This is a genomic window from Aestuariimicrobium soli, assembly GCF_051192575.1.
GTDB lineage: Bacteria > Actinomycetota > Actinomycetes > Propionibacteriales > Propionibacteriaceae > Aestuariimicrobium > Aestuariimicrobium soli.
On record NZ_JBPJSQ010000009.1, the window covers coordinates 115,006 to 196,552 of the forward strand.

Annotated in this window: 75 protein-coding genes and 1 pseudogene (1 of these 76 cut by a window edge); 45 read left to right on the forward strand and 31 right to left on the reverse strand. The window is 69.6% G+C overall.

Annotation, left to right across the window (positions count from 1 at the left end; all coding sequences use genetic code 11):
* The 3 genes in view from ACSDQ9_RS11330 to ACSDQ9_RS11340 are tightly spaced (at most 8 nt apart) and all read right to left on the reverse strand, a layout consistent with a single transcriptional unit that may run on beyond the window.
* Positions 1–560, reverse strand: partial view of a hypothetical protein gene (locus ACSDQ9_RS11330; protein ID WP_435147064.1) — the 5' portion only. Its footprint begins 202 nt before the window's first position; only the first 560 of its 762 coding nucleotides appear in the window; its start codon is at positions 558–560; its stop codon lies beyond the left edge, outside the window.
* 8 nt (positions 561–568) lie between these two features.
* Entirely contained in the window at positions 569–925 is a 357-nt protein-coding gene (locus tag ACSDQ9_RS11335; RefSeq protein ID WP_435147066.1) for a hypothetical protein, read from the reverse strand.
* Entirely contained in the window at positions 922–1,473 is a 552-nt protein-coding gene (locus ACSDQ9_RS11340; protein ID WP_435147068.1) for a hypothetical protein, read from the reverse strand. The genes ACSDQ9_RS11335 and ACSDQ9_RS11340 overlap by 4 nt, the downstream gene beginning before the upstream one ends.
* 211 nt (positions 1,474–1,684) lie before the next feature.
* On the opposite strand from ACSDQ9_RS11340, the gene gap reads away from it, so the two are divergent.
* The 6 genes from gap (at position 1,685) to ACSDQ9_RS11370 (ending at position 6,579) form a co-directional block, all read left to right on the forward strand.
* Positions 1,685–2,689, forward strand: coding sequence for a type I glyceraldehyde-3-phosphate dehydrogenase (gap, locus tag ACSDQ9_RS11345; RefSeq protein ID WP_435147070.1), 1,005 nt, complete (start codon positions 1,685–1,687; stop codon positions 2,687–2,689).
* A gap of 123 nt (positions 2,690–2,812) precedes the next feature.
* Positions 2,813–4,024: a phosphoglycerate kinase gene (locus ACSDQ9_RS11350; RefSeq protein ID WP_435147072.1), complete on the forward strand. Its 1,212-nt coding sequence runs from the start codon at positions 2,813–2,815 to the stop codon at positions 4,022–4,024.
* Positions 4,021–4,803, forward strand: a complete 783-nt coding sequence (gene tpiA / locus ACSDQ9_RS11355) for a triose-phosphate isomerase (RefSeq protein ID WP_435147073.1) — start codon at positions 4,021–4,023, stop codon at positions 4,801–4,803. The genes ACSDQ9_RS11350 and tpiA overlap by 4 nt, the downstream gene beginning before the upstream one ends.
* Before the next feature lie 153 nt (positions 4,804–4,956).
* Complete coding sequence (gene secG, locus ACSDQ9_RS11360; protein ID WP_435147204.1) at positions 4,957–5,202, forward strand: preprotein translocase subunit SecG; 246 nt, start codon at positions 4,957–4,959, stop codon at positions 5,200–5,202.
* A 116-nt stretch (positions 5,203–5,318) separates the two neighbouring features.
* Entirely contained in the window at positions 5,319–5,675 is a 357-nt protein-coding gene (locus ACSDQ9_RS11365; RefSeq protein ID WP_435147075.1) for an RNA polymerase-binding protein RbpA, read from the forward strand.
* 136 nt (positions 5,676–5,811) lie between these two features.
* The gene (locus ACSDQ9_RS11370) at positions 5,812–6,579 is read left to right on the forward strand and encodes a class I SAM-dependent methyltransferase (protein WP_435147207.1); all 768 of its coding nucleotides are present in this window, start codon (positions 5,812–5,814) and stop codon (positions 6,577–6,579) included.
* Between the two features lie 3 nt (positions 6,580–6,582).
* Here ACSDQ9_RS11370 and pgl read toward each other — a convergent pair whose 3' ends face one another.
* From pgl to tal, 4 genes are all read right to left on the reverse strand, one after another.
* The gene (gene pgl, locus ACSDQ9_RS11375) at positions 6,583–7,311 is read right to left on the reverse strand and encodes a 6-phosphogluconolactonase (RefSeq protein ID WP_435147077.1); all 729 of its coding nucleotides are present in this window, start codon (positions 7,309–7,311) and stop codon (positions 6,583–6,585) included.
* The gene (locus tag ACSDQ9_RS11380) at positions 7,308–8,255 is read right to left on the reverse strand and encodes a glucose-6-phosphate dehydrogenase assembly protein OpcA (protein WP_435147079.1); all 948 of its coding nucleotides are present in this window, start codon (positions 8,253–8,255) and stop codon (positions 7,308–7,310) included. Before ACSDQ9_RS11380 ends, pgl begins: the two co-directional genes overlap by 4 nt.
* A 47-nt stretch (positions 8,256–8,302) precedes the next feature.
* On the reverse strand, positions 8,303–9,832 hold the full coding sequence (gene zwf, locus ACSDQ9_RS11385) for a glucose-6-phosphate dehydrogenase (protein ID WP_435147080.1): 1,530 nt from the start codon (positions 9,830–9,832) through the stop codon (positions 8,303–8,305).
* Positions 9,833–9,932: 100 nt separating this feature from the next.
* Entirely contained in the window at positions 9,933–11,042 is a 1,110-nt protein-coding gene (tal, locus tag ACSDQ9_RS11390; RefSeq protein WP_435147082.1) for a transaldolase, read from the reverse strand.
* Positions 11,043–11,180: 138 nt separating this feature from the next.
* On the opposite strand from tal, the gene ACSDQ9_RS11395 reads away from it, so the two are divergent.
* The gene (locus tag ACSDQ9_RS11395) at positions 11,181–12,212 is read left to right on the forward strand and encodes a glutathione S-transferase family protein (RefSeq protein ID WP_435147084.1); all 1,032 of its coding nucleotides are present in this window, start codon (positions 11,181–11,183) and stop codon (positions 12,210–12,212) included.
* A 57-nt stretch (positions 12,213–12,269) separates the two neighbouring features.
* Here ACSDQ9_RS11395 and ACSDQ9_RS11400 read toward each other — a convergent pair whose 3' ends face one another.
* The 5 genes from ACSDQ9_RS11400 to ACSDQ9_RS11420 all read right to left on the reverse strand — a co-directional run bounded on the left by ACSDQ9_RS11400 (position 12,270) and on the right by ACSDQ9_RS11420 (position 17,591).
* Entirely contained in the window at positions 12,270–13,220 is a 951-nt protein-coding gene (locus tag ACSDQ9_RS11400; RefSeq protein WP_435147086.1) for a heme o synthase, read from the reverse strand.
* A 67-nt stretch (positions 13,221–13,287) separates the two neighbouring features.
* A complete protein-coding gene (locus tag ACSDQ9_RS11405; RefSeq protein ID WP_435147087.1) occupies positions 13,288–15,030 on the reverse strand; it encodes an FG-GAP repeat domain-containing protein in 1,743 nt (580 codons plus the stop codon).
* Between the two features lie 58 nt (positions 15,031–15,088).
* Positions 15,089–16,021 carry a COX15/CtaA family protein gene (locus ACSDQ9_RS11410; protein ID WP_435147089.1) on the reverse strand — a complete coding sequence of 311 codons (933 nt, stop codon included), beginning with the start codon at positions 16,019–16,021 and terminating at the stop codon, positions 15,089–15,091.
* Positions 16,009–16,779 carry an ABC transporter permease gene (locus ACSDQ9_RS11415; RefSeq protein WP_435147091.1) on the reverse strand — a complete coding sequence of 257 codons (771 nt, stop codon included), beginning with the start codon at positions 16,777–16,779 and terminating at the stop codon, positions 16,009–16,011. The genes ACSDQ9_RS11410 and ACSDQ9_RS11415 overlap by 13 nt, the downstream gene beginning before the upstream one ends.
* Positions 16,776–17,591: an ABC transporter ATP-binding protein gene (locus tag ACSDQ9_RS11420; RefSeq protein ID WP_435147094.1), complete on the reverse strand. Its 816-nt coding sequence runs from the start codon at positions 17,589–17,591 to the stop codon at positions 16,776–16,778. The genes ACSDQ9_RS11415 and ACSDQ9_RS11420 overlap by 4 nt, the downstream gene beginning before the upstream one ends.
* Before the next feature lie 88 nt (positions 17,592–17,679).
* Here ACSDQ9_RS11420 and ACSDQ9_RS11425 point away from each other — a divergent pair, with 88 nt between their 5' ends.
* From ACSDQ9_RS11425 to ACSDQ9_RS11475, 11 genes and pseudogenes are all read left to right on the forward strand, one after another.
* A complete protein-coding gene (locus ACSDQ9_RS11425; protein ID WP_435147096.1) occupies positions 17,680–18,399 on the forward strand; it encodes a helix-turn-helix transcriptional regulator in 720 nt (239 codons plus the stop codon).
* A gap of 63 nt (positions 18,400–18,462) precedes the next feature.
* Positions 18,463–19,914, forward strand: coding sequence for a Fe-S cluster assembly protein SufB (gene sufB, locus ACSDQ9_RS11430; protein WP_435147098.1), 1,452 nt, complete (start codon positions 18,463–18,465; stop codon positions 19,912–19,914).
* Between the two features lie 50 nt (positions 19,915–19,964).
* Positions 19,965–21,170, forward strand: a complete 1,206-nt coding sequence (gene sufD, locus ACSDQ9_RS11435; protein WP_435147100.1) for a Fe-S cluster assembly protein SufD — start codon at positions 19,965–19,967, stop codon at positions 21,168–21,170.
* Entirely contained in the window at positions 21,167–21,559 is a 393-nt protein-coding gene (locus tag ACSDQ9_RS11440; RefSeq protein WP_435147102.1) for a Rieske (2Fe-2S) protein, read from the forward strand. The genes sufD and ACSDQ9_RS11440 overlap by 4 nt, the downstream gene beginning before the upstream one ends.
* Positions 21,560–21,610: 51 nt before the next feature.
* Positions 21,611–22,378: a Fe-S cluster assembly ATPase SufC gene (gene sufC, locus ACSDQ9_RS11445; RefSeq protein ID WP_435147104.1), complete on the forward strand. Its 768-nt coding sequence runs from the start codon at positions 21,611–21,613 to the stop codon at positions 22,376–22,378.
* Positions 22,371–23,618 (forward strand): annotated as a pseudogene (locus tag ACSDQ9_RS11450) (cysteine desulfurase); the annotation flags it as partial. The gene sufC and the pseudogene ACSDQ9_RS11450, both read left to right, overlap by 8 nt.
* 104 nt (positions 23,619–23,722) lie before the next feature.
* On the forward strand, positions 23,723–24,184 hold the full coding sequence (gene sufU / locus ACSDQ9_RS11455; RefSeq protein ID WP_435147105.1) for a Fe-S cluster assembly sulfur transfer protein SufU: 462 nt from the start codon (positions 23,723–23,725) through the stop codon (positions 24,182–24,184).
* 98 nt (positions 24,185–24,282) lie between these two features.
* Entirely contained in the window at positions 24,283–24,570 is a 288-nt protein-coding gene (locus ACSDQ9_RS11460; protein ID WP_435147208.1) for a metal-sulfur cluster assembly factor, read from the forward strand.
* Between the two features lie 85 nt (positions 24,571–24,655).
* Positions 24,656–26,254, forward strand: a complete 1,599-nt coding sequence (locus ACSDQ9_RS11465; protein WP_435147107.1) for an ABC-F family ATP-binding cassette domain-containing protein — start codon at positions 24,656–24,658, stop codon at positions 26,252–26,254.
* Positions 26,255–26,297: 43 nt separating this feature from the next.
* Positions 26,298–26,861 (forward strand): helix-turn-helix domain-containing protein, encoded by a 564-nt coding sequence (locus ACSDQ9_RS11470; RefSeq protein ID WP_435147110.1) that lies wholly within the window; start codon positions 26,298–26,300, stop codon positions 26,859–26,861.
* A gap of 16 nt (positions 26,862–26,877) precedes the next feature.
* Positions 26,878–28,758 (forward strand): ABC transporter ATP-binding protein, encoded by a 1,881-nt coding sequence (locus ACSDQ9_RS11475; protein ID WP_435147211.1) that lies wholly within the window; start codon positions 26,878–26,880, stop codon positions 28,756–28,758.
* A 34-nt stretch (positions 28,759–28,792) separates the two neighbouring features.
* On the opposite strand, the gene ACSDQ9_RS11480 is transcribed toward ACSDQ9_RS11475, so the two are convergent.
* The 3 genes from ACSDQ9_RS11480 to ACSDQ9_RS11490 form a co-directional block, all read right to left on the reverse strand.
* Positions 28,793–29,563, reverse strand: coding sequence for an SDR family oxidoreductase (locus ACSDQ9_RS11480; RefSeq protein WP_435147111.1), 771 nt, complete (start codon positions 29,561–29,563; stop codon positions 28,793–28,795).
* A complete protein-coding gene (locus ACSDQ9_RS11485) occupies positions 29,544–30,422 on the reverse strand; it encodes an SURF1 family cytochrome oxidase biogenesis protein (protein ID WP_435147113.1) in 879 nt (292 codons plus the stop codon). Before ACSDQ9_RS11485 ends, ACSDQ9_RS11480 begins: the two co-directional genes overlap by 20 nt.
* Positions 30,423–30,558: 136 nt before the next feature.
* Complete coding sequence (locus tag ACSDQ9_RS11490) at positions 30,559–30,921, reverse strand: DUF3099 domain-containing protein (protein WP_435147115.1); 363 nt, start codon at positions 30,919–30,921, stop codon at positions 30,559–30,561.
* A gap of 68 nt (positions 30,922–30,989) precedes the next feature.
* Between ACSDQ9_RS11490 and fabG the strand changes: the two genes are divergently transcribed.
* From fabG to ACSDQ9_RS11505, 3 genes are read left to right on the forward strand one after another with little or no spacing between them, the layout of a single operon-like run.
* The gene (gene fabG, locus ACSDQ9_RS11495; protein ID WP_435147117.1) at positions 30,990–31,721 is read left to right on the forward strand and encodes a 3-oxoacyl-ACP reductase FabG; all 732 of its coding nucleotides are present in this window, start codon (positions 30,990–30,992) and stop codon (positions 31,719–31,721) included.
* A 46-nt stretch (positions 31,722–31,767) separates the two neighbouring features.
* A complete protein-coding gene (gene fabI, locus ACSDQ9_RS11500; RefSeq protein ID WP_435147119.1) occupies positions 31,768–32,541 on the forward strand; it encodes an enoyl-ACP reductase FabI in 774 nt (257 codons plus the stop codon).
* 5 nt (positions 32,542–32,546) lie between these two features.
* Complete coding sequence (locus tag ACSDQ9_RS11505; protein WP_435147121.1) at positions 32,547–34,280, forward strand: Mur ligase family protein; 1,734 nt, start codon at positions 32,547–32,549, stop codon at positions 34,278–34,280.
* A 19-nt stretch (positions 34,281–34,299) separates the two neighbouring features.
* Here ACSDQ9_RS11505 and ACSDQ9_RS11510 read toward each other — a convergent pair whose 3' ends face one another.
* From ACSDQ9_RS11510 to ACSDQ9_RS11530, 5 genes are all read right to left on the reverse strand, one after another.
* Positions 34,300–35,286 (reverse strand): hypothetical protein, encoded by a 987-nt coding sequence (locus ACSDQ9_RS11510; protein ID WP_435147123.1) that lies wholly within the window; start codon positions 35,284–35,286, stop codon positions 34,300–34,302.
* The gene (locus ACSDQ9_RS11515; RefSeq protein WP_435147125.1) at positions 35,283–35,969 is read right to left on the reverse strand and encodes a hypothetical protein; all 687 of its coding nucleotides are present in this window, start codon (positions 35,967–35,969) and stop codon (positions 35,283–35,285) included. The genes ACSDQ9_RS11510 and ACSDQ9_RS11515 overlap by 4 nt, the downstream gene beginning before the upstream one ends.
* Before the next feature lie 6 nt (positions 35,970–35,975).
* A complete protein-coding gene (cphA, locus tag ACSDQ9_RS11520; RefSeq protein WP_435147128.1) occupies positions 35,976–38,705 on the reverse strand; it encodes a cyanophycin synthetase in 2,730 nt (909 codons plus the stop codon).
* A 60-nt stretch (positions 38,706–38,765) separates the two neighbouring features.
* Complete coding sequence (locus ACSDQ9_RS11525; RefSeq protein WP_435147130.1) at positions 38,766–39,707, reverse strand: cyanophycinase; 942 nt, start codon at positions 39,705–39,707, stop codon at positions 38,766–38,768.
* Positions 39,708–39,824: 117 nt separating this feature from the next.
* Positions 39,825–40,577 carry a hypothetical protein gene (locus ACSDQ9_RS11530; RefSeq protein ID WP_435147131.1) on the reverse strand — a complete coding sequence of 251 codons (753 nt, stop codon included), beginning with the start codon at positions 40,575–40,577 and terminating at the stop codon, positions 39,825–39,827.
* A gap of 86 nt (positions 40,578–40,663) precedes the next feature.
* On the opposite strand from ACSDQ9_RS11530, the gene ACSDQ9_RS11535 reads away from it, so the two are divergent.
* From ACSDQ9_RS11535 to ACSDQ9_RS11545, 3 genes are read left to right on the forward strand one after another with little or no spacing between them, the layout of a single operon-like run.
* On the forward strand, positions 40,664–41,464 hold the full coding sequence (locus ACSDQ9_RS11535; RefSeq protein ID WP_435147134.1) for an ABC transporter ATP-binding protein: 801 nt from the start codon (positions 40,664–40,666) through the stop codon (positions 41,462–41,464).
* Between the two features lie 3 nt (positions 41,465–41,467).
* On the forward strand, positions 41,468–41,950 hold the full coding sequence (locus ACSDQ9_RS11540) for an NfeD family protein (protein WP_435147136.1): 483 nt from the start codon (positions 41,468–41,470) through the stop codon (positions 41,948–41,950).
* A 40-nt stretch (positions 41,951–41,990) separates the two neighbouring features.
* The gene (locus ACSDQ9_RS11545) at positions 41,991–43,361 is read left to right on the forward strand and encodes an SPFH domain-containing protein (RefSeq protein WP_435147138.1); all 1,371 of its coding nucleotides are present in this window, start codon (positions 41,991–41,993) and stop codon (positions 43,359–43,361) included.
* Here ACSDQ9_RS11545 and ACSDQ9_RS11550 read toward each other — a convergent pair.
* Positions 43,267–44,328 (reverse strand): bile acid:sodium symporter family protein, encoded by a 1,062-nt coding sequence (locus tag ACSDQ9_RS11550; RefSeq protein WP_435147141.1) that lies wholly within the window; start codon positions 44,326–44,328, stop codon positions 43,267–43,269. The genes ACSDQ9_RS11545 and ACSDQ9_RS11550 overlap by 95 nt on opposite strands.
* A 93-nt stretch (positions 44,329–44,421) precedes the next feature.
* Between ACSDQ9_RS11550 and ACSDQ9_RS11555 the strand changes: the two genes are divergently transcribed.
* A complete protein-coding gene (locus tag ACSDQ9_RS11555) occupies positions 44,422–45,261 on the forward strand; it encodes a TrmH family RNA methyltransferase (protein WP_435147143.1) in 840 nt (279 codons plus the stop codon).
* A gap of 31 nt (positions 45,262–45,292) precedes the next feature.
* Here the strand turns inward: ACSDQ9_RS11555 and def are convergent, their stop codons facing one another.
* The 3 genes from def to ACSDQ9_RS11570 form a co-directional block, all read right to left on the reverse strand.
* Complete coding sequence (gene def, locus ACSDQ9_RS11560; RefSeq protein ID WP_435147145.1) at positions 45,293–45,892, reverse strand: peptide deformylase; 600 nt, start codon at positions 45,890–45,892, stop codon at positions 45,293–45,295.
* Entirely contained in the window at positions 45,889–47,133 is a 1,245-nt protein-coding gene (locus tag ACSDQ9_RS11565; protein WP_435147146.1) for an amidohydrolase, read from the reverse strand. The genes def and ACSDQ9_RS11565 overlap by 4 nt, the downstream gene beginning before the upstream one ends.
* A gap of 71 nt (positions 47,134–47,204) precedes the next feature.
* The gene (locus tag ACSDQ9_RS11570; protein ID WP_435147148.1) at positions 47,205–48,248 is read right to left on the reverse strand and encodes a lactonase family protein; all 1,044 of its coding nucleotides are present in this window, start codon (positions 48,246–48,248) and stop codon (positions 47,205–47,207) included.
* A gap of 41 nt (positions 48,249–48,289) precedes the next feature.
* On the opposite strand from ACSDQ9_RS11570, the gene ACSDQ9_RS11575 reads away from it, so the two are divergent.
* Positions 48,290–49,201 carry a tyrosine recombinase XerC gene (locus ACSDQ9_RS11575; protein ID WP_435147213.1) on the forward strand — a complete coding sequence of 304 codons (912 nt, stop codon included), beginning with the start codon at positions 48,290–48,292 and terminating at the stop codon, positions 49,199–49,201.
* Between the two features lie 45 nt (positions 49,202–49,246).
* On the opposite strand, the gene ACSDQ9_RS11580 is transcribed toward ACSDQ9_RS11575, so the two are convergent.
* A complete protein-coding gene (locus ACSDQ9_RS11580) occupies positions 49,247–50,209 on the reverse strand; it encodes a peptidoglycan DD-metalloendopeptidase family protein (RefSeq protein ID WP_435147150.1) in 963 nt (320 codons plus the stop codon).
* Between the two features lie 370 nt (positions 50,210–50,579).
* Here ACSDQ9_RS11580 and rpsB point away from each other — a divergent pair, with 370 nt between their 5' ends.
* The 8 genes from rpsB (at position 50,580) to ACSDQ9_RS11620 (ending at position 57,574) form a co-directional block, all read left to right on the forward strand.
* Complete coding sequence (rpsB, locus tag ACSDQ9_RS11585) at positions 50,580–51,494, forward strand: 30S ribosomal protein S2 (RefSeq protein WP_435147152.1); 915 nt, start codon at positions 50,580–50,582, stop codon at positions 51,492–51,494.
* A gap of 45 nt (positions 51,495–51,539) precedes the next feature.
* Entirely contained in the window at positions 51,540–52,352 is an 813-nt protein-coding gene (gene tsf, locus ACSDQ9_RS11590) for a translation elongation factor Ts (protein ID WP_435147153.1), read from the forward strand.
* Between the two features lie 179 nt (positions 52,353–52,531).
* On the forward strand, positions 52,532–53,245 hold the full coding sequence (gene pyrH / locus ACSDQ9_RS11595; RefSeq protein ID WP_435147155.1) for a UMP kinase: 714 nt from the start codon (positions 52,532–52,534) through the stop codon (positions 53,243–53,245).
* 57 nt (positions 53,246–53,302) lie between these two features.
* Positions 53,303–53,857: a ribosome recycling factor gene (gene frr / locus ACSDQ9_RS11600; protein WP_435147215.1), complete on the forward strand. Its 555-nt coding sequence runs from the start codon at positions 53,303–53,305 to the stop codon at positions 53,855–53,857.
* Between the two features lie 18 nt (positions 53,858–53,875).
* Complete coding sequence (locus ACSDQ9_RS11605; protein ID WP_435147157.1) at positions 53,876–54,757, forward strand: phosphatidate cytidylyltransferase; 882 nt, start codon at positions 53,876–53,878, stop codon at positions 54,755–54,757.
* A 1-nt stretch (position 54,758) separates the two neighbouring features.
* Entirely contained in the window at positions 54,759–55,994 is a 1,236-nt protein-coding gene (rlmN, locus tag ACSDQ9_RS11610) for a dual-specificity RNA methyltransferase RlmN (RefSeq protein WP_435147159.1), read from the forward strand.
* A 186-nt stretch (positions 55,995–56,180) separates the two neighbouring features.
* Positions 56,181–56,381, forward strand: a complete 201-nt coding sequence (locus ACSDQ9_RS11615; RefSeq protein WP_435147161.1) for a type II toxin-antitoxin system Y4mF family antitoxin — start codon at positions 56,181–56,183, stop codon at positions 56,379–56,381.
* Positions 56,378–57,574 (forward strand): type II toxin-antitoxin system HipA family toxin, encoded by a 1,197-nt coding sequence (locus ACSDQ9_RS11620; protein ID WP_435147163.1) that lies wholly within the window; start codon positions 56,378–56,380, stop codon positions 57,572–57,574. The genes ACSDQ9_RS11615 and ACSDQ9_RS11620 overlap by 4 nt, the downstream gene beginning before the upstream one ends.
* Here ACSDQ9_RS11620 and ACSDQ9_RS11625 read toward each other — a convergent pair.
* From ACSDQ9_RS11625 to ACSDQ9_RS11635, 3 genes are all read right to left on the reverse strand, one after another.
* On the reverse strand, positions 57,530–59,185 hold the full coding sequence (locus ACSDQ9_RS11625) for an NAD(P)/FAD-dependent oxidoreductase (protein ID WP_435147165.1): 1,656 nt from the start codon (positions 59,183–59,185) through the stop codon (positions 57,530–57,532). The two genes, ACSDQ9_RS11620 and ACSDQ9_RS11625, sit on opposite strands and share 45 nt — an antisense overlap.
* A 73-nt stretch (positions 59,186–59,258) precedes the next feature.
* Positions 59,259–59,810: an NUDIX hydrolase gene (locus ACSDQ9_RS11630; RefSeq protein ID WP_435147166.1), complete on the reverse strand. Its 552-nt coding sequence runs from the start codon at positions 59,808–59,810 to the stop codon at positions 59,259–59,261.
* Positions 59,807–60,946: an LOG family protein gene (locus ACSDQ9_RS11635; protein WP_435147168.1), complete on the reverse strand. Its 1,140-nt coding sequence runs from the start codon at positions 60,944–60,946 to the stop codon at positions 59,807–59,809. Before ACSDQ9_RS11635 ends, ACSDQ9_RS11630 begins: the two co-directional genes overlap by 4 nt.
* A gap of 136 nt (positions 60,947–61,082) precedes the next feature.
* Between ACSDQ9_RS11635 and ACSDQ9_RS11640 the strand changes: the two genes are divergently transcribed.
* Positions 61,083–62,306, forward strand: a complete 1,224-nt coding sequence (locus tag ACSDQ9_RS11640) for a chymotrypsin family serine protease (RefSeq protein ID WP_435147170.1) — start codon at positions 61,083–61,085, stop codon at positions 62,304–62,306.
* Positions 62,307–62,446: 140 nt separating this feature from the next.
* Here the strand turns inward: ACSDQ9_RS11640 and ACSDQ9_RS11645 are convergent, their stop codons facing one another.
* Positions 62,447–63,979, reverse strand: a complete 1,533-nt coding sequence (locus tag ACSDQ9_RS11645; RefSeq protein ID WP_435147171.1) for a serine hydrolase domain-containing protein — start codon at positions 63,977–63,979, stop codon at positions 62,447–62,449.
* 83 nt (positions 63,980–64,062) lie between these two features.
* On the opposite strand from ACSDQ9_RS11645, the gene ACSDQ9_RS11650 reads away from it, so the two are divergent.
* The 3 genes from ACSDQ9_RS11650 to ACSDQ9_RS11660 all read left to right on the forward strand — a co-directional run bounded on the left by ACSDQ9_RS11650 (position 64,063) and on the right by ACSDQ9_RS11660 (position 68,152).
* The gene (locus ACSDQ9_RS11650) at positions 64,063–65,514 is read left to right on the forward strand and encodes a purine-cytosine permease family protein (protein ID WP_435147173.1); all 1,452 of its coding nucleotides are present in this window, start codon (positions 64,063–64,065) and stop codon (positions 65,512–65,514) included.
* Positions 65,515–65,639: 125 nt separating this feature from the next.
* Positions 65,640–66,872 carry a 1-deoxy-D-xylulose-5-phosphate reductoisomerase gene (gene dxr / locus ACSDQ9_RS11655; RefSeq protein WP_435147217.1) on the forward strand — a complete coding sequence of 411 codons (1,233 nt, stop codon included), beginning with the start codon at positions 65,640–65,642 and terminating at the stop codon, positions 66,870–66,872.
* Positions 66,872–68,152: a M50 family metallopeptidase gene (locus ACSDQ9_RS11660; RefSeq protein WP_435147175.1), complete on the forward strand. Its 1,281-nt coding sequence runs from the start codon at positions 66,872–66,874 to the stop codon at positions 68,150–68,152. Before dxr ends, ACSDQ9_RS11660 begins: the two co-directional genes overlap by 1 nt.
* Before the next feature lie 28 nt (positions 68,153–68,180).
* Here the strand turns inward: ACSDQ9_RS11660 and ACSDQ9_RS11665 are convergent, their stop codons facing one another.
* Entirely contained in the window at positions 68,181–70,673 is a 2,493-nt protein-coding gene (locus tag ACSDQ9_RS11665) for a DUF2207 domain-containing protein (RefSeq protein WP_435147178.1), read from the reverse strand.
* Positions 70,674–70,856: 183 nt separating this feature from the next.
* Between ACSDQ9_RS11665 and ACSDQ9_RS11670 the strand changes: the two genes are divergently transcribed.
* The 5 genes from ACSDQ9_RS11670 (at position 70,857) to ACSDQ9_RS11690 (ending at position 78,731) form a co-directional block, all read left to right on the forward strand.
* Complete coding sequence (locus ACSDQ9_RS11670; protein WP_435147180.1) at positions 70,857–73,763, forward strand: ExeM/NucH family extracellular endonuclease; 2,907 nt, start codon at positions 70,857–70,859, stop codon at positions 73,761–73,763.
* Positions 73,764–73,866: 103 nt separating this feature from the next.
* Entirely contained in the window at positions 73,867–75,009 is a 1,143-nt protein-coding gene (gene ispG, locus ACSDQ9_RS11675; RefSeq protein ID WP_435147182.1) for a flavodoxin-dependent (E)-4-hydroxy-3-methylbut-2-enyl-diphosphate synthase, read from the forward strand.
* Positions 75,010–75,105: 96 nt separating this feature from the next.
* Positions 75,106–75,939 (forward strand): GNAT family N-acetyltransferase, encoded by an 834-nt coding sequence (locus ACSDQ9_RS11680; RefSeq protein WP_435147184.1) that lies wholly within the window; start codon positions 75,106–75,108, stop codon positions 75,937–75,939.
* A gap of 224 nt (positions 75,940–76,163) precedes the next feature.
* Positions 76,164–77,909: a proline--tRNA ligase gene (locus ACSDQ9_RS11685; protein WP_435147218.1), complete on the forward strand. Its 1,746-nt coding sequence runs from the start codon at positions 76,164–76,166 to the stop codon at positions 77,907–77,909.
* Between the two features lie 33 nt (positions 77,910–77,942).
* Complete coding sequence (locus ACSDQ9_RS11690) at positions 77,943–78,731, forward strand: sulfite exporter TauE/SafE family protein (protein WP_435147186.1); 789 nt, start codon at positions 77,943–77,945, stop codon at positions 78,729–78,731.
* Between the two features lie 63 nt (positions 78,732–78,794).
* Here ACSDQ9_RS11690 and ACSDQ9_RS11695 read toward each other — a convergent pair whose 3' ends face one another.
* On the reverse strand, positions 78,795–79,778 hold the full coding sequence (locus ACSDQ9_RS11695; RefSeq protein ID WP_435147188.1) for a DUF4439 domain-containing protein: 984 nt from the start codon (positions 79,776–79,778) through the stop codon (positions 78,795–78,797).
* A 91-nt stretch (positions 79,779–79,869) separates the two neighbouring features.
* On the opposite strand from ACSDQ9_RS11695, the gene rimP reads away from it, so the two are divergent.
* A complete protein-coding gene (gene rimP / locus ACSDQ9_RS11700; RefSeq protein ID WP_435147190.1) occupies positions 79,870–80,460 on the forward strand; it encodes a ribosome maturation factor RimP in 591 nt (196 codons plus the stop codon).
* Positions 80,460–81,431 (forward strand): transcription termination factor NusA, encoded by a 972-nt coding sequence (gene nusA / locus ACSDQ9_RS11705; protein WP_435147192.1) that lies wholly within the window; start codon positions 80,460–80,462, stop codon positions 81,429–81,431. Before rimP ends, nusA begins: the two co-directional genes overlap by 1 nt.
* Positions 81,432–81,547 lie beyond the last annotated feature (116 nt).

Consider the following 81,547-nt stretch of genomic DNA (forward strand, 5'->3'; position numbering starts at 1 on the left):
GCGATGGAGGCCCCGAAGGTGGGCACCGCCGATGCCAGCGCGGTCAGCGCCGACTTGACGACGACACCGAGGAACTGGGCGATGATGTCCCAGATCGTCTTGCGCACGATGGCGACCATCTCGCCGAGCGCGACCACCAAACGCGAGAGGGCCTCGGCCCCCACGGCGGCCGCCTCGAAGACGGGAGTGGTCGCCTGCTGCAGCGAGGCGTAGGCCGTGGCCGCCTGGCCGGTCCACTGGGTGAGGTCGGTCATCCCGGCCGCGTGGTCCTTCGCCGCCTCCCGGTAGGTGGCGGCGATGCCGGTCCAGCTCTCCGCCTGCAGGGTGACCGCCTCGGGGCTGCCCTGCAGCTTCTCCAACGGCTGCGCCAGGAACTCGATCTTCGAGACCACCAGCATCAGCAGTTCGCCCAGTGGGCTCGACCCGGCGGCGCCGGCGGCGTCCATGTCGACGCCCAGGGCCTTCAGCCCGGCGCCCGCCACGGCGGTGACGTCACCGCTGTCGACCTTGCCGTCGGCCAGCACGGTGCTGGCCGTCTTCATCCACTCCGACAGTTCCATGGTCGTCCTCAGTTTCCTTGGGCTGTGGCCGCCGCGGAGGCGACGGCGGCGTTGACGACCGCGGTGGCGTCGGCGGCGGAGAGTTCGGTGTCGGCGTAGGCGCGCTGGCTCGCCTCGATCGCGTCGGCGGTGGCCTGCAGCGCCGTCGTCAGTTGGTCGGCGAGCGCCTCAGACCGGTCGCAGACGCGGTTCAGGAAGGGCGTGACCGCCCAGCCGAACAGCAGGCCGTAGGCGTCGCCGTTGTCGTCTCGGGCCTGCTCGGCCGTGCGGCGGTTGTTGGCCACCGTCTCCTTGAGGCGGGTCAGCCGACGACGGTGGTCGGTGAACTCCGAGAGGTCCCAGGTCGTGGTCTGTTCGGTGGTCATCGTCGGTCCCCATCCCGGTCGAACTCGTCGTCGTGCCCCAGATCGTCGTGCCCAGAGTCGTCGTGCCCAGAGTCGTCGTGCCCAGAGTCGTCCTGCGCGGAGTCGTCGTCTGGGCGCTCGTCCTCCACACGGTCGGCGCCCTCCTGGGCGTCCATCTCCTCGCGCACCGAGGCCGGCACCGCCTGCCGGACCGCCGCCAGCGAGGGATCGTCGGGCCCGGCCAGTTGGGCCATCACCGCGAGCGTGCGTCGGGTCACCTCGGCCCCGGCCTCGGCGTGGGTGGCCGCGAACACCTCGGTCAGTTGGGCGGCCGTGGCCGCGTTCGCGGAGGGGCGGAAGACCAGCCGGCTGATGGTGCCCCCGCCGGTCATCGTCAGTCTCATGAAGGAGTTCTCGACGGTGGCCTCGATCTCGGCCAGGGCGCGGCCGGCGGCGTCGGCCTGCCGTTCCATCGCCTCGGCCTCGGCGAGGAACTGGACCAGCCAGACATGCGGATCGTCCGTGGGTGGCGCGACCGGCGCCTGATCTGGGGGAGTGCTGTGACTCATGACTGAAATCTAGGAGTCGCCGGGGTCAGGATCGGGCACGGTTCGAGCACCGGGGCAGGTGTGTCCACGATGCAGTCAGGCACCCCCCGCGACGACGGCCCGGCAGGGCCTCCGTTAGGCTGTCCCTGTCGGAACACAGACACCGCAGCGGGCCGGGGGCACCACGCTCCACAGGACGCCCGCCCGAGCATCTCGAAGGAGATCACGAGACATGACCGTCAAGGTTGGTATCAACGGCTTCGGCCGCATTGGCCGCAACTTCTACCGCGCACTGCTCGCTCAGGGTGCCGATCTCGAGGTGGTGGCCGTCAACGACCTCACCGACAACCAGACCCTCGCGCACCTGCTGAAGTACGACTCGATCCTGGGTCGCTTCGACGGCGAGGTGACCTACGACGAGGAGTCGATCACCGCCAACGGCAAGACGATCAAGGTCTTCGAGGAGCGCGATCCCGCGAACCTGCCGTGGGGCGACCTGGGCGTCGACATCGTGATCGAGTCCACCGGCATCTTCACCGACGCGACCAAGGCCAAGGCCCACATCGACGGCGGCGCCAAGAAGGTGCTCATCTCGGCCCCGGCCAAGAACGAGGACATCACCATCGTCATGGGCGTCAACGACGACCTGTACGACTCGGCTGCGCACACGATCATCTCGAACGCGTCGTGCACGACCAACTGCCTGGCCCCGATGGCCAAGGCGCTGAACGACTCGGTCGGCATCGTCAAGGGCCTGATGACCACCATTCACGCCTACACCCAGGACCAGAACCTGCAGGACGGCCCGCACAAGGACCTGCGTCGTTCGCGCGCCGCCGCCCTGAACATGGTTCCCACCACCACCGGTGCCGCCAAGGCCGTCGCCCTCGTGCTGCCCGAGCTGAAGGGCAAGCTCGACGGTTACGCCATGCGCGTGCCCACCCCGACCGGCTCGGCCACCGACCTCACCTTCGAGGCCGGCAAGGAGACCACCGTCGAGGAGGTCAACGCCGCCGTCAAGGCTGCCGCCGAGGGCCCCCTGAAGGGTTACCTGGTCTACACCGAGGACGAGATCGTCTCGAAGGACATCGAGACCGATCCGGCTTCGTGCATCTTCGATGCCAAGCTCACCAAGGTGATCGGCAACCAGGTCAAGGTCGTCGGCTGGTACGACAACGAGTGGGGCTACTCCAACCGCCTGGTCGACCTGACCGAGCTGGTCGCCTCGAAGCTCTGAACCTGACCGATTCACATCAGTGGACGAGGGGGTGGGGGACTGCCCCCGCCCCCTCTTTCCCTGTCTGAACGTTCCCCGCCTTCGTCCCTCTCCGGAGGGACACCCCGAACCGAGAGGAAATCCGTGAAGTCCATCCAGGAACTCGGAGACCTGTCCGGCAAGCGCGTCGTCATTCGCTGTGACTTCAACGTGCCGCTCGACGGCTCCACCATCACCGACGACGGTCGCATTCGTGCCGCCCTGCCCACCCTGAACGAACTGCGTGGCGCCGGCGCCCGCGTGATCGTGCTGGCCCACCTGGGCCGCCCCAAGGGCGAGGTCAACCCCAAGTACTCCCTGGCCCCCGTCGCCGCCCGCCTGGGCGAGCTGCTGGGCGCCGAGGTGAAGCTGGCCGGTGACGTGGTCGGCGAGTCGGCGACCGAGATCGCCAACGGGCTCGCGGACGGCGAGGTCGCCCTGCTCGAGAACGTGCGCTACGAGCCCGCCGAGGAGTCGAAGGACGAGGCCGAGCGCGCCGCCCTGGCCGCCCGCTACGCCACCCTCGGCGACGTCTTCGTCTCCGACGGTTTCGGCGTCGTGCACCGCAAGCAGGCCTCCGTCTACGACGTCGCCAAGCTGCTCCCCTCGGGTGCCGGTCACCTCGTGGCCAAGGAGGTGGACGTGCTCGCGCGCCTCACCCAGAACCCGGAGCGCCCCTTCGTGGTGGTGCTGGGTGGCGCCAAGGTGGCCGACAAGTTGGCCGTCATCGACAACCTGCTGAAGGTGGCCGACACGCTGGTCATCGGCGGCGGCATGCTGTTCACCTTCCTCAAGGCCCAGGGCCACGAGGTCGGCGCCTCGCTGGTTGACGAGGCCAACATCGAGACCTGCAAGAACTACCTCGAGCAGGCCAAGGCCGAGGGCAAGACCATCCTCCTGCCCACCGACATCCGCGTCGCCGACGGTGCCGACTTCGAGAACCGCACCGTCAAGGGTGAGGTCGAGGTCGTGCCCGCCGACGCCATCCCCGCCGGCAAGATGGGCCTCGACATCGGCCCCGACTCCGAGGTCACCTTCGCCGAGGCCGTCAAGGGTGCGAAGACGGTCTTCTGGAACGGCCCCATGGGCGTGTTCGAGATCGCCGAGTTCGCCGGTGGCACCAAGGCCGTCGCCCAGGCGCTCACCGAGGTCGACGGCCTGTCGGTCGTCGGTGGTGGCGACTCGGCCGCGGCCGTGCGCGAACTCGGTTTCGCGGACGAGGCCTTCGGCCACATCTCGACCGGTGGCGGCGCGTCGCTGGAGTACCTCGAGGGCAAGGAGCTCCCGGGTCTGGTTGTTCTGGAGGAGAACGCATGAGCCGCAAGCCCATCCTGGCCGGCAACTGGAAGATGAACCTGAACCACGTCGAGGCGGTCGGACTCGTCCAGAAGCTGGCGTGGATCCTGGCCGACAAGAAGTGGGAGGCCGAGCAGTCGGAGGCGGTGGTGATCGTCCCGTTCACCGACATCCGCACCGTGCAGACCCTCGTCGAGGGCGACCGGCTGCCGATCCTGTTCGGCGCGCAGGACGTGTCCGCGCAGGAGAAGGGCGCCTACACCGGTGAGGTGGCGGCCTCGATGCTGGCCAAGCTCGGCTGCAGCTATGTCGTGGTCGGTCACTCGGAGCGTCGCCAGTACCACGGCGAGTCCGACGAGCTGATCAATGCCAAGGCCAAGCAGGTGCTCGCTCATGCCATGACCCCGATCATCTGTGTGGGGGAGGGGCTGGACGTCCGCAAGGAGGGCAACCAGGTTCCCTTCACCCTCGCCCAAGTCGACGGTTCGCTCGCCGGACTGACCGCCGAGCAGGTGGCCGGGCTGGTGATCGCCTACGAGCCCGTCTGGGCCATCGGCACCGGTGAGGTGGCCACCCCGGCCGACGCCCAGGAGGTGTGCGGTGCGATTCGTGCCCGCATCGCCGAGCTGTACGACCAGCCCACCGCCGACGCCGTGCGCATCCAGTACGGCGGTTCGGTCAAGGCCAGCAACGTCGTCGAGATCATGGCGCAGCCCGATGTCGACGGTGCGCTGGTCGGCGGTGCCAGCCTCGATCCCGAGGAGTTCGCGGGCATCGTCCGGTTCCAGCAGCTGGCCTGAGCCCCGTCGCCACGGCACGACTCGTCGCGGCAGGCCCATCGCGGAAGGCCCGGCCCCCGTGGGGCGGGCCTTCCTCGCGCCTGACCGCGGGCCCGGGCGAATGTGGAATTGCGCGTGGCGTGGGTTATCCTGATCGACGTGATTGTCCCGCTCATGACCTGGCCAGTGATGACCCTGTCGATCGTTCTGGTCGTTGTCAGCGTGATTCTTGCCCTCTCGGTGTTGCTGCACAAGGGGCGCGGAGGCGGCATGTCCGACCTGTTCGGCGGTGGCATGTCCACCTCGATGGGTGGGGCCTCGGTCGCCGAACGCAACCTTGACCGCATCACCATCGTGCTGGGGCTGATCTGGTTCGCCTGCATCGTCGGACTGCTGGTGCTGTACAAGTTCCAGTCCTGACACCAGGTCGTCGCCCGCCGAGTGCGCGGGCCCACACCAGGTGGACGCTGCGGGCCACACCGGCCGGGTGACCACCACGCACTCTGCAACACCGAACACAACCAAGGAGTCACACAGTGGTGGGTGGCAGCGCCATCAGAGGCAGCCGAGTCGGCGCCGGTCCGATGGGAGAGGCAGAGCGTGGGGATTCCGCCCCTCGCCTGCACGTTTCATACTTCTGCGCCAACGGGCACGAGACCAGGCCGGCCTTCGCGGCCGAGGCCCAGATCCCGGCCGAGTGGGATTGCCCCCGGTGCGGCCTGCCGGCCAACCTGGACGCGGAGAACCCTCCTCCGCCGCCGAAGATCCAGCCCTACAAGACGCACCTGGCGTACGTGAAGGAGCGTCGCAGCGACGCCGAGGCGGCGGCCATCCTGGCCGAGGCCCTCGACCTGCTGCGCACCCGGCGCGCGAACGGCGAGATCATCTACTGATCTCACCCACGTGTGACCGACCCACGTCTGGACGCCCGACCCCGTCTCCCCTGTCAGGGAGGCGGGGTTCGTCGGTCATGGTGAGAAAATCGCTTCCTCGTCGGCGCCGGCGTGCGGCAGGCTGGCGGGCGTGAAGATGCCCCGACAGACCAGCAACGAGATCTGGAACCGCGACGCCGCCCAGAACTACGACAGCCTCGGTGAGGCCATGTTCGACCCGCAGCTGCTGGACGACACCACCGCCCGGCTCGTCGAATTGGCCGACGGCGGCCCCGCGTGTGAGTTCGCGATCGGCACCGGACGAGTGGCCATCCCTCTGCAGGCCCGAGGCGTCCCGGTGACCGGCATCGAGTGGTCACCCGACATGGTCGAGCGGCTCCGCGAGAAGGTCGACGAGGCCACCCTTCCCGTGGTGATGGGCGACATGTCCACCACCCGGGTGCTGCCCGCCGGTGCACCGGGGGAGTTCTCGCTGGTCTACCTCGTGTTCAACACCATCGCCAACCTGCTCACCCAGGCCGACCAGGTCGCCTGCTTCCGCAATGCCGCGGCCCACCTTCGTCCGGGTGGACGGTTCGTGATCGAACTGTGGGTGCCCAAACTGCAGTCGACGCACGGTGCCGTGGGGGCCGAGGTGTTCACCGTCGAGGACGGCTACATCGGTCTCGACGTGATGGATCCCGTCACCCAGCAACTGGTCAGCCACCACTTCCGATTCGGCGACGACGGCGGCGTCAGCCTCTCGCTGAGCCCCCACCGCTACGTGTGGCCCTCCGAGCTCGACCTGATGGCCGAGCTGGCGGGGTTCGAACTCGAGTCACGGCATGCCGACTGGACCGGCACCCCCTTCACGCACGAGTCCCGCGGACACGTCAGCGTGTACCGCCTGCCGGCTGGAGCGTGAGGGTCAGAGCAGGCAGTTGAAGCGGGGCAGCAGGGCGGCCGCCTCGGCGTCGAGGAACAGCAGCGTCTCGTCGGTGCCGTGCACGCGGGCGGCCGGCAGGAACCAGTCGCCCGACAGAGCCTTCGCCACCGACTCCGCCTTCTCGTCCCCGGTGACCAGCATCCAGACCGCCTTCGACCGGTTGAGGGTGTTGATGGTCAACGAGATGCGCTCGGCCGGCGGCTTGGGTGCGTCGGTGACGCCGATCACCGTGGCCGTGGTCGGGTCGAAGCTGGGGTGGTCGGGGAAGATCGAGGCGATGTGGCCGTCCTCGCCCATGCCCAGCAGGCAGATGTCGAAGCTCGTCTCGCCCAACTCCTGGGCGTAGGCGTAGGCGGCATCGCCGGGGTCGGCGCGACCGTCCTTGCCCGGCATCGGGTGGATCTGGGCGGCGGGCACGTGCAGGGTGCGCGCAAGGATCGACAGCGACTGCAACGCGTTGCGGTCGGGATCGGTCAACCCGACGAACCGCTCGTCACCCCACCACAGGTGCAGGCGGTCGGGCGCAATGCCCGACTCGGTGAACTGGCTGGCGAGTGACTCGTACATGCGGTTGGCCACCCGGCCACCGGTGAGGCACAGGTCGACTCGTCCCTGTGCCTCCTGCAGGTCCTGGATCCGAGCCAGGAGCGTCGCCGCGGCACCCTCCGCCAGTTCGTCGGGGGTGTGGTAGCGGACGACGCGAGTGCTCACGCCGAGGCCTTCTTCTTCGACGTCCGGCGATGCTTCGAGGTGCCTTCGTCCCAGCGCTGGATCATCGTGCGGGCGGCGGCCTCGAAGATGTCGTCGGCATCGAGACGGCGCAGTTCCTCGCTGATCAGGTCGGTGAGGGTGCGTCGCTTGAGGGCGACCTTGCGGCGGGGCTGACCGGGCACCTCGTAGGTGGCCAGCAGACCATCGGTGCGGATGATGGCGATGTCGCCTGCCGCCGTGGTGAGCCGGACGGCGGTGATTCCCGGACCGTCGGTGCTGGTGCGCTCCACCGGCACCCCCAGACGGGCCTGCAGCCACGAGGCCAGCAGCTCGGCCGGGGCATTGTCGCGGTCGGCCTCGACCCTGGCCGACGAGATCTTCGCCGGGTACTGGTCGAGCGCCGCGGCCAGCAGGGCACGCCAGGTGGTCAGGCGGGTCCAGGTGAGGTCGGTGTCACCGTGGGCGTGGTGCTCGGCCCGCACCCGCAGCGCCTCCAATGACTTGGTGACACCGCTGGCATCGGTGATCCGGCGCTTGGCCAGTCGTCCGATGGGGTCGTCGCCGGGATCGGCGGGCGACTCGTTCGGCCACCATGCGACGACGGGGGAGTCGGGCAGCAGCAGCGGGAGCACCACGGAGTCGGCGTGATCGGCGACCTCGCCGCTCAGCCGCAGGGTGATGACGTCGCCGGGCACGTCTTCCCCGAGGTGGATGTCGGCATCGAGCTTGTCGGTCTTGCCGGTGCCCTTGACGACGAGGATGATGCGCGAGGGGTGCTCACGCCCGGCCAGCAGGGCCGCCTCGAGGGCCTCGTCGTAGCGGCGGGCGGGCACGATCACCACGAGGGTGAAGACGAGCCCCGACGCGGCGCCGCTGCTGCGCCGGGCCTTGCGGATCGCCGAGCTGATGGCCGAGGCGTTGGTCTTGGTGAGGTTGATGATCACAGTGGGGTTCCTTCGTGTTCGTCCGGGAGTCGTGTGGGCGGTCGACGTCAGGGACGACGCCAGACGAATCCGTCGCGGGCCAGCATGTCGATGCCGCTCTGGGGGCCCCAGGTGCCGGCCTCGTACTGCTCGATGGGGCCACCCCGCTCGGCCCAGCGCTCAAGAATGGGGTCGAGGATCTGCCAGCTGAGTTCGACCTCCTCGTGCTGCGGGAACAGCGGCGGCTCGCCGAGCAGCACGTCGAGGATGAGCCGCTCGTAGGCCTCGGGGGACGATTCGGTGAACGAGCCGCCGTAGTTGAAGTCCATGGAGACCTCGCGGATCTCCATCTGCGTCGAGGGCACCTTCGCGCCGAAACGCATCGTGATGCCCTCGTCGGGCTGGATGCGCATCACCAGGGCGTTGATGCCGAGGTCTTCGGTGTCGGTCGAGGTGAACGGCAGGTGCGGCGCCCGCTTGAAGTTGAGGGCGATCTCGGTGACGCGACGGGGCATGCGCTTGGCGGTGCGCAGGTAGAACGGCACCCCCGCCCAGCGACGGTTGTCGATGTCGACGCGGATGGCGGCGTAGGTTTCGGTGGCCGACAACGCATCGATGCCGTCCTCCTGCAGGAAGCCGATCACCTTCTCGCCACCCTGCCAGCCGGCGGCGTACTGGCCGCGGGCGGTGTGGGCGTCGAGGTCGACCGGCGGACGAGCCGCCCCCAGCACCTTCTGCTTCTCGGTGCGCAATTGGGCCGCGTCGAAGCTGGTGGGCTCCTCCATGGCGGTCAGCGCCATCAACTGCAGCAGGTGGTTCTGGATGACGTCGCGCGCCGCCCCGATGCCGTCGTAGTAGCCGGCGCGACCACCGATGCCGATGTCTTCGGCCATGGTGATCTGCACGTGGCTGACGTAGTTGTTGTTCCAGATGGGTTCGAACATCTGGTTGGCGAACCGGAAGGCGAGCAGGTTCTGCACCGTCTCCTTGCCCAGGTAGTGGTCGATGCGGAACACCGACTCGGCCGGGAACACCGAGCTGACGATGTCGTTCAGCTCGCGCGCGGAGCGCAGGTCGTGACCGAACGGCTTCTCGATGACGACCCGTCGCCACCCCCGACCGTGCTCGTCGGCCATGCCGTGGCGCTTCAACTGCCCGACCACGTCGTCGAAGAACGCCGGCGGGATCGACAGGTAGAAGGCGTGGTTGCCACCGGTGCCGCGCTGCTCGTCGAGTTCCTGGATGGTGGCCTTCAGGCTCTCGAAGGCCGCGTCATCGGAGAACTCGCCAGGCACGAACCGAATGCCCTCCAGGAGTTGCTGCCACACCTCCTCGCGGAAGGGGGTGCGGGCGTGCTCCTTGACGGAGTCGTGCACCTGCTGGGCGAAGTCCTGGTCGGCCCAGTCGCGGCGTGCGAAGCCGACCAGACCGAAGCCGGGGGGCAGCAGTCCGCGGTTGGCCAGGTCGTAGACGGCCGGCATCAGCTTCTTGCGGGACAGGTCGCCGGTGACCCCGAAGATCACCAGCACGCTGGGCCCGGCAATCCGGGGGAGTCGACGGTCCTGGTCGTCGCGCAGGGGGTTGATGTGCTCGGTCACGTTGATCCTGGTTCCTGATTCTGCGGGGGTGAGTGGTTCTGGTCGTTACGGGTGGGTGAGGGATGAGTCGGTGGCGGACGGTGCCGCCACCGAGGAGCCCTCAGGCCTGGTCGAGGGCCTGCTGCACGGTGGCGACCAGTTCGTCCCACGACGTCACGAACTTGCTGACACCCTCGCGCTCGAGGGTGGCGAAGACGTCGTCGAGGTCGACCCCGGCGGCCTGCGCGGCGGCGATCGTCTCGCGGGCACGGTCGTAGAACGGCACCACGGTGTCGCCGGAGACCTCGCCGTGGTCGGCGAATGCCTGCAGGGTCTTCTCGGGCATGGTGTTGACGACCCCCGAGGTGACCAGATCGCTGACGTAGAGCGTGTCGGGCAGGTCGGGGTTCTTGACGCCGGTGGAGGCCCACAGGGGGCGCTGCACGTTGGCGCCGCGCTCGGCGAGGGCCTTCCAGCGGTCGCTGGCGAAGGCCGTCGCGTACAGCTCGTGGGCCAGCCGGGTGTTGGCGATCGCCACGGTCGAGGTGAGTGCCGCGGCGTCGTCGGTGCCCAGATCGGCCAGACGCCGGTCGACCTCGCTGTCGATGCGGCTGACGAAGACCGAGGCGACCGAGTGGATCGTCGACAGGTCGTGGCCGGCTGCCGCGGCCTGCTCGAGGCCGTCGAGGTAGGCGTCGATCACCTGCTGGTAGCGGTCGGCGGAGAAGATCAGGGTGACGTTGACGCTGATCCCGGCGGCGATGGTGGCGGTGATCGCCGGCAGCCCCTCGAGGGTGGCCGGAATCTTGATCAGCACGTTCTCGCGGTCGACGAGGGCGTGCAGTTCGGCGGCCTGGGTCACGGTCGCCTCGGTGTCGTGGGCCAGACCCGGCTCGACCTCGATGGAGACCCGGCCGTCGAATCCCCCGGTCGAGCGGTAGAGGTCACTGAACAGGTCGGCGGCGTTGCGCACGTCGGTGGAGGTGAGCTCGCGAATGGTGCGGGCCACGTCTGCCCCGTCAGCCTTCAGCGCGGCGACCTGCTCGGCGTAGGCCTCACCGTCGGAGAGCGCCGTGGCGAAGATGGTCGGGTTCGTGGTGACCCCCACCACGTTGCGGGTGGCCATCAACTCGGCGAGGTTGCCGGACTCGAGGCGCTCGCGGGACAGGTCATCCAGCCAGATGCTGACTCCGGCATCGGACAGTGCCTGTGTGTGCGGATCCTGTGACATGGGTTCTCCTGCCGTGACAAATTGGTTGACACTTCAAACAACCGCGCGGGGACCTCTTCTGTTCCCGTGGAGGTGACCTCCATGGGCACTCTAGCCAGCGGGGCTCAACGGGGCGGACGTGCTCGCTAGATTGGGCCCATGGCTGACACATCGACGGCGGGCTCCGGCTACGTGACCGCGGGCGCGGGCTACGACCGTGACACGAACTACATCACCGATCGGATCACGGCCGACGGTGCGGGCGAGCACGAGTGGCCGGTCGAGCCCGGCCGGTACCGGCTGATCGCTGCCCGGGCCTGCCCCTGGGCCAACCGGACGGTGATCGTGCGTCGGTTGCTGGGGCTGGAGCCGGTGATCTCGCTGGGGATGCCCGGCCCGACGCATGACGCCCGGTCGTGGACCTTCGACCTCGACCCCGGTGGCGTCGACCCGGTGCTGGGCATCGAGCGCCTGCAGCAGGCCTTCTTCGCGCGGTTCCCCGACTACCCGCGCGGGATCACCGTGCCCGCCATCGTCGACATCCCCACCGGTGGTGTGGTCACCAACGACTTCGCCCAGATCACGCTCGACTTCTCGACCGAGTGGACGGCCCACCACCGCGAGGGTGCCCCCGACCTCTACCCCGAGGCGCAGCGGGACGAGATGGACGCCGTGATGAAGCGGGTCTACACCGAGATCAACAACGGGGTTTACCGCTGCGGTTTCGCCGGGTCCCAGGAGGCCTACGACGCCGCCTACGACCGGTTGTTCACCGCCCTCGACTGGGTCGACGAGCGGTTGCAGTCCCGTCGCTACCTGATGGGGGAGTCCATCAGCGAGGCCGACGTCAGGCTGTTCACCACGTTGGCCCGTTTCGACCCCGTCTACCACGGCCACTTCAAGTGCAACCGTCACAAGTTGAGTGAGTTCGGGGCGCTGTGGGCCTATGCCCGCGACCTGTTCCAGACCCCCGGGTTCGGTGACACCATCGACTTCACGCAGATCAAGAAGCACTACTACGTGGTGCACGCCGACGTGAATCCGTCGCAGATCGTGCCGAAGGGTCCCGACCTGTCGAACTGGTTGTCGCCGCACCACCGCGAGCAGCTGGGGGGTCGTCCGTTCGGTGACGGCACCCCGCCGGGGCCGGTGGCGCCGGGCGAGGAGGTTCCCGCCGGTTCGCGGCCCTGACGGGCGGGCCGGCGGGGGTCGACCTCGGCAGGTCGATCCACCCCGGACTGTCTGACTTCAGAAGATGAGGGGGTCGATGGCGGCCGCGATGAAGACCAGGGCCAGATAGCTGTTCGACCAGTGGAACAGGGTCATCGGCTTCATGGCGATCTCGTCGAGACCGGCCCGGGCGCGGCGCAGCAGCGCCACCGCCTGCCACAGGAAGACCGCTCCCGTGACGGCGGCCACGGCCGGGTAGAGCCAGCCGGTGCCGGCGACTGGCCACAGTACGAGCGACACCAGCACGGTGACCACGGTGTAGACCAGGATGCGGGTCGCGACACCGACCCGGTCCATCACCACGGGCAGCATCGGCACCCCGGCGGCGGCGTAGTCGTCCTTGTACCGGAACGCGAGCGCCCAGGTGTGCGGGGGAGTCCAGAAGAAGACGATCGCGAACAACACCAGCGGTGCCCAGTCGACCGAGCCCGTCACGGCGGTCCAGCCGATCAGGGGAGGGAAGCACCCGGCGATGCCTCCCCAGACGATGTTCTGGCTGGTGCGCCGCTTGAGCCACATCGTGTAGACGAACACGTAGAACGCATTCGCGCCCAGAGCCAGCGCCGCCGACAGCCAGTTCGCGCCCAGCCCGAGGGTCAGCGTCGCCAGCACCCCGAGCACGACCCCGAAGGTCACGGCGGCGGCCGGCGGCACCTGGTGGCGAGGCATCGGACGACGCCGGGTGCGGCGCATCACCTCGTCGATGTCGCGGTCGAGCACGCAGTTGAAGACGTTCGCGCTGGCGGCGGCGAACAGCCCGCCGAGCATCGTCCACACCACCAGCCGCCACGGCGGTAGGCCCCCGGCCGCCAGGAACATGGCCGGCAGGGTGGTCACCAGCAGCAGCTCGATGATGCGGGGTTTGGTCAGCGCCACGTATGCACGCACCACGTCTCGCCAGGTGCTGACCGCCACGCTGGTGGTGGGGTCGACAAGGTCGGCCGAGGTGGGCTGGTGGTGCGTGGTCACGACGTCCTTCCGAGGGGCGCCGGACGACGGCGACTCTCCTCGACGGGAGTCTACCGAGGCCACGCCGTCAGGCGAAAAGCCGGTACCCGCCGAAGCCCACACCCACCTGCCGCTTGTCGAGGAAGGCATTCTTGCCGGTCGTCCACGAGAACATCGTGCCGGCGGAGTCGCGGCCGACCAGGTCGGGGATGCCGTCGCCGGAGATATCACCCGGGGTGAACATCTGCGTCCACGAGCCCCAACCCTGCCCGACCTTGGCGGCCTGCACGAAGCCGCCCCCGCGGGAGTAGTAGGCCCGCAGTTCGCCGCTGGGCACGACGGCGACGACATCGGGGTTGCCGTCGCGGTTGAGGTCGCCGACACCGGTGAGGAAGCGCAGCCCCTGCCAGTTCTTGGCGATCGTGTTGGTGCTCGTGAACCCGCTCGCGGTCAGCGAGTAGCGCGACAGGTCACCGTTCTTCTGCACGGCCACCACCTCGGGTCGTCCGTCGCCGGTCATGTCGCCCACGACGGTGATGTTGGTGACGTTCTGCCAACCCCAGCCCACCTTGCGGGCCACCTGGTACTGGCCCATGCCGACCCCGAGGTAGAGCCACATGGTGCCGTCGGAGCGCACCGACAGCAGTTCGTCGCGGCGGTCGCCGTTCAGGTCGGGAACGTGCGCGACCCAACGGGTGGTTCCCCAGCCACCGCCGATGGCCCAGCGTGCCCCGAACCCTGCCCCGCGGGCCCCCTTGAACATCTGCAGGGTGCCGGTGGCGTCGACGCCCATCAGCTCGGCGACGCCGTCGCCGCTCTGGTCACCGCCGGCGCTGGACGCGGCCCAGGTGTTGAACCGGATCGGAACATTCAGGGGTTGGTCGGCACCCACCCGGGCCAGGGCGGTCCCGGTCAGCCGACCCTCGACGAAGGCGCCGGCCCGCAAGGGGCGCACCGGGACGACCACGACCTGGCCGTCCACCCCCGTGAAGGCGGGGTCGGTCACGACGCAGGTGTCGACGCCGCGCCCGTCCTCGGTGAGACTCACCCGCGCGCCCGAGACCCCGGAGTAGCGGGTGTCGTCCAATTGCACCGTGATCGGGTAGCCCCAGACGGTCGGGGTCTGGCTGCAGGTGCTCGTGTAGAAGTCCTCGCTGGTGGTGTCCCAGGACAGCCCGCGATGGTTCGACAGCACCGGGTAGACCTTGGGCCACGTCGTGGTCACGGCTTCGGTGGTGACGGTGACGCCGATCACCCGGAACGTCGGCGACGAGGCGAAGGCCACCGACGCCGCCCGCGGGCTCAGCAGCATCATGCTGCGGCTGTACGGGTCGGCCATGGCGATGTCGAGGGCGATGCTGGACGACGCCGCCCCCACGACGGCCACCGTGAACGGGGCGATCTCGGCGCCGGCCGTGGTGTAGCCGGGCTTGCCGGGAATCTCCTCGTACGCAACGAGGTCGGGGTCGGACTTGTTCAGCTCGAGGTAGTTCGCGTGGGCCGCCACCGCCGACTGTGTGGCCGCCGGCGTGCCCAGGGCGTGCACGCCCACCCGATTGCGGAAGCCGTTGAGTTCCGGGAGGGCCGGCTCGACCGTTGCAGCCGCCCCGACGCGCGTCGGGTCGCTACCGGTCGTCGTGGTGGTGGCGGTCGTCGTTGCCCGCAGGATGCCGGGTCGGTGGGACGACGGCTTCGTCGGCTCGGCAGCGGCCGGGTTGGCGTTTCCGGCCGCGATCGCGGCCACCAGCACGGTGGCCGCGAGCAGGTGAGAGGCCAGTCGACGGACGAGTCGGTGGTCTCGACGAAGGAACGAATGAACACGTGCGGACAAGGCAGTTCTCCTGGTCGCCGCGGGGGTGGGGGCCGCGGGGGGTCGGTCGCCGGTCAGTCTAGGCCCGCGATGCCGCCGATTCCGGGAGCCCCGCGCGAGTCGCCGAGGCCCGGCGCGCACTGCACAGCACGGCCGCGGCGGACGCCGCCGCCAGACCGGCCCCGAGCAGGTGCATCAGCACCACGGCGACCGGCAGACCGGTGAAGTATTGCAGGTACCCGATGGCCCCCTGCACGAGCTCGACGCCCAGCAGCACCGGCGCCCACCGACGCAGCGTGCGGTGGCCCGCCCGCACGGCTCGCAGCACGACCAGCACGGTGGTCGCCACCGTCAGCCACACCGTGCCCGAGTGCAGGCGGGCGACCGTCTCAATGTTGAAGCCGGTGCGGGCCACGCCGCCGTCCCCGGCATGGGGGCCCGATCCCGTGACCACGGTTCCGAGCCAGCAGGCCAGCATCATCAGCGTGAAGGCCGCGATCGTCAGCCCGCGGTCGACTCCCGAGACCTCGTCCGGAACGACCTCGTGCACGGCGAACAGCAACCGCACGATCAGCACCACCAGGACCAGCGACAGCAGCAGGTGCAGCGCCACCACGAAGGGGTTCAGGTCGGTGAGCACGGTGATGCCGCCGATGACTCCCTGGAACGGGATGCCCAGGGCCACCACCAGGGTCAGCCGCCGCACCAGCCGGTCGCGGTCGGTGGGCGCCGTCGCCACGCGACGGGCGGTCACCCAGCAGGCCACGGCGATCACGATCAGCACGAAGGTGAGGGTGCGGTTGCCGAACTCGATCAGCGAGTGGTGGCTCACCTCGCCGTGGGGCACGTACGAGCCGTCATTGCACTGCGGCCACGTGTCGCAGCCGAGCCCCGACCCGGTCAGGCGGACGATCGCCCCGGTCACGATGATGCCGATGTTGGCGACCAGCGAGGCCCACGCCCAGCGCCTCAGGGCCGTCGGGGTGCTCACCATGCGCTTCAGGACGTCCATGCCATGACCTTTCGTGCCACCAGAACGGCGACGGCGGCCCAGACGGCAGCCACCACCAGGGGAAGAAGGGCGCCACCGCTGGCGGGCGCCGATGCGAGGGCCTGCCGCAGCCCCTCACCGAGGGCGGCCGTCGGCAGCAGCCGCACCACCGGTTCCGCCGGGCCGTAGCGATCGGCGGGCACCAGCAGGGCGCCGCCAGCGGCCAGCGCCAGATGCAGCAGGTTGGCCAGCGCCAGGGTGATCTCGGCGCGCAGCAGGCTGGCCATCGCCAGGGCGCCGGCCACGAAGGCCGTCTCGGCCAGGGCCACGGCCGGCACCGCCCAGGCGAGGCCGGTGGGCGAGAGGGTCGGACGCCAACCGAGCACGAGCGCCAACCCGACCAGTACGAGCGCCTGCAGCAGCCCGACGAGTGCGGTAGCCGCGGCCTTGCCGAGCACCAGCCCGGCCCGCCCCAGGGGCGTGGCCGCCAGGCGCTCGAGCACCCCGTGGCGGCGGTCGAACCCGGTGGCGATGGCCACCGCGGTGAACCCCGTCGAGAACAGGGCCAGCGCGAGCACCGACGGCACCAGCAGGTCGAACCGGATGCCGATCCGGGCCGGCACGAAGCGGCCCACCACCAGCACGGCGGCGGGAATCACCAGGGCGAGCAGCAGCTGCTCGCCGTTGCGCGCCAGCAGCATCGTCTCGAGGCGCGCATGACGCAGCAGCCGACGGCCCGCCGGGGCGGCACCGGGGGCGGGGGAGAGGTCGAGGCTCATCGGGCCCCCTCGCGCCGGTCGTGGTCAGGGTGGACGAGCTCGCCGGTGCCGTCGTCGGTGCCGTCGTCGGTGTGGGCGAGGAAGAGCTCCTCGAGGGTGCCGCGGGCCGTCAGGTCGGCGACGGGCCCGCGGAGCACGGTTCGTCCACGGTTCACCAACACGACGTCATCGGCGAGTTCGGTCGCCTCGGTCATGTCGTGGGTGGTCAGCAGCACTGAGACCCCGGCATCGCGCAACTCGCGGACGAGCGCCCACGTGCGCCGGCGGGCGTGCGGGTCCATACCGGCGGTGGGTTCATCGAGGATGACCAGCTCGGGGCGACCGACGATGGCGCCGGCGAGGTTGACCGCCTGCTTCTGGCCGCCGGAGAGCCGACGATAGGTGGTGCCGGCGAAGGCGTCGATGCCCAGTCGGGAGACCAGCGCCCCCACGTCGAGGGGGGTCGCGTACAGCGAGGCCAGGAACTCGACCAGTTCGCCGGCCCGGACTGCCGACCACGCACCGGTCGACTGCGGCATCACGCCCATCCGGGCCCCGAGGTCGGGATCGCCGGGTTCGAGCCCCAGCACCCGCACCGTGCCCCCGTCGGGGCGCACCAGCCCGGTGCAGCAGCGCAGGAAGGTCGTCTTGCCGGCACCGTTGGGCCCCAGCAGGGCGCACACCCGTGCGCGACCCACCTCGAGGTCGAGCCCGGCCAGGGCGTGATGGTCCCTCCTTGGCCGGGTTCCCCGGGCCGAGCGGAACGTGACCCGCAGGTCGTCCGCCCTCAGCACCGGTGCGACGGTGGTGGCGGTGGGGGAAGCGGTGGGCACCCGCCCATCGTAGGAGCAAGGTTCGGCCTGCAGCTAAGCAAGGTCTGCCTTACTTGTTTCGGGCGGCCAATAAGGAAAGTATGGTGTCGTGAAAAAGGTGACGAACTCCGTGGTGGTTGAGGCCGCCGGCTCGGACGACGACGCCTCCACCCGCCAGCGGGTGGCCCAGTCGATCCTCGAGCACGGTCCCTCGACGGCTGCCGAACTGGCCGAGCGGCTGGGGTTGACCCCCGCGGCCATCCGGCGGCACCTGAGCGCGCTCACCGAGCGGCAGGAAATCACCTCGCGCGAGAAGCGCGTCTACGGGCAGCGCGGCCGCGGTCGTCCGTCGAAGGTCTTCTTGCTGACCGACCAGGGCCGGGCCACGTTCTACCAGGCCTACGACGACCTCGCCATCCAGGCGCTGCGGGCCCTGTCCGCGACCGCCGGGCCGAGCGCCGTCACGAAGCTCGCCGAGGAGCGCTTCGGTCAGGTCGAGCACCGCTACCAGGCGTTGCGCGAGACCGATCCCGAGCGTTCGCCGGTCGAGGTGCTGGCCGAGGCCCTGTCGGCCGACGGCTACGTCGCCTCGATCAAGCCCGCCCGACTCGGTGAGCAGCTGTGTCAGCACCACTGCCCCGTGGCCCACGTGGCCGCGGAGTTCCCGCAGCTGTGCGAGGCCGAGACCCAACTGTTCAGTCGGTTGCTCGGTTCCCACGTGCAGCGGCTGGCCACCATCGCGCACGGCGACGGGGTGTGCACCACGCACATTCCCTCGGCCGCGGTGGTGCACCGATCACGTCTGGCCACCCCGCCGTCCGGCGGCTGAGACCGTCCCGCACACCACCACCGACCCCACCTCCCGCAAACCTCGACACGTTTGGAGCAGAACATGACCCAGGTCGACAACCCCCGCCCGGCAGCCCCCGGGCTGGGCGCCACCCAGGACGAGCACATCGAAGCCCTGTCGAAGTACCAGTGGGGCTGGCATGACGCCGACACCGCCGGTGCCGTCGCTCAGCGCGGCCTCAACGAGGCCGTCGTCTCGAACATCTCGGCCCTGAAGAGCGAGCCCCAGTGGATGCTCGACCTGCGCCTGAAGGGCCTCAAGCTCTTCGGTCGCAAGCCCATGCCCACCTGGGGTGCCGACCTGTCGGACATCGACTTCGACAACATCAAGTACTTCGTGCGCTCGACCGAGAAGCAGGCCCAGACCTGGGAGGACCTGCCCGCCGACATCAAGAACACCTACGACAAGCTGGGCATCCCGGAGGCCGAGAAGGCGCGTCTGGTGGCCGGTGTGGCCGCCCAGTACGAGTCGGAGGTCGTCTACCACAAGATCAACGAGGAGCTCGAGCGTCAGGGTGTCATCTTCCTCGACACCGACACCGCGCTGAAGGAGCACCCGGAGATCTTCCAGGAGTACTTCGGCACCGTCATCCCGGTGGGTGACAACAAGTTCGCCGCCCTGAACACGGCCGTCTGGTCGGGTGGCTCGTTCATCTACGTGCCGAAGGGTGTGCACGTCTCGATCCCGCTGCAGGCCTACTTCCGCATCAACACCGAGAACATGGGCCAGTTCGAGCGCACCCTGATCATCGCCGACGAGGGCTCCTACGTGCACTACGTCGAGGGCTGCACGGCGCCGATCTACTCGTCCGACTCGCTGCACTCGGCGGTCGTCGAGATCGTGGTCAAGAAGAACGCCCGCGTGCGCTACACCACCATCCAGAACTGGTCGACCAACGTGTACAACCTGGTCACCAAGCGCGCCACCTGCGAGGAGGGCGCCACCATGGAGTGGATCGACGGCAACATCGGTTCCAAGGTCACGATGAAGTACCCGGCCGTCTACATGATGGGCGAGCACGCCCGCGGTGAGACCCTGTCGATCGCGTTCGCCGGCGAGGGCCAGCACCAGGACGCCGGATCGAAGATGGTGCACTGCGCCCCCCACACCTCGAGCTCGATCATCTCGAAGTCCGTGGCTCGCGGCGGCGGACGATCCTCCTACCGCGGCCTGGTCGAGGTGCAGGAGGGCGCCCACCACTCGGCCAGCTCGGTCAAGTGTGACGCGCTGCTGGTCGACACCGTCAGCCGCTCCGACACCTACCCCTACGTCGACGTGCGCGAGGACGACGTCTCGATGGCCCACGAGGCCACCGTCTCGAAGGTCTCCGACGACCAGCTCTTCTACCTGATGAGCCGCGGCATGGAGGAGGACGAGGCCATGGCCATGATCGTGCGCGGCTTCGTCGAGCCGATCGCGCGGGAGCTGCCGATGGAGTACGCCCTCGAGCTCAACCGCCTGATCGAGCTGCAGATGGAGGGCGCGGTCGGCTGACCCGCCCCTCGTCCGCCATTATCCACCGACAGATTCCAGGAGACATCCCCTTGTCAGTCGACACCCAGTCGCGCCTCGAGGGCGCAGCCACCCCGCAGCCCGCCGCTCAGACCGCCGGCCCGAACGTCGCGGCGGCCGTCGAGACCGTCGAGTCGCACCTGCACCCGACCCCTTCGTGGTCCGTGGACGACCACCCGCAGCCCACCGGCCGCGAGGAGATCTGGCGGTTCTCGCCGATCAAGAAGTTCGCCCGGCTGCTGAAGCCGGCCGACGACCTCGGCACGCTGGACTGGCAGGCCCAGTTCACCGCGCCCGTCGTGGTCACCGACCTGACCGCCGAGCAGGCGCGCGAGCTCGCCGTCGAGGCCCCGGTCGACCGGGTCAGCGCGCTGGCCGCCGAGCAGACCGTGCACCGCACGCACATCCAGGTGCCCGCCGAGACCGAGCTGACCGAGCCGATCGTGTTCACCGCGACCGGGCAGGGCGGTCAGGCCCGCGACCACTACGTGCTCTCGATCGGTGCCCACGCCAAGGCGACCGTGGTCGTCCGGTTCGTCGGGGTCGCCACCTACGCCGAGAAGCTCGACGTGTTGGTGGGCGACGGCGCCACCCTGAACCTGATCACGGTGCAGGACTGGGCCGACGGCGCCGTGCACGGCGGCCAGCGCTCGATCCGGGTCGGCCGGGACGCCCACGTCAAGGCGATCACCGTCTCGATCGGGGGCGACGTGCGCCTGCAGGAGGACTCGCGGTTCGCGGGCCCCGGCGGCTCGCTCGAGCAGTTCGGCCTGTACCTGGTCGATGCCGGCCAGCACATCGAGCACCGGCTGTTCGTCGACCACAACGCGCCGCACACCTCGTCCAACGTCGACTACCGCGGCGCACTGCAGGGCAAGGGGGCGCACTCGGTGTGGATCGGCGACGTGCTGATCCGCAAGGTCGCCGAGGGCATCGAGACCTACGAGTCGAACAAGAACCTGGTGCTGACCGACGGCTGCCAGGCCGACTCCGTGCCCAACCTCGAGATCGAGACCGGTGAGATCGCCGGCGCCGGTCACTCGTCCACCACCGGACGATTCGACGACGAGCAGCTGTTCTACCTGCGCAGCCGCGGCATCCCCGAGTCGGAGGCCCGCCGACTGGTCGTGCACGGGTTCTTCAACGACATCATCCGCCGCATCGGCGTCGCCGACATCGAGGACCACCTGCGCGAGATCGTCGAGAACGAGCTCACCATCACCGGGGACGTGGCGTGAGCGCTGACGCCACCCCCGTCGGGTCCGGGGCGCGACGCGACCCGGACTGGCAGAAGGTCGCGACGGTCGACGAGTTCACCACCGACCTGCCGATCGGCTGCTCGGCCACCCTGGCCAACGGGGAGGACCTCGAGATCGCGATCGTGCAGCACCAGGGCGAGTGGTTCGCCATTCGCGACGAGTGCTCGCACGCCAAGGTGCCGCTCTCCGAGGGCGACGTGGTGGGCGGCACCATCGAGTGCTACCTGCACGGTTCGGTGTTCAACCTGCGCACCGGCCAGCCCGAGAACCTGCCAGCCACCCAACCCGTGCCGGTCTTCCCGGTGCGGATTGACGGGGACGACGTTCTCGTCGACCTCGCCAACCCCAGCTTTGACGCCGACTGGTGACCCTCCCACCGGGGTCCAGTCACCGCAACCACCAATTGAGAAGAGATCACGATGAGCACGCTTGAGATCAAGAACCTGCACGTGTCGGTCGAGACCGAGGACGGCCCCAAGCCGATCCTCAAGGGCGTCGACCTGACCATCAAGTCGGGCGAGGTGCACGCCATCATGGGCCCCAACGGCTCCGGCAAGTCCACCCTGGCCTACTCGATCGCCGGCCACCCCAAGTACACGATCACCGAGGGTTCGGTGACCCTGGACGGTGTCGAGCTGACCGAGCTGACCGTGGACGAGCGCGCCCGCGCCGGCCTGTTCCTGGCCATGCAGTACCCCGTCGAGGTGCCGGGGGTGTCGGTCGCGAACTTCCTGCGCACCGCCAAGACCGCGCTCGACGGTGAGGCACCCAAGGTGCGCACCTGGGTCAAGGACGTCAACGCGGCCCTCGACAAGATGCAGCTCGACAACTCCTTTGCGGCCCGCTCGGTCAACGAGGGCTTCTCGGGCGGCGAGAAGAAGCGCCACGAGATCGCCCAGCTCGAGCTGCTGAACCCCAAGTTCGCCGTGCTCGACGAGACCGACTCGGGCCTCGACATCGACGCCCTCAAGGTCGTCAGCGAGGGCGTCAACCGCTACACCGCCCAGGGTGACCGTGGCGTGCTGCTGATCACCCACTACACCCGCATCCTGCGCTACATCGAGCCGACCTTCGTGCACGTGTTCGTCGACGGCAAGATCGCCGACGAGGGTGGCAAGGAACTGGCCGAGCAGCTCGAGGCCGAGGGCTACGACAAGTACGTCCGCGCCGCTCGCGCCACTGCCTGAGGAGGCTGCCACGTCTGCCTACGACGTCGAGGCCATTCGCCGCGACTTTCCCATCCTCGAGCGCCGGGTCGGCGAGCATCCCCTCGTCTACCTGGACTCGGCCAACACCTCGCAGAAGCCGCGGGCGGTGGTCGACGCCATCGCCGAGCACTACCTGCAGCACAACGCCAACGTGGCGCGTGCGATGCATGTGCTGGGCGCCGAGGCGACCGAGGCCTACGAGTTCGCCCGGGCGACCGTGGCGCGCTTCGTCGGGGCCAGGTCGACGGAGGAGATCGTCTTCACCAAGAACGCCTCCGAGGCGCTGAACCTGGCGGCCAACACGCTGGGCTCGCGCCTTCGTCCGGGCGACGAGGTGGTGGTCTCGGTGATGGAGCACCACTCCAACATCGTGCCGTGGCAGCTGGTCTGTGAGCGCACCGGGGCGACCCTGCGCTGGTTCGACGTCACCGACGACGGTCATCTCGACCTCGAGAAGGCCGAGCGGGAGGGGCTGATCAACGCCTCGACCAAGGTGGTCTCGCTGACGTGGGTCTCGAACGTGCTCGGCACCGTGAACCCGATCGCGACGATCGCGGAGCAGGCCCACGCGGTCGGCGCCGTGATGGTCGTCGACGGTGCCCAGGGGGTGCCGCAGCGCACCACCCGCGTGCACGAACTCGGGGCCGACCTGCTGGTCTTCACCGGGCACAAGCTGTGCGGTCCCACCGGCATCGGCGTGCTCTGGGGCCGACTCGACCTGCTCGCCGAACTGCCTCCCTTCCTGGGTGGTGGAGAGATGATCGAGGTCGTGCGCATGGAGGGGTCGACGTTCGCGCCCCCGCCCGCCAGGTTCGAGGCAGGCACCCCGCCGATCGCCCAGGCGGTCGGGCTGGCGGCCGCCATTGACTACGTCTCGGCCATCGGGCTCGACGCCATCGCCGACCACGAGCGGGCGATCACGGCGCACATGCTGGCCCGGCTCGACGAGGTCAAGGGCGTGCGCATCCTCGGATCGCACGATGCCGATCGCGGTGGGGCCGTGGCCTTCACCCTCGACGGCGTTCACCCGCACGACGTCATGCAGATGCTCGACTCGCGCGGTGTGGCCGTGCGCGGCGGGCACCACTGCGCTCGTCCGCTGCACGAACGATTCGGGGTGCAGAGTTCGACCCGCGCCTCGAGCTACCTGTACACGACGACCGCCGAGGTCGACGCCCTGGCGGAAGCTCTCGACCACACCCGCGACTTCTTCGCGGGCACCGGTGAGCGGCGCTCCTCGTCCGAGCGTCGGGCGCGCCGTCGTCAGCTGCTCGAGGGTCGTCAGCTGGTCGAGGACCGTCAACTGGCAGAGGGGGGTCGCGCATGAGCATGGGCAGCATGGAGTCGCTGTACCAGGAGATCATCCTCGACCACTACCGCGAGAAGCACCACAGCGGTCTGCGCGACCCGCACGACGCCGAGGTGCACCACGTCAACCCCAGCTGCGGTGACGAGCTGACGCTGCGGGTCAAGCTCGACGGCGACACCATCGCCGACGTCAGCTACTCCGGCGTGGGATGTTCGATCTCGCAGGCCTCCACCTCGGTGATGAGTGATCTGGTGATCGGCCGCTCGATCGCCGACTCGATGGAGTTGTACGAGGAGTTCCGCGTGATGATGGACTCGCGCGGACTCGCCGAACCGGACGAGGACCGCTTCGAGGACGCCATCGCGTTCGTCGGGGTGAGTCAGTTCCCGGCCCGAATCAAGTGCGCGCTGCTGGCCTGGGCGGCGATGCGCGATGCCACCAGCCAGGCCGTCGCAGCCCGCGAGGAGAACGCATGACCACCCCCACCACCCCCGAGTCCCGTCCGTCTGATTTGGTGAAGGACGACCTGCCCGACATCACCGCGCCCAGCGCGCGCGCGTCCGAGGACGACGTGATGGAGGCGATGAAGGACGTCGTCGACCCCGAGCTGATGGTCAACGTCGTCGACCTCGGCCTCGTCTACGGCGTGCACCTGGACGAGCAGAACAATGCGACGCTCGACATGACGCTGACCAGCCCCACCTGTCCGCTGACCGACCGCATCGAGTACGACACCCAGTCGGTGCTCGAGGGTCTGGTCAACTCGGTGGCGATCAACTGGGTGTGGCTGCCGCCGTGGAGCCTGGACAAGATCACCGAGGACGGCCGCGACCAGCTGCGCGCCATCGGCTACAACGTCTGATCGCCCCCGATCGGGGTGGCCCGGCCGGTTGACGGGCGGGTGAATCCGGTTTGGCGGCTCGTCGCGCGACTGGGAGAATGGGTCAGTGCTTCAGGTTCGTGACGTCGAGGTGCGGGCGGGTGCCCGCCTGCTCGTCGAACCCATTTCCTTCCAGGTGATCGCCGGCGACAAGATCGGCCTCGTCGGCCGCAACGGCGCCGGCAAGACCACCCTCACCAAGATCTTGGCGGGGGAGGGGCACCCGGCGGCGGGCACCGTCACGCGCACCGGGCACCTCGGGTACCTGCCGCAGGACACCAAGGACGGCAACCTCGAGGAGCTCGCCCACAACCGCATCCTGTCGGCCCGTGGCCTTGACGACGTGTTGCGGCGGCTGCGCCGCTACGAGCTCGAGATGGCCGAGACCGATGGTGAGCGGCGCGAGCAGGCCATGCGCTCCTACGAGCGGGCCGAGGCCGAGCACGTGGCCGCCGGCGGGTATGGCGCCGAGGCCGAGGCGGCCCGCATCGCCGCCAACCTCGGGCTTCCCGAGCGGGTGCTGACCCAGCCCCTGAAGCAGTTGTCGGGTGGGCAGCGGCGCCGCGTCGAACTGGCCCGCATCCTGTTCTCGGGTGCCGACACCCTGCTGCTGGACGAGCCCACCAACCACCTCGACGCCGACTCGATCATCTGGTTGCGGGGCTGGCTGCAGGGTTATTCGGGCGGGCTGATCATGATCAGCCACGACACCGGGCTGCTCGACGCCACCATCAACAAGGTCTTCCACCTCGACGCCAACCGGGCGACCATCGACATCTACTCGCTCAACTGGAAGCTCTACCTGCAGCAGCGCGAGCAGGACGAGAAGCGCCGCAAGCGTGAGCTGGCCAACGCCCAGAAGAAGGCGGACGCCCTCAACGCCCAGGCCGAGAAGATGCGCGCCAAGGCCACCAAGGCCACCGCCGCCCAGAACATGATGAAGCGGGCGGAACGGCTGCTGGCGGGGGTCGAGGGTGAGCGTGAGGCCGACCGCGTCGCCCGGATCGCCTTCCCGACCCCGGCGCCCAGCGGCAAGACGCCCCTGATGGCCGAGGATCTGTCGAAGTCCTACGGGTCGCTCGAAATCTTCACCAGCGTCGACCTGGCGATCGATCGCGGCTCCAAGGTGGTCATCCTGGGGCTGAACGGCGCGGGCAAGACCACCCTGCTGCGCATTCTTGCGGGGGTCGAGTCGTCCGACACGGGCGCGGTGTTGCCGGGCCACGGGCTGAAGCTCGGCTACTTCGCGCAGGAACACGACCTGCTCGACCTGCGGGCGACCGTGTTGCAGAACATGCAGGCCTCGGCGGCCGACATGAACGCCACCGACTGCCGCAAGGTGCTGGGGTCGTTCCTGTTCACCGGTGACGACGTCGACAAGCCGGCGGGCGTGCTGTCGGGTGGCGAGAAGACCCGACTCGCGCTGGCGATGCTGGTGGTCTCGGCCGCCAACGTGCTGCTGCTCGACGAGCCCACCAACAACCTCGACCCGGCCTCGCGCCGCGAGGTGCTCGAGGCCATCCGCACCTATCAGGGGGCGATGGTGCTGGTCACCCACGACGAGGGCGCCGTCGAGGCGCTCGAGCCCGATCGGGTGCTCCTGCTCCCTGACGGTGTCGAAGACCTGTGGAACGCTGAGTACGCCGAGCTGGTCTCGCTCGCCTGAGCCGACCCAGCGCACCGACGAGCCGTCGGACGAAGGAGGAACCGTGTCCCTGACCCCCCACCAGCGGGTGCTGGGCGAGTCGCGTCAGCAGGTGGCCGGGCTGGTCGTCGAGCGCTACCGCGCCGGTGAGAGCGTGCGTTCGATCGCGGCCGACCTCGGACGAAGCTACGGATTCGTGCACCAGATCGTGCGCGAGGCGGGTGAGCCGCTGAGGGCACGCGGGGGAGACACCCGCAGTGCCGAGGCGAGGGCGCGCCGGGTGGGGTCGTCCGCCACCGTGAGGCTGGGTGCTGGGGTGACACTGGGTTCTGGGGTGACGCTGGGTGCTGGGATGACGCTGGCTGCTTCGGGTGCTGCCGGGGCGGACGAGCCGACGCCTCGGCCCCGCAGGAAGCCGTCATCGGCGAAGGGATCGTCCGGGAAGAAGTCGGGCTCGAAGGGCCGCAAGAAGCCCGCCGCGAAGAAGCCCGACACGAAGAAGCCAGTGAAGAAGTCCGACGCGAAGAAGTCGGGGGCCCAGAAGTCGGACGCCCAGAAGTCGGAGGCCAAGAAGTCGGGGGCCAAGAAGTCGGGCTCGAAGGGCAAGAAGAAGGCCGCCAAGAAGTGAGGGTTCACGCGTGAGCATGGCTCCGGGCGCAGGCATGATGATGCGCCAGTACTCGAAGGGTGACGAGCTGAAGGGCGCGTCGCTCAAGTCCGGAACCTGGCGGCGCGTGTTGGGGTACGGGCTGCCGTACCGGGGAATGCTGGCCGTGTTCCTCATCGGGGTCGTGATCGACGCCGCCCTCGGGGTGGTGCCGCCGCTGCTGCTGCAGCGCCTGGTCGACCACGGAGTGCTGGCCGGGAACGCCCGCGTGGTGGTGCAGGTGGCCCTCGTGGTCGCCGGTGTCGCCCTGCTCGAAGCGGTGGTGGGCACGTTCATCACCTGGTGCTCGGCGAGCATCGGTGAGGGGCTGATCCGCGACCTGCGCATCCAGGTGTTCGACCATGTGTCGGCCATGCCGGTGGCCTTCTTCAGCCGCACACAGACCGGCCAGTTGGTCTCTCGGCTGCAGTCCGACGTGATCGGCGCCCAGCAGGCCTTCACGTCGACGCTGTCGCGGGTGCTCTCGAACGGCCTGTCGGTGGTGCTGGTGCTGGTCGCGATGGTGGCGCTCGACTGGCGGCTGGCGGTCGCCGCGGTGGCACTGTTCCCGCTCGTGCTCATTCCGACCCGCCTCGTGGGTCGACGGGTGGCCGCCCTGCAGCGCCGGTCGATGCAGATCAACGGAGACCTGTCGGGCCTGATGACCGAGCGGTTCTCAGTCTCGGGGGCGCTGCTCGCCAAGCTGTTCGGCACCCCGCAGCGGGAACATGACACGTTCGCGGTTCCCGCCAACCAACGCCTCGACATCGGGGTCAAGATCGCCATGATCGGACGATTCTTCGCCGCCGCCCTCGTGCTCGTGGCGGCCCTGGCAACCGCCATGGTCTATGGCGTCGGCGGCGTGATGACGGTGCGAGGCGTGCTCACCATCGGCACACTGACGGCCTTCGCCGGACTGCTCGGGCGGCTGTACGGGCCGATGCAGGCCCTGACCACGGTGCGCGTCGACATCATGAGCGCCCTGGTCAGCTTCGAGCGGGTCTTCGAGGTGCTCGACCTGCCGGTGCCGATCACCGATGCCCCCGATGCCCGGGACGTGACCGGCCCCGGATCGGTGGTGTTCGACCACGTCAGCTTCGCCTATCCCGACCCGGCGGCCTACTCCCTGGCCTCCCTGGAACCGGCGGGGTCGTCCACCGAGACCCCGACCCGGCCCGTGGTGCCCGAGGGTGGCCAGGCCGTGCTGCGCGACGTCTCGTTCAGCATCGAGCCGGGTCAGACAGTCGCCCTGGTGGGGCCGTCGGGGGCGGGCAAGACCACCATCACGCATCTGCTGGCCCGCCTCTACGACGTCGACGCCGGCCGGGTTCTGTTGGGTGGCACCGACGTGCGCGAGATCAGCCTGGCGTCGCTGCGGCGGCTGGTCGGCTACGTCACCCAGGACGCCCACATGTTCCACGACACCCTGCGGGCCAATCTGGCCTACGCCAGCCCCGACGCGACCGAGGAACAGATGCGGGCCGCCCTGGCGCAGGCGCAGGTGCTCGAGCTGGTCGACCGGCTGCCGCAGGGGTTGGACACCCTCGTCGGCGAGCGCGGTTATCGCCTCTCGGGCGGCGAGCGGCAACGGCTGGCGATCGCTCGGTTGCTGCTGGTGCAGGCGCCCATCGTGGTGTTGGACGAGGCCACCGCCCACCTCGACTCACGCTCCGAGCAGTCGGTGCAGCGGGCCCTGGACGCCGCCATGGAGCAGCGCACCTGCGTCGTCATCGCGCACCGGTTGGCCACCGTGCGGCACGCCGACCAGATTCTCGTGGTGCGTGAGGGGCAGATCATCGAGCGCGGCACGCACGCCGAGCTTCTGGCCGCCGGCGGACCCTACGCCACGCTGTACGCGACCCAATTCACGGACGACTGAGCGGTCACCGACGACTGAGGGGTCACGGGAACCCTCAAAGCGCCCGCATCACTCCGCCGTCGACCGGTACCAGACAGCCGGTGACGTAGCTGGCGGCATCGGAGAGCAGGAAGGCGGCGACCCGGCCGAACTCGTCGGGATCGCCCAGTCGACGCAGCGGGATCGACGCGGCCGCCTGCTCGCGTGCCGCGACCGGATCGCCGGCCCCACTCCACAGCTGCTCGAGGCGCTCGGTCGCCACCGAACCGGGCAGGAGGCCGAAGGCTCGTCCTCCCTGCGGGCCGATCTCGTCGGCGAGTTGCTTGACGAGCATGCCCAGGCCGGGGCGCAGACCGTTCGAGATCGCCATCTGGGCCAGGGGTGCCTTCACCGAGGTCGACAGCACGAAGCCCAGACGGCCGGCCGGTTGGGCCGCCACCACGGCGCGCGCGGTGCGCAGGGCCGGCAGGAAGACCGACCCGAACGACTCCAGCCACTGGGCGTCGGGGGTGTCGAGCACGCTGCCGCGGGGTGGGCCGCCCACGCTGACCAGCGCGCCGTCGAGGCGTCCGTGGGCCTGCAGGGCCAGGTCGACGGCCCGCTGCGGAGCATCGGGGTCGGCCAGGTCGGCGGCGAGACTCACGGCTCGGTCGGCGTGGTCAACCCGGGTGGTGAGCGAGTCGACGGCCGCGGCAAGAGCGTCCGCGCGGCGGGCGACCAGCACGACCTTGGCGCCCTCGGCCACGAGCGCCCGGGCCGAGGCGAGCCCGAGGCCGGTACTGGCGGCGGTGACGACGAAGACGCGGTCAGTCAGTCCGAGATCCATCGCTGGTCTCCTTGTCAGGGTCTGGTTGGTGGTCAGGATCGGGGTGGTCAGGATCGGTTTGGTGGTCAGGATCGGTTTGGTGGTCAGGATCGGTTTGGTGGTCAGGGTCGCGCCGGCGGGCCGCCGCCAGGGCCCGCTCGCGTCGCGTGCGGCGATCCTTCAGGTCGCCCCGCACCAGAATGGCTGCCCCGCCGACGGCGATGGCCGTGAACAGGAACCACTGGATGGCGTAGGAGAAGTGGGGGCCCTCGTCCAACTCGGGCACCCCGATCGGCTTCAGCACGGGGGCGTCGGCGGGGGTGGAGCTGATCAGTTGGATGTAGCCATCGGCGAGGTCGAGCCCCAGGGTGTCGCCGATCACCGGGGCATTGATCAGCCGCACATTGCCCTCGACCGGTCGGGTGGCGCTCGCCTTGCCGTTCTCGTTGCGACGCACGTAGCCCACGATGGTCACCTGCCCGACGGGGGTGGCGGGCAGGTCCGACTGGGTCTGGTTCTCGGGGCGGGGGATGAATCCGCGGTCGATCAGCACCAGGCGTCCGTCGGCGGTCATCAGGGGGGTGACCACCTCCATGCCGGCGTCGCCGCCGACGTTGCGGTAGCGCACGCGCAGGCTGTGCTCGGCCTGGTAGGCGCCGGTGACGGTGACCCGCTGCCACTGCTGCTCGTCGGCGATGGGGCCGGTGAACACCTGGCTCCAGTCACGCACCGGCTGCTTCTCGTAGGTCGCGACCCGCGAGTTCGACTCGCGGCGCTGCTCGAGCCGGTGCAACTGCCACTCGCCCAGGCGAACGAAGACGGCCGCGAGGATCGCCACGAACACCACCAGCACGACCCAGCGCACCCACAACTTCTGCACCCGACCAACCTACCCGCGTGCAGGACGCGCACCCGAACGGCCCATCGTGGCCCAGCTGGGGAACGAACCCCGTTTCGGATGCGCATTTCACACAAAACTGCGCCCGTCGCGACGCCGTGGAGCGGCCGGGGGGCGGTCAGTCGTCGTCGCCAGGAACCACCTGGCCCTGGATGACCTCGCCGCTGGTGATCTGCGGAACCGGCGCCGGGTCGTCGCTCTCGTCGGGGGCGGTGGGTGCGGTGTAGGGCTTCGACGACACGTTCGCGAGCATCACCGCAAACGCCGGGATGACGATGGCCCCCGCTGCGAACGCCCACCTCCACGGGCCCGGGGTCACGATCAGCCCGAAGAAGCAGGCCACGCGAATGCCCATCGAGATCAGGTAGTTGCGTTGGCGCCGGTGACGGTCCTCACTGCGGCCCGGTTGCGCATCGGTGACCGACGTCGCGGGCTGGTCCCGCCGACCGGCCCGGTGTTCGTGGCTCGCCTGACTGGACACGCCGCCAGCCTACGCCCGAGCCGGACGGTGACTGACACGGCCACGTCGGGGGCGATAAGTTGCAGGGCGTGAGTGACTCAACGCAATCATCCACCGTCGCCCGCAGCGTGCTGGTCACCGGTGTCAGCAAGGGCATCGGACGAGCCATCGCCGCCGACCTGGTGGCGGCCGGTCACCAGGTGGCCGGCACCTACCGCTCCGGCGACGTGCCCGAGGGCGTGCTCGGCCTCGTCTGCGACATCACCGATCCCGAACAGGTCGAGGCAGCCTTCGTCGCCGCCGAGCAGGCGCACGGGCCCGTCGAGATCCTGGTGGCGAACGCCGGCATCACCAAGGACGGCCTGCTGATGCGCATGTCGGAGGACGACTTCGCCTCGGTGATCGACACCAACCTGACCGGCACCTGGCGGGTGGTGAAGCGCGCGGTGCGCCCCATGATGAAGCAGCGCCACGGCCGCATCGTGCTGATCAGTTCGGTGGTGGGGCTGCTCGGCTCCGCCGGCCAGGTCAACTACTCGGCCTCCAAGTCGGCGCTGGTGGGCATGGCCCGCAGCCTCACCCGCGAGGTCGGCAGCCGGGGCATCACCTGCAACGTGGTGGCCCCCGGGTTCATCGAGACCGACATGACCGCGGTGCTCTCCGACGACGTCATCCTGGGCTACCGTGACCGCATCCCGGCGGCCCGGCTCGGGTCGGTCGACGACGTGACGGCGGCCGTGCGATTCCTCACCAGCGACGCCTCCGGCTACATCTCCGGAGCGGTCGTCCCGGTCGACGGCGGCCTCGGCATGGGCCACTGAGCCCACCCCATCCCGACACCCATCACCCGACGAAAGCGACAGAACCGTGGGAATCCTCGAAGGCAAGAACATCCTGGTGGCGGGCGTCACCATGAACACCTCCATCGGCTACGAGGTGGCCCGGCTCGCCCAGACCGAGGGCGCGACGGTCGTCGTCTCCAACTTCGGACGAGCGCTCTCGCTGACCCGTCGGGTGGTGCAGAAGCTCGACCCGGTGCCGCCGGTGCTCGACCTCGACGTGACCAATGACGAGCAGTTGGCGGGGCTGGCCGACGCCCTGCGCGCCGAGGGCATCGACCGCCTCGACGGGGTCGTGCACTCCATCGCCTTCGCCCACCCCGAGCGGGCCCTCGGTGGGGCCTTCCTGACCACCGCGTGGGACGACGTGGCCACCTCGCTGCAGGTCTCCGCCTACTCGATGGCCTCGCTCACCATGGCCTGCAAGCCGCTGTTCGGCGAGACTGCTTCGGTGGTCGGCCTCACCTTCGACGCCACCATCTCGTGGCCCTCCTACGACTGGATGGGCGTGTCGAAGGCGGCCCTGGAATCGACCAGCCGCTACCTCGCCCGCTACCTGGGCAAGGAGGGCGTGCGCTCCAACCTGGTGGCGGCCGGGCCGCTGCAGACGATCGCCAAGAAGGCGATTCCCGGGGCGTCCAGCTTCGACGACGTGTGGGCCGAGCGCGCACCGTTGGGCTGGGACCCCACCGATCTCGGGCCCACCGCGCGCGGGGTGGTGGCCCTGCTGAGCGACTTCTTCCCCTCCACGACGGGTGAGGTCGTGCACGTCGACGGCGGCGTGCACGCTATGGGCGCCTGACCGCCATGGCGACCGGTTCGCAGACCGGCGGTGCGGCCAAGGTGCTGCTGGAGCATCGCCTGCTGGAGGGCGCGAACGTCTACTTCCCGCGGCCAGCGGTGAAGCTGACCTTCGACGTCTCGGGGCTGGCCGGTCGCCCCACGCCCCAGATCGTCTCGCTCGCCCGGGCCGCCGGACTGCGGTCGACGGCGGTGGGCGATCCCGACTCCGAACTGCGCTGGTTCACGCTCACGCGGCTGGTCAGCTCGCTGACGCGGCAGGTCGCGCACCGGGGCGGGGTCGTCCGGTTGGCGGTGCGAGCGCGTCGGGGGAGCGCTCCCGGTGAGGTGATCGTCGCGGTGCCCTGGCGCCACACCGGCAAGGTCGACGCGCTGGCGGCCGGCATCGCCGAGGTGCTCGACGCCGCCGGGTCACGGCGGCGGACGATCGAGGCGGCGCTCGTCCGCGCGGGTGAGCGACTTCGGGAGGCGGACGAGGGGGACGAGCCCCGCCTGATCGACCCGACGGTGCCGGTGGTGGGCATCACCGGTACCAATGGCAAGACCACCACCAGCCGCATGATCAGCCACATCGCGATGACGGCGGGCAAGCACGTCGCCTGGTCGAGCACCGAGGGGGTGCACCACGACGGGCGTCTGGTGGTCGACGGTGACTACTCCGGCCCCGGTGGGGCCCGGGAGGTGTTCCGGTGCTCGCCCCTCGACCTGGCGGTCACCGAGACGGCCCGGGGCGGGATTCTCCGGCGCGGTGTGGGCGTGCGCCGCTTCGACGTCAGCGTGGTCACCAATGTCTCGGCCGACCATCTGGGCCTCGAGGGCATCGACACCCTCGACCAGTTGGCCGAGGTGAAGGCGGTGGTTCCGCGAATCACCAAGGCCAAGGGCTGGACGGTGCTCAACGGGGACGACCCGCGGGTGTTCGCCATGCGGCACCTCTCGGAGGCGAAGCCCTGGATCTTCTCGCCCGATTCCACCTCTCCGTCGCTGCGCCAGGCACTGGACGAGGGCGGTCGCACCACCACCGTGCTCGACGGCACGGTCGTCGTGGTCACCCATGGGCGGGTGCAGCGGGTGGTCGACCTCGTCGACGTGCCCATGACGCTCTGCGGGCTGTCGCGGGCGAACGTCGAGAACGTGCTCGGGGTGACCAGCGCCGCCCTGGCGTTGGGGTTCAGCGTCGATCAGGTCAGGGCCGGATTGACCAGTTTCCTGCCGGAACGGAACAACCCCGGACGCATGGCCGTGTGGCTGCACCAGGGGCGCATCTTCGTCATCGACGTCGCCCACAACGAGGCCGGTCTGCAGGCGCTGCTGGACATCTGTCAAGGCGTCAGAGCCCCCGGCGGTGGGCTGCTGCTGAGCCTGTCGATGGCTGGCGACCGGCAGGCCGACGCCTTCCACAAGCTGGGCGAGATGGCCGGTCTGGCCGCCCAGCAGGTGATCTACACGCGGACGAACAAGTACCTGCGCGGCGCCGATCCCGAGCAACTGGCTGACTGGGTGGCCGAGGGCCTGGAACCGACGGGCACGCGGCTGTCGGCACGGCTCGACACCGAGATCGACGCCTTCGAGTGGGCGATGGCGCACACCCAGCCGGGCGATGTCGTGGGCTTCATGTCACACCAGCAGCGCGACGAGGTGAAGGCCCTGATGGCCGCCGACGGGGGCCACGCGGCCTCACCCGACGAGATTCGCGAATTGGTGATGGCCGCCCGCGAGGCCGCCACCACCCAGGCCTGAGCAGGGCGGGCGGTCAGCGTCACTCCGCTCGGGCGTCCACCACCGGGGTGGCCAGCCCGTGGCGGCGGAGCGCGTCGGCGATGGCGTCGCTGGTGACCTGCGAGCAGGTGCGGTCGTCGCCGTCACCCATCACCCTGGCGCCGGAGAGGTAGGAGCCTCGTCCGACGTGCTTGAAGGGGCCGACCCGCACCACCGACAGCCGGCCGTCGTCGAGTGCCCGGCGCCACGACGAGTGCCGCGCCCAGCGGCGCCGCCCCGGGAAGATGATGGGGGCCAGCCAGCGCGCCTGCCAGTCGCGAGCCCCCTCCAGGTGGGTGATGCTGCCGCAGCGGTCGAGCCCGGGGTCGGCGTTGAGTACCCCGCCCAGCGAGATCAGGTGCACGGTGGCCCCGGCGGCGCCCAGGTACCAGGCGGCTCCGGCCGCGATCTGCGCGCCCCCGCTCCAGCCGAGCAGCACCACCGACTGGCCCGGCCCGGGGCGGTACCCGGCGGCCCGCAGTTGGCTCCAGATGGTGGTGGCGATGCCCGCCGAGAACACCGGACCGTACCGGTGGTCGGCCGAGACCAACACCTGGAAGACATTGCGCAGGTTGATCACCATCGACAGCACCGAGGCCAGGCCGCGCCTGCGCTGCAGGGCCACGAGCACCCGCCACAGGGGTGAGCTGCGGCGTTCATCGGTGAGCCCGCGGTTGTCGACCGCGTAGGGGTAGATGGTCGACACCACGGTGAGATCGGCGAACTGGCGCTCCAACCGCCGCAGCAGCGGCTGCTCCCACCGCGGCACCAGCCCGTGGTCATAGCGGGCGATGCCCGACAGGTAGACCACGTGGCAGCGGTGCTCGGACGAGTCCGCCGCCTCGGCCAACGCGGCGGCGACGTCGGCGCGCGCGAGGGCGGTGGCCCGGCGACCGCGGGTGCGCCACCAGGTGAGGGACTCCAGGGGCGCGATCATCCAGGCCAGTACGGCCAAGGCCACCAGCCCGACCACCACGTCGAGGATCATGGGCGCGCCGCGGGTCCGTGGGTGTGCACCAGCTCACCGGCGGCCGTCGGGGCCGCGAGCTGGTTCATCATGTCGCTGGCCGTCAGCAGGCGTCGGGCGCCGGTCAGTCGTCCCCACACGGCCCCGCGCAGGGCTGACAGCGGGGCGCGGAGCAGCGACCACACCACCATGCGGGCCACCCAGGCGACAGTGACCACCACCAGCGACCACCAGCGATGGTCGATCACCGCGGCCGTCAGCCCCCACATCACCAGGAACTGCCACACGTGCAGCAGCCGCTCGAACAGCGGACCGAGAAAGGGAGTGATGCCGACCCATTCGAACCACAACGGCGCCAGCGAGAGCAGCACCACCGCCAGCACCGTGGTGATCGGGGGAGTGGGCCCCGGCGTCACCAGCAGCACCAGCCACACCAATCCCGCCTGGGTGGCATGCGTGAGCACCATCTGCGTGGCGGTCAGCAGGCCGGCGAAGGCCACCCCGAAGCCGCGGATGTTGTTGATCACCAGCAGTCCGAGGTCACCGAGCAGGCCGGCGAACGCCGCCACCAGCGGCACCCCCAGCAGCACCACCCAGTACCGCAACGTTGACTCGCCGACCACCAGGTCGAGGGCCCGCTCGGGGGTGGGGCCCACCAGGGCCACCCAGGTGCGCCACACCAGCCCGACGGGATCGAGCGTCATCGAAGCTCAGTCCTTGTCGGTCGGGGTGGCGCGATTGCCGTAGGTCTCAAGCTCGGCCATCACGCTGCGATGCGAGTCGGGGCAGATCACGACCAGGTCGCCGGGCGAACTGAGCGCCATCGCGTGCCGGGTGGCCTCCAGTTCGTCGAGCACGGTCTCGACCCCTGAGCAGCGGGCTCCCTGGGCCATCGCCTCCTCGATGCCAGCCACGGTCAGTCGGGCGGTCTCCCCGACGGCCCGGCCGCGGGTCTTCGCATCCTCGCGCACGATGATGTGGTCGAAGTGGCGGGCGGCGACGCGTCCGAGCTCGGCGATGTCGTCGTCTCGGCGGTCACCGGCGGTCGCGATCACGCCGATCCGGCGCAACGACTTGCCCGAGGTCTGCTCCACCTCGACGGCCGTTCGGTCGACGAAGTCGCCCAGCATCACCATGCCGGGGGCGTTGTGGCAGTAGTCGATGATCACCGTGCGGCCCTCGATGGTGATCTCGTTGAGCCGCCCCGGGGCCAGGTAGTAGCTGGTGTTGAACGTGCGCAGCCCCTGCCGGATGTCGTGCAGCGACGCTCCCGACACGTACGCGGCGGCCGCGGCCGCCATCGAGTTCTGCACGTTCATCAGCGCGCGACCCCCGAAGGTGGCCGGCAGCAGGTGCGTCCAAGCGATCTGCATGGAGCGTCGTCCGTCGCGCACCATGATGCGGTCACCCATCTCGGACGAGTCGAGGACGACGGCCTGTCCACCACGACGGCAGTGGTCCTCGACCATGTCGCGGGCGGGGTCGCCGGGCTGCTTCATGGTGAACCAGATCACTCGTCCCGAACAGGCGCGACGCATCTTGGCGACGTGCGGGTCGTCCGCGTTCAGCACGGCGTACCCGTGCCGGGGCACGGCCTCGACGACGACCTGCTTGACCGCGGCCAACTGCGACAGGGTGTTGATGCCGCGGATGCCCAGGTGGTCGGGGGTGACGTTCAGCACCACCGCGACGTCGTTGTAGTCGTAGCCCAGACCCTCGCGCAGGATGCCTCCGCGGGCCACCTCGAGCACGGCGAAGTCGACTCGGGGGTTCTGCAGCACCATCCGCGCCGAGCGCGGGCCGGAGGCGTCCGCCCTGATCACCAGCCGCTCGTCGATGACCACGCCGTCGGTCGAGGTCATGCCGACCTTGCGGCCGATGCCCTTGAAGATGTGGGCGATCATGCGGCTGGTGGTGGTCTTGCCGTTGGTCCCGGTCACCGCGACGATGGGGATGCGACTCGGGGTGCCGGCCGGGAACAGCATGTCGATCACCGGCTTGGCGATGTACTGCGGGTCGCCGATGGTGGGGTGGGTGTGCATGCGGAACCCGGGTGCGGCGTTCACCTCGCAGATGCCGCCCCCGGTCTCGCGCACGGGCTGGGTGATGTCGGGGCAGATGAAGTCGATGCCCGCGATGTCGAGGCCGATCAGGCGGGCGGCCTCCTCGGCGATCTCGATGTTCTCGGGGTGCGCCTCGAAGGTGCGGTCGATCGAGATACCACCGGTCGACATGTTGCCGGTCAGGGTGAGCTGCACCACCTGGCCCTGCTCGGGAACGCCATCCATGGTCAGACCCTGCTCGGCGACCAGATCGATCGCCGCCTGGTTCACCGAGATGCGGGTGAGCACCTTCTCGTGGCCGACACCGCGGCGGGGGTCGGCGTTGGTGATCTCGACCAGCTCGCTGACGGTGTGCTCGCCGTCGCCGACGACGTGGGCGGGCACGCGTTCGGCGATGGCCGCGATCTGCCCACCGATCACCAGACAGCGGTAGTCGCGGCCCGTGATGAAGCTCTCGACGATCATCTGACCGCGCCGCGACTCGGCCTTCGACTCGTCCCAGACCGCGGCGATGGCCTCGTCATCGGCGAGGTTGAGCTTCACCCCTCGTCCGTGGTTGCCGTCGAGCGGCTTGATGACGACCGGGTAGCCGATGCGGCGCGCCTCGCGCTGGGCGTCGGCCAGGGTGCGCACCGACACCGACCGGGGCACCGGCAGGCCGGCGTTGCCCAACAGCTCGAGGGTGAGGTTCTTGTTCGAGGCGATGTCGACGGCGATGTTCGAGGTGCGCGACGTCATCGTGGCGCGGATGCGCTGCTGGTGCACGCCCTGACCCAGCTGGATCAGGCTCGAGGTGTTGAGCCGCTGCCACGGAATGTCGCGGGTGACCGCCTCGTCGACGATCGCCTGCGTGGAGGGGCCCAGCGCGTAGCGTTCGGCCGTCTTGATCAGCTTGTCGATCTCGGGACGAAGCTCGAAACCCTCCTCGGGGCTGACGAGGTGATTGACCAGCCGCACCGCCAGGGCGCCCGCCGCCAGGCCGACGTTCTCGTCCTGGTAGGCGTAGATGACGTTGTACTTGCCGGGTTCGCCCTTGACCGAGCGGGTCTTGCCGCGGCGCGCCTCGTGGCCCACCTGGGTCTGCAGCTCGATGGCGACGTGCTCGGCCACGTGGCCGACCCAGGTGCCCTCGTGCAGGCGTTCCACGAAGCCACCCTTGCGACCGCGCGAGCAGTGGTGGTTCCACAGCCCCGGCAACAGTTCGTGCAGCGTGTCGGCGAAACCGGGCAGCAGGTTGGTCGGGAACTGCTCGAGCACCCCGAGGTCGACCACCAGTTGCACCACCTGCTTGTAGTGCCACACGTTCGGGCCGCGGAAGATGCGCGAGGACTCGATGGTCAGCTCGGGGGCCGGAACCAGATCGGTGGTGTCGTTCATGGGCTGCATCTTTCCACGTGGGGTGCGGGATTCCGGGTGATGGTGGTGAGCCGGTGGGGCTCAGCTGGCCTCGGCGCCGGACGAACGTCCGCGCGACTTGCGCTTCTCGTAGCGCAGCGAGTTGGCGCCCTCGGAGGCGATGTCGCGCGCGAGCTGGCGCAGCGAGTCCGCGGCCGCCTTGATCTCGCGCTTCTCCGACAGCGGCACCCGCTTGGCCACGGGCAGGTAGGTGCGCGAGGCGACGTCGAACTGCTGCCCGGCGGGAAGGATGTGCATGGTCACCCCCGAGACCAGCATCGGCTGGGTCTGCTGGGCGGTGGGGGCGTCCGAGATGGCGTGGGAGCCGTCGATGATGGTGACCGCCCCGCGGCCCACCACCGTCAGGATGCCGTCGGTGAACACGGCTGCCGTGTCTTCGTCGACCCCCAACCCGAGCAGCGCCGGTGACTGCGCGACGAGTGCCAGCAGGCGCCCGTAGCGGTTGCGTTGGGCGAAGTGCTGGTCGAGGATCACCCCCGGCACGAGACCGAGACCGCCGGCCATCTGGCCCATCCGCTGCTTGGGGGTGGGGCCGCCCGCCCCGAAGGCGATCATGTGTTCGGCCAGGATCGAGCAGCCCGCCGAGGTTCCGCCCACGACGGCTCCACGCTCGTGGGCACGCAGAATGGCGTCGCCGACGGGGGTGCCGGTGATCACGGCGGTCAGTTTGAGCTGGTTGCCGCCGGTCATGAAGATGCCGGACGCGCCGTCGATGCGCTCCACCAGCGCCGGGTCGTCGGCCTCGAGCCGGGTCTGCGGACGAACCTCGAGCACCTCCCGGGCACCCAGCGAGGTGAAGGCAGCGTCGTAGACGTCCATCACCTCGGGGCCCAGCGACGATGCGGTCGGAATCACCACGATGCGGGCATCGGTGCCACCGGCGGCCTTGAGGAAGGCGCGCAACACGGTGCGGCGGCTGAGCTTGGCCTCGGCGCCGCCGATGGCGAAGATCGGTCCAGACATGCGAGTCACCCTAGTGAGCGGGCGATGGCGCCGACGGGGTGAAACACCGCGCGGACACTTCTTCACACGATCGTTGCACGCCCGGCGAGATCTGCTGGCGGAGCTGGGGGCCGGCGATCAGCGCATGGCGTGCAGGGGCCACGAGCAGGCGGCCTGCACCGCCTCGAGGCAGGTGTCGACCAGCGGTGCCAACACGCGCTCCCGGGTGAGCACGCCGTGGGAGTGCAGCACCGTCTCGGGTTGGTCGAGGGCAGTGACGCAGGCGGCGTGCACCACCAGGGCGCGATCGAGCAGCACCTGTGAACTGCTCGGGTAGGCCGGCCCCAGCCGCACCGACAGGGTGCTGTCGGGCCGGGTCCCCCCGGTCACACCGAGGTCGGTGAGGGCCTCGGCTGCGTCGGCCAAGGCGGCGGTGAACGAGCGTGCCGCCTCGCTGGGGGTGGCCTCGATGACCGGACGATCCGCCCGCCACACCCGCCACTGCACCGCCTCCGGCTCGGGGTGGCCCAGCGGCAGCCCCAGCCACGCCGCCCCTCCGGTGTGGGGGAGCGCCACCGGGGCCCCGAGTTCCAGGGCCCGGGCCGTCAGCTCACGCGGGCCGCGCAGGCCACCGGCTCGTCCGTGGCGGGGGAGAGCCACCGCCCAGGCCGGGGGGCGACCGCCCGCGTCGGTCGAGCCCGCGCGGACGGCTCGGGTGAGCGCGACCCGCAGTGTGTGGGCGCCGTCGCCGAGCCCGAGGGCCTCGTCCGGGTCGGTGGCGTGCATCACCAGACCACCGGCGAGCAGCGCGTGCTCGGCCGCGGGCAGGGTGGCGACTCCCGCGGCGACGGTGTTCAGGGCGACCACGAGGCGCAACGTCTCGACGAACACGGGTCCTCCCTCCGTCGGGCAGCGTCCGGTCCGACGTTGGGCAAGGCTAGCGCCGGGGCGCTCGTCCGACCCGCTAGGTTTGAGCCATGAGCGTTGTGGTCGAACTGGACGGTGTGGGTGTCGTGCGCGGGCGGGCAACCCTGCTCGACGACATCACGTGGTCGGTTCGTGAGGGGGAGCGGTGGGTGATCATCGGCCCCAACGGTGCCGGCAAGACGACGCTGCTGCAGATCCTGGCCGCCCAGATGTTCCCCTCGCGTGGCCTCGTCGGGCTGCTCGGTGAGGTGTTGGGCACCGTCGACGTGTTCGAACTGCGCCCCCGGATCGGGGTCACCTCGGCGGCCCTGGCCGACCGGGTGCCCAAGTCGGAGGCCGTCGACGACGTCGTGATGAGCGCCTCCTACGCCGTGCTGGGTCGCTGGGTCGAGGAGTACGACCCGATGGACGTCGACCGGGCCCGGGAGTTGATGGCGCAGATGCGCGTCGACCAGTTGGCCAATCGCACCTTCGGCACGCTGTCGGAGGGCGAGCGCAAGCGCGTGCTGATCGCGCGCGCCCTGATGACCGACCCCGAACTGCTGTTGTTGGACGAACCGGCCGCCGGCCTCGACGTGGCGGGCCGCGAGTCGCTGGTCTCGACCCTCTCGGAGATCTGCACCGACGAGTACGCCCCGGCGACCGTGCTGGTGACCCACCACCTCGAGGAGATTCCCGCGGGCATCACCCACGCCCTGCTGCTCAAGCAGGGTCGGGTGGTCACCGCGGGGCCGATCGACGAGGTGCTCACCTCGGCAACCATGAGCGAGACCTTTGACCTCGAACTCGACGTCGAGGTGGACCGCGGCCGATGGACGGCCCGGGCGGCACGGCGCCTGGCGCAGGAGTGAGTCATGGGTGAGTGGTTCCGGGACCATCTGTGGGCGGCGTGGCTGGTGCTCGCGCTGGTGCTGGCCGGCGCCGAGATGCTCACCCTCGATCTGACACTGCTGATGCTGGCCGGCGGCGCGCTGGCCGCGGCCGGGGTGGCGGTGGTGCTGCCCGGTGCCTGGCTGGTGCAGGTGCTGGTGGGGGTCGTCGTGGCGCTCGCGATGCTGGGGCTGCTTCGTCCGACCTTGTTGGCGAAGATTCGCAAGGCACCCGGCTATCGCAACTCGATCACCTCGCTGGTGGGGTCGACCGCCGTCACCAGCAGCGCCATCGACCGCGGCCACGGCGAGGTCAAGGTGAACGGCGACACCTGGAGCGCGCGCAGTTGGGATGCCGACGTCACCATTGACGTGGGCGAGGAGGTGGAGGTCTTCGAGGTCGAGGGCACCAGCCTGATCGTCTACCCCAAGAATCGACCCCTGGGAACGAACCAACGGGGAAACTGACTCGGCCCACCGGCCGGGCAACGCAGGGAAAGAGGAAGTCATGGAATACGTGATTGCCGTCGTGCTGATCGGCCTGGTGCTGATCGTGCTCTCGCAGTCGTTGAAGATCGTGGGTCAGCAGCGGGTGGCCCTGGTGGAGCGGCTGGGCAAGTTCCGGGCCGCCCTCGAGCCGGGTCCGCACCTGATCGTGCCGATCATCGACCGGGCCAGGTACACCCTCGACATGCGCGAGCAGGTGCAGCCGTTCCCGCCGCAGGGCGTGATCACCGAGGACAACCTGATGGTGTCGATCGACTCGGTCATCTACTTCCAGATCGTCGACCCGGTGCGCGCCGCCTACGAGGCCCAGAGCTACCACGCGGCCATCGAGCAGCTGACCATGACGACGCTGCGCAACATCATCGGTGGCATGGACTTGGAGGCCGCCCTCACCAGCCGTGAGGAGATCAACCAGCGCCTGCGCGCCGTGCTGGACGAGGCCACCGGCAAGTGGGGCATCAAGGTCAACCGGGTCGAGCTGCGGGCCATCGAGCCGCCGGCGACGATCCGCGACGCCATGGAGAAGGGCGCCCGCGCCGAACGCGACAAGCGGGCGCAGATCCTGCTGGCCGAGGGCCAGCGCCAGTCGCAGATCCTGTCGGCCGGCGGTGATCGTGAGTCCGCGATCCTGCGGGCCCAGGGCGAGCGCGAGGCGCAGGTGCTGCGCGCCCAGGCCGACCGGCAGGCACAGATGCTGCGGGCCGAGGGTGAGGCGCAGGCCATCACCACCGTGTTCAACGCGATTCACGCCGGTCAGCCCGACCAGGGTCTGCTGGCCTACCAGTACCTGCAGATGCTGCCGACGCTGGCCCGTGGCGACTCGAACAAGATGTGGATCGTGCCCTCGGAGCTCAACGACGCCCTCAAGGGCCTCGGTCAGGTGATGGGCGGGGGCAGCGGCGAGGGTGGTCCCGCCGGGGTGCCGTCGGCCGCCCCCTACCGCGCCACCGGCGAGTTCACCGCTCCCGAGAAGATCGACGTCTTCGCAGAGATCGAGCAGCAGAAGGTCGCCGAGAAGCGGGCGTCGGACGAGACGGTGCAGAAGGCCATCCGCGAGGCCGCGCAGCTCGAGAACCCGAATGCCGTGCGCAAGCAGGCCCATCACGAGACCCCGGCCGTCGGCACCGGTGCCGCGGAGGAGTCAGCGGTCGACCCCGAGCAGGTGCGGCACGACATGGGGCGGGTCGATCCCGACCCCCTCGGACAGCAGACCTATCAGGGTCAGCAGGCCTATCAGGCGGCGCCGCAGAACCCGTGGGCGCAGCCGGGCGCGCAGATCAGCCAGCAGCAGCCGGGTCAGCCGATCCCGCCGCGTCAGGCTCCCGGCCCGAACCAGGGCCAGAATCCGGGGCAGCAGCCGCCCCAGCAGTGACCTGACCCCTCGCCAGTCGTCCGGCGATCGCGCCGCAGGCCATCAACTGGGCCTGGTGGAAGACCATCAGCGGCAGCACGATCAGACTGGCGGGGGTGCCGGTGCCGGCGAACAGCACGGTGGCCATCGGCAGGCCCGAGGCCAGCGATTTCTTGGTGCCGCACATCATGATGGCGATGCGGTCGTCGCGGGCGAACTTCAGCCAGCCCGAGCTGTACCAGGTGAGGGCCAGCATGCCCGCGAGCAGCACCAGGCAGATGCCGACCAGGGCCGCCAGGTCGGCGACGGAGACTTGCGACCAGATGTGCTCGCGTCGTCCGGCCGAGAAGGCGTTGTAGACGACCAGCACGATCACGCCCTGGTCGACCAGCTTGAGGGCCTTCTTGTGGCGTTCGATGAATCCCGCGGTCCAGCGCCGGCTCAGTTGGCCCACGACGAACGGGACGAGGATCTGGGCCACGATGTCGAGGATCGAGCTGGGGTCGACGTGCAGCCCGCCGGTGCCCATCAGCACCAGCACCAGGGCGGGCGTCAGCACCACTCCGATCAGGTTCGACGCCGAGGCCGCGACCACCGCGCCGGCGACATTGCCGCCGGCGACCGAGGTGAAGTTGATCGACGACTGCACCGTCGAGGGCACCAGCGTCAGGTAGAGCAGCCCCATGGCCAGCGCGGCCGTCACCAGGCTCGGCGCCACCAGGTGGATGGCGAGGCCGACCAGCGGGAAGACCACATAGGTGAACGCCAGGATCACGGTGTGCAGGCGCCAGTGCTTGAGGCCCGCGATCGCCTGCTCGGGGTGGAGCCTGGCCCCGTAGAGGAAGAACAGCACGGCGATCAACGCGGTGGTGGCCACGTCGAAGACCGGCACGGCGGGCCCGCGAGCGGGCAGCAGGGAGGCGATCACCGCGGAGGCGGCGATGGCGAGCAGGAAGGTGTCGATCCGCAGGCGCTTGAGCAGGTTCATCGTCGAGAGAGCCTACGCGCTGGGCTCGGGGTGCCCCAGCTCGGGTCCGCCCGCGGACCGCACCGGGCCGCGACCTGCCGATACCCTCACCGGATGGCGACCTATCTCGAACTGACCGACCCCGCCGATCCGCGGCTGGGCGACTACGTGAACCTGCGCGACACCCAGCTGCGCAAGAGCATGGAGTCGGAGCACGGTTTCTACATCGCCGAGGGCCACAAGATCATTCGCCGCGCCATCGAGTCGGGTCATGTGCCCCGGTCCGTGGTGCTGGCACCACGGTGGATCGACGGCTTGCGCGACGTGCTCGACCCGATCGAGGTGCCGGTCTACGTGGTCACCGAGGCGTTGGCCGAGCAGGTGACGGGGTTCCACGTGCACCGCGGCGCGTTGGCGAGTGTGCGTCGGCCGGCGGGCAACGACGCCGACATCGCCACTCTGCTGCGGCTGGTGGAGGAGCGGCGAAGCGCCGTCGAGGGCGGGCGGGTGCGCATCGCGATCCTGGAAGACCTGGTGGACCACTCCAACGTGGGCGCGGCCTTCCGCAGTGCCGTGGCCCTGGGGGTGGATGCGTTGGTCGTCACCCCCCGCTGCGCCGACCCCTGGTACCGCCGCTCCATCAAGGTGTCGATGGGCGCCGTCTTCCAGGTGCCGTGGGTGCGGCCGCACGACTGGCCCGGCGGGATCGCCGAGCTGAAGCGTGCCGGTTTCTTCGTCGCCGGCATGTCGCTGGGCGAGGGGGCGATCGCTCTGGACGACCTGGTCGCCACCGATCATCCGCGGCTGGCGATGGTCTTCGGCAACGAGGGGCACGGGATCACCCACGAGACCGATCACCTCGTCGATGCGAGGGTGACGATCCCGATGATGGGTGGCATCGACTCCCTGAACGTGGCGGCCTCGTCCGCGGTGGCGTTCTACGCGACCCGCTGACGAGGCCGCCCGACCGGTTCGGCGAGCTGCCTCAGAGCTCGTGCGGCGCCAGCTTCGGGCTGACGGGCCAGTCGTCCGGGTAGCGGGGGGCGAGGTCGTCCTTCTGCTTGTCGAGCAGACGACGCGACCTGGCCGACAGCCGGTCACCGAAGACGGTGCCGTTGCAGTGGTCGGTCTCGTGCTGCAGGCAGCGGGCGAACAGCCCGGTGCCCTGCAGGTCGAGGTCGTTGCCGAACGCGTCCTGACCGGTGCAGCGCGCCCGATCCGGACGAGCCAACGGCTGATAGCCGCCGGGCCACGACAGGCACCCCTCCTCGGTGGAGTCGAGCTTGCGGTCGCGGCCCTCGGGCAGGGTCACCACGGGATTGCAGACGACACCGACGTGCCGGTTGCCGTCATCGTCGGGGCAGTCGTAGACGAACAGGGCCAGATCGACGCCCACCTGGGTGGCGGCCAGGCCGACTCCCTCGGCCGCGGCCATGGTGGCGAACATGTTCCGCAGCAGGGTGTGCAGGTCGTCGCCGAACTCGGTGACCGGACGCGTCTGGGCGTGCAGCACCGGCTCACCCCAGCGGGTGATCCGCTGCACGGTGCCACCGGTGAGCAGGTCGTCGAGACTGGTCGCGCTCATCGACGGCCCCGCTGAGGTGGCTTCACCGTGGTGCCCAGGGTGGTGTAGGGGTCGAGGGTGACGCCCTCGGCCGTCTCGGCATCCCAGGTGTAGACCTGACGCCCGTCGACCCAGACGGTCTCGACGCGGCTGTAGATGTCGAGCGGGTCGCCGCTCCACAGGGCCAGGTCGGCGTCCTTGCCCGCCTCGATGGAGCCGACGCGGTCGTCCAGCCCCAGGATGCGGGCCGGGTTGATGGTGACCGACTCGAGCGCGGTGGTGCGGTCGAGGCCCTCCTTGACGGCGAGGATCACCTGGTAGATCAGGAAGTTGATGGGGATGACGGGGGCATCGGTGGTGATGGCGATCTGCACACCGGCGCGGGCCAGGTGGCCGGGGTTGGCCAGCGAGCGCTGGTTCACCTCCCACTTCGAGCGCGAGGTCATCAGCGGTCCGATGATCACCGGCAGGTTGCGCTCGGCGATCAGGTCGGCCAGCAGGTGCGCCTCGGTGCCGTGGTTGATGACCAGCTTGTAGCCGAACTCGTCGGCGATCCGGATGGCGGTGGCGATGTCGTCGACCCGGTGGGTGTGCTGGCACCAGGGCAGGCCGTTCTCGAGCACCTGCACGAGGGTCTCGAGGGTGAGGTCGCGGTCAAAGGGCTTGCCCTCGCTCTCGGCGTGCTTCTTCTTCGCCGAGTAGTCCTGCGCCTTGGTGAAGGCCTCGCGCAGCACGGCGGCCGTTCCCTGCCGGGTGCTGGGCAGGTGCTTGCGCTCCTGGCCGTGGAACCGCTTGGGGTTCTCGCCCAGCGCCGACTTCACCGACACCGGCTGCTTGAAGACCATCTCGTCGACCATGCGGCCCCAGCACTTGAGGGCCACGGTCTGGCCGCCGATCGGGTTGGCCGACCCGGGCTTGACCACCATCGAGGTGACGCCGCCGCCGAGGGCGTCGCGGAAGCCCTCGTCCGAGGGGTGGATCGCGTCGAGCGCGCGGAACCGGGCGCCGTTGATCTCGGTGCCCTCGTTGGTGTCGTTGCCGGCCCAGGCGATGCCCTCCTCGTGGATGCCCACGTGTCCGTGCGCCTCGACCAGTCCGGGCAGCAGCCAGCGGCCGGCGGCGTCGACGACCTCGGCGCCGTCGGGAACCTGCAGGTCGGCACCGGCGGACGAGATCTTGCCGTTCTCGATGATGACGGTGCCGTCGAACGGATCTCCGACGACGGGCACCACGTGGGCATTGGTGATGGCTACGACACTCATGCGCCCCAACCTATCGAGGTCGGCGGGGCACGCGCGCCCTGCCCGGCCGAGCGGGCTCGCTGGCGCGATTCTCAGCGGAAGAGCATCGACGCCGGGCCCTCGCCCGAGGCGCTGGTCACCGGGTGACGCTCCGCCAGCCGCCAGCCGCAGGGCTGGTCGTCGGGGTCGCTGCGGGTGAACCGACACAGGTCACCCGTGTGCTGGTTCGCCACCCACAGGTCGCCGTCGTGCACCACCACGTCGCGGGGATGGTCGCCACCGCAGTCGAACTCGTCGGCCAGCACCAGCTGACCCGAGGCGTGCCACTCCAGGATGCCCAGGGTGTTGATGCAGCGGTTGGCGATGACGAGGGTGTGCTCGTCGAGGGCCCGCAGCGCCGACGGCTGGCTGCCGCCGACGAGGGTTCCGGGAACCTGCGACACGCGGTCCCAGCCGCTCGTCCAATCCATCGACAGGTGACGGAAGCAGACCACCGAACCGTCAAGCTCGCCAGCCACCGCGATCTGGGTCTGCAGTCCCTGACCGGTCTCGATGCGGCGCAGCACCAGGTGCCGCGGGCCGAACCCTGGCGTCGTGACGATGGCGCCCACCTGCTTGAGGTGCCCGTCGCGCCAGCGGATGATGCGCACGGCGTCGGCTCCGAGGTCACAGACCAGCAGGTGCTCGTCGTCGAGCCAGACGGTCTGGTGGGCGTGCGAGGCGTCCTGCCGGTCGGGGTCGACGCCCGCGTGACCGGTGAAGCGGACGACGGTCGCGTCACCCCAGCCGCCGGACGACTCGTCCGACAACGGGACGACCGCGACCGACCCGGACTCGTAGTGGGCCACCGCGATCGCCGATCGGTCGGGGGAGATCTCTCCGTGGCAGCCGATCGCGCCGGCGGTGGCGCGGGCGGCGCCGAGGGTGATGCCCTCGTCCGAGACGGTGACCCGAGTCACGTCGGAGACCGCGGTGTGGCCGATGGCCACCACCCGGTCACCGTCGGCGACCAGCCATGAGGGGGAGGCCAGCGTGGCCACGGCCACGGGGGAGAGGGACGAGCCCTGCGCCTCGAACAGGTGCAGGCCACCCTCGCCGGAATCGTCGGTGAAACAACCCACCAGCAGCGTGCTCATGCGCCCAACCTAGCCGGATTGGGCACACTGGAACGGTGACCGTGCCCGCATCGCTCGCCGACTCGCTCGGTGAGTTCGACACCTGGCTGCGACTCGACCGGCAGCGCAGCGAGCACACCCGCCGCGCCTACGGCGGTGACCTGCTGGCGCTGGCCGGCTGGCTGGACGAGCGGGGCACCACCACCTGGGACGAGGTGGGTCTGCGCGACCTGCGATCGTGGCTCGGCGACCAGGTGCAGCACGGCGCGGCCCCCGCCACCCTGCAGCGCAGATCGGCGGCCGTGCGTGTCTTCTTTCGTTGGCTGCGGCGCGAGGGACTGGTCACTGCCGACGTGGCCGCCGGCCTGAAGTCTCCGAAGGTGCCCCGCAGACTGCCCCCCGACGTGGCCCGTGACGAGCTGCGCACCCTGTTCGACGCGGCCATCGCCCACGCGGGCGAGCAGCCCGGGCCGCAGGCGGTGCGCGACCTCGCCCTGCTCGAAGTGCTCTACAGCTCAGGCGTGCGGGTCGGCGAGGCCTGCGGGCTCGACGTGGACGACCTGGACGCCGATCGCGGCACCGCCCGGGTGCTCGGCAAGGGTGACAAGGAGCGCACGGTGCCACTGGGGCAGCAGGCCCTGGCGGCGGTGCGCAGGTGGCTGGCGGTGAGGGGTGAATGGGTGACCACGACCTCGGGCCCCGCCCTCTTCCTCGGCGCCCGCGGGGGTCGCCTCGATCCTCGGGTGGCGCGCCGGATCGTGCACCAGGCCTTCGAGGCCATCCCGGAATCGCCCAACCTCGGCCCCCACGGGTTGCGGCACGCCATGGCCACGCACCTGCTCGAGGGGGGTGCCGACCTGCGCAGCGTGCAGGAGATGCTCGGGCACGCCTCGCTGGCCACCACTCAGCTCTACACCCACGTGACCTCGGAGCGGCTGCGGGCCGCCTTCGAGCAGGCGCACCCCCGCGCCTGACCGGCCTGATCTGCCAACCCCGACCCCGCCGGGCCGACCGTGACCTCACAGCCCCAGCAGGGGAGCGGGGTCGATCACCCGGCCACCCGACCAGGCCATCACGTGCAGATGGCAGCCCGTCGACCAGCCGGTCGTGCCCACTCGTCCGAGCTGCTGCCCGGCGGCCACCCGCTGGCCGACCGTGACGCTGGCGGCACTGAGGTGGGCGTACCCGGTACGGCGCCCGCCGTGGTCGACGATCACCCGGTTGCCGTAGGCCACGTGGTGCTCGACCGTCACCACTCGTCCGGCCGCCACCGCCCGCACCGGGGCGCCGCAGGGCGCCCCCAGGTCGAGACCGTCGTGCAGTTTCCACACCCCCAGCACCGGGTGCAGGCGCATGCCGAACCGCGAGGTGATCGGCCCGTCGGCCGGCAGGGACGAACCGCCGCCCGCGAGCGGCAGACCGACGCCCACCGGCTCGTACGGAACGGTGTCGATCTCGACCGGGCTGGGTGTCGCCCCGGCCGGGAGCAGGCGCACCTCGTCGGCCGAGGCCCTGACCCGATCCTGCGACCACGCCAGCGGGTCGAGGTAGGTCTCGCCCTCGATCAGGCCCCAGTGCAGACCGTCATGGCGGTCGACGGTGTCGGCGATACGTCCCAGCTCCTGCCCCCGTTTCACCCGTTGGCCGGCGCGCACCGACGGCACCAGCGGCTCGTAGGTGGTGCGCAGGCGCGAGGCCGGCACATGGGTGACGGCGACCACGCCGCGGCCCGCGATCGTGCCCGAGAAGGTCACCACGCCATCGGCCGCGGCCCGCACCACCGTGCCCGGGCCGGCCGCGAGATCCACGCCACGGTGCCCGGCACCCCACCTCTGGTCGGGTGGGTCGAAGGCGCGCGTGACCGCGCCGTCGACGGGGCGCGACAGGTTCACCGGTGGTGCGGCCGAGGCCGCAGGCCCCGGGATCCAGCCGAGCGCGAGCAGCAGAACCACCAGCAGCGGCAGACAGAAGCGTCGTCTCATGCCTGAGTTGTGGTCGGCGAGGGCCGATTCGTCCCACAATCGCGGACAGGCTGTGGACAACTCTCGGACCCGTCGCGAGCCTGTGGACAAGTGTCCGTCGGCCGGTTGGCGCGGCCCCCACCGAAATCCTGTGGACAAGCGGCGGTCGGCCGATTGGCGCGGTCCCCACCGAACGACCTAGAATGGCCGAGGCGATCGGTGCATCCGCACCGGTCGACTTCACAGTGCAGGCCACCGGCCCCGCCCGAGGTCCCCGCGGAACGCCACCGAGGGGCGGACGAGGTCGCTGCACGAGGCAGTGTCGAACAGTTCGACACGGTGAAACCGAAACCGGGCCCAGCCACTGCTGTGCCCCCAGAAAGGACCGGCCATGGCCGTCGTCACCACTCGCCAGCTGCTCGAGAGCGGCGTTCACTTCGGGCACCAGACCCGTCGTTGGAACCCCAAGATGAAGCGCTTCATCTTCACCGAGCGCAACGGCATCTACATCATCGACCTGCAGCAGTCGCTGACCTACATCGACAAGGCCTACGCCTTCGTGCGTGAGACCGTCGCCCGCGGCGGCCAGGTGCTGTTCATCGGCACCAAGAAGCAGGCCCAGGAGGCCATCGCCGAGCAGGCCACCCGCGTCGGCATGCCCTACATCAACCAGCGCTGGCTGGGCGGCATGCTCACCAACTTCCAGACCGTGATCAAGCGCGTGCAGCGCCTCAAGGAGCTCGAGGGCATGGACCTCGACACCCAGACCTCCGGTGGTCTCACCAAGAAGGAGAACCTGGGCCTGAAGCGCGAGCGCGACAAGCTGTCGAAGACCCTCGGCGGCATCCGCGACATGGCCAAGACCCCGCAGGCCGTCTGGATCGTCGACACCAAGAAGGAGCACCTGGCCGTCGACGAGGCGCGCAAGCTGCACATCCCCGTGATCGGCATCCTCGACACCAACTGTGACCCCGACGAGGTCGACTTCCCGATCCCCGGCAACGACGACGCGATCCGCTCGGTGGCTCTGCTCACCCGCATCATCGCCGACGCCGCCGCCGATGGCCTGATGGCCCGCTCGGGCCAGAGCTCCACCGGTGAAGAGGCCGAGCCCATGCCCGATTGGGAGCGTGACCTGCTGGCCGGCGAGACCAACCGTGAGGGTTCCGTCGAGACCCCCGCCGAGGCCGAGGCCGTCGATCCCCAGGCCGGTCAGCTGGCTGCCGAGGTCGCCGACGCCGCCCCCGTCGTCGAGACCACCGAGGCCACCGAGGTCGAGGCTGCGGCCGAGACCACCGAGGCCTGACCGACCGCCCGTCCGGCCAACCACTACAGATAGGGATCACCCCACATGGCAATCACTGCCGCTGATGTCAAGAAGCTCCGCGACGCCACGGGCGCCGGAATGATGGACGCCAAGAAGGCCCTCACCGAGGCCGACGGCGACTTCGACAAGGCCATCGAGGTGCTGCGCGTCTCGGGTCAGGCGAAGGCCGCCAAGCGTTCCGACCGTGAGGCCTCCAACGGTCTCGTGGCCGCCGCCGGCACCACCTTGATCCAGCTCGCCTCCGAGACCGACTTCGTGGCCAAGAACGACGAGTTCGTCGCCCTGGCCAACGAGATCGTCGCCGCCGTCGACGCCGCCAAGGTGAACGGCAAGGAGGCCGCCGGTCAGGTCAAGCTGGCCTCCGGTCAGACCGTGGACGAGGCCGTGCAGGCCCTGGCCATCACCATCGGCGAGAAGCTCGAGCTGGCCGACGCCGTGCACTTCGAGGGCGACTCGCACGTCTACCTGCACCGTCGCGCCGCCGACCTGCCGCCGCAGGTGGGCGTCATCGTCGAGTACACCGGGGACGAGGCCGTCGCCCACGGTGTCGCGCTGCACATCGCGGCCATGAGCCCCGTGTACGTGACCCGTGACGAGGTTCCCGCCGAGACCGTCGAGAACGAGCGTCGCATCGCCGAGGCCACCGCTCGCGAGGAGGGCAAGCCCGAGGGGGCCCTGCCCAAGATCGTCGAGGGTCGCGTCAACGGCTTCTTCAAGGACGTCGTCCTGCTCGACCAGGAGGCGACCGTGACCGATGACAAGAAGACCATCGGCAAGTACCTCGACGAGAACGGCGTGAGCGTCTCCCGCTTCCGTCGCCTGTCGGCCGGCGCCTGAACAACGGTGGGCTCGCCGCCGGGCTCACCGAACCATCAGCGATGCCCCGTCCCCCACGTGGGGGGCGGGGCATCGCTGGGTTCGGTGCGACGAGACGACTCGCGCTAGGCTGGTCGCCGCCTGCCCGGACTCATCACCTGCCCCGCTGCCGACCGCGCCAGGGGCCAGCAAGGAGAACCATGACGAACCCCTACAAGCGCGTGCTGCTGAAGCTCTCCGGAGAGGTCTTCGGCGGCGGTTCGGTGGGGGTTGACCCGACGGTGGTGTCGGCCATCGCCGCGCAGATCGCCGAGGCAGCGGCCGCCGGCACGCAGATCGCCATCGTGGTCGGGGGCGGCAACTTCTTCCGCGGCGCCGAACTGCAGCAGCGCGGCATGGATCGCGACCGCGCCGACTACATGGGCATGCTGGGCACCGTGATGAACTGCTTGGCGCTGCAGGACTTCCTCGAGAAGGAGGGCGTCTCCACCCGCGTGCAGACCGCCATCACCATGGGTCAGGTGGCCGAGCCGTACATTCCCCGGCGCGCCGAGCGTCACCTCGAGAAGGGACGAGTGGTCATCTTCGGTGCGGGTGCCGGCATGCCCTACTTCTCCACCGACACGGTGGCGGCCCAGCGCGCGCTCGAGATCGGTGCCGAGGCCCTGCTGATGGCCAAGCAGGGCGCCGACGGGGTGTTCGACAAGGACCCCAACAAGCACGCCGACGCGGTCATGTTCGACGAGCTCAGCTACGACGAGTTCCTCGCCCGCAACCTCCGCATCGCCGACGCCGCGGCCATCAGCCTGGCCCGCGACAACGACCTGCCCGTCCGATTCTTCAACCTCGACGTGCCGGGCAACATCGTCCGGGCCGTGGGCGGCGAGCCCCTCGGCACCGTGGTGCACCGCTGACCCGCGGTTCGAGCAGACCTCTACCAACCCGACCAGACCACCCAGGAGATTGACGTGATCGCAGACATCCAGAAGGACGCCGAGCAGAAGATGACCTCGGCGATCGAGTTCGCCCGCGAGGAGTTCGGTGCCATCCGCACCGGCCGGGCCCACCCGTCGATGTTCAACAAGCTGGTGGCCGACTACTACGGTGCGCCGACCCCGCTGCAGCAGCTGGCCAGCTTCCAGGTGCCCGAGGCCCGCGTCGTGCTGATCACGCCCTACGACCGCTCGTCGATGGGGGCCATCGAGAAGGCCATCCGCGACTCCGATCTGGGCGCCAACCCCTCCAACGACGGCAACACCATCCGTCTGGTGCTGCCCTCGCTGACCGAGGAGCGCCGCAAGGAGTACATCAAGATGGCCCGCGGCAAGGCCGAGGAGGCCCGCGTCTCGATCCGCAACGTGCGCCGCAGTGCCCTCGACCAGGTCAAGAAGCTGGTCAAGGACAAGGAGGTCGGTGAGGACGAGGGCACGCGCGCCGAGAAGGCCCTCGACGACGTCACCAAGAAGCACACCGACCAGATCGACGAGCTGCTGAAGGGCAAGGAAGCCGAACTCCTCGAGATCTGAGGAGGAGAGCCCGCACCCATGACCCCCGTCGCCCCGACGCCCGACACCGCCCCGGCCAAGCCGAGCCGTGCCGGGCGAGACCTGCCTGCCGCGATCGCGGTCGGCGTGGCCCTGGCCGCTGCCGCCGTGGTGACCCTGGGCTGGTTCCACTGGGGCTTCGTGGCGATCACCGCGTTGGCCCTCGCGCTGGGGGCGATCGAGGTGAACCGCGCCATGTCGCGGATCGGCATGAACGCCGCCATCCGCCCGATCGTGGTGGGCACCTTCCTGATCCCGCTGGGCAGTTACTACGCCGCCGCCCACCCCGGCCGGGGAATCAGCTCGAACACCCTGCTGCTGGCCATGCTGGCCCTGACAGTGCTGGTCGCCATGGTCTGGCGTCTGCCGGGTGGCCCGCAGGGGTTCGTCAAGGACGCCGCCGCGTCGGTGTTCATCGTGGGGTACCTACCGCTGCTGGGGTCGTCCGTCGCCCTGATGTTGGCCGGCGACCTCGGCCCCCAGCGCATCATCGCGTTCCTGTTCTGTGTGATCGCCAGCGACACCGGCGGCTACCTGTTCGGGGTGCTGTTCGGCCGCACCCCGATGGCACCCACCATCAGCCCGAAGAAGACCTGGGAGGGCTTCGCCGGGTCGGTGATCGCCGGTATCGCCGTGGGCGTGCTCGTCGCCACCTGGCTGTTGAAGGTCGACTGGTGGGTCGGGGTCGTGCTCGGCATCACCATGGTGGCCTTCGGCACCGCCGGCGACCTGATCGAGTCGATGATCAAGCGCGACGTGGGCATCAAGGACATGTCGAGCTTCCTTCCCGGCCACGGTGGCATCATGGATCGTCTCGATTCACTGCTGGTCGCCGCCCCGGTGGCGTGGTTGGTGATGTATCTGTTCGTGCCCGGAGGCTGACATGACCGACCTTTCCCCGACCCGTACCTCGGACGACGCGAATCGCGCCCGTCCCGGCCGTAGCCACGCGGCGCCACCGCTGCCGTCGGAACCGTTGGCGGAGGGTGGGAAGTCGCTGCCGTTGGTGTTCACCGCACCCAAGCGCAACAAGCCGGCCAAGCACTGGATCGACCTGACCGCCCAGGAGCGGCAGCAGGCGGTCGTCGACCGGGGCCACAAGCCGTTCCGTGCCAAGCAGCTCAACCACCTGCTGTTCGAGAAGCACACCACTGATCCGCAGCAGTGGAGCGAGATTCCGGCGGCGGCGCGCGAGCAGTTGGCGGCCGACCTGTTCCCCTCACTGCTGAGCGAGGTGAGCACCCAGACCGCCGACCAGGGCACGACCGTGAAGACGCTGTGGCGGCTGCACGACGGCTCGCTGGTCGAGTCGGTGCTGATGCGCTACGCGGCCACCCAGAACAGCTCTGCCCGCTCGACCCTGTGCGTGAGCTCCCAGGCGGGTTGCGGCATGGCCTGCCCGTTCTGCGCCACCGGCCAGGGCGGCCTGCAGCGCAACATGTCGACGGGCGAGATCGTCGCCCAGGTGATCGATGCCGCGGGTCGTCTCGGCCGCGGTGAGGTGCCCGGTGGCCCCGGACGCCTCACCAATGCCGTGTTCATGGGCATGGGCGAGCCGTTGGCCAACTACAAGGCGGTGATGGGGGCGGTGCGCACCATGACCACCTCCGGTCCCGACGGTCTGGGCATGAGCGCCCGCGGCGTCACCGTCTCGACGGTGGGGCTGGTGCCCCGCATCCAGCAGCTCGCCGACGAGGGCATCCCGGTGACGCTGGCGCTGTCGCTGCACGCCCCCGACGATGAACTGCGCGACGAACTGGTGCCGATCAACACCCGCTGGAAGGTCGACGAGGTCGTCGATGCGGCGTGGGAGTACGCCCGGCGCACCCGGCGACGGGTCAGCATCGAATACATCATGATCAAGGACATCAACGACCAGGCCGCCCGCGCCGACCTGCTGGCGCAGGTGCTGAAGAAGCGCGGGGACTGGTCATGGGCGCACGTCAACCTGATCCCGCTGAACCCGACCCCCGGGTCGAAGTGGACCGCCAGCCGCCCGTCGGACGAGCGGGAGTTCGTCCGACGACTGGAGGCTCGCGGGGTGCCCGTGACGGTGCGCGACACGCGCGGACGCGAGATCGACGGTGCCTGCGGGCAGTTGGCGGCCACGCAGCGCTGAGCCCGGTCTGCCACCGGCACGATCGTGCCGGTATGGCGGCGTCAAGGTTCCCTGATGCATGACGTGGACGTCGAATCGGCACGTTCGTGCCGATTGGGGCTTGACGCAGTCGGGAATGCCGGGGGATCATGATGAAACGGCACGCTCGTGCCGGTTTGGTGCTGCGGCCCGGAAGGAGCCCGGACGATGGACCCTGACCTCGGTGCGGGCGTGCTCGCCCGACGCCGTGATCTCGGACTGACCCAGCGAGACCTGGCTGAGCTCGCCGGCGTCAGCGAGCGGTTCGTGCGCCAGCTCGAGGCGGGCAAGCTGACCGTCCAACTCGACAAGGTGCTCGCGGTGCTCGAGGCACTCGGCCTGCGGCTGACCTGGGAGCTGAGAGCGTGAGCCCCTCGTCCGAGCCGCAGGTGCTCGCCGACGTCCACCGCGGCACCGTGCTGGCCGCCCAGTTCTCCTCCGTCGGCCCGGACCTGCGCTTCGCCTACCTGCCCGATTTCGCGGGCCGGCCATTGGCGCACACGTTGCCAGTGGGGATGTCGGTGGATCGCCCCGGACGAACCCTGCCGCCGTTCTTCACCAACCTGTTGCCTGAGGGTCGGCGACTGTCGGCACTGCAGCGTGCCCTCAAGACCTCCGGTGACGACGAGCTGGGTCTGCTGCTCGCTGTGGGCGAGGACACCGTCGGCGACGTGCGCGTCGTCCCCGCCGGCCACACTCCCGAGCGGGTGGAGCCAGCCGTTCCCAGCGGCACGCCCCTCGACTTCGCCCAGTTGGCCAGTCGGGCCGGCATCGATCGCGTGGCCGTCCCGGGCGTGCAGGACAAGCTGTCGGCGGGCATGATCACCCTCCCACTCCCGCGGGGGCGCCGTGCCGGCGTCGACCAGCCGGACGCCAGCGGTGCGAGCCTGGTCAAGCTGACACCTCCGGACTACCCCGGAGCGGTCGAGAACGAGCACTTCGCGCTGGGTCTGGCGACCAGGCTCGGTGAGCGGGTCGTGCGGCACGAACTGGTGCGTGACGTGCATGGCACGCCGGGCTTGGTGGTGGTTCGTTTCGACCGCGTGCCCGAACCCGTCGCGGTCGAGGATGCGTGCCAACTCCTGGGCCGTTACCCCAGCGACAAGTATCTGGTGACCGCCGAGGAGGTGGCTGCAGTCGTGGCCGACGTGGTCGCGGCACCGGCGGTGGCGAGGAGGTCGATCCATCGTCAGTTCGTGTTCGCCTGGTTGATGGGCAACGGCGATCTGCACGCCAAGAACGTGTCGGTCGTTCGGTTGCCGACGGGGGAGTGGCGGGTGGCGCCGATCTACGACACGGTCTGCACGCTGGCCTGGGGAGACACGACCATGGCGCTCAGCATGGGCGGCCGGGTCGAGGGTTTCGTCCGACGTCACCTCGTCGACTTCGGACGATCGATCGGACTCCCCGAGCGGGTCGCCGAGCGCGACGTCGACGTCGCCTTGGCAGCCACCAGCACGGTCGACGCCGATCTGGAGGCGGGAGCGTTGCCGTACGACCCGACCACCGTCCGACGGCTACGTCGGCAGCTGGGGCGTCGGCGCCGCGACGCCCTCGGGTGAGGCCCTCGCACCCTCGACAGCCCCCGCGGGAACCGACCCGTCGGACTCGGTCGCCAGTCGGCTCAGGGCACGAACCAGTTTCTGCAGTTCCCTGGCCTGCTTCGTGCGCAGCCGAATGGTGCGCACGGTGCCGCGCGCCACCACCCGCTCGGCACGGTTCTGGTCGAGCCAGCGGGTGCCGACCACGTCGCCCACCCCGAACCTTTGCAGCACGTCATCGCCGGCCACCTGCTCGGCCTCGCCCTCCACCAGCACGTGGCACCAGGGCGATCCCGACTCGTCGACGATCACGTCGCCGTCGGTGAAGCGCATGTTCTCGAGCTCGAAGTCGTCGGCGTCCGAGACGCTCATCTCGACGGCATCGCGCCCCACCAGCGGCCAGATCGCCCAGTCGGCCAGCAGCCGCAGCTTGCGGTCCCAGGTGGGCACGAACCCCCACAGCACCACCCGCCACATCACCCAGGCGGGCAGGCCCGTGAACTCGCGGCCGTACAACTCGGCGACGGCACTGCGGCGGCCCAGCGAGGCACCCTGCCCGAAGCCGACGAAACTGAACGGACGAGCCGCCCGTCCCGACACTGTCGCCAGCGCGTTGCGTGCCACCAATGACCCCTGCTGCAGCGCGAAGATGGCCACGGCCGGGCAGACTCCTCCCCGCGGATGGGGCACGGCGGCGCAGTCCCCGGCCGCCCACACACCCTCGTGGCCGACCACCTGACAGGTGGCGTCGGTGACAATTCGTCCGTTGTCTGCCAGGGGCAGCCCCGTCACCGCCGTCACCACGGGGTGGGGCTTGGCGCCGATCGCCGAGACGACGGTGGTGGTGGGGATGGGCGGCGCGTCCCGCAGCTCGACCGCGTGGGGGGTGACTCCGGTGACGCGTTCTGCATCGACCAGCTCGACCCCGAGCCGTCGCAGCCTTTCGGTTGCGTAGCCCACCAGTTTCGGATGTGAACTGCGCCCCTTCGGTCCCAGCTCCGGCAGCACCGCGTCGCCGGGATGCACCAGCACCACGCGCACCTCGTCGGCACTGATCCCGGGGTAGATCCGGGCCAGCAGGCGCGCGTAGTCGGTGAGTTCCCCCGCGATCTCGCAGCCGGCGAAGCCACCCCCAGCCACCACGAAGGTCAGCAGGCGTCGACGTTCCGCGGCGTCGGGCTCCTGGTCGGCCTTCTCGAACCGGCTGACGAGGTGGTTGCGCAGTCGGAAGACGTCATCGAAGGTCTTCATCATGAAGGCGTGTTCGGGCAGTCCGGCGAAGGTCTCGTGCCGGTCGGCGGTACCCACGCCGATGACGAGCTGGTCGTAGTCGAGCAGGCGTCGTCGTCCCTGGTCGTCGGTGACCTCCACCCGCCGGCCGACCAGATCGACGTCGGTGACCTCACCCACCACGAGCCGGGCGGGGGCGACCATGCGGCGGGTGGAGTTGAGGATCGTGTGGGGCGAGATGCGGCTGGTGAGCATCTCGCCGATGAACCCGTGCCAGACCTGGTAGTTCTCGCGGCTGACGACGGTCAGCTCGACCTCGCGTCGGCGCAGGGCCCGACGCAGTCCCTTCGCGACCGTGATGGCGACGTAGCCGCCGCCGAGCATGACGATCCGTTCCCCCATGGCGCAACGGTGCTCCGTCGACGCCTCCCTGTAAAGGGCCTGAGCCGGGGGGCAGTGATCAGGCTGCCAGTGATCATGCTGCCAGTGCCTCCAGCGCCCGATCGACCAGGCGGCTCAGGTGGCCCAGTTCGTCCGCGACCCGATCGAGCGAGAACCAGGCGACGTCGTTCGATTCCTCCGAGACCGCGGGCACCGCCTCGCCGGGCACCGTGGTCACGAAGCGCACGTCGAGATGCTCCTGGCAGACCCCGAACGAGCCGACCAGCAGATGGGCATCCAGCTCGACCGGCACCAGCGGCGACTCCAGCGCAATACCGGCCTCCTCGCTGCCCTCGCGGCGGGCGGCGGCCACCAGGTCGGTGTCGCCCTCCTCGAGGTGACCGCCGAACTGCAGCCAGCGGTTGGCCCGCCGGTGATGGGTGAGCAGCACCTTCGTCCGTTCGTGGTCCACGACCAGCACCGACGAGGTGAGGTGGGCCGGCAGCACACCCTTGACGAGCGCCCGCTCGCCCTCGTCCGCCAGCAGGCTGAGGTACCGGGTGCGCAGCTGCTCCTGCGCGAGGTCGATCGTCGACCAGGCCTCGAGGTCGCCGATCACGCGGTCGGTCAGGGTCTGCCAGCTCATACTGCTCCGTCCTGCAGCAACACGGCTGCTGCTTCCTCGATGGTGTCGACCAGGTGCACGTGGGCGCCCATCGCCCGGTCTCGGCCCAGCGCCTGCAGCAGCGGCCACGCCGGCAGGGTGGTCGTCCAGTGCTCGACCCCGACCAGCACCATGGGCGAGGGGCGGGTGTCATCGGCGGCGTAGTAGTTGCCGGTGGCCGCCTGGAAGATCTCCTGCACGGTGCCGGCCGCGCCCTCCAGATAGATCAGGCCCCTGCGGCAGTGCGCCAGCAGCGTGTCTTCCCGCAGCGCGTTGGAGAAGAACTTCGCCACGTGCGAGGCGAACGGGTTGGGCGGCTCGTGGCCGTAGAACCAGGTGGGCACCCCGATGCTGGTGCCGGTGGCGTCGAAGCGGTCGCGCACCTCGAAGGCGGCCCGGGCCCACGCGGTGATGCCCTGACCACCCTCGGCCCGCGGGCGAAAGCTCGGCGTCTGCGCCAACTGGTCGACCGCGGCGTCGATGCGGGCGTGGTCGGAAGCGCTGTCGTGGACGAGGGCCGCCCCCAGGTTGGCGGCCTCCATCGCTCCCGGCCCGCCACCGGTCAGCACGGTCAGGCCGCCCGCCGTCAGGTCGGCGGCCAGATGGGCCGCCGCCCGGTAGGAGTCCGAGCCGCGGGCCGCCGCGTGGCCGCCCATGATGCCCAGCGTGTTGGCGGGAGCCAGGTTCTCGTCCAGCTCGTTGAGGGCATCGTCGATGGCATGGTCGTGCAGCGACATGGCCAGAGTGTTGGCCAACGCCTGCGCCGCCGGCCGCTGCTGCCAGGCGTAGACCTGCGCATCGGGGGTGCGCGCGTAGGCGACGTCGAGGCCGGCGTACAACTCGTCCGGGGTGTAGAGCGTCGGCCGGTAGGGGCGAAACGGCAATTGCGGCAACGCCGGGAACACCAGCGCCCCGCGGTCCCGCAGGTCGGCGTCGGCTTCGGGGGTCACGAGGCAGCCGAGGAAGACCGCGTGGTTGACCGGCACCGAGGCCAGGGCGGACGAGCGTTCCCGCAGGTCGATGCCCTGCAGGGCGACGCGACTCAGGCTTCGTGGGGGAGTGGCGGCCAACCAGGCATCGAAGTCCTCGAGGGACTGCAGTTCGACAAGGTGCGCCATGCGTTCACCCTAGTTGCCCACCATCTGGTCGGGGGATCGACCAACTGAAGCGCGGACATGCTGCCAGAACCCCTTGACTCACGCCCCGGAGCGTGATACGAAGCGGAATCAGGGCAATTGGTAAAGGATCCCACGGATGACGATTGAGTTCAGGCGGGCTTTTGTCGGCGCGATAGCGCTCTCGGTGGTCGCCTTGGGGAGCATCGGCCCGAGCGCCCTTCGGGCGCAGGCAGCCCCGATTTGCTCTACTGAGAGGAGTTCGAACGGCGAACTCAGCTTCAGTGGCGCACCTAGCGCAGAGTTGGAGCAGGCCGCGAATTTTGTCGAACAGTTCAACGACCAGTCAGATCGCGGCGTAGTTGGCTCGCGGTTCTGTACAGACTACAGTGGTCTCGAGGTCTTCGTTGGCCCGAAGGTCGACGATTCGGTGCTGCGGGCGATATCGACGTACCGTACTACTCACTCGAACATGGGAGTTGAGGTCGTTCACGTCGATCGCTCACCAGGGGATCTCAGGGGTGAGATCCAAGCGATTTTGTTGTCCGACCCAAGTGGTTCGGTCTATCAATCACTAGAGCCGGATATCAGCACGGGGCTCATCAGGGCGCGAATCGCAGTCAACGGAGTCCATAAATCTGCTACACCTGCCAGTGTTGTGGTCGAGCCAGTATCGTATTCTGGAGGTGAGCATTCCAGTCGCAATTCAGATGTCTCGCCCTACAAGGCTGGCGCGAAGATTTCTGCCGATGGCTATATCTGTAGCCTCGGGCCCAGAGTTCACAACGGCTCCCATATAATGATCTTGACTGCCGGGCATTGTCCAGGAGTCAAGCACTTCACAGGTGACGACGAACGTGAAGTGGGTGTTCAATACACCAACGCGTATGCCAACGACGCATCTCGCTTCGGCGATTGGAAGCTGCTTACTGGATATAGCTATGGAACCTCATATTTCAACGGAGCAGCCGGTTCATCGTCAACATACCCCGGGGCAGGTATCAATTGGGGCACGCGGACCATTGGCTCCAAGGTGTGCAGTAGCGGAGCGGTAGGTGGCCAGATCTGTCATTTTCATGTCTCGAGCGTGAATGAATCGGTCTTCATGGAGGGTAAATGGGTCGGTCATCAGACGCAGGTAATCTCGGACAACATGGCGACGTCCAACCCAGCCGATTGTGACGGCTGGGTGGGCGGCGATTCCGGCGGGCCCATCGTTCACAACAATGGTAGCGGTGCCGTTGTCTACGATGGGCTGGTGCAAGGAGTCACGTGGTGGTATGCCGGGTCGCAGAAGCGATGTCATTATTGGTACACTCAGATGGGTGCCGTCAGGGCGTGGGCGCCGGGTGCGACATGGTGAGGAATCGAATGAACGGTGCTCGCGGCAACGTCCCTGTTCTCGTCATCTCGTCGGTGTTGTGCTTCGCAGCCGCCATCGCGAGCCTGTTCGTCCTGCGGTCGGGCTCCTGCCTGCAGAGCGATCCACCGCAGTGTTCCACCTCACCCGGCCCGGTCGGCCTGGTGCTGGCGGCGCTTTTCCTGATTGCCGCCATCGTGCTCGGGCGCAAAGCGTGGCTCGTTCACCGGGCCCGCTGACCGGCCGCTTCGACATGCCGCTCGTTCCTCGCGGTTATCAGCGACGGTGAGATCGGCGCACCCGTCGGGGAGGGAGATCCCGCGCAGGGTGTTCTGGCCCAGCGGTTGGGTGGTCCACGCGAACGTGGCCTCGCCGTCGCCGGCCGGCACGTCGAGCAGTACGGAGTGCGGGGTATTGGGGCAGGCCAGGCGCACGTGCAGCACCCCGGCGTCGTCGGTGGCACCGGCCGCGGAGACGGCCAGGGTGGCATCGGGCCAGGTCAGCTCCGTGTCGCTCCACTCCCCGTGGCCGATAGGGATGCGGTGGTGGCCACCGTCGGCGTCGTCCCACTGCAGCAGCCAGCCGCCGTCGGTGGGCTGCACGGTGGCGGTGCCGTGGTCGGTGATGGTGCCCGACCACCCCGCAAACGCGGACGATCCCGACGGCACCTCGACCGCGACCGGCTCCGTCGGCGCCTCGAGCCGGTCGAGGGCGGGCAGCAGGAGCTGCCGCACCTGATCGATGGTGACCTGCATGTCGGGGGCGATGCTGGTGATCACCACCGCCAGCTTCTGGTCGGGCCAGATCAGGCCGTACTGACCGTAGGCGCCGTCGGCTCGGTGACCACCGTCACGCCCGAGCCAGACCTGCCAGCCGTACCCCTGGGCCCAGTCGGAGTTGACCGGGTCGGGGTTGCCGGGGGAGTTGTCGACACGCTTGGTGGCGTACTCCTGGATCCAACTCGTGGGCAGCAGTTGCTCCCCGCCGTGCGGCCCGCCGACGGCCACGCCGCCGTTGGCGACCAGCCCGATGAAGCTGGCCAGAGTGCGGGGCGACACGTGGTTGCCCGAAAAGCCGTAGGCGTTGCCGTCGGGGTCACTCGTCCAGTGGCTGGGGTCGCAGTCGAGCTTGTCGAGCACCTCCTCGCGCATCAGGGTGTGCACGCTGCGGCCCGTGGCGCGGGCGACAGCCAGAGCCACCGCGTAGGTGCACAGCTGGTTGTAGCAGAACGCCTCACCGGGCGTTCCCTCGGGCTCGTGCCGCAGGAAGTCGCCGATGCCGCTGGCGTCGAGCGTCCAGCGACCCTGGAACAACTCGATGGTGTCGAACGTGTGACCCGAAGCCATCGCCAGGCAGTGGCCGAGCGTGATGGTGCGCGCCTTGGGGCCGACGCGGTCGTCCACCACTTCGCTGAACAGGTCGACCAGCAGGTCGTTCTCGCTGAGCAGGCCGCGGTCGCGGGCGATGCCGAAGGCGGCCGAGGTGAACGTCTTGCTCATCGAGTACACCAGGCTTGCGCGTTCCATCGTCCAGGGCGCGACGGCGAACTCGACGAGGCGTTCGCCGGCCCGCACCACGGTCAGCGAGTGCAGCTCGCACCCGGCGGCGCGCTGGGCTTCGAGGAAGGCCTGCACGGGGTCGTTGGCGGACGAGGGGGCTGGTTGCGACGTGGTCATGCACCCATCCAACCGGTCCCCGGTGGCGTCCGCAGGAAGTCCACGGGGTGACGGGGCGGCGTTTTCTGGCAGGATCAGCGCTCGTGAGCACGACTGCACCGGCGCCCGACGCCACCTTCCAGCCCCGCCGCATCGAGCAGCAGGGCATCGACGTCATCGCCGAATCCGACCGCAAGGGCACACCGCGATCGCTGTTCTGGCCGTGGTGCGCCTCCAACGTGTCGGTGCTGGCCGTCTCGTGGGGCGCCTACCTGCTCGACTTCGGCATCTCGTTCGGGCAGGCCGTGTTCGTCACCCTGCTCGGCGTGGTCGGCTCGTTCCTGCTGGTCGGTCTCGTGTCGCTGGTCGGCCAGCGCGGTTCCGCCCCCACCATGGTGCTGTCGCGGGCGGTGTTTGGGGTGCGCGGCAACATTCTTCCCGGCATCGTCAGCTACCTGTTGCTGCTGGGCTGGGAGATCGTGTTGACCTCCATGGCGGTGCTGTCGAGCCAGACGGTCGCCGACCGACTGGGGATCGGCGGCGGTGGTGTGGCCAAGGTGATCGTGTTCGTGATCGTGGTGGCGCTGACGGTGACCTTGGGGGTGCTGGGCTTCGATGCCGTCATGAAGGCGCAGAAGTGGTTCACGATCGCCACGCTCGCGATGACGGTGGTGTTCATCGCGCTCACCCTCGACCACATCGATCTCGGCCAGGTCACCTCGCACCCGGCCGGAGGTGCTGCCGCCGTCATCGGCGCGAGCGTGATGGTGTTCGCAGGCTTCGGGGTGGGCTGGACGAGCGCGGCCGCCGACTACTCCCGCTACCTGCCGCGCAGCGCGTCCCAGCGGGGCATCGTCGGGTGGACGACCTTCGGCGGCTCGCTGCCCGTGGTGCTGCTGATCGGTTACGGCCTGCTGCTGTGCGGCTCCGACCCCAAGCTCTCCGAGGCCCTCGCGAGCGACCCGATCGGCGCGCTGACGTCGGTGCTGCCCACGTGGTTCGTGGTGCCGTTCTGGCTGGTGGCGCTCGCGGGTCTGGTGGCCGGCACCATCATGGACCTGTATTCGTCCGGTTTGGCCCTGGTGGCCATCGGCCTGCCCATCAAGCGGGCCGTGGCCGCGGGCCTCGACGGGGTGTTGGTGACGCTGGGCACCATCTACGTCGCCTGGATCGCCACCGACTTCCTCACCCCTTTCCAGGGGTTCCTGATCACGCTGGGTGTGCCGCTGGCCGCGTGGACCGGCATCTTCTGCGCCGACCTGGTGACGCGCTGGAAGGAGGGCTACATCGAGGCCAAGCTGTTCGACGCCAGCCCGTCGGGCTACGGGGTCGTCCAGTGGTTCCCGGTGATCTGGATGGTGCTGGTCTGCCTGGTCGGGTTCGGCCTGGTGACGAACTCGAACGCCGGTTGGCTGACCTGGCAGGGCTACCTGCTCGGACCGCTCGGGCTGGGCGGCAAGGACGGGGCGTGGGCCTACGCCAGCCTCGGTGTGCTGGTCGCGCTGGTGCTGGGCTTCCTCGGACAGCTGGCATACATCAAGACGCGTCGCCGCTGAGCTTCGCCCACGACTCCCGCCAACTCCGTTGCCGATGACCCCGGAGGCCGCTTTCGGGCCTCGCCCGGGCATCGGCAACGGAGTTGGCGGGCTCGGGTGACAGACTGGACGGCGTGAACGACTCCCTGCGCCGCGTCACGATCCTCGGATCCACCGGATCGATCGGCACCCAGACCCTCGATGTCATCCGCACGCGCCGCGACCGGTTCGTGGTGCACGGGCTCTCCTCGGGTGGGTCCGACGTCAAGGCCCTCGCCGCCCAGGTGCTCGAATTCTCGCCCGCGGTGGTGGCGGTGGCCCGGCCGACCGTGGTGCAGGACCTGCAGTTGGCGCTCTACGCCGAGGCCAGCCAGCGGGGCTGGAACGCGGGGGAGCTGCGCCTGCCGAAGATCATCGCCGGGCCCGAGGCCTCGACCGAGCTGGCGGCCGCGCCGGCCGACGTGGTGGTGAACGCCATCACCGGGGCCGCCGGTCTGCGCCCGACGCTCGCCACCCTGGCCGCGGGCACCACGCTGGCCCTGGCCAACAAGGAGTCACTGGTGATCGGTGGCCGGCTGGTCACCCAGGCCGCCGCTCCCGGGCAGATCGTGGCCGTCGACTCCGAGCATTCGGCGTTTGCGCAGGCGTTGCGCGCCGGCCGATCCTCGGAGGTGCGTCGGCTCATCCTCACCGCCTCCGGCGGACCGTTCCGTGGGCGCACCCGCGACCAGCTCGTCGACGTCACCCCGGACGAGGCCATGGCGCATCCCACCTGGAACATGGGTCGGGTGATCACCATCAACTCCTCGACCCTGGTGAACAAGGGGCTCGAACTGCTCGAGGCGGGCCTGCTCTACGGGGTGGCCCTCGACGACATCGTGGTGACGGTGCACCCGCAGTCGATCGTGCACTCCATGGTCGAGTTCTGCGACGGGTCGACCATCGCCCAGGCCTCGCCACCCGACATGCGTCTGCCGATCGCGCTGGGGCTGACCTGGCCCGATCGGGTCGCCGACGCCGCGGCTCCCTGTGACTGGACGACCGCGGCCAGTTGGACGTTCGCCCCGCTCGACGACGAGGCCTTCCCGGCCGTCGCGCTGGCTCGCCGGGTGGGCACGCTGGGAGGCACGGCACCCGCGGTCTACAACGCGGCCAACGAGGTGCTGGTCGACGCCTTCTGCGCCAGCCGGATCGGCTTCCTCGACATCGTCGACACCATCGCCGCCGTGGTGGACGAACACGTCGCCGCCGTGAACGACCGGCCCGACACCCCGGCGGCGCACGTCACCGACGAAGCGATGACCGTCGAGGCCGTGCTGGCCGCCGACACCTGGGCGCGGAGCCGTGCCGCCGAGCTGGTGCGCGAGGCGGTGGCCTGATGGACGTGGTGGTGATCATCGCCGGGGCGGTGGGCTTCTTCGCGCTCATCATGGCCTCGATCGCGCTGCACGAGATCGGCCATCTGGTGCCCGGCAAGCTGTTCGGGGTGAGGGTGCCGCAATACTTCGTGGGCTTCGGCAAGACGCTGTGGTCGACCCGGCGTGGTGAGACCGAGTACGGCATCAAGGCCATCCCGCTCGGCGGTTACGTGCGCCTGCTGGGCATGTACCCGCCGGCCCGGCCGCAGGCTCGTCCGAACTGGGTGACGAGGCTGGCCGATGCCGCCCGGGAAGCCGAGTACGACGAGATCACGCTCGCCGACGAGGGCCGACTCTTCCACCAGAAGAAGACCTGGCAGAAGCTGATCATCATGGCCGGCGGGCCGCTGATGAACATCCTGCTGGCGTTCGTCATCTTCGGCGGCGTCAATGCCATCCATGGTCAGTACCGGCCGCAGTTGAGCATCGCGAGTGTCTCGGAGTGCATCATTCCGGCCGGACGAGCCACCCAGACCTGCCAGGCGGGTGACCCGGCGACCCCGGCGGCCAAGGCGGGACTGCGGGCAGGCGACATGGTGCAGAGCTTCAACGGCACCACCGTGCGTGACTGGAGCCAGTTCTCGGACCTGATCCGCGCCAACCGGGCCGGGACTGCGACCATCGTGGTGCTACGCGGCGGGACGCCGACCACGCTGACCACCTCGACCGTGATCACCGGGGTGGCCGACCGCACCGATCCCACCCGCACCATCGAGGCAGGGTTCCTGGGGGTCAGCCCCGACTACCGCCTCGAGCGGTCGGGCCCCGTGACGACCGCGCAGGACATGTGGCTGATGACCCGCCAGTCGGTGGTGGCGTTGGCCAGCTTCCCGCAGCGGGTGTGGAACGTGGCTGCCGACATGGTCACCGGCAAGCCCCGCGACCTGAACGGGCCGATCTCGATCGTGGGTGCCAGTCGCGCCGCGGGCGAGATCGCGGCCACGGACACCATGCCGGCCGGCGACCGGGTGGCGTCGTGGTTCATGATGCTCGGCTCGGTGAACCTGTTCGTGGCCCTGCTCAACCTGGTACCACTGCTCCCGCTCGACGGCGGCCACATGGCCGGCGCCATCTGGGAGTGGTTGCGCCGCATGGGTGCCAGGATCGTCCGTCGACCCGATCCGGGCCACGTGGACACCGCGAAGTTGCTGCCCGTGGCCTACGTGGTGGGCGGTTTCCTGGTGGTGTCGGGGGCGGTGTTGATCATCGCCGACATCTTCTTCCCGGTGAAACTGTTCTGAGGCGACGTTGTTCTGACGGGAGCCGGCCTCACCAACTGGAGACGCTGCTCCCGCCACCACCGCCACCCGACGAGCTCGACGACGAGAAACCCGAGCTCGACCCCGACCCGCCGTCCCAGCCGCTGCCGGAGCTGCTGGTCGAGGCCGACTGCACTGAGCTGGTCAGCGAACTGATCGCACCGGGCAGAGCCCCGGGGTCGGTCAGGCTGAGGAAGGTCACGTCGGGGGTGTCGATCCGACCGGCGGACGCGAGCTCGCGACACACCTTCGTCCACCGTTCGGTGAGGCCGAACAGCACGGCCCAGGGCAGGTAGCGGCGGAAGATGTCGCGGTCGGCCTCGACGTTGAGCTGGTCGGCCTCGGCGGTGGACAGGTAGAGCTTGAATCCGTCGCTCTGCTCCTTGAGCGCGGTGCCGCGGGCCGTCAGCGCCGGACGACTCACCGCGCGGCCGATGATCCGGCCGATCGGCAGGGCGAGGGTGATCACCACCGGCACCAGCACGGTCGACCAGCCGAAGACCGGCCGCAGCCAGAATCCCCAACCGAGCCAGGCTGCGGCGATGACGGCGACGATGAGCCAGCCTCGCGGGCCCGGCGAGGTCTTCCGGATCAGATCGCCCCGGCGGACGACGGCCTCGGCGCGGCTGCGGGTCTCGCTGACCAGCTGCACCGCTGTCTTGTCGGGGAGTTCCCGAGGTCGTGACGCCAGGGGGTGGGACTGCGGGTAGGACGAGCCGGGCTCCGTGGCGAGCTGCCAGAGTCGACTCCCGAGCCCCGGCTCGGGGGGCTCCTCGCCCCACCGCTCGACCGCCAGGGGCCGCGACGACAGACGCAGGTGGCCCCGCACGGCCTGCTCGACCAGCGTGGCGGCCAGCTGGGTCGGGTGGTAGCGGCCGCGATCGAGCACCCCAGCCTCCAGCAGGGTCAGCTCGTCCGGGGGTTCAAAACGCACGGGCACCTCGCGATGTCCGCGGGCGGTCACGATGGCCGCCCCCGGGGTGACCACGCCGGGCGGCTGGTCGCGGTAGCGCTGGCTGCGGCCGCGGTGGCCCAGCGCGAGCCCGAGGGCCAGCATGAGGGCGCCGCCACCGACGCCGCCCCAGGTGCGCAGGTCGTCGGCCTGGCCGTGGCGGCGGTCGATGCTGGGCTGCAGGTCGGGCGTGGCGAGGGTCACGGCCGACGAGGGCATGCTGGCCGCCAGTTCCACGGCCCCGCTGGAGGAGTCCTCGTCGAGGTCGGCCGTCACCGTGGTTCCCGAGGTGGCTGGGGTCGTCCGGCGGCACGGGTAGCTCGAACCGATCCCGGCGTAGCGCACGGTGCAGGTCGCCTCGACCGCGGGTGCGGGGAGCGTGAGCCGCGCTCGTCCGCTGGTCAGGTTGTCGAGTTCGCTGCCGATCACCCACGCGGCGGTGACGGTGCCGTCATCCAGCGGGCGGGTGAGGCCCTCGGCGGTGTACCGCAGCACGACGGTGCGGGTGCGCACCCCGGGCTTGTCGGGGAAGGAGGCCGTCAGCGCGCGCAGCTGCAGGCTGCTGGTGCGGCGACCGGAGCGCCAGCTCCAGTCGACGGGCGTGCCGTCGATGGTGACCTCGAGGTTGCGGTAGGTCGGCTCGACGTCGTTGATCGGTGACCACGGACGACGGGTCGCCAGCAGCAGGGTCCAGGTGCCGTCGCCGTCGTCGGGCATGGTGTAGGTCATCGTCTGTTCGACGGTCAGGGTGCCGTGTTCGTCGACGGTGCCGGACGCGTCGAGGGTGGTCAGCCGCGGCGAGATCAGCGACTCGTCCTGCAGATCGGGTTGGGCGTTGGCGACGCTGCCGGGAGTGAGCCCGGCCACGATGGTGAACGTCGTACCGCTCGGCAGGTCACTGGCCGCGAAGGTGGCGCGATTGCCGGTGTGGCTGGTGGGGCATTCGCCGCCGCCGTAGAGGCAGCGGGAGTCGGTCACCGGCCCGGGAGCCGTGACGGTGGTCGAGATCTTCTCGATCGGGGGGTTCTCGCGCGAGGTGATGTCCCAGAACAATTGAGGAGCATCGTCGAAGGTGCGCAGAGCGCCGGTGAGGGTGTAACTGATCACGTAGGTGTGGCGCCGCTGGCCGACCTCGGTGTCGGGATTGCCGATGCGCAGGGTCAGGGTGCGGTGACGCCCCGTCTGTGGCGCGCTCTGCAACAGATCGGTGGCCGCACCGGTGGGGCTGGTGACGGTGACGTCGTCGATGCCGTACACGACGTCCTTGCTCTCGTCGTCGGGCCACGGTTCCCGGGTGACGAGCTTGACCTGAATGCCGTGCGACTGGCGCGAGGCGAACTCGTAGTCGTAGGTCTGGGTCACCTTGATCGACCCGTCGGGCCGGATGTCCATGGCCACGTCGAGGGCCTTGACCACATCGGACGCGGCCCGGGCCGCCGTGGGGCGCGCGACCAGCCCGGCCAGCGCCAGTCCGGCGATCATCAGGGCGGTCAGCAGGATGCGGGCGGGCCGGAGGGGGGCCGGCAGGCTGCGTCGCACGGGGTGGGCCATGCCCCCACGGTAGGGGAGGGCGGGTCCGGTGAGGTTTCCGTGAACTTCCTGTGAATCCCCGCAGCGGGCCCTGCCCGCGGGGACCGGTTTCGTGATGGGGTGGCACCGAAACCCGCACCACGAGTGCTCCGGAGCGGGGTTCGTTCCATGTCCCACGCCCTCCCCAACTCTGGAGTCTTTGCCATGCAGCCATCTGCGCGCGTGAAGCTCTGCGTGGGTTCGGCCCTGTTCGCCACCGCCATCGTCGGTGTCGTCCAAGCCGTGCCCGCGCGAGCCGCCGCCGACCACCTGGTCATCAACGAGGTCTACGCCCGTGGGGGCTCGGCCAACCAGCCCTACAAGGACAAGTTCGTCGAGATCCTCAACCCCACCGGAGCCGCCATCTCGCTGTCGGGCCTGAGCCTGCAGTACCGCTCGGCCACCGGCACCGGCAATGCCAACTCGACCGTGGCCCTGTCGGGCAGCCTGGCGGCCGGCGACGTCTTCGTGCTGCAGGGCGGCAGCAACGGCACCACAGGCGCCGCTCTGCCCGCTGGCACCGTCGACCAGACCGCCACCGGTTTCAACCCCAGCGGCACCACCGGAACGGTGTACCTGGTCAGCGGCGCCACCGCCACCACGCCCGATGCGTCCAGCGTGATCGACAAGGTCGGCTTCGGCGGATCGAACTCGCCCGAGGGCACTGCCGTGGTCTACACCGGGGCGAACGGCGATCCCGGCTCGATCGGTCGCACCACGACCAACGACACCAACAACAACAGCGCTGACTTCGCCTTCTCGGCGACGGTCACCCCCGGGGCGTTGAACCCGGGCCAGACCGGCGGCGACCCCACCGATCCGCCCACGGACCCGACTGACCCGCCGGCCGATGCTGTCTCGATCGCGCAGATCCAGGGCAACGGCGCCGCCAGCCCGCTGGTCGGCACGAAGGTCACCACCCGGGGCGTCGTCACCGCCAACTACCCGACCGGTGGTTTCAACGGGTTCTACCTGCAGACCCCCGGCTCGGGTGGCGCACCCAAGTCGGCGCAGGACTCGTCCGACGGTGTCTTCGTCTACGGCACCACCACCGTGACGGTCGGTGACTGCTACGACGTCACCGGCACGGTGAAGGAGTTCAACGGGCTGACCGAACTAGATCAGGTGACGCTGACCCCGGCGGCCGGGTGCGACCCGGTCACGGCGACCCCGCTGGCCACGCTGCCCGTGACCGACGCCGACAAGGAGGCCTACGAGGGCATGCTGGTGGCCCCCCAGGGCACCTACACCATCACCAACAACTACGACCTGAACACCTTCGGTCAGCTCGGGTTGGCCGTCGGTGACAAGCCGCTGTACACGCCGACCGACAAGGTGCCCTACACCGAGGCGGCGGCCTACGAGGCCGAGCAGGTGAAGAAGCTGATCACCCTCGATGACGGCTCCTCGTGGAACTACATGACCAATGCCACCGCGAAGAACTCGCCGCTGCCGTACTTGTCGGCCCAGACCCCGGTGCGCACCAACTCGCAGGTCAGCTTCACCAAGCCGGTGATCCTCGACTACCGCTTCCAGTGGAACTACCAGCCCACCTCGCAGGTGGTCGGCGCGAACGCGCCCTTCCTCGCCAGTGAGAACGACCGTCCGGCCACCGTGCCGAACGTCGGTGGCGACGTGCAGTTGGCCACCTTCAACGTGCTCAACTACTTCACCGACCTGGGCAAGGACGAGGCCGGCTGCGCCTCGTACAAGGACCGCTTGGGCAACCCCGTGGCGGCGAACAACTGCGCGGTGCGGGGCGCCTGGAGCCAGGCCGCGTTCGACGACCAGCAGGCCAAGATCGTGAAGGCCATCAACGGGCTCGACGCCGAAGTGGTCGCCCTGATGGAGATCGAGAACTCCGCCAACTTCGGCCATGACCGGGACGCCACCCTGTCCCACCTGGTCGACGTGCTGAACCAGGACGACCCGGCCAAGGCCTGGAAGTACGTGCCCACCAACGCCGGACAGGTGCCGCCGAACGAGGACAACATCCGCCTCGCGTTCATCTACCGCTCCTCGGCGGTCGCCCCGGTGGGCGGGTCGCAGATCCTCTCCGACCCGGCGTTCGCCAACGCCCGCCAGCCGCTGGCCCAGCAGTTCACGGTCACGGGTTCGCGCACCTCGTTCGTGGCAGTGGCCAACCACTTCAAGTCGAAGGGCTCCGGTGAGGACGACGGCACCGGCCAGGGCCTGTCGAACCCGTCCCGCAAGGCGCAGGCCTCGGCGCTGACCTCGTGGGTGAACGCCCAGTTCGCCGACCAGCCGGTCTTCCTGCTGGGTGACTTCAACGCCTACTCCGCCGAGGAGCCGGTGCAGATCATCGAGGGCGCGGGCTTCGCCAACGTCGTCACCTCCGACGACACCACCTACCAGTTCGGTGGACGACTGGGTTCGCTCGACCACGTCTTCGGCAATGCGGCGGCGAAGGCCCTCGTCAGCGCCGGCGCCGTGTGGAACATCAACGGTGACGAGTCGATCGCCTTCCAGTACTCGCGTCGCAACTACAACGTGACCGACTTCTACGCCGCCGACCCGTACGCCTCGTCCGACCACGATCCCGCCGTGGTGGGCATCAAGGCCGCCGCCCTGGTGCCGCCGAGCCTCGGGTTCTTCGACGGGGACTGCAACTCGTTCGGCTTCACCGTCTCGGGTGACGTGCCCGAGGGTGCGAAGCTGAAGGTGACCTGGACCCGTGACGGTCAGGGTCAGGTCACCACCGTGGCGCCGCAGACCTGGTGGTCGGGCAACGGTCAGCTCGGGTGGGCGAAGGCCCAGGCCACCCTGCTGGCCGCCGACGGATCGGTGATCGTGGCCTCCGAGGTGCAGAACCCGACCTGTGTCACCCCCGCGGTGACTGTCAAGGGCAACCAGGTGACGGTGCAGACCGCCGGTCTGCCCGCCGATGCCCTGGTGACCGTGAAGGCCCGGCTCGACAACGGCACGGTGACCACGTTCACGACGGCGGTGACCGGCAAGGCCGTCTCGTTCAAGGCGCCCAGCGTCAAGTCGGCCGTGGTCGAGGTGACCTCGGGTGACGACCTGATCGGATACGCCAGCGCCATGAAGTGACGCATCACCGCTCCACACGCGGCGCCCGCCACCCTCGCCGGGGGGGCGGGCGCTCGCGTTCGTCCGGGGCGAAACGCCCGGGTCTGCGCGGTAATCTGGGGGCATGAGTGTGAACCTCGGCCTGCCGGCCATGCCCCCGCCCGTGTTGGCCCCCCGTCGCAAGACCCGGCAGATCAAGGTCGGCAAGGTGCTCGTCGGTGGTGACGCCCCGATCTCGGTGCAGTCGATGACCACCACCAAGACCACGGACATCAACGCCACGCTGCAGCAGATCGCCGAGCTCACCGCCACCGGCTGTGACATCGTGCGGGTCGCCGTGCCGTCGCAGGACGATGCCGAGGCCCTGCCCGCGATCGCGCACAAGTCGCAGATCCCGGTGATCGCCGACATCCACTTCCAGCCCAAGTACGTCTACGCCGCCATCGACGCCGGCTGTGCCGCGGTGCGCGTGAACCCCGGCAACATTCGCGCCTTCGACGACCAGGTCGCCGGCATCGCCAAGGCGGCCGCCGACGCGGGCGTCTCGATCCGCATCGGCGTGAACGCCGGCTCGCTCGACAAGCGGCTGCTCGAGAAGTACGGGGCACCGACCGCCGAGGCGCTGGTGGAGTCGGCCCTGTGGGAGGCGAGCCTGTTCGAGGAGGTCGGCTTCGGCGACTTCAAGATCTCGGTGAAGCACCACGACCCGGTCGTGATGGTGCGGGCATACGAGATGCTCTCCGAGAAGGCCGACTACCCGCTGCACCTGGGCGTCACCGAGGCCGGGCCGGCCTTCCAGGGCACCATCAAGTCGTCGGTGGCGTTCGGTTCGCTGCTCTCGCGCGGCATCGGCGACACGATTCGCGTCTCGCTGTCGGCGCCGCCGGTCGAAGAGGTCAAGGTCGGCATCAAGATCCTCGAGTCGCTGAACCTTCGCCCCCGTCAGTTGGAGATCGTCTCGTGCCCCTCGTGCGGACGAGCCCAGGTCGACGTCTACACCCTCGCCGAGAAGGTGACCGAGGGCCTCGAGGGCATGACCGTGCCGCTGCGCGTGGCCGTCATGGGCTGCGTCGTGAACGGCCCAGGTGAGGCCCGCGAGGCCGATCTCGGCGTCGCCAGCGGCAACGGCAAGGGGCAGATCTTCGTCAAGGGCGAGGTCATCAAGACCGTGCCCGAGGCCGAGATCGTGCAAACCTTGATCGAGGAGGCCAACCGGATCGCGGCCGAGTCGACCGAGGTCGGCGCCCCCGAGGTGTCGGTCGGCTGACAACCCTGGCCCGTGCGGCCCGACCCCGAACCCCACCCCTGCTGCACGTGACAGACTGAGCGCCGTGTCAGTTGCGTCGTCGGTTCCGGGGCTCCCGTGAGCACCCGACTGAGGGTTCTGGGCAACGCCGACGTGCCCGCCGCCCTGGAACTGTTGCGCCCCGAGCCGATCTCGAACCTCTTCCTGCGCTCCCGCATCGCGCAGTTCGGGCTCGATCGGGTGACCCTGGGCTGTGACGTGCTCGGGTTCGAGCGCGATCATGAGCTGGTCGCCCTGTGTCACGTCGGGTCGAATCTGGTGCCGGCCGGTGCCGATCCCGGGGCGCTGGATGCGTTCGCCGCCAAGATCGGCGCGAGGCGCCATTCGTCCTCGATCATGGGGCGGGCGCCGCTGGTGCGGGGGCTGCACGAACGGCTGGCCGAACGTCACGGCAGCTGGGCGCGGGTGCGCGAGGTGCGCTCCCACCAGCCGCTGATGGTCACCGACCACGAGTCACCGTTCGCCGGCGACCCGCGGGTGCGGGTGATCACCCTGGCCGACTTTGAGCCCTACTTCGAGGCTGCCGTGGCCATGTACACCGAAGAGGTGGGCGTGTCTCCGCTCGACCCGACCGGCGGCTACCGCAGCCACATGCGCAGGCTGGTCGCCGAGGGTCACTGCTTCGGCATCGTCGAGGACGGCCGGGTGCTCTTCAAGTCCGACATCGGCACCGCCTACGGCACCATCTGCCAGATCCAAGGGGTGTGGTTGGCGCCGGCGCTGCGCGGCCACGGGGCGTCGGTGCCGGCGATGTCGTCGGTGATCGCCCTGGCCCGGGAGCGCTACCCGGTGGTCTCGCTCTACGTCAACGACTTCAACACCCGGGCCCGCCGGTTGTACGAGCGCTGCGGCATGCAGACGATCGACGCGCTGGCCACGGTGCTCTACTGATCCAACCGCGGCTGTCCGGCGTCGAAGGTACAAACTTCTACACCGTGACTCGACCAACCCCCTCTGAGGGCCGGTTGGTCGAGCCACGGTGTAGACGTTTGTACGGGCGCGCTGCTGGCCTGCAGTCGGGGCCGGCGAAACCCGGGTGAGCGCGGTGGTGCGGCACCGATAAGCTGACCCGCGTTCGGTTCCAGCCACTCGAGAGGCCCAGCGTGATCACCAGGATGTCGCAGTTGTTCGTCCGCACCTTGCGAGAGGACCCTGCCGATGCCGAGGTGCCCAGCCACCGCTGGCTGGTGCGCGCCGGGTACATCCGCCGCGCCGCTCCGGGCGTCTACAGCTGGCTGCCGCTGGGCCTGAAGGTGCTGCAGAAGGTCGAGTCGATCGTCCGCGAAGAGATGGACGCCATCGGCGCCCAGGAGGTGCGCTTCCCGGCCCTGCTGCCGCGTGAGCCCTACGAGGCCACGGGACGCTGGACGGAGTACGGCGACAACCTCTTCCGCCTGCAGGACCGCAAGGGCACCGACCTGCTGCTCGGCCCGACGCACGAGGAAATGTTCACCCTGCTGGTGAAGGACCTCTACAACTCCTACAAGGACCTGCCGCTGTCGCTGTACCAGGTGCAGACCAAGTACCGCGACGAGGCCCGCCCGCGCGCCGGGCTGCTGCGCGGCCGCGAGTTCGTGATGAAGGACTCCTATTCCTTCGACGTGGACGATGCCGGTCTCGAGCAGAGCTACCAGCGCCACCGCGAGGCCTACATCAAGATCTTCGACCGACTCGGCTTCGAGTACGTGATCGTCCAGGCCGACGCGGGTGCCATGGGTGGGTCGGCGTCGGAGGAGTTCCTGGCCATCGCTGCCAACGGCGAGGACACCTTCGTCCGCTCGCCGGGTGGGTACGCCGCCAATGTCGAGGCCGTCCAGCGCCCGCTGGCCGCCGAGGTCGACGCCTCGTCCGTCGGGGTCGCGCGGGTCGTCGACACCCCGAACACGCCGACCATCGACTCGCTGGTGGCCGTCGTGAACGCCGAGCATGCCCGGGCCGACCGCGCCTGGACGGCCGCCGACACGCTCAAGAACGTGCTGTTCGTGCTGCACCACCCCGACGGCTCCACCGAGCCGCTGGCCGTGGGCCTGCCGGGCGACCGCGAGGTCGACGCCAAGCGCCTCGAGGCCGCTGTCGGCCCGGCCGAGCCGGTGCCGTTCGGCGAGGAGGACTTCGCCGCCCATCCGCAGCTGGTGAAGGGCTACATCGGCCCGGGCGCCCTCGGCTCCGAGAAGCCCAGCAAGGTGCGCTACCTGGTCGACCCGGCCGTCGTGCCCGGCACCGCGTGGGTGACCGGTGCGGACGAGGCCGGCAAGCACGTCATCGACCTGGTGGCCGGCCGCGACTTCACTGCCGACGGGTACCTCGACGTGGCCGAGATCCGCGAGGGCGATCCGTCGCCCGACGGTTCGGGGCCGCTGACCCTGGCCCGCGGCATCGAGATGGGCCACATCTTCCAGCTGGGGCGCAAGTACGCCGACGCCCTGGGGCTGAAGGTGCTCGACCAGAACGGCAAGCTGGTCACGGTGACCATGGGCTCATACGGCATCGGCTGCTCGCGCGCCGTCGCCGCGGTCGCCGAGGGCACCAGTGACGAGAAGGGTCTGTGCTGGCCGCGCGATCTCGCCCCGTTCGAGGTGATGGTGCTCGCCACCGGCAAGGGTGACGACGTCGCCGCGTTCGCCGAGCAGCTCGCCACCGAGCTGGACGAGGCCGGGGTCGCGGTGCTGCTGGATGACCGCAAGGCCTCGCCGGGAGTGAAGTTCGCCGACTCCGAGGTCTTGGGCATGCCCACCTCGGTGGTGGTCGGACGAGGCCTGGCCGACGGCCTGGTCGAGATTCGCGACCGCGCCACCGGCACGGCCCGCAGCGTGGCCGTCGACGACGCCCTGGCCGAGGTGCTCCGCGAGATCGGTCGCTGACCCGCCCGGCGTCAGGTCGGACGAGAGGCCCTCATGGAGATCGCCCTGCACGTGATCGTGCTGCTCGTGCTGGCGGCCTTCGTCGCGGGCTGGGTCGACGCGGTGGTCGGTGGCGGCGGGCTGATCCAGCTGCCCAGCCTGCTGATCGGGCTGCCCGCCGACACCTCGGTGGCGGCGATCTCGGGCACCAACAAGGTCAGTTCGGCGGCCGGCACCCTCACCGCCACCGCCACCTACCTGCGCAAGGTGAGTGTCGACTGGAAGGCGGCCGTCCCCCTGATGGTGCTGGCCTATCTGGGCTCGACCATCGGCGCCAGGCTGGTCAACTTCCTGCCGAAGCAGGCCTTCACCCCGATCGTGTTGGCCGCACTCGTCGGGGTGGGCATCTACACGGTGCGCAAACCGACCCTCGGCCTGCACCACCAGGTGCGCTGGACCGGCTGGCGGGGAGCCGCGGTGGCCGCGGCGATCGGCCTGGTGGTGGGCCTCTACGACGGGTTCCTCGGCCCTGGCACCGGCTCGTTCTTCGTGATCGCCCTGGTGGGGCTGCTCGGCTACGGATTCCTGCAGGCGAGCGTCTTGGCGAAGCTCGCGAATCTCACCACCAATGTCGCCGCCATCGCGGTGTTCTCGATCCAGGGCGTGATCATCTGGAAGCTCGCGCTGATGATGGCCGCCGCCAATCTGACCGGCGGTTTCATCGGCGCCCAGATGGCGGTGCGGCACGGCTCGGGGTTCGTCCGGAAGGTCTTCCTGGCGGTGGTGGGGCTGCTGGTCGTCAAGCTGGCCTACGACACCGTGCTTCTGATGGTTGGGCGGTGAGGGGTCGGCCCAGACTCAGACCGGCCCAGACTCAGACCGGCCCAGACTCAGACCGACCGAGACTCAGACCCAGCCGGGGAACCAGCTCGTCGGCCCCCATCGGGTGGCCTGCGTCATCTGGGCGCTCCAGCGGGCACGGGCGGCGGATCGTCCGTTCTGGGTGGTCGGGCTGGTCGAGCAGTAGACGCCGGCCAGGGCGTTGGCGACATCGGTCTCGACGGCCGCCATGATCACGCCGGCGTTGTTGGCCGTCGGCCGTTCGGGAAGGTCGTATCCCGGCTCGGGCGGGGGCGGGGTGGCCCCGTTGGCCCGCATCTCGTTCTGGGTCTCGACCCGCAGGGCGGCCAGTCCGGTGCGCCGGGCCTGCAGCGACGTGCGCAGTTCACCGGACGACAGCGCACCCACCAGCGCCGAGGCGGCCTGCTCGGCGCGGAACAGCTGCTGGATGAGCACCCCCTGGGCGTGCTCGAGGGTCTCGGCGTCGAACCGGTAGGGGAGCAGGTTCTGGTTCACCGGTGGGTGGGCGGCCGGACGAGCGCAGGAGCCGACGAAGATGCTCACCGACCCCCACAGCAGGGCGTGGGCCCCGGCGTCGGCACGGTCGGCCAGTGCGGCGAGATCGGCGGCCCGGGCCGTGGCCACGGTGCCGAGCGTCGTCAGCGCCTGGGCCACGGGCACCGGTGCAGGTGCGATGGTCGGGGGCGCAGCGACCGGCTCGGGCAGGTCGCCGACGAGCGGATCGGGTCGGCGCAGCACCGAGGACTGCAACCCGAGGGCCTGCTGGCAGCCCCTCGCCCAGGCCTGCTGGGCGGCGGTGGCCCCGGTGGCCGAGCGCAGGGCAGCGAGCGCCCGGGAGACCTCGTTGAGCCACGCCACCGCGGTGAGCTGATCGGCGCCCGGCGTGGGGGAGGGGGTGGGGCTGCCGCCCGGGTCGCCGTCGCCGCGGATCGTCGGGTCGAACCAACTACAGCCTCCGGTCAGGCCGGTGAGCGTGAGTGCCGTCGTGGCCAGCAGGCCGGAGGCGAGCACGGATCGGCGGGTTGGCATGGTTCCAGCGTACGGTCCGCGCAGCCCACGCCCGGGTCGACTACACTCTGACGGCACAACAGCAGCACCACAACAGAAAGAGGGCAGAGGCGTGATAGACACCCGACTGATTGAGGTCGTGGAGCCGGCACTGGCCGCCCATGGTCTGGAGTTGGACGATCTCGAGGTGATTCCCGCCGGTCGCCGCTCGGTGTTGCGGATCACCGTCGACGGCGACGGTCCCCAGGGTCGAGGCCCGCTGTTGGACGACATCTCGGCCGCCACCCTCTCGATCTCCGCCGTGCTCGACGAGATCGATGCCATGAACGGCGCCTACACCCTCGAGGTCTCGAGCCGGGGCACGGGTCGTCCGCTCACGGAGTCGAAGCACTACCGACGCAACCTGACCCGACTGGTCAAGGTGACCCTGGCCAGCGGCACGTCCATGACCGGGCGCATCGTCGCGGTCGACGGCGACCAGGTCACCCTCGAGGTCACGCCCGAGTCGGTCAAGGGCAACCGCAACCCCAAGCCCGTGACCCACCAGCTGTCGATCGCCGAGATCACCAAGGCGCTGGTGCAGGTCGAGATGAATCGCTCCATCGACGACTACGACGTCGATGACCTCCCCGACGAGGACGACGAGGCCGACGACGAGGCTGACGGCGACGAGGCTAACGACACCGACGAGGAGGACAACTGATGGACGTCGACATGGCTGCGCTCCGCCAGATCGAGCGTGACAAGGGGGTCTCCCTCGACTATGTGGTGAAGGCGCTCGAGGATGCCCTGCTCAATGCCTACGAGAAGACCCCGCTGCACATGTCGCACAGCCGGGTCGAGGTGAACACCAAGACCGGCAAGGTGCACGTCTGGGCGCCCGAGCTCGACGACGACGGCGAGAAGATCGGCGAGTACGACGACACCCCCGAGGGCTTCGGACGAGTGGCCGCCTCGATGGCCCGCCAGGTGATCTACCAGCGCCTGCGCGAGGCCGAGGACGAGCGCAAGTTCGGCCACTTCGCCGCCAAGGAGGGCGACATCCTCACCGGGGTGGTGCAGCAGGATCGCGACTCGCGCATCGTGCGGGTGAACCTGGGTGAGATCGAGGCGATCATGCCCCCGGCCGAACAGGCCCCCGGCGAGGTCTACGCCCACAACAAGCGGCTGCGCGTCTACGTGGTCGCGGTGCGCAAGGAGTTGAAGGGGCCGCAGGTGGTGGTCTCGCGCACCCACCCGAACCTCGTCAAGCGGCTGTTCCAGCTCGAGGTGCCCGAGATCGAGCAGGGTGTCGTCGAGATCAAGGAGGTCGCCCGCGAGGCCGGCCACCGCACCAAGATCGCCGTGCTCTCCCACAACCCGCAGGTCTCGGCCAAGGGCGCCTGCATCGGGCCGATGGGGCAGCGGGTGCGCGCCGTCATGCACGAACTGAATGAAGAGAAGATCGACATCATCGACTGGTCGCAGGACCCTGCCGAGTTCGTGGGGCAGGCGTTGTCGCCCGCGCGAGTGGCGTCGGTGACCGTGGTCGATGAGGCCGCCCGCGCGGCCCGGGTGGTGGTGCCCGACTACCAGCTGTCGCTGGCGATCGGGAGGGAGGGCCAGAACGCCCGCCTCGCCGCCCGCCTCACCGGCTGGCGGATCGACATCCGCTCCGACGCCCAGGAGGGCTGATCGTCCGACCTCGCGAGGAGGTCAGCGAACACCACCGATCCGTTTCGGCTTCCCGGGTGGGGGGGGTTTTTTCCCAATGGAAGAAGAACACCCCCCAAAAAAAAAAAAAAAAGGGG

Excerpts from the sequence above, each read along its gene's own strand:
- ACSDQ9_RS11335 (WP_435147066.1), bottom strand. The coding sequence starts at position 925 with ATGACCACCGAACAGACCACGACCTGGGACCTCTCGGAGTTCACCGAC.
- ACSDQ9_RS11340 (WP_435147068.1), bottom strand. The coding sequence starts at position 1,473 with ATGAGTCACAGCACTCCCCCAGATCAGGCGCCGGTCGCGCCACCCACG.
- gap (WP_435147070.1), top strand. The coding sequence starts at position 1,685 with ATGACCGTCAAGGTTGGTATCAACGGCTTCGGCCGCATTGGCCGCAAC.
- tpiA (WP_435147073.1), top strand. The coding sequence starts at position 4,021 with ATGAGCCGCAAGCCCATCCTGGCCGGCAACTGGAAGATGAACCTGAAC.
- secG (WP_435147204.1), top strand. The coding sequence starts at position 4,957 with ATGACCTGGCCAGTGATGACCCTGTCGATCGTTCTGGTCGTTGTCAGC.
- ACSDQ9_RS11370 (WP_435147207.1), top strand. The coding sequence starts at position 5,812 with ATGCCCCGACAGACCAGCAACGAGATCTGGAACCGCGACGCCGCCCAG.
- tal (WP_435147082.1), bottom strand. The coding sequence starts at position 11,042 with ATGTCACAGGATCCGCACACACAGGCACTGTCCGATGCCGGAGTCAGC.
- ACSDQ9_RS11395 (WP_435147084.1), top strand. The coding sequence starts at position 11,181 with ATGGCTGACACATCGACGGCGGGCTCCGGCTACGTGACCGCGGGCGCG.
- ACSDQ9_RS11410 (WP_435147089.1), bottom strand. The coding sequence starts at position 16,021 with ATGGACGTCCTGAAGCGCATGGTGAGCACCCCGACGGCCCTGAGGCGC.
- ACSDQ9_RS11415 (WP_435147091.1), bottom strand. The coding sequence starts at position 16,779 with ATGAGCCTCGACCTCTCCCCCGCCCCCGGTGCCGCCCCGGCGGGCCGT.
- sufB (WP_435147098.1), top strand. The coding sequence starts at position 18,463 with ATGACCCAGGTCGACAACCCCCGCCCGGCAGCCCCCGGGCTGGGCGCC.
- sufC (WP_435147104.1), top strand. The coding sequence starts at position 21,611 with ATGAGCACGCTTGAGATCAAGAACCTGCACGTGTCGGTCGAGACCGAG.
- sufU (WP_435147105.1), top strand. The coding sequence starts at position 23,723 with ATGAGCATGGGCAGCATGGAGTCGCTGTACCAGGAGATCATCCTCGAC.
- ACSDQ9_RS11460 (WP_435147208.1), top strand. The coding sequence starts at position 24,283 with ATGGAGGCGATGAAGGACGTCGTCGACCCCGAGCTGATGGTCAACGTC.
- ACSDQ9_RS11475 (WP_435147211.1), top strand. The coding sequence starts at position 26,878 with ATGGCTCCGGGCGCAGGCATGATGATGCGCCAGTACTCGAAGGGTGAC.
- ACSDQ9_RS11480 (WP_435147111.1), bottom strand. The coding sequence starts at position 29,563 with ATGGATCTCGGACTGACTGACCGCGTCTTCGTCGTCACCGCCGCCAGT.
- ACSDQ9_RS11505 (WP_435147121.1), top strand. The coding sequence starts at position 32,547 with ATGGCGACCGGTTCGCAGACCGGCGGTGCGGCCAAGGTGCTGCTGGAG.
- ACSDQ9_RS11510 (WP_435147123.1), bottom strand. The coding sequence starts at position 35,286 with ATGATCCTCGACGTGGTGGTCGGGCTGGTGGCCTTGGCCGTACTGGCC.
- ACSDQ9_RS11515 (WP_435147125.1), bottom strand. The coding sequence starts at position 35,969 with ATGACGCTCGATCCCGTCGGGCTGGTGTGGCGCACCTGGGTGGCCCTG.
- cphA (WP_435147128.1), bottom strand. The coding sequence starts at position 38,705 with ATGAACGACACCACCGATCTGGTTCCGGCCCCCGAGCTGACCATCGAG.
- ACSDQ9_RS11525 (WP_435147130.1), bottom strand. The coding sequence starts at position 39,707 with ATGTCTGGACCGATCTTCGCCATCGGCGGCGCCGAGGCCAAGCTCAGC.
- ACSDQ9_RS11535 (WP_435147134.1), top strand. The coding sequence starts at position 40,664 with ATGAGCGTTGTGGTCGAACTGGACGGTGTGGGTGTCGTGCGCGGGCGG.
- ACSDQ9_RS11540 (WP_435147136.1), top strand. The coding sequence starts at position 41,468 with ATGGGTGAGTGGTTCCGGGACCATCTGTGGGCGGCGTGGCTGGTGCTC.
- ACSDQ9_RS11545 (WP_435147138.1), top strand. The coding sequence starts at position 41,991 with ATGGAATACGTGATTGCCGTCGTGCTGATCGGCCTGGTGCTGATCGTG.
- ACSDQ9_RS11550 (WP_435147141.1), bottom strand. The coding sequence starts at position 44,328 with ATGAACCTGCTCAAGCGCCTGCGGATCGACACCTTCCTGCTCGCCATC.
- ACSDQ9_RS11555 (WP_435147143.1), top strand. The coding sequence starts at position 44,422 with ATGGCGACCTATCTCGAACTGACCGACCCCGCCGATCCGCGGCTGGGC.
- def (WP_435147145.1), bottom strand. The coding sequence starts at position 45,892 with ATGAGCGCGACCAGTCTCGACGACCTGCTCACCGGTGGCACCGTGCAG.
- ACSDQ9_RS11565 (WP_435147146.1), bottom strand. The coding sequence starts at position 47,133 with ATGAGTGTCGTAGCCATCACCAATGCCCACGTGGTGCCCGTCGTCGGA.
- ACSDQ9_RS11570 (WP_435147148.1), bottom strand. The coding sequence starts at position 48,248 with ATGAGCACGCTGCTGGTGGGTTGTTTCACCGACGATTCCGGCGAGGGT.
- ACSDQ9_RS11580 (WP_435147150.1), bottom strand. The coding sequence starts at position 50,209 with ATGAGACGACGCTTCTGTCTGCCGCTGCTGGTGGTTCTGCTGCTCGCG.
- rpsB (WP_435147152.1), top strand. The coding sequence starts at position 50,580 with ATGGCCGTCGTCACCACTCGCCAGCTGCTCGAGAGCGGCGTTCACTTC.
- tsf (WP_435147153.1), top strand. The coding sequence starts at position 51,540 with ATGGCAATCACTGCCGCTGATGTCAAGAAGCTCCGCGACGCCACGGGC.
- pyrH (WP_435147155.1), top strand. The coding sequence starts at position 52,532 with ATGACGAACCCCTACAAGCGCGTGCTGCTGAAGCTCTCCGGAGAGGTC.
- ACSDQ9_RS11605 (WP_435147157.1), top strand. The coding sequence starts at position 53,876 with ATGACCCCCGTCGCCCCGACGCCCGACACCGCCCCGGCCAAGCCGAGC.
- rlmN (WP_435147159.1), top strand. The coding sequence starts at position 54,759 with ATGACCGACCTTTCCCCGACCCGTACCTCGGACGACGCGAATCGCGCC.
- ACSDQ9_RS11615 (WP_435147161.1), top strand. The coding sequence starts at position 56,181 with ATGGACCCTGACCTCGGTGCGGGCGTGCTCGCCCGACGCCGTGATCTC.
- ACSDQ9_RS11625 (WP_435147165.1), bottom strand. The coding sequence starts at position 59,185 with ATGGGGGAACGGATCGTCATGCTCGGCGGCGGCTACGTCGCCATCACG.
- ACSDQ9_RS11630 (WP_435147166.1), bottom strand. The coding sequence starts at position 59,810 with ATGAGCTGGCAGACCCTGACCGACCGCGTGATCGGCGACCTCGAGGCC.
- ACSDQ9_RS11635 (WP_435147168.1), bottom strand. The coding sequence starts at position 60,946 with ATGGCGCACCTTGTCGAACTGCAGTCCCTCGAGGACTTCGATGCCTGG.
- ACSDQ9_RS11640 (WP_435147170.1), top strand. The coding sequence starts at position 61,083 with ATGACGATTGAGTTCAGGCGGGCTTTTGTCGGCGCGATAGCGCTCTCG.
- ACSDQ9_RS11645 (WP_435147171.1), bottom strand. The coding sequence starts at position 63,979 with ATGACCACGTCGCAACCAGCCCCCTCGTCCGCCAACGACCCCGTGCAG.
- ACSDQ9_RS11660 (WP_435147175.1), top strand. The coding sequence starts at position 66,872 with ATGGACGTGGTGGTGATCATCGCCGGGGCGGTGGGCTTCTTCGCGCTC.
- ACSDQ9_RS11665 (WP_435147178.1), bottom strand. The coding sequence starts at position 70,673 with ATGGCCCACCCCGTGCGACGCAGCCTGCCGGCCCCCCTCCGGCCCGCC.
- ACSDQ9_RS11670 (WP_435147180.1), top strand. The coding sequence starts at position 70,857 with ATGCAGCCATCTGCGCGCGTGAAGCTCTGCGTGGGTTCGGCCCTGTTC.
- ispG (WP_435147182.1), top strand. The coding sequence starts at position 73,867 with ATGAGTGTGAACCTCGGCCTGCCGGCCATGCCCCCGCCCGTGTTGGCC.
- ACSDQ9_RS11685 (WP_435147218.1), top strand. The coding sequence starts at position 76,164 with ATGTCGCAGTTGTTCGTCCGCACCTTGCGAGAGGACCCTGCCGATGCC.
- ACSDQ9_RS11690 (WP_435147186.1), top strand. The coding sequence starts at position 77,943 with ATGGAGATCGCCCTGCACGTGATCGTGCTGCTCGTGCTGGCGGCCTTC.
- ACSDQ9_RS11695 (WP_435147188.1), bottom strand. The coding sequence starts at position 79,778 with ATGCCAACCCGCCGATCCGTGCTCGCCTCCGGCCTGCTGGCCACGACG.
- nusA (WP_435147192.1), top strand. The coding sequence starts at position 80,460 with ATGGACGTCGACATGGCTGCGCTCCGCCAGATCGAGCGTGACAAGGGG.